A 111,980-nucleotide genomic window follows, 5' to 3' on the forward strand; every position below is an offset into this window, starting at 1 on the left:
GGCAGCAGACATGGGCAGCAAGGTCGCGGAGAACATTACTGCAACGATCAAAACCATACTTACTCTTCCGAATTTCACATATATCACCTCTTAGTTGTGCACAATACATAGTAATACTATGTATTATTTAAAACTTCCGCTTGAGGATTTTCAAGGTGCAAAAGAGGATGAGACGTTAAAACAACCATGCGGTATGAAAAGAACGAACATTTTAAATATGAAGGGAGAATTTTATTAGTATGAAGGGTGGGGAATTGAAGGATCGCGTGGAGTATTTAACATCCCTCAGAATTCTCACAAGCGATAAATACGGGATATGGGGCTTGGACCCTCTTCTATTTATCCCGGGGCTCTTCCTTATGGCATTGGGCATTGGCAACCCCTATTTCCCGACACCCTGGCGCCTCGGAATTATAATCCTTGGTGCCGTTATGCTCATCGCATCTTCCATAAGGATTGAGAAAAGGTTCTCCCCATTCAAAAGGAAAATCCTTGAAGAAATAGAAAAATGTGAGAATATTTAAAATATGGATGCCATATGCTCCCATGCTCACTTTCGTAGGTCTCGGACTCGGCGGTTTGGAGGACATAACACTTCGGGGAAAGGGGGCAATTGAAAATGCCGATGTGGTATTTGCAGAGTTCTACACTTCAAAACTCATAAATGCAGATATTGAGGACCTTGAAAGGTTCTATGGAAAGAGAATAATTCTCCTGGGCAGGGATGATGTTGAGGATGGAAAAATAATTATGAATGAGGCCCAAAACAAGAACGTGGTTCTTCTCGTTGCAGGAGATCCCATGATTGCCACCACCCACGTTGCTCTGCGAATAATGGCCCAAGAATTTGGCATAGAGACGAGAGTGATACACAACGCATCCATAATATCTGTCGCTCCCGGGCTTTTAGGATTGCAGAATTACAAGTTCGGGCGCACGGTATCCATTCCATTTCCCCAAGAAAATTTCTTTCCAACGAGTGCGTATGATCACATAATGGAAAACCTCAGAATGGGGCTCCATACCCTGATCCTTCTTGACATAAATCCGAGGCCAATGAGCGCAAATGAGGCAATGCAAATCCTCCTTGAAATGGAAAAAGTGAGGGGAAAGGGAATAATCTCAGAGGACACCATTATTGCGGTTGTGGCCCGTGCAGGTTCAGAGGATGCATTGGTTAGAGCGGGGAAAATCAAGCATCTCATTAAGGAGGATTTTGGCCCTCCACTGCACACCCTTGTACTCCCGGGAAAACTTCACTTTGCAGAGGCAGAGGCTTTAGTAAAACTGGCTGGAGCGCCGGAGGAAATACTCGATTAGGGGCAAATTTATATCCTTTCTCCACATTCGTATTTCCATGCTTAAGAACAGAATTGACTTTGACCTTGCAAAACTGGAGAGGTATGAGAACATTGTGGTTCGCAGGGCCAGCAATATGCGGGGATTCTATCAGGATTCAGAGGCCCTTGAGGACATAATAAAGAGGGAAAACCCGGTGATTTACGAAGTATACGCCGTTCCCAAAGAGAAGGAGGGAGAGTTGAGTTACGCCATAACAGTGCTTCATCCTGGAAGGGTTGGAAGAGAGTACTTTATGACCAAGGGCCATTATCACAGCAAGCGAGACAGGGCAGAACTTTACATTTCCCTGAAGGGCAGGGGCTTGCTTCTCATGCAGAAAGATGGAGAGGTGCAGTGGTTTGAAATGGAGAAGGGTGATGTCGTATACGTGCCCCCTTTCTACGCCCACAGAAGCATAAATACAGGCAAAGAAGATTTTGTTTTCTTGGCCATATATCCAAGTGATGCGGGGCACGATTACGGAAGCATTGCCGAAAGGGGATTTGCCAAGATGGTGGTGGAGGGTAAAAACGGCTACGAGGTATTGGATAATCCACGCTGGTAACCGGAAATTCTTTTATATTATGTAGACTTTACTTTATAAAAGGACCGGGATGGGATAAGCATGAAATTATTGAAGGAGTTTAATACAAATCCCCAGAGTGGTATGGGCACAGTGGATTACACGGCGCCGGAGGATGAGTACCTGAGGCAACTTGTGGAGAAACTGAGGGTAAACATAAAGATCATTGGCTGTGGAGGTGGAGGAAGCAACACGATCAATAGGATGATGGAAGAGGGCATCTATGGAGCAGAGCTCATAGCGGCAAACACGGATGCCCAGCACCTTCTGCACATTCGCGCCAACAGAAAGATCCTCCTTGGAAGGAGAAGAACCCGTGGCCTGGGGGCAGGATCAAATCCTCTTGTTGGAGAGGATGCTGCCAGAGAGGCAAATGAAGAACTTGAAAAAATACTTCAGGGTGCGGACATGGTTTTTGTAACCGCAGGCCTCGGCGGGGGGACCGGTACGGGAAGTGCCCCATACGTGGCAAAACTGGCCAAGGAGTCAGGAGCACTTGTGCTTTCTGTGGTTACCCTTCCATTCAAGGCCGAGGGAAAACTGAGAATGGAGAATGCGATGTGGGGTCTTGAGAGGCTCCGCAGGTACTCGGATACCACCATAGTGATACCAAACGATAAACTTCTGGAACTTGTGCCAAGATTGCCGCTCAACGAGGCCTTCAAGGTTGCAGACACCGTGCTTATGATCACCATAAAGGGGATAACTGAAATTCTCACAAAGCCCGGGCTGGTGAACGTGGATTACGCCGATCTCAGAACAGTCCTTGGATCTGGAGGCGTGGCCATGGTTGGCATAGGCGAGAGTGATAGCACCCAGGATCGTGTGAAGGAGGCTGTGGAAGAGGCCATAAACTCTCCACTCATTGATGCAGACATAAGCAATGCCACGGGTGCGCTTGTGCGCATAGTCGGAGACGAGCATATGAGCGTAAGCGAGGCACAGATGGCAGTGGATCTTGTGCAGAAGAAGATAAATCCGATGGCCAAGATCATATGGGGCGCCAGCGTGGATCCAGAGATGGACAACATGGTACAGGTTTTAGTTGTGCTATCTGGCGTGAAATCCCCATACTTCATTGAAAAGGGAGGCTCTCTAAAGGCGGCAAAAAGCCTTGCTGGAGAGACCTTGGATGCAGATATTGATGTGATCGATTAGTGAGAGCGATGAAGAAAACAGACCTGCAAAACGCTGAGGAAAAGTTCCAGCTCTACAAGACCAGAAGGGATGAGTTCAACATACTTGCACGTGAGGTCAGGGAGGAACGGGACCTCATAAACGAGGAGAGAAAGAAAATCAAAGAAGAGCTCCAGAAGGAGAGGGATGCGAGAGACTCCATAGTGGCACTTATGAAGGAGCACAAAGCAAAGAAGAACGAGTACAGGGAGAAGATTTTAGCACTCAAAAAATACATGCGTGAACTTCGCAGAAGTTCCGGGGATACCGTTGAGGCAGAGTACGTACGCATTGAGGAGGAGATTGCAAGGATTGAGAAAAATCTTCAAATCAAACCCCACACAGTTCAGGAGGAGAACAAATTAATTGAAAAACTAAGAGAACTCACCAAGAGAAGGGAAGAACTGAGAAGGGAAATTGAGGAAAAGAACAGGGTTCTGGGCGAGGTAAAGGACCTTGAAGGGGAACTTGCCAATCTGCAGATTCTGGAAGATGAAGAGAGAAACACACTCTCAAAATTGTATGAGGAGCAGCAAGAGCACCACCGTAGGGTAATCGAATTGAAGGAGAAGTTGAAATACCTCACCGAGAAAATGAACAAAAAGCACGAGGAGTATCTGAAATACAGGGAAAAGGCAGATACATACCATAAGAAGGCCCAGGAGATGCTTCAAAAAATCATTGAGATAAAGGGAGAGTACAGAAAAAAGAGGGGTGAGGAGAAGGCAATTTTAAACCAGCTGAGTGAGGAGGCAAAGAGCAAGACTGAGATGAAGGATGAGGATGTTGACAAGTTCATCGAAGCATTGAAGAAAAAGAAGAGAATATCCTATCCTTAGAGGAAGAGAACATAAAAAATCACAAGAAGAGAAAGAATGAGGAGTCCGATGAAGATGGAGAGCCTGAGCATGTTCCTGTCAGATCCAAACACTATGGGTATTGGCCCTATGAGAATAACCCCTCCAAACTTTGTTTTTTCTTTATTTTCCACATACTCATTTTCTGATTCTTCGGGATAGACCATAGCCTCTCTCTCCAAGGATTCAAGGGGTGATAGAAACAGGAGAAAGATCCCGAGCATTATGAGGAGAATCCCCACAAGTGAGTAAAATCCAGAACCATAGACAACGGGAAAAATCAATAGCAGGGCGACATGGGCCTCTCCTGAAAAGATTGCATATAGGAGAATCCCCGCCCCCATAAGAATTGAAAGCAGTGCAGCCCTCCGAAGCATCGTTACTCACCTCAACCTATAACCGCATTGCCTGCAGAATTTATCCTCACTGCTGACCTCCGCACCGCAGTTGGGGCAGGTGTATATGAATACGAGTTTTGCACCGCAGTTCCAGCAATACCTATCCTCTGGCTGAACTATTGCCCCACAGTTGGGACAGTGCAGTTCCTCACTTTTTTTCGGCTCTTCTTTAATAAGCGGCTCAACCTTGAGATCAACCTTTTGGGCTCTTTCAACCTGCGGCTTTTCCAAACCGGGCTCTATTTCTCCAGTATCTATTATCCTGTTTCCCTTCACGGCCAAGCGAAGTGCCTCATTATAATCCCCAAGGTCAAAGGCCCTTTTGGCCCTTTGCACGTAGAGCTTTGCGTATTCCTTCAACTGCCCATCTTCCATCCCGAGAATTTTCTCCTCAACAACGCCTATTTCAAACTTGGATTGCAGGTAATTGGGAGGAAGTTTTTTAACAAAATCCTTGACCTGGGGAGGCATCTCATCCTGCTTTGGCTCCCTCTCAATTTTCTTTATTATCTCCAGTTCCCTCTCAACCTGAGGACTCGTGCCATCCTCCAACAGGTTTTCTTCCTTCATTCTAAGAAGGATTCTCTTGGCATTGTTTGCAATCTCAAGGGACTCAAGATACCTCTGAGATTCGTAGGCCCTTTCCGCCTTTGAAAGCATGCTCTCCACCGGTTCCACCTTGTAACCACGATCCTTCATAACCCGGGCCATGGACCTTACAATGTGTATCTGGTTGTACGCATTATCCTCCACATTGCTCTCGTTCATTCTCATTATTTTCTCGTTGGCCCTCTTCTTCAAGAGCATGAGGGCATACGCTATACCCACGATGAAAAAAACTATGAACAGTACGAAGAATATCAACGATGATGTCACCTCAAGGGCCATTGGTTTCTTATCCCCCTACTTGTATAAAAAGATTTTGAGGTATGCACCAAAAAACTCATGGAAAGTGCTTTATATACGTAGTTTATAAAGGTGGCCATATGATCTTCTCTAAACGCATACAGAAAATGGCCCCCTCAAGCACTCTGTCTCTGGTGGAACTGGCAAACAAGTTCAGAGAGAAGGGTTATAACATAATTTCCATGGCCGTGGGAGAACCTGATTTTACAACCCCTTCATCAGTTATTGAGGCAGCCTACGAGGCAATGAAAAACGGAAAAACCCATTACACTCCTCCAACAGGAATCTCAGAACTGAGGGAGGCCATTGCAGAGAAGTACCGCGTGGAAAATGGTGTGAATGTTGATGCAAACAATGTCATTGTTACCCCTGCAAAACTCGGGATTTTCATGGCGGTGTCCACCTTCATAGACCCTGGAGATGAGGTTCTCATTCCGGATCCTGGTTGGGTCTCCTACCGAGAAATGGTTAATTTTGCCCGCGGAAAGCCCGTGGGCATTAGGCTTGTGGAAGAAAAGCATTTCACAATGGATATTGATGATCTTGTGAGCAAGATAAATTTCAAAACAAAGGTGCTCATAATAAACTCGCCCTCAAATCCCACCGGCTCAATTTTGACCTATGAGGATCTGAAGGCCATAAGAGACGTTGTTGTGGATTTTGATCTGATTCTCATAAGCGACGAAATATACGAGAAAATAATCTACGAAGGAGAGCACATCTCCCCCGGTGTGTTTGAAGATCTGCTCAATTACACAGTAATCATCAACGGATTCTCCAAGAGTCACGCAATGACCGGGTGGAGAATAGGATACCTCATCGCCCCACACAGTTTCATTCCGCAACTGGAGAAGATGCAGCAGCATACGATATCCTGTGCACCGAGTATGGCCCAGTACGCTGCTTTGCAGGCGTTGAAGGAGAAGGAGGCCGTACACAAAATGGTTGAAGAGTTCAGAATGAGAAGGAATTTCGTCTACGAAGAACTCTCAAAAATTGAGGGTTTGCATGTAAAGAGACCCAAGGGAACATTCTACATATTTCCAAGATACGATTTTGATTTGCCCTCCAAGGTATTTGCCGAGGAGTTGATGATTAAAAAACAAGTGGCAATTACCCCTGGTTCTGCATTTGGTCCCCACGGTGAAGGGTATTTCCGTCTCTCATTTGCCACCTCAATGGAGAATCTCAAAGAGGGTATCAAAAGATTGAGAGAGTTCATAGAGGAACTGTGAGGAAAAGTATTAATTTTTATTTCCCTATGCTTGCACCATGACGATATTCCCATCGGACATACTTGCAGGTATACTAATCCTCGTGTCCCTCATACTTCTCTTAGTGGCCTTTATGGCTTACAGGAGGTACAGGCTGAAAGCAGCAATTATATCCACGGTGATATTCACAATATTCCTTCTAAAGGGTATAATTTACGAGGCAAACATATACTATTCCATGAACCTGAACGTACCTGAAATTTTCATGGGTCTTGATGTGATAATCCTCATATCCCTCTACTTTGCCCTTGCTCTCAGGGGCTGAAGTTATGGAGGATCTAAGCACGAGGAGGAGGATATACGAGGAAATTCTGCTTAATCCTGGACTGCATTTCAGGGAATTGCAGAGAAGACTGGATATGCCAGTGGGAATGCTGGAATACCATCTCAACGTGCTCCTGAAAGATGAACTCATAGTATCCAGAGAGGACGGTAGATACATAAGGTTCTTCGCAAACACGTACATGAGCCACCAGGAGAGAAAAATAATGGGATTTCTGAGAAATGAAATAGTAAGAAAAATCATCATCTTTTTACTTGAAAATGGAAGGGTAAAGCAAAGGGATATCGCCAATTTCGTGGGAATAAGCCCTTCCACCTTGTCATATCACCTTAACAAACTTGTTAAAGGAGGAATCCTGCAAAGGGAGATTGAGGGAAGAGAGCGGTACTACTCTTTAAAGGACCCCAAAATAATGGCGAGAACCATAATAAAGTACAGAAAATCCTTCCTTGATTCCCTTGTGGACAATTTTGTAAAACTTTGGGAAAAAAGGGAGAGAAATATTTAGCGACTCTTCACTCTCCACGCAGCCACCACAATTATTGCAATTATCACAATTCCAACACCTATCCACAGCATAGGATTGCTGACACCCTGAGGAGTTGTTGCATTGGTTGAAACTTCTTCAGAAACTGGTTCACTTTCCACATCAAGGGTGTGCTCCGAAAAATGGGGTACGTAGAGCAGCAAGGTCATAGTACCGTTGTCTTCCACCACGGAGTATTTTGCCTCATATCCTCCATTGAAGAGTTCCTGGGGTGTTGTTTCATTTATTACCTTTCCATCAAATTTAACCACTAGTTTGTGATGCGCCGTGAGATTCAAAGTACCATTTTCAATGTTTATCATTATAACTCTGCTTCCATTTACACCCTCCGCAGATATGTCTATGCGTATATGGTTTCTCTCCCTCATTGCCAATTTTGCTTCAAGTCCAGAGGTGTAGTTCACAAATTCTGCAGAATGGGCGTTTATGTACATCTCACCACCAATCTTTCCTCTCTCAAACTCCCTCATAAGCATCTTCTTCATTTCACCTGGAATGTTCAAATTCCTAGGCTCCATGAAGAGCACGCTTGTTGTGCTGTGCCTCCTTCCATGGGAATCCATGTAACTTCCTGTGGTTACAGTAATTCTATTTTCTCCCACGCTCACATTTCCATTGGATACAAAAATATACGCCGATACTTTTCCACTTAGAACCACCGTTGAATTCTCCAAGGTTGCATTTATACCAGGGGCCAGGGTATAAGTTATGACATCACTTCCATGGGTGAGTATGTGCAAAATACCAACAGGAGTATCCAGTGCCTGAATCAATCTCCACCCGCCATTCAAATTCTTCTCACTCCAGTTCAAATGCTCCCATGCTCCAAGGTAAAAGAACTTTGCCCCCGAAACCCTTATTTTCCCCATTCCACCATTCTTATAATCTATGGAGGTGAACACGGTAACATTATTCACCGAATAGTCACTTATTTCTCCCGTTCTGGGATTCACCGTGAAATTGACGTACTTTCCAACCACCATGCCGTTGTTGTACTGAAACTCGCCAATCAATCCATGGTGCATTCTCTGCCTATACATGTCTGCACTGCCTCCATTATGGCCATTATGGTCTGCACCGCTTCCACTGTGACCGGCCGCAGCCGCCACACCTGCCATTGCGGGTACCACCATAAGGGCTGCAATTATCAATATCCACATCCTCTTCATTTTCATCACCTGATTGAAGATTTGGGCATGGATATAAACCATTTATGGTACAATCTTCGAAGAGTGGTACAAAATTCGAACATTCGATATTTGTACCAAAATTCATTTAAATGGGGCCTGCATTTCATTAAACGTGAAAAAAATCATTGCAATTGTTCTGGGATTGCTCCTACTTTCCGTAACTCTCCTGACCTTAGATGTCAGTGGATCCCAGAATAGCCCAGATACGAGAATAATTTTCGATAATAAAAATGCAACCCTTTCCATATCCATTAACAAAACCCAGCACTTTTATCTGAAATTCACCAGAATATTCATATCAACCACTCCCTCCTTCTCACCCCATTTCATGGACTTTGAAAGGATTGAAAATATGAACATTGAGAGGATGAGTTCCCACAACTCAGTAATGGGGAACTACACGAGGATAACCATGTGGAAGGAATTTGAAATTAAGGGCAGATCCCACCACCACGGCAATCCAATAAGGGTGAACCTGACTCTGAACTTCTACCTTGCAGAAAAAACTTACAGGAAGAATGACGTGAACATAACGAGAAATATGATAAGATATAGTACCATAATAAAAACCAACACGAAGAACGCCTATGTTTTTCTGGAAGAGCATATGAACTATGGTGAAAACCACAAAAACGGCTCCACATCAAGGGTTTTTGAGTGCAATAAAACCGCAAGGCACTGGAAAATGATGAGCCCGACCAAGCACGTTATGAAGCATCGCTTTGGTTCTGACCACCTAGGTATGATAGGATTCGGAAGAAATAATGTGACCTTCAGGTACATGTGGGAGTATAGAGACAACATAAATACGCTGTACTCCTACGATGGTTCAAACTTCATTCTGTACTTCATATTCCAGGATAAAAACGGAACCATCGTGCAGGACCCTTACATCACCCTCCCAGAACCCATATCCCTCAACACCACAAGCATAGTAAACGGCATCAGGCACACCGTAAATTACATAATGGACCATGCCCTCTCTCTGGGCATAGGAATAACCCTCGCCGTGGTTATAGTCCTTTCCGCTCCCCTGTTGAAACGTCGTTTGTAGTTTTAAAAACTACAAAATTTTTAAAATGTATGCATTATCTATCGATTTGGGGATTACTATGTATGTAATACAACCATCAAATCTCAAAAAGGGACTTCCTAAGGAAACAAAGAGCATATGTCCCGTATGCGGAAAGGTGATACCCGCAACCATATACGAGGAGGACGGAAAGATATGGTACAAGAAGACCTGCCCAGAGCACGGTGAGTTCAAGGACATTTATTACGGAGACGCCGAGGTATGGCACTGGATGGAGAAATGGGGAACCATTCTGGATGGAGTTGGCCCCAAGAATGTGAAGATCATAAATGGATACTCTGATCATCATTATTCATTCACCGCCCTGGCAAATCTGGATTTGACCAACAGGTGCAACCTTCGCTGTCCCATATGCTTTGCAAATGCCAACGCTGCTGGCTACGTTTACGAACCAGATTTTGATACAGTAGTGCGAATGATGAAGTATCTGAGGCAGGAGAGACCCGTGCCGACCCCTGCAATTCAATTTGCCGGGGGGGAGCCAACCATTTACCCGAGATTCTTTGATGTTATCCGTAAGGCCAAGGAGTTGGGATTCGCCCAGATTCAGGTGGCCACAAATGGAATCCTCATAGCCAACGATCCCACCTTTGCCCAGAAGATGGCCGATGCGGGAATGCACACGGTGTACCTGCAATTTGACGGTTTCAAGGAGAGTACGTACATAACAGCCAGAGGCCTGAATCTGCTACCCACAAAAATGAAGGCCATTGAGAATCTCCGTAAGGTCAAGCCAAAACCACTGGCAACGGTGCTAGTGCCTACCGTGGTAAAGGGAGTTAACGATGACGAGGTTGGAAAAATAGTGGAATTCGGATTGCAGAATCTTGATGTTATTCGCGCCGTGAATTTCCAACCCGTATCCCTCTCGGGAAGAATTCCTCAGGGTGAGTTACTCAAGATGCGTTATACCACAGGAGATCTCATAAGGGATCTGCACGAGCAGACAGACTTCATAGAAAAGACCGATTTCTTCCCAATACCCGTGGCAGCACTCTTCGCGGAGATCGCCTCTCAGATATTCAAGGATCCAAAACCGTCCTTCACGACGCACCCCGCCTGCGGTGCCGCAACCTATGTGTTCCACGACTACGAGAAGAAAAAGAACATTCCGATCGCCAGGTTCATTGATGTGGCCGGCCTTATTGAGGAAATAACCCCACTCGTGTTCAACAAAACCTTTGAGAAGAAGAGCAAACTTGGAAGCATACTCACGCTTTACAAGATTCTCAAGAAGCACTACGACAAAGAGTACGCCCCCAGCGGCTTCAAACTCAAGGAGATTGTGGGTGTGTTTGAGCAGGGAACCAAGGATTCCCTCGGCAAATTGCACTGGGACTCCATGTTCATAGGTGCCATGCACTTCCAGGATGCTTATAATTACGATATCCACCGCACTATAAGGTGCGTTATCCACTACGTGACCCCAGAGCCTAGCATAATACCATTCTGCTCCTACAACACGGGCCCCGTGTTCAGAGAGAAAATAGAAAAGAAGTACTCCATAAGCCTTGAAGAGTACAGAAAGAGACACGGCAACGTGGTGGGTGTTGAGGGATAAGTATGATGAAGGTTGACCCTTCCGTGTGCAATTACTGCGGTGCATGCGTGGGTTCATGCCCAGTAAACTGCATGTTTCTTGATGAGACGATAGTGAGGATAGATGAGGATAAGTGCATAAAGTGTGGGTTCTGCATACGCGCATGCCCCGTGGGTGCAATTGATGCAGAGTGGTGGTCAGAATGAAAAGGTACGAGTACGATGTTCTTGTCATAGGCGCAGGTCCGGGGGGCTCAATGGCCGCAAGGTACGCTGCACGCCATGGACTAAGGGTTCTACTTGTGGAGAAGAGACCAGAAATAGGGGTGCCCGTGCGCTGTGCGGAGGGTATCTCCCGTGCATGGATGGACGAAGTGGAAATAGAACCTCAGGATAGGTGGATAGATGCTTACATGGATGGTGCAAAGATATACTCGCCAGATGAGAAGAGTGTTGTGGAGCTCACCGCAGAGCAGGCAGGCAACGAGGTTGGATTTGTGCTCAATCGCGAGTACTTTGACAAGTATCTTGCATCCCTGGCAGCAAAGGAGGGTGCAGAGATATGGATGAAGAGCCCGGCCATAGAGATAATCAAGGAAGATGGCTACATTAAGGGTGCAATAATACGTAAATTTGGAGAAAAGGTTGAAGTGCGAGCCAAGATAGTCATAGCAGCCGATGGTTTTGAATCCCAAGTGGCCCGGTGGGCAGGACTCAACACAGTGCTTCGCGAAAGGGATATTGTATCCTGCATACAGTACAGGATGACAAACATAGATATAGAGGAAAACTTCACCCACTTCTTCATAGGCTCCTGCGCTCCTGGAGGATACGTATGGATCTTCCCCAAGGGTAAGAAGGAGGCAAATGTTGGCATAGGCGTGGCGCTAAACAAGTTGAAGCACAGGGGAGAAGTTAAAAAGTACATGGACGAGTTTATTGAAAAACACGATTATCTCAAAAAGGGAAGCGTAATACAGATTGTCACCGGAGCCGTATCAACATGCCCTGTGCCAAAGAAGATAGTTGACAACGGAATAATGCTCGTGGGCGATGCCGCTCGCCTCATAGACCCAATAACCGGTGGTGGCATAGCAAATGCCTGCATCTCTGGAAAGTACGCTGGAGAGATAGCAGCAAAGTGCATAGATAATCCCAGCAGAGAATGCCTTGAGGAGTACCAGAACATGGTACAGGAGAAGTGGGGAAGAAAGCACCTGCGCAACTGGTTCGTCAAGGAGAAACTCGCCGCTCTGAGTGATGACACACTGAACAAACTTATGGATGTGATTTCAAAGGAGAAAATAACAAAAATTTCAGTGAGAGGGATCCTTGAGGCAGTGCAGAAAAAGTACCCCGAACTCATTGAAGAGTTCGAAGACCTTCTCTAAATTTTTTATACATTTGCACCTCCCAATTCTTCCAGTTGCTCCGCACTTCTTGCCTCCTTTTCGCTTAGTTCCCTCACACCGTGCCTCTTTCTGATCCATGCCACCAGCACATAGGATACCAGAATAGGAGGAAGTATGTAGTAAACTATGTAATTCATAAGCCCGACAACGTACCACTCCAAGTATCCAAGATGGCCCCCAAGCATGGATAACCACTGCATCCTGAGATAATCCTTGCCGGATAGGGCGTAATTTAGGGCATTCACATTGAATATTATTAGCAGTATGTCCAGATAATTGGTGTATACGTTGGCAAGTGTGCTCATACTTCTAGTAACTTTAAAGCCTGGAATGCGCCTGGTTGTGAAGGGAGGAAACATGTTACTTCCCATGAGTCCAAAGTGATCTGTGAGAATATGTGACCAGAAACCGAGCATTATGAGCCAGAAGGCGGTCCAGCCCATGGGAGTGAATCCGTAGAGCATAAAACCTATGGGCGCAAACATTACACCCAGGGTTATGCTGTGGGCCCATCTCCTGTGCCAGGGAATGAAATCTGCACGTACCCTGTTCTTGCCCTCTGGGAAGAATGAGAAATCAGGTCCAGAGAGAATATCCACGTGGGTCACCGCATCGTAATTGTAATCCAGATCTGCCTTGAATTCCGCCTCAGCATGGGCCTTCTCAGGAGGTAAGTAAGATGTGATGTAGGGCCTCTTCTCAAATCCGGAGATTATTGGTCCTATATCACATATAACCTTCTTGTTTTCCGTATCAAAATGCACGGTATACTGTCTCCACTGATCCGATGAGATTTTTATGGTGTGGAGCATGACATTTACTTCCCTCTGCTCTTCTGCCGCCTGATCTATGGCCTTTGCAAGGGTCGTAGCCACCAAATTGGGATCAAGATTCCATTCATCCATATCCACCTCATAATCATGCCTCTGCAGGTACTTGGCAAATCGAAAATCAATAGTATCGGGCAATATTCCGAAAATTCCTCCGAGAATTAGCACCAGTGCCTTGTGCACAACAATCTCGTTGGCGATAACATTGTTTCCATAGAACATATTTGCAATTACCACCACGAAGGTCGCCGTGGTTAATCCTGCCAGAAAATGGGCAAATCCCTTCATTTTACCACAACCCGAACAAGCCACCGAGGGCTATTCCGCTCATATTCAACCATATCGGCACGAGTATCACAGCAAGACAGTGGGAACGGCGAGAATTGAAAAGCACGGGAATCAAACCAATGGCCGTTGCAACGGACATTATCAGCAATCCCTGCCAGGATGTCATAAAGAACACTATGGATACCACTATACCAAGAACAACCAGATTGAGAACCTTGGGATTTATCTTGTATATCCTCTTAGCCAGAAACCTCGAAGCGAATATCACCACAAAGAAGGCATAAAGTCCGGCAATTGCAATTCCCATATCCACAAGATAGAACTGCTGCACGCTCTCAGGGGTGAAGAACAGATTTATTCCCATAGCAAGAGCACCGCGACGAATGTGAAGAACGGGAAGGAAGAAAAGAGATATTGCCCCCACATAATACACAACGCGGGATGCGCCCATGGATACGAGAAAACTCTTGTCTCCCTTCTGGGCAAAGCCATGGCTCGCCATGTAACCTCCAACACCAGCAGTCACAGCAGGCAGAAACGCTGCAAATAAACCTCCGGATGAGCCTGCCACCGCACCGTGCAAAAGTTCAACTGGTTTGGCGTCCACACTCTTTGGTATGTTCTGTTCTGGAATATCATATTTTGATATCAAATTCAAGATAATGGAGGACGTGGCAAACAATCCTATGAGGGGCGCCATCAGACTCTGAAACGCATGATTTGCAGGTACTATTGTTTTATTGAAAGAGATTATACCAAGAATGGATGAGAGGAAAAAGGTGAGATAGCCTGCCATTATGGTTTTCCATCCCTCCTTCAGACCATGAAGAGGATTCTTGTGTCTTCCGAAATCCTTGGGAAATTCTGAGAGGAGCATGTAGGCAATTACTGCCCCTATTATCCAGTGAAGGTGGTTTGAAACTATATTCCACACTATTGAGAGAGGACCCATCAAAAGGGGCACAAAGAACACTATTGCAAGAAGTCCTGTAAGGGCACCGGTGGCTATCAAAACCACCGCCTCATGTCCACGGCCCTCCTTCAGATACCTCAGAGAGGGCATCAACACGAACATGGTGGAATCATCTGGAGCACTGAAATATATTGAGGGTATGGTGAAGACAAAGGCATAGGTCACAAGCATACCTATGAGCATCAGAACCATGAGCATAGAGTTGAGGACAAAGGATGCACTGAAATAGAACAGAAGGAAGAAGCCAATCACATTGTAAACATGCAGTCCAGGCAGCATGGATAGTGCAGAGCCTATGAGCGCTCCCAAGAGCACGAATGCAATGCACAAGAGCAAGAAGGTTATGCTCAACTTATCACCTCCACTACATCGTTTGTAAAGGGTCTAACCTTTATTTCGGGCTGACCGTTATAGTAAGTCACTATCCCCCTAACGAGAAGATGCTGGCCGTAATCTATATTTCTGAGCATTGCCCTGTTTTCCACGTAAATTACATAACTCCCATTCTCGCTCCACAGGGTTATACTCATAGAGTATGAAAATGCACGGTAATCCACAACCACTCCCTCAAGTTCTCTGAAGGAGAATTTGTTCATGGGACCATTTTTCTCGTAACTCTTCTTCTCTATGATCTTGTACTGGGGCTCCGCAATGAGTTCCCATTTTGGCTCACTCACAAAATCGCTTTTCCTTGAAACTGAAATTTCCCATATACCACGATAATTCACAAATCTACCCTGAATCTCCACATGATCTCCGGGAGCATAGTACTTGATACCGTAGCGAACATAAACTCTCACAATGGATCCGTTTGACTCAACGTAAATAGTGCTGTTTTCCAAGTTTCTGGATACAACGGTGGCCCATGGGATATGAACGTAGGTACCATTGTATTTCTCTGGAGAACCAACAAGCTGAGATATGCTCAATGTTCTGTAGGTATCTGTTGGTGCCTTTGGCTGGTACCACTGAAGGGCCCCATATATGCGCACGTATCCAGATGCAAGCGCACTTAAATTCAGCACGTTAAGAGAGTAATAGGCCCTTGGGATGACCACATCAAATTCATCATCAAGGGAGCATATGAATCCAAAACTGAATTCTCTAACACTTGTTATGTTTCCAGCCACATTCACCCTCTCTCCTGTACTGTACTCCCACGGTGAAGCAGATGTTATGTTTCTAATTGAGATTGCCGTGGATTTAGGTTTCTCGATGATTAGATAGTCCACATCGTTGAGGATCAGAGAATTTGAGGTGTACATGTAGGTACCCTTTATATCAACCACATCACCCATGGCTGGAATTTTTCCTTCCTCAACCATTCTTTTTATCACATTTCCATAAAGTTTCACGGTTATTGTTCCGGTACCATCATCCACCTTGAATCTGAAGGATGTTACCTTGTAATCGTTCTCATAAACCCAGGGATAGCCAACGATCTTACCGTGTATCCTTATGAAATTGTAATTATCGGTGAGCCCCAAATCCTTAATCTTGGTAACAGGAATCTCCCCTCCAAAATATGCCAGAACCCCGTAGGCAGATGCCAGTATCATAAGGGAGAGAGCAATTACATAAATTGTCTTGATTTTAACCCTGTGCTTTACATTGGCGGTGCAGTGAGGGCAAATTTCGGAATCATCAGGTATCTCCCTACCACAACTCGGACACTTCATCCAATCACCCTTATATCCTTGATGCTTCCCGGTATGAGCTCCCACGAGCCGCTCATAAAACTCCCGTACCACTCCAGAGAGCCCACAACCTCTATTCTTTTACCAGCCAGTTCCTTGATGTCCATGGAGGAGAATTTAGCCACAGAGTAAGGGATGTACAGGTCCATATACCCTGTTCCATCAGTTATATTGAGAATGTAACTCTTTGCAGAGGTTTCAAACACCTTTTCCACACTCACGTTTAATTTGACCCTTACAAACCTTCCATCGGGATACTGTATTGAATTGATATCCTCTATACTCATACTCACCGGCTTGGGCTTTGTTATTGTTATTTCCTGAGGCGAGTTTAGTATCATATACACGTTGCTTCCCCTTATGTAAACCTCTCCAATTATATTCACATAATCCCCATACCCAGGAATCTTTCCTGCCCTTGCAAGTTTTTCCACCGTGGGACTGTAGACATGTACACTCATCATCCCCGTGCCATCATCCACGTCTATGTAGAGTGTGGAGGATCCTTCCTTATAGGTTATCAGCGAGGGAGGTGATGAAACTATGCCCCTAATCTCCACCGTACCGTAATTGTATGTCTGGGTTATGTCCTTTATTTGAACGTATTGTACAGGCATGTTCTGTGCAAATATGAGCAGAAAAATTATACCAATCACTGCAAAGGCGAGAGAGCCATACTTTGCATAATAATACCCAGTGTGCTTGGGAATTTTGGTTCCGCAGTATGGGCACACCTCTAATGATCCAACGTATCTGCCGCAATTAGGACAGTATCTATCCTCCATACAAGCACCTCTTCAAATTTTGATTTCAGGGGCATGTTTCCGACCTTACCCGTATTGCTTTCCTTCACAATATCAGAAGAAAACCTAGGAAGAATCTCGTAATAGGACGTATAGGGTGAGGTTTTATCGTACTGAGCAACCACCCCAATTACTGTGAGATTCTCGCCCACCGATATATTTGATATATCAATCCCAGCTGCCTTGGCATATATTTCTATGCTTCCATTTCCATCATCAAGATAGAAATAACCTGATGCGGAATTCACGCTTGTCACGGTACCATGGACCTCAACGAGCATTCCCTCTATTTTCTCAGCATTTGTCCAGTTTTTGAAGTATCCCGTGGATACATTCAAAGGAGCGGGGACTTGGCCCTTGCCCATATACCTTATGTAGTTGAGGGATGTGATCTTTATTTCCGCCTCTCCATTGTACTGGGCTATGGTTCCACGAACCTGCACCTTGGAACCCTCAGTCAAATTGAGTTTGGTGTAATTCAGACCATATCCGAATACAAGAACTCCTCCTGTGAGGTCCTCAACATACATCTTCAATATAGGCTTCCCGCTGCTTGAAGACACGTAGGAGAAGATATCCGGCGCCGCAATCACGGTGGCATTGACTATTACCTGCTCTCCGAGATGTACAAGAACTCCATCGGAATCAACCTCGTGCACGTAGGAAAGATTAACATACCTTGCAGATGAGTGCAAAACAACAACCCTATCCTGAGTTCCCGCCCTGAGGAGTATCTCATAGGTACCATTGTGCTCTGTAACCTTACCGTATATCTTTATGGTGTCTCCCACACCCACATAGGGAACATTCACACCCTTCTGGGCGTACACCGCAATATCCTGAGAGTTGGATGTGGAATTGCTGACCCAGAAGAGGTAGGAGTACTTCACATTTACAACAGTGGCATTGGGAATCTCAACCAATGTTCCGTTGTAAGCGCTTGAATTTTCCAGAATGCTTCCTATATTCACCACCTTGTATGAAACGGTGTTTTTAACAATAACCGTGTCATTTGTATTGTTTCTGATTTTGAACTCCCAGGTATGGTTGTATTGGCTCACCATCCCCCAGATTTCCACCGTGGCGTTGATGTAGGGAGTACCATTTACCACCCCACCCCTCTCAACGTACACACTCATATCCACAGAATTTGATGTGGAGTTGCTCACCCAGAACAGCCAGTTGGCAACCACGCTCTTAACCTTTGCGTATGGCACATGCACCAATGTGTTGTTGTAATCCTCCGGATTTTTAAGTATCTGGGTTATATTGACCTCCCTGTAAGTCTGGGGTCTTGTAGACACGTAGTCGTACGATTTGGGCCTTATTTTTATCTCCCACTCTCCCCTGTAGGATGTGAACTGCCCATAAACATCAGCGTAATAGCCCTCCTTAACATTACCCATATTAGAGCCGTTAAATCCAACCACCTTTACCTCCGAGCCGTTCCAGAATAGCCCGAAGAGGGTAAAGTGAGAAGTTGAATTTTCATAGAGCCAGGAAATTACACCCCAGGAGTGTACATTGGTTCCATTGTAGGCGATGGGATCCGCAAGGAGGTCTTCCACGGATATGTCCCTATAAGTTGGTTTGCTGAGTACCACAACCCGATCAGTGGTTGCATTTCTTATCTTTATTTCCCAAGAACCGCGATAAACAACCAGGTTTCCCCATATCTCTACCTTGGCACCGTTGAAAATCATACCATTCACAACACCGCCACGCTGAACATACACATGGAGGGTGGAACTGGCGTTTGTTGTGTTACCTATATCAAAACTCCAGGATGCAAAGGAGGATGTGACGTATGCATAGGGTATGTGTATTGCTGAGTTATTGTACTTCTCAGGATTTTGAATTAGGGCGCCAACGCTCACATCCTGGTATGAAGACCTTACATAACGGGAGAAGTCAGATGTTGAGTTTCTCACGTATATTTCCATATAACTAACGTTGAGCCTGTAGGAATGATAGTATGTGAGAAAACCCTGCACCTCAAAAACATCCCCCACCGCGGGAGATCCCGTGGAATTGGCATTAAAGGATACGTACACGGTCAAATTGCCTATGGAATAACGATACGATGCATAAACTGCACTGACCCTTCCAACAATGTGCACAAAGGAGTTGTTGTACCCCTCCCATTCATCGGGGCTTATTGTGGCATAGGTGTTATGCCCCCCATGGGAGAGAATCTTCACATAATCCCTTCCATTATTTTCAACTTTCAACTCCAACTGGTTGCGATAAACGGTGAATCTCGCCCTTATCTCAAGATAATCACCGTATCGCATACTCTGGGGCTTGGGAGCACCCGGCTCCACATAAACCCTTATTCCCCTGTAGCCGGAGGAGTTAACCAGGAAGAAACTGTAATTTCTACCGTAGGCAAATATTCCGTACACATTCACCTCTCTACCTATATACTCAGAAACGTTTCCAAGCAGTTTATTCACAGAGGTCTTTATCACCCTGGTGGGCATCTTAACTATGGAGATATTTTTGCGTGCATAGGAGTATGCTCCATCGTTGTCATACACGATGAGGGTCACAGTGTAATTACCCGGAGCGGTATATGTGTGCTGCACAATCTTACCTGCAGATTTTGAGCCATCCCCAAAATCCCAGATATAGGACATTATGAAGCCATCGTCCACAGAATTTGCAGCAGAAAACTGCACAGGAAATCCCACATATCCCTTGGAAGGAGCAGTTATTATGGCCACAGGAGGATTGTTGATCATACCTCTTTCAGTGGAGGCGTAGTATATTGCAGGTACACCTATGGCAATTACAAGCAGAGAGAGGATCACCATTGCCTTTATTTTGACAGTATCCACCATTCTTCACCTCATGCATTTTTACATATTAAAACCTTAAGGCCGAACCCAGGAAACTTTGAAATAAACGATCTTATCCTCTTTCAGATAAGATAGAAGCAGGATTTTCCTTACTCCGTGAGCAACTCTCACGGCCCGACTTATTTTTTGTATCTCCTCACTCCGGGATATAACATGAACAAGGTAGTTTGAATGCTCCTCCATGCTCTTCTCGTATGCCCTGAAATGTGTGCCATACTTGAAACCCGATTTAACTATCAGGCCATTTTCTCTTAGATCCCTATAGACCCGGTAAATGCGGGTTTTTACCTGTGGCTTTTTATCGCACAAACCCTTTTCCCACAGGTACATGGCCTCAAGAACGCTGAGATGGCCCCATTCACCCTCGCTCCTCCCAAAGGTGGTTGAGTCAATAAGCTCAGGAGAGTAAAGAACGGTTCTCTTGCCAAGAATCTCAACACTCAGAGCCTCCTTGGGAAGGTTGAAATATTCTCCACGGGGCTCAGCGAGATCCACGAGATAGTATGTAACCTCACCATCTGTATCAACCACTGCAAGCATAAGTGGGAATTCTTTGGATAAGAAATCCTCCGGGCGAAAATAGTCCATATCAGACATTGGATAAAAATTCATCGAGTAATTTTTCCTTCCCCTGAAATGGGTATCCCTAACTTCCAGCACATAGCCCCTATCCCGAAGGTCCCTGTACACGAGGTAAAAAATATCAAAATTACTCAACTTGTGTGATACTTCCCTCAATGCGGAGGAAAAATCGCATTTGATTATATCTCTCTCACAAAGATATGCAAATTCAACCCATGAAAGGAGAAGGCATTTTCCATTTCTTCTTCCAAAACCTCGAGATTGGAGTTTGTCTGCAATCTTACCGCAAACTTCCGGGTTCATAATGTCCCTTCCACTATGCTGGAAAATACAGTTTCCACGTTCTCACCCGTCTTGGCGCTCGTGAGAAAATAGGGATAGCCAAATGCATCCGATATATCCTCAAGTTCGTCCTTCCAAAACTCTGCGCGGTACTTCAAATCGTTTTTATTGGCCACAAATATCTTCTGGGCCTTGTGACCATCAAGAAACTCCGCAATCTGACCCATGGTTTCAAGGGTTTCCCTGCGGGTAAGATCTCCCACAATTATTATGGCCTTTGCTCCGGATAGAATGGGCTTTATGTTCTGCTCGTAAACACTAACATCCCAGATGAGAAGCGTTACTTCCCCAACCTTCCTGCGACATGTTTTTGATTGAAGGGTCTCATCAATCTCGCTCTCAAATGCATCATATACAAATCTCCTTATGAGCGAGGTTTTACCCACTGACTTATCACCGAGTACACAGACCTTCCAGATTTTTGGTGCTCTCATCCACCTTTCAATGGCATTAGGTATTTAAAATTTTTGAGTGCTGTATCAATATTGGGAGTGGGTTGACCCCTTCAAAAATTTCAGCCATTATTCATTTTCCTCATCTCTCATAACCCACCACACTTCATCCGGCAGGAAAATCAGGATTCCGTGGTAATCTCCACCTCCGTGCTTCTCCTGAAGCACAGCCAATTGAATTGCATTCATCAAATTCTCTGCCGCTCTGCCCACTTCGGAATTTGACCCAAAGTGATTTTTCGACCTTAAATCTTCATGCATTTTATCCCATAACATATAAGGAATTCCCCCCATAAACATATAGTCCATAGGATCCTATAACAGGAGCACCTATGGATGATGCTAGTTCTAAATTCCAAAGTATTTTACCATTTTGATTGATAGCGTAGATTTTACAATGCTCATCATTCATCTCTGAGTATCTAGAAAAAGTTGCATATAGGAATCCATCTCTGCTGAGAGCTATACCATTAATAACAAGATAAAATCCCTTTTTCCAGAGGAGGTCCCCCTGCTTATCAAATTTCATTATAAAACTGTGGTTTTGTGTCTTGTTTTTCTCCTCTCCAGAAGGCAATGCAGAGGGTTTTATACCCACATATACCCCGTCTTCATCCACCCCCAGAGCAGCAGGAATTCCCCATTTGGCCCCAACATCATTCAAATTAATCTTCCACTTCAATTTTCCATTATAACCTATTGCAAAAAGGTATGAGGTAATATTTTTCACCACTGGATAGGGAGATGCCTCTGTGTATACTGTGGTTACATATAATTCATCTTCATAAAGGGCCATACGAATAATCTCACCTTTCAACTCTATTTTTCTCATCACATTTCCCTTAGTTGTGAGTACATACACCCAATTATTAAATCCAACATACACTTCCCCACTAGGAGATACAGCTGGAGGGAGAGATGTTTTGATCCCTAAATTAACCTTCGTGATTAAATTTCCCCCATAACTTATCATATAAAGATTTCCCATATTAGTGAGAATATATACTGTACCATTCCATACGATAATAGGTGCACTTGCCTCCTCTTTGAACCCCTGAAAATGAAAGATCCATCTAATCTTGCCATTTTCGTTTAGTGATAAAATCTGACCCTCCATAGTGGTAGCATAAATGTTTCCATATTCATCAATAGCCGGGATATTGGAAGAAAAATTCATAGAAGATTTCCATAGAACATTTCCTCCATTTAAGGCTATAATTTTTCTTCCGCTCAACAGATAAATTCTTCCATTACCACTTACTAACGCCCCAATAATACTGTTTTCAGCATTTTTACTCCATATAATCTTTCCAGTTAAACCGGAGGTATTGTAGCCACTTAAACAGTTATTCTGAGAATTTCCATAAATCATTCTCCAACCCATAGGTGAGGTCTCTTTTTCCTCTACAGGATAAAAATAAATTACTGTAAGAATTATAACAATACCTAATACAAACAGGACACTTACCAGAGATCCACGACTAATGCCCAATTGCCATCACCTCCATTTGGAAGTACATATTTTTCATCATCTAACTTACAGCAATACCTGTGCGATGCATTATTAATGAATTCTTCCAGCCAGGTGCCAACAGCATACTGAATATTCTGGATAGTTGTAGTTCCATCAAATTTATTATGGTGTTCATAGTATCCAGGATCTGTTAGATAATAAATGTCCGAATCACTATAACCATGCTTTAAAATAACCGCGCGAAGATAATCTGAAGTAAATCTAAAAGATCTTTGAGGTGGATCATCAATATTTGTATATCCCGTTATTATTATTGTCCATAAATGTCCTATATCAGATTTGTCCCCTATTCCATCCCCATCCGAGTCCCATGCATACGCATAGGTCCCATAGTAGTCAATTTCCTGCTTATCTGTTAGGCCATCATTGTCTGTATCCTCATCCCTCGGATTCGTGCCATGATTATACTCGTCACTATCCCAAACACCGTCAGAATCTGTATCATAATTGTAGGGATCTGATGTGACGAGAATGTGATGCCATGTGGTGCCCGAGGTGCATACCCATATGTACCATCCTGCCTCTTCCAGGGAATCTGATAATCCATCTCCATCTGTATCGTCATTGCTTCCTCCACCGCCACCATGGTCTATCACAGGCGGGTTGTAATCCATAACCTGTGCATCTCCATAATCCTTCTCATCTCCCACTATATCCATATTCACATCTTCATACACGCTTATCTTCAATTCTCTGAACCTGAACTTGCTCCGCTCCCAGTTCAGCCCGAATAAAATATCTCCATCTCTCCACACCTTCACCATATCCTGCCCATCCTCAAATTTTCTCTCTCCTCGCACAGTGCCATTATAAATCCCCGTTCTACCGTGCCCCTCCCTGTAAGGCACCCTCGTATAGCCCGTTCCATTATCTATGACCTCAAACCAGTTGCTCCCTATGCCCTCGTATCTCCACACTACCCTGTACTCAACACTCCTGTTGAAATGCAGGGTGAAAAGTGGATATAAAGGTGCACCTTCCTTAACCACGCTTCTCTGATAATACTCCAGAGTACCGCGAACTTCTATTTTTCCTCTATGCACAAATCCTATAGAAAGCACATGCCACCCGTTGTGGATGCTGCTCTCCATAAATCTCTTCTCAAATCCCATCTCTCTCCATCCTTTCCCGCTCTTTATCTCCACCACGGGATAGACCCTCTCTACCAATGTTCTGTGCGTATGGATCTCTTTTATTACAGCATAATTTCTCTTTATCTTAACCATTATGTCCCCGTTGCTAAACACCTTGCCCACAAAATACCCATGCATGTCCTCTGAATTCCTTGAGTCTTTACCCATTACCCCCCACTCCGCTCAGAAGGATGAGCATTACTACACCTGCTATTATTAATCCTTTAAACATATTTATCCCCTCAACCACATGCACCTTATTTGTGGTATTTAAATGTTACCCGGAAAATTACAATTATTTTACCAGCCCTGACTTTGGCCTATCAATTCCCTCACGAACCTTCACGCACATACCCTTTGTAAAATGCCTCATCTCCCAGCAGTTCATTATCGCCCTTCCCACTGCAAGAAGCGTGTCGCTTCCATCCACTATTAAAACCTCATCCCCTGGCCTTATATTGGGATCACATCTCAACACAAATTTCGCGAATACATTTCTACCCTGCCTGTTGAACTCCGCGGAATCTGGATCAACAACGATCCTCATCCTTGGAAATTCAAAGACTCTGTGAAGTCTAATTGCACCATGGATTTTGAGCGTGAAGAGTCCATCCTCCGCGCGAAGGGATACCACATGCTCCCCATCAACAATCACGTTTCTTATTTTCCCCGTGTTTTTTGACTTCATAATTTTGATCTTGCCCGAAAAAAGCGCATCTGCCGCGCCTTTCCCAAACTGAAAATCCGCAATGGCCCTTATCTTCGCCACATCAAATTCCTCATAACTCACACTTTCATAATTTTCCGGCACGTTCATTTTTTCGTCCCACGGGAACTCGCTCTGAGCAAAGGGATAGGTGTCCTCAAGTTCTAGAGGCACCTCTCCAAATGGAGTTTTAACGGCTGCATCTTTGGGAATGGTACCTAAATTTGCGCTCCATGGGCGCGGAAGTTCAACAACCATTCTGCGGGATGGAAAATTTCTGAGTCTTCTCTTAACTCCAAGAACAAAGGGTCTCTGCATGCTCTCCCTTCCCATGTAAAAAAATGCACCCTTTCTCGATTTTGGTTCGAATTTTTCCAAAAACCTTCTGTATCTCAGAATTTTTCTGTATGCCTTTAGGAGCATGGGGTGCTCCCTTGCTCTGCTTTCTGCATACTCCCAGATGCGTTCCTCGTGTATGGCCTGCTTTATACGTTTTATTTCCTCAACACTTATGTAAAGGTTGTGCTCCGACAGAACACGGGTTCTTTCCTTCTTTGGCATGCTCTTTACCTCTCCCAAATCGTACCTCTCAAGCACAGGTGAGAAGTAAGGAGGATACTTCAGATCCCTGAGGTGCACAGTGCCATGGGGGAATAGAAGCCTGTCATCCCTGGCATATTTGATGTAGGCGGCGGAATCGAAAAAATCCACTCCAAGAAGGGCGGCAAGGGGAAAGAACATTGGATGTCCTGCTCCGAATAGATGGATGGGCTTTGATGGGTTCAAATATTTCTTCGCTATAACGATGGCCTCGGCCACCTCACTGTATCTGTACTCCTCCATCAGGGGCACAACACCACCTATGGGGTAATAATCAAAATTCAATCTGTTCATCAATTTTGCAGCGTATCTGCGCAAATTCGGGTAGATAGAGCCCTGAATAGGGCCGGCCAGGAGCATGTCTCCCTTGTACCTCAACGCCTCCTCTCCACGCCTTGCGGTCTCATCTATTGCCCTCTTAACCTCCTCCTCACTGAAATGGGGCTCTGTGAACACATCAAGCATGGTGCCTATATCCGAGCCAATATCCCTTTGAAATTCCACAATCTCTTTATTTTTTACCTCCACATCCCCGTAAACATGCTGCTGAAATGTGCCGCTATCCGTCATAATCAATCCTGGAAAATCAAGCATCCTGTGCAGGCCCTCCTCCATTGCCCTCTCCCTTAGACGAGGGGTCTTCCAGATTATGTAAGAATTTGTTATTATGGCCTGAATGCCAAACCTATCCATCATTTCCCTTGGAGAAATCACAATTTTGTTTGGATTCACGACGGGCATGAGCGCAGGTGTCTCCACGTTGCGAAACCTACATATCCTCGCAAGGCCATCCCTGTCTCTGAGTTCCATAAATGGGTAAAAGGATTGAGGTATTTAAAGGAGGTCTCTGATGATCTCCGGTAACTCTTTCACACTTTCAATAACAACATCCGCTCCGTTTTCCTTCAATTTTTTCTCATCCTCAAGTCCAGTGAGTACGCCAATGGTGAATATTCCCACCTCCCGCCCCGATTGCATATCGGGCCAGTAATCTGCCACGAGCACCGTTTCCTCCTTTCCTGCATTGAATTTTTTCATGGCCTCCCTTATGAGTTCAGTCCTGCGGCGACCATCCCCGTAGTTGTTTAAACGGGTTAAAATGAGATCCACATAATCCGCCATTCCGAACCTGTGAAGTTCGGCCCACACCTCCTCCGAAGGCACCATTCTACCCGTGGTGATAACAACCTTAAGGCCCATATCCTTCAGAGTTTTAAGCACATCCAAGGCTCCATCAATAGGCTCATCCTTCTCGCAAACCATGTCGTTGTAATGTGAGAGAAAATAATCCCAGAACTCCTTGGGCTCAACTGGCACATGCCTGTTCAGCGTGTCCTTGGCGTAATCCTCTATGAAGGTATCCCAGTCAATTGTTCTTGCGTGGAAGTGCTCCAGGGCCATGTTGAATATCCTGTAAAACCTGGGCAAAGTGTTGAGCAGGGTCTGGTCAAGGTCGAATATCACGAGTTTGAGCATAGGGGAGTAATCAAATGTTCGATTTTATAATTTGCCTTTCAAGGGGGAAATGAATGAAGAGATGGTTCCAATCACTCCGTAGATTGAGTAGGATTAACCCCAACCAACACCCATCACTGTGGCCCCGGTACAGGTACTAACAACACCATAAACTCAAATAATCACCTGTTGAAAGGTGCGAAAATATACACAAATACTTTCCCATGCGAAAATTTATAAACCCCTTAAACTTTCGCCCAAGCATGTATTTAATCGTTGAGCAGGAAGATGTTATACGCATTCCTCCACCCATGCTGGGAGAGGACCTCGATAGGGTGGTGGAGGATCTGGCAAGGGAGAAGATAGAGGGCAATGTTTACTCATTTCCACGTGAAGAGGTATCCGATCCTGCGGAGAGAAAGTACATCATAGTGCTAATTTTATCACTTGAAAAGGTGGGCGAGGGCATAATAGTTCCCGGAGATGGGGCCGTGTATCAGAAGGTGAGATTCAAAGCCCTGGCATTCCATCCCGAGTTGCAGGAGGTCGTGATTGGAGATGTTGTGGATGTACTCAAATTCGGGGCATTCGTAAGATTTGGCCCGATTGATGGGCTCCTGCACATAAGTCAGATCATGGACGATGTTATTGACGTTGATCTTGACAATAAAAGGTTTGTGGGCAAGGAGAGCAAGAGAAACTTGAAGGTTAAAGATAAGGTCCTCGCAAGGGTTGTGGCACTTAGCATAAACGATGCAAATCCAAGGCAGAGCAAGATTGGACTCACTATGCGCCAGCCTGGACTTGGCAAACTTGAATGGATTGAAGAGCAGGTGAGGGAGGGTAAAAAATGAAGGTGGAGCTGAAGGCATGCAGGAACTGCCGCACCATAACCACCGAGGATGTGTGTCCAAAATGTGGTGGAGAGACCACAACAGAATGGCACGGATACGTGTTCATACTTGACAAAAATAAATCACAGATTGCCCGGGCAATGGGTGCGGATAATGGAGAGTATGCCCTACGAGTTAGATAAGCCCTTGATTCTACCAGAACATCTCAGGGGCGAACTTCAGAGGGTTCACGGCATTCTTCTTGAGGAAGATGAGATTAAAAATATAGAGGGAATGATCATCTGCGTGGGTGATGTTGTTACTCATACCCTCCTCAAAATGGGAATAAAACCAAAAATGGCCGTTGTGGATTACAAGACAAAGAGGGGAGAAATGGTATTTGAGGATGTGAGGAGTTTCGGGGAAAGAGTTTTTCGCGTTGAGAATCCTGCAGGCACAATAACCCCTGGACTGTGGGATGCAGTGAAGAAAGCCTTGATTTCAGAGAAAAATGTGAAGATAGTGGTTGATGGGGAGGAGGATCTTGCGGTCATCCCCGTGGTATTTTTTGCACCTCTCGGCGCTAATGTTATATATGGAATGCCCAATACGGGTTTAGTCCTGCTAAAGATAACACCTGAGGAAAGGGATAAAGTTAAGGATCTGATAAAGAAAATGGAGGTATGAGTATGGAACTGAAAATACTGGAAAAGAGGGAGAATCCCCTGCTTCACAGAATAGAGATAAAATTCGAGGTATCTCACCCAAAGAGTAAAACACCCACAAGAGATGAGGTTAGAAACCTTCTGGCTGCAAATCTCAACGCCGATAAGAGCAGGGTGATTCTCAACGATATGCACACTCCATTTGGCTCACCTGTGACAAGGGGCTTTGCGAAGATATACGACTCTGTTGAAAATGCGAAGAAAATTGAGCCCGATTACATTCTGATCAGAAACAAATTGATTGAGAAGAAAGAGGAGGAATGAATATGCAGAAAAGAGAATTGTATGAAATCAAGGATGGAAAACTTGTGAGAAAGCGACGTTACTGCCCAAAATGCGGTCCCGGAGTTTTTATGGCTGACCATGGGGATCGCTATTCATGCGGGAAGTGCGGTTACACAGAGTTTAAAAAGAAGTGAGGGGCCCGTGGGGTAGCTTGGATATCCTAGGGGCCTCCGGAAAAGCCCCTTTTAAAAAGGTGCTTTACCCTCAAACGGGCTTTGCAGATAGCCCCGGACCCGGGTTCGAATCCCGGCGGGCCCGCTGGAAGCTTCCTCAATCTACGGAGTTTTTCTTCAAGAGTCATCTAGACTTGACACTGATCTCATGAAAACTTATTTTTAGGGAATGGATATAAAGGCCTATGAATATTCTTCAAATGTTCAGAGACGAGGCAAACAGGCTGCTGAAAGATACGGGTATCGAACTTAAGGTTGAGGAGGCAAAGGAAGATTTCGGAGATTTCACACTTCCATGCTTCGCCTTGGCAAAGAAATTTCACAAAAATCCAGCCCAGATAGCCAGAGAAATTGTGGAAAAAATGGATAAGAGTGAATATTTTGAGAGGGTAGAGGCGGTGGGTCCCTACATCAATTTCTGGATTTCCCCAAAAAAATTATCGGAGATAACCTTAAAATCCATAATTGATGGGGATATCTTCAAGTTTGAGCCCAGGGGAAAAATAATCGTTGAGCATACGAGTGCCAATCCAACAGGACCCCTGCATGTGGGCCGTACAAGAAATTCCATAATTGGAGACACCATGGCAAGGATCCTGGGCAGATACGGATACGATGTTGAGGTACAGTACTTTGTGAATGATGTGGGTAAGCAGGTTGCCACGCTTCTATGGGGAATCAGAAACCTTAGATTAGAGACATCTGGAGAGAGAGGCGATTACAAATACGTGCCCTATTATCAGGAAGCCTACAGGCAACTGGAAAGGGAAGAAGGCATAGAGAGGGAAATTCAGGAAATAATTTGGAAATATGAAAGGGGAGATGAGGAATTAAGAATTTTGGCAAGAGAGTATGTGGGCTCCATTCTATCGGGCATCGAAGAAAGTCTGAACAGGATAAATGTGCATTTTGACAGATTTGTGTGGGAATCCTCCCTAATTGAAAGGGCTAGGGAGATAGCAGAAAGATTAAAGGAAAGGATAAAGGAGGAAAACGGAGCCTTTTATGTGGACCTGAAGGAGCTGGGTATTGAAGGCAAAGAGAGACTTTTTCTTTTCAGAAGTGATGGCACAACCCTTTATCCCCTCAGGGATATCGCATATCACCTCTACAAAGCCCAAATCTCCAGAGAGAACATTGATGTGCTGGGGGAGGATCACAAACTACATTTTGAAGCCATAAAGAAAATAGTTGAAATGCTCAACAAGGAAATATCGTTGAGGGCACTCTTCTATTCATTTGTAAAACTTCCAGAGGGCAAAATGAGCACCCGCAAAGGAAGGGTAATATATTTAGATGACCTCGTTGACGAGGCTGAGAGAAGGGTTTTGGAACTCTTGAAAAATAGAGAGTACGGAGAGATGGAGAGAGAGAACATAGCTAAAAGCATAGCAGTTGGAGCCATAAGGTTCCACATTCTCAACGTTCAGGAAGAAAAACCAATGACCTTCAAATGGGAGGATGCACTAAACTTCGAGGGGGAAAGTGGTCCCTTTATACAGTACACCCACGCCAGGGCTGCAAGCATACTTAGAAAGGTGGAGTGGGGAGGCAAGTACGATCCTTCCCTCGTATCTCACACACAGGAAATAAAACTCCTGAAACTAATGGCAAGGTACAGCGATGTATTAAGGAGGGCTGCCGAGAATCTTAGCCCCTACATTGTGGCAAAATACGCCTATGCTCTCGCATCCCAGTTCAATCAGTTCTACAGGGATTGTCCAGTTCTAAAAGAATCGGAGGATGTGAGAAATTACAGGCTCGCCCTTGTGACCGGTTTCAAAAAATTAATAAAAGAGGTGCTTGGGCTTCTTGGAATTGAAGCCCCTGAAAAAATGTAAAAGATTTTATTTCTTTGCTTTCTCTTTCTTTGTTCTCTTTGTGAATTTGCCCTTGCCAGCCTTCTTCTTCTGCGCGATCCAGCCAATGTATCCGAGCACTATGATGATCACTATTATTCCTATTATTATGGCTGGGGTCTTCCAGGGGGCCTGGGCAATATCCACATTTATGACCTTCTTGTTGTCACTTGTGTAACTTGCCGGTTCATCGGGGCAGTAGACCTTCACGGTAACAGAGTAGTTGTTGGCTCCTGAGAATGTATAGGTTATGTTGTCTATTGCATAACTCCCAGCGCTGAGATTGTAGAACGTCTTGTTTGCAACTTCCTTACCATTTACTATGAGGGCAATGTAATACACCTTTGCAACCTTGTTTCCATTGTTTGTGACATTCACAACAAAGGTTAGCTGGCTTCCCTCAACCCTGTCTCCCTTAACCTGAACATCGGTCACAGAAAGATCAGGTCTAACCGGTGCAACCCTGAAGGTCTTGTTGTAAACCTTGTAATTTCCTGCAGCATCGGTTATATTGAGTATTATGTAATAGGTTCCAAACTGCTTGAACTGAATGGTCAATTTGGGAGAGTTGAGCGTACCGTTTATTATCTTGTAAACACCAGCAGTGGCATTAACAACCTTGAAATTCTTATCCTTTATGGTCCACTGATATGACACGATTGTCCCATTGTCCGGGTCATAGCTGCCTGAGGCATCAAATGTGACGTTCTCTCCTTCCTTTATCTCAGTAACCTCATTACCGTTGGATGTGATGTTCACCTTGGGAACCGGTGGGGTTATATCCTTCACTATCACATGGAACTTTATCGTTAAGGTGTGATTCACGGCATCTGTGAAACTCACGGTTATTGTATATGGGCCATTTCTGGTTGGTTTCAGGAAGGCATAGGTCTTGTTGAGACCACTGCTCTTAACCCCATTGAAATTCCAGAGAACATCTATTGGTAGAGCAACCTTATTCTTTCCATCATATGTATCGTAACTCTTTGTAGCGTCGTATATTATTTCCTGAGTTTGATTGAATGTCAGAGTAACTGGGATCGTGGCTGTGTCATTTACTATATTAACCGTACCATTATTGCCGTAAACACTGTACTTTATTGTATTCATCGTGGGCATACTTAGTTTTGCAACCATCTTACCGGATGGATACTCTATGACCATGTTCACGGTTGGATAGTAATTATCCGCCAGTATTGTAATATTGGTCTCATTGGTGTTCTGACCAATATCTTCAACCATCAGTTTGAGTGTGTGCTTGCCCGTGGTAAGACTCTTGGATACATTGTAAACCCCCACGCCTGATTTATACACCATTCCATCAAATACCCAAGTATAAGTTGTGTTCTCTGGATTGAACATATTCCACACCCTATCATACACCACGCGGGAGGCATTGAACCATACTGATTTACCTGCAGGCACCACTATTGTGTAGTTATCTGCACTCTGATTGACCACATAGTTGGAGTTCTTCATCCCATCCCATCCAAACTTGAAACTGAGTGGGCTTATACGCATTGCAGGACTCTTTCTCTCCTTCAGATCCATCTTCACAGGAGTGTTCTTCACATCACTGATTGTTATTGTGCCCACATAACCAGTCACGTTTGCACCAGTAACCTTGGTGCTCCTCTCCAGATAGTTGGGAAGATTTATATTGTAGGTGTACACCAACTTTGCACCAAGGTAAGTGGTTTTCTTTGCAAAGAGTGTGAGTTCAATCATTCCATTCTTCAGGAGGGTTTTCTTAGAAACGTCGTTGTTCACATAATTTGCATTTATTGTGAGCTCATTTCCATTCCAGGATGCCGTGTATGTTGAAAGCTGATATATGTTGCCATTTAGGGTTATTAGATTCGTTGTGTACTTGGCCACATTATTTTCAAAGTAATTCCTTGCAAAATTCATGTCCTTACCCAGGAACTTCATCTGGTAGTAGAGCACACCCGTATTGTTGAATGGAAGTGAAGGGATTATCGTTTCATTGGTTACCATCATGCTGTACTGCACATTTATCGTTGTGAGATCATCAGATAGGGCTATTGTGTAATTCACATCATCCTCAACAGGCTGAAGGGATATTTTCTTTGGCTGGCTCAAAGCGAGTTGATTGGCCATGTAGGTATTTATTCCATATCCATCGGCTGTTATTACAACCTTGTAGTTGGATGGAGAGACGAGATAGAAGCTGAAGGGCCCTCCAGGGAACTGAAGTATTGTGTACTCTCCAGAGGTCTCGTTTATTATCGTAACGTGTACCGTTGTTGTTACGGGCATTCCGGTGCTGGCATCCTCAACAATACCCCATATTTTCTGGGCATTGCCCACGTTTATCGTCATATTCATATTTCCATTCACATTGAGTTCCCTGTAATACGCCTTGCTCACTCCACCATCAAGATAGGATATCTTCAAAGTTACCTTGCCAGTCGGCAGGTTGAACAGTCCATACTCCCCTATGTATTTCTCCACTATCTCGGAACCATGGAAGTACACAGATACTGTTGCGGGTATGACCTCTCCATTCTTCACCACGGTTAGGTTGAGAACATTGGAAAGTGCATATCTGTCAACCGTTAAACTTCCAAAACTATTACCATCAAGGGTGGTCAACCCACTGGCTCCAAATTTGACAACTGCAAATGCACTGTCGTAGAAATACCCGCCCTTTACCTGTCCGTGTGTTTTCAAGGCATAATTTCCGTAGGGCACATTCTCAAACTTCACTATACCATTTGAAGAGGATTCCGTTGAAGATACGTACTTACCATTAATATCAAACAGTGAAACGGTCACTCCAGAAAGAAAATCACTACCTCCAGTATTAACATCCTTATATATCAGTACAAAACTCAATTCACCGGTTTGTGGCTCAAGAGCGTTCACTGTCCCTGCAAATACCAGGGCGCTAAACAGCAATAAAGCAATCGCTGCGATCACTTCTCCTTTTTTCCAATTTTTGGTGTTCATAGGGTTTTCCCTCCATCTTTCTTTTTGGTGTGGGGTAAAATCACTTTCTATTTATATACTTTTCTGAGAAATCAAAAATCTCCCGAGAAAAATTAAATAAATGAAAAAAATCCTCAAACATGGATGTTTTGCTCTACATCCTCTTCGTTTTCCTGGGAATTGCCTTCGGCATATTAACGGGCCTCACCCCCGGATTTCACGTGAATAACGTCGCGATTATAGCACTTTCCATATATGCGGCAACAAAGATAGATGCATTTCTTCTGGCAAATATGATAGTTGCAAATATGATAACCCACACCTTTTTGGATTTCATACCCTCCACATTTTTAGGTGCTCCCAGTGAGGACACCTCGCTCTCCGTGCTACCAATGCACAGGTTACTTCTTCATGGTCAGGGGTATCGCGCAGTGTACATATCCACGTTCGGCTCTCTACTGGCCACGCTGTTTGCAATGCCACTGATCCCCCTTTTCAAGATAGCACTAATTGACCTCAATCTCTCAAATTACCTCACATACTACACCCCCGTAATACTTGTGGCAATAATCCTCGGGATTCTGTATATGGAGAGTAAAAAAGGATTGAAATATATCGCTCTTGCCTCACTCATCTTCATTCTATCAGGAATATTCGGATACCTTGCTCTGAACATACCTCTAAACAACAACTATATGCCATTAAGATTAACACCAAACACACTATTTCCCGTTTTCACAGGATTATTTGGCATACCCGTACTGATACTCTCACAGCACACAGAGGTGCCAGAGCAGAAGATTGAGAAGGTGCATGTTCTGAAGAAACATTATTTCTCATCCATGATAGGTACGCTCACAGGTTCCCTGGTTGGTTTTTTACCGGGAGTAACCTCTGGGGTGGCCGCCGTTCTATCAAGATTATTTGTGAAGAATGATGACACCGAGGATTTCATCTTCGCACTGGGAAGTGTGAACACATCAAATTACATATTTAATTTACTGGCACTTTTTCTCATCCTGAAACCCAGAAGCGGGGCTGTGAACGCAATCTCCCAGATGATCACAGTTAATCTCTGGAACTTCAGCACCCTTCCACCAGGAGATTTTGTGATTATACTTCTAACCGTGGTTATAGCTTCAATTGCTTCCTTCTTCATAACTCTGAAAATAGGAAAATTCGTTGCTCTCAAAATTGGAAATATTGGATCAAGGTACGGGCTTATATCCAGAGCCATGATCCTCACACTGGGCGTGCTTATTTTCATATTTTCGGGCACTATTGGGTTGTTCCTAGCAGTGGTGGCAACACTAATTGGGCTGCTCCCTCCAAAACTGGGCACAATGCGTGTTCATCTCATGGGAGTAATCATTCTACCCGCACTCCTGGCATACCTGTGAGATCCGGGCGATAATTTTATATCCCACCAATAACATTACTGTGGAGGGATTAAAATGGCAAAGAAAGAAGAGGTCAACTGGTATGAGAAACTTGAAAGCGAACTAGAGAAGAAGAGAGATGAGGTTATAAAAACAATTTCCACCGAAAAGGAGACGAAGAAAGAACTGAATATGAACCTCATTGAAGATTTCTGGAGGATCTGGCTTCAGTTTAACAAGATAAATGTTCATTTCAGAATGGATCCCCCACACTCAGAATGGGGTCAGTTTATAGTTTTCCCCGATAAATGGAACCTTCGCGAGGATTTTGATTTTTCCTCAGTTACGGAGATAAGCCTGGTGGATTTAACAAGGGATCAGAACAGGACCGGGGATTCTCTGAAAATAGTGTATTACGGCACAGAGGAGGGCGAGAGGCTCAAGATGATCTTCGAATTCTTTGAAGGAGAGGAGTATTACAAGTACTCGGGCCTAAAAAGGATTTACAGCCAGTACATACTCTACGATGAGAAAGTCAGCAAAGCAAGCCTGGATAAGATAAGGGAGATCCTTTTAAAGGTAATACCCAAATGGTACGAGTCCCATCTCAAGGGAGATAGAAGCATAATAATAGATTTCATAAAGAAGGAGTACACAAAGGGAGAGACCTTCGCCGTCTAATCTCCACCAAATTCTTTTTCAATCTGTTTTTTGATCTCTTGACGCAGGGTTATTTCCTGCTCCCACTCTTCCAGGGAATCCAGTGCCTCCTTGAGTTCTCTCAGGCAATCTATGCATATCCACTTATTGCCTATCTTTTTCATGGGCAAATTCTTGTAGCCTATTCTTCCACACAAAAAGCACACGTGCATCTCAGAAATCTTGCTCTCCACATAAAGGTCAAGTTTCATGCTCTCAATAACATTTTTCAAAATATCCTCCTTGATTTCACTCACCTCCTGTGCTCTGGGTTTACAAGCAAATACCTGTCCCCCACCCTTACAAGGGGCAGATTGTGCATCTTTGCAATTCCCTTTAAAATATCCACCGCTCTCCTGTAGTTTTCCCCTGTGTTTTTCATACCCAAATAGTACATGATGTCCATGGGACTCAAACGGGCCACCCCGGTCTCTGCACCCATATGATTTTCCCACCGAATTTTCAATTTTCTTGCACCCTCAGTATCTCCTTCAAAATCTCTGAGCACTTCAAAATCCACATTTTTTGGTATTTTTGGCGTGGGAGTGAGCCCGAAATAAAGGGCGGCTATCCTTTTCAACTCCCTCTCGTCCATATGCTCACCTCAGAACACATCGGCCTCCGAGAGAACCGTTATTCCATTATCTCCTATCTCATACTCCTTAACCTCGCGGGAATGCTGGGTTCTGCGCATCTTCAAAATCCTTATGGTGAGTTTTAAACGATGAGATTCTTCAAGGAAGGAAAGAAGGATTACCCCATCAACAACGTATTCCACAATACCATCCCTGCTGACTAGGGGATTTGTTGGATCCACCTCCGTTGTGAAGAGCGCAGTTGCTCCGCTTTCCTTTATGCTCTTGCTCAACTTAAATACTATTTTCCTCTTTTCATCCATACTTTCGTACATCATGGTGATCAAACTTATTGAATCCACTACAATTCGCGAGGCCCTGCGGGTTCTTATCAGTTCAGGTATATCCCCCTCAAGACGCTCCACACTGCTCTTCGCATCCTCGGGTTCTAGTTTTATTATGAGCAAGTTGCCATTTTCAACGTGGGTTGAAAAATCCCATCCAAAGCTTCCTGCACTTTCTAGTATGCTCTCTTCATCCTCCTCCAAACTGAGAAATATGCACCTCTCTCCGTTTTTCAGACCTTCCCATATGAACTGCATAGCCAAGGTGCTTTTTCCCGTTCCAAAGGCCCCTATGACCGCTATGCTGTGCCCCTTTGGGATACCCCCGTTGAGCATGTCGTCCAGACCATCAACTCCAGTTTTCACCCTCTCCATTTTTATCACCCAATTTTCTCGGTGTTAACAACAACAAATCCATTCCTCCTATTTAAAGTGGTGTTGAACCGAGCAATTCTCTCCTCCTCAAGATGCGCCATCAAACCCTCAAATTTAAGAACGTACATATAACGGTACCTCTTGGAGTACTTTCCGGAACCGTGCCATTCAAACACAAACACACCGTCCACGGCATCAAAAAGCAGATTCTCCTTCATCTTATCAATAACTCCTAGGGTGAGAAGGAGGTAAATAACAGTGTTCCACCTCTTTGCAACCCGGCGAATTCCCCTTATTATGTCAACAAGATTGTTGAAATCTATGCGGGGTGTGGTAACCAGATCCGTGAGAGAGTCAACAATGACAATATTCCCATCGGACTCCTCCATGCATCTCACAAATTCCCTGAGCAATTCGCCCTTTCTCCTTAAGAACTCCTCAGTGTTCTCGGATATCCACTTTCTGGGCACGACGCTGTTACGAAAGTACTCTACAGAGAGATCCCTGAATTTGAGTTTATCTCTGAACGCCTCGTGGAGATCCTCATCAAATGTTATCTCCACCGAGCGAAGAATCTCCTCTGAACTCTTTGAGAAAGATATGTAAAGCGTCCCCTGGGGCACGTATATGTCGGGAGCCTCAATTATGAAGAATTTTCTGCGTTCCTCATACTTCCTAGCCATCGAGAGTTTTGCAGCCGAAGTGTACGCAAATTCAACATTCCCCGAACCGGGTTCTCCTGCAAGAATTACCACAGAACCGACAGGCACCCCACCCTTCACGATTTCATCAAAGGCCGCCACAGATGTAGGAATTCTCATCTGTCAAATCATAGCAATTTTAAATTTAAAACTTTGCACGGTTTTTCAAGAAATTCTTAAATATCAATTTTCAATGCTTAAAATTATGGAAAGAATAAAAACGGGAATTCTTGGCTTGGACCCGCTCCTGGATGGGGGGCTTATGAACAGGTCTTCAACCGTGGTCATAGGTTCAACAGGTGCTGGAAAGACCACATTTGCAACTCAATTCATACTTCGCGGGCTGATGGGGGGGCAGGACTGCATATTCATAAGTTTGGATGAAAACAAGGAGCAGATAATCAGGGACGCCCTGAACATGGGGTGGGAAGATATAAAGTACTTCATAGAGGAGGAAAAACTGATATTTGTGGACGCCTCTGGCAAAGAGTTCAAGGCATTCATCAGAAAGGAACTTCCAGATTTTGTATCCACCTGGCTCGGGGCAAACACCCGAATTGCCATAGACCCGCTCACCCCCGTGGTCTGGGCCACACCCTCCCGCTATGAGCAAAGGGAGCTTTTGGGATTCATGCTCAAGGAGATGAGGAAGATAGGTACAATAGTTGCCACTCTGGAGGAGCATGGACCTTCAAATCTCTCGGCACCAGAAACCGCAATACCCATGTACCTTGCAGATTCAATAATACACCTTAGGTACAGGTACATTGAGAACAACACACGAAGAGATCTGAAAATAATAAAACTTAGGGGTAGCAGGCACAGCGAAGAGATATTTCCCTACAAAATCGTGCGTGGACTTGGACTGGTGGTGATGAGGGGAACCTACAAGATAAAGAGCACACGCATAACTGTGGAGGAGCTGGAAAAGAGAGTTATGGAAAAATTGAAAAATGCTTCACCCATAGTAAAAAACAGAATCAAAAAGGTTCTGAATAATATCGAGGACGGAGATCTTGAGGATGTAAACATAGATGAACTTGCAGACATAATTGTGGAGGAATACTCTTGAAGATTTCCTCTCAGCTTCAAAAACTCATCAAGGAGGAGGAGATTGAACGTGGATACCACATATTCTCAAACAGGCACAGAAGGGAGATTTTCAGAGAACTGACCCGCGCCCCGTGCCAGACCTCCTCTTCACTTATGAGAAAATTGGGATACGACGTGCAGAATGTTGAATGGCATCTTAAAAGGCTTATGCGCGAGGGATTTGTAGATTTGAAAATTTACAAGAAGAAATTATTTTGCCCATCGGAACTGATATTTGAGGAGGACCTTCCTCTATTTCATCTTCTCAACACGAGGAGCGGCTGGATCATAGTACGCTCCCTGGTGGATAGGTGCAGAGATATGCCCTACCTTTCAAAGCATGCCAGCCGTGCCACTGCTTACAGGGTGGTGGATACCCTGAAATCCCTAAACCTTGTGGATGTGAGTAAGGGCACGAGAAAAATGATATGCCTCAACGAGGGATTCTACGAAAAGATGGACATGTACTCCGTGCAGGGTTCCGAATTCAAGAAGAACTTCATAAAGAGAATTGAAAAAAGGGGCTACAGCGCCGAAATAGTGGGCAGTTACGATTTCGAGATCATAATAAGGCTATCTGGGATGGAAAACTTCACATTGGGAATTTTCATATCACCCTTGAAAACAATTCTGGGGGTAAAGAAATGAGAGAAGAGATGAAGAAGAGAGCGGGAGAGTACGCTGCGAAATACATCAAAGACGGTCAAGTTGTTGGACTGGGCACCGGCAGTACGGTGAAATACACCATTTTGGAACTTGGAAGAATGGTGAAAGAAGGGATAGATATAATCGGCATACCCACTTCAAAGGCAACGGGGCAACTCGCAGAAAGCGTTGGAATAAAACTAGGAAGTATTGATGAGTATCCGGAAATAGATATCACTGTGGATGGAGCTGATGAGGTTGATCCAAATTTAAACCTCATAAAGGGCGGTGGGGGAGCGCTCCTGCGCGAGAAGATCGTTGCACATGCATCAAAATACGAGGTTATTGTTGTGGACGAGAGCAAGGTGAAAAAAGTGCTTGGTGAATTTCCACTTCCAATTGAAATCGTCAGATTCGGATACAGAAGGACGATGAACGTGCTCTCCTCACTTGGTTGCGGGCCATCCCTGAGAATGCAGGACAAAACACCATTCATCACAGACAACGGAAATTACATTGTTGACTGCAAATTTAATAGGATAGAAAATCCGAAAATTCTGGAAGAAAAAATAGACAAAATTCCCGGAGTTGTGGAGATAGGACTGTTTATAGATATGGCCAACGAGGTTGTTGTGGGAAAAAAAGAGGAAGTTGAAATTATGAGAAGGCCCTGAGATCCTTTATCAATTTTTCTATTTCATTTATCCTCGCCCTGAGGTCCTTTTCAATCTCCTCCAGGATCATGGGAAACGGTTTTGCAAGCCTGTAACCATGTACAGGCCTGCCCTTGCCCTCTTTCTTTATATCCCTCTTTGTGACCCAGCCCCTCTTTGTTAGCCATTGCATTGCAATACTAACCTCTGGCTGCCTTAGACCTGTATTTTTCTCAATCTGCACAGAGGTGACCTCATCCCTCCGGTACATATATGCGAGGGTTCTTGCCACATTTCGGGATAATCCAGCCTTCTGCAACAATGATGCAAGTTTTTCGTCGTTTTGCGTCATCTCCTCCCGAACCATATCTATCACCTAACCATATATTAAAGTGTTCCTATATAAGGTTTTCTATGTTCCATCAGATATTTATAATTTTCGGAATCCAAAATAATTAATTGGGGCATGCATTATTGAAAATATGCAACTGCTGATGCACGCATGCTGTGCCCCGTGCCTGGCCGCCCCATACAAACATTTGAAGAATGAGCATGAAATCACCGTATTCTGGTACAATCCAAACATCCAGCCCTACAGGGAGTACCTGCGCAGATTGAAAGCATTCCAAGAATACACACGAAGAATAGGAGCAAAAGTGATTTACGATTACTCATATCCCCTGGAGGAGTGGCTTTACAGGGCAAGCATACTCAGCAAAAGGAGCAACGTGCTCAGGTGCAAGTACTGCTACGCCGAGCGCCTCTACAAAACCGCAGTTAAGGCAAAGGAAATTGGTTTTGATGCCTTCACAACGACCCTACTCCTTGCCCCCTATCAAAAGCACGAATTGATCAGGGAAATAGGGAAGAGCATAGAAAAAAGCACGGGAATTAGATTTCTCTACATTGATATGCGTCCTTGGTTTGAGGAGGGAGAGGAACTTGCAAAGAAGGCGGGAATATACCGCCAGGGTTACTGCGGTTGCATATTCAGCGAGGCTGACAGGTACTGGAGGGATGATCCTTGAGAACGAGAAGAGAGAGAATTGCAGAACTCCTGCAGGAGGGGGATTTGAGCCCCTCTGAAATCGCAAAATCTATGGATATACCTGTAAACCTGGTGATTGAGGACCTGAGGCACATTGCAAAATCTCCAAAATACGGCAGAATGCTTATCCTACCTGCAAGGTGCAATAAATGCGGTTACATTTTCAGGGCAGAGATAAAGATGCCCAAGAAATGCCCAAAATGCAGGAGCACCTGGATTGAGGAGCCAAGATTTTTACTAAAAGTTTAAATAATTTAATTGCTTATTTATTAAGGGGGGGCGACTGAAATGAAAATCATGTCCGTGCTGGTTGGTGTAGTTATAGGCCTTTTGGTGCTATCCATTGTTCCGGGCACGGTGTACGGTGTACATGGCAATTTTTCGCCTCAGCAACTTTGGGTATACAAACCCAAAATTGATACAACCTACGATACTACCATGGGTATTCAGAAAACAACTATTGGCTCTTCCATACACTACGATGTGAACGGTGACGGTGTACCGGAAGTCCTTGTGGAAATTCACAACTACACTGCAAAAACATACTCAGTGGTGCTTTTAAGCGGCGCAGATGGTACCGTGCTGTACAGGAATAAATTCACAGATATTGCTTCAACACACTATGGAAATAAAATAGGTATTGAGGCAAGTTATTACGGAATAACCCATGTGGATTCCTCTGGAAATGTTGTCTCAGCATACCAATATATGATTTTCACCAACTACAGCGATACACACAGAATATCAATTTACAGGTTAAACGAGGACCTGAGCAATTCCTCCTACGGGTACATAGAAATTCCATCAACAATATCCACACCATACGGTTCTGCAACGGTAAGCATGTACAGCGCCCAGATAAGCATTATGAATTACAACTATACAAACAAGGAGGGGCTTCTGTTCATGGGATTCTACACGGGCAATTTATTTGGATACTTCGCAATGGAAGTGCAGACCATCATGCTGGATTACAACCTAAACGTTGTATGGGAGAGAAAGGAGGTGGCACTCTCAAGATACAGTGCATTTTACCCAGTGGGTATTGAACCCACCGATCTCAACGGCTGGGGCTTCAATGATGGGAAGACCGCGTATCAGGGTGCTGATGTTATAATGGTTAACGAGTCCTCGGGCAACACGGTTATCAGTGGAATAGAAGCCACAGATGGTCAAATTCTGTGGAACGTTACCCTGCCCGGATTTGTTATTCTTGGATCTCCCGTTGGAGAACTTGGACCATACATAAATTTCATAGATTATGATGCAGACCACAATGTGGATATGCAGGTAATAACCTACGACTACAACGCAAATACAACCTATATGTATTTCATAAACTCAAGCGGAAAGGTGGTGGCCAGATACAATGCAGGTATGGGATTCAGGCAGATAATGGAATCTCTGCCATCCTATGTAAATCTAACATTCATGAGGAGAACGCAGGATCTCAATAATGATACGTATGGGGATGCAATTTTTGTGAACAGCAATAAAATTCTTGTGGCATTTGACATAGAACACAACACCACAATTTATCAGAAAACGCTCTCATCGGGATACATGTACGTGCCATCCCTATCGGAGAGTGATATAAATGGAGACTCTGTTTACGACATATACCTGTACGGATCAAATCACACAACCAACTCATACTGGGAGAGGGTTAACTTGACCGCAATGGACGGGGCAAGCGGGAGCACGCTCTGGAACCACACCTACAACAGGGTCGTTGGTCTTGCTGCGGCTGCATTCTACCCAACCGATGTGAGCGATCTGAACGGTGATGGATTTGGCAACGAGGTGATAATGCAGGGTTATTACAGCGATGGAAATGGAGTGTACCTGAACGCAACGGTAATATCCCTGAAGAATGGAAGTGCCCTATACACGATAAAGGTCAACAGCACCATAAACAACGTGGATTATTCCAACTGGACTGCTCTTTGCGTGCTACCCGGGGATGTGAACGGAGATGGGACAAATGACATGGAAATTATGATGTACTACCACACCAAGAATAACTCCGTTCCCATGGATGACAGTTTCATAAGATTCTACGATGGAATGAGCGGCACTCTTCTCTGGAGAGGAGAGGTCTACGAGGACCACACACTCACAAAAACAACAAGAATGATGTGGAACCCACATACGTTCGGCTATGAACTCAGGGCAAACGGCGAGGGCAATACCATACTAATAACCACAGGAGATAGCGTGCAGGCCTACGAGATCAATTCTGCAGTGCCCGAACTGAGCTTTGGAGTACTCGTACCTCTGCTTGCAGTTGCGGTGATTCTATACCTGCGGAGAAAATAATTTTCCCCTTTTTTCCAAAAAAATTATATTTGCCCTCCCTTCTCATATTCACGGGCACCAGGGCCCCCGGCGGAGGGCGATGTGTCATCGCACAATGATGCTTGGGCCAGAGGGTGCCCTATAATCCCCCGGCAGGGTCAGGCACCTTGAAGGATGATAGGTGCTGTTAATGTCGGGGGATAACTCATTTCCTGAATATATCGGCAAGGAAAATCAGTATGGGGAATATTTCAAGGCGGCCGAACCACATCTCAAGGATGAGGGTTATTTTCTCAATCCAGGGCATAAAGGGAGAGGTTATGCCCACAGAGAGTCCAACATTACCCTCTGCACTGGCAACCTCAAATATAGAGTTTGTAAGACTATTTCCATAGGCCATTAGAACAAAGGCTCCAAGGAGAAGCATTAGAAGATATGTCGTTGTGTAAATGGATACATCCCTGACCTCTGTGGGCTCAAATACCTTCCTCCCGATTTTGAAGGGAATTATAGCGCTGCGGGGAGCAAGACGGACACGTATGTACCAAAATATTCCGTACATCAAAACAACCACACGTATTAATTTCAAAGCGGATGCCGTTGAACCGTAGGCGCCTCCGAATATCATGGAAAGAATGAGAAAAGTCTTGTCAAAATCGGAGAGTTTGGATAGATCGGATATGCTGAATCCAGTACCTGTGAGGGCCGATGTTACATGGAAGAATGTTTGAAGTGTGGCCTCGCTCCAGTTTTCACCGAACCAGCACAGGTGGAGGAGCATCACCGTTGAAAACAGGAAAATTATGAGGATCATCGCCTTAACCTCTATGGAGAAAAACTCACGGATCTTACCCCTGAATAGATTTATGTGTGATACAAAGGATATTCCTCCCGTGGCCATGGCAAAGATCATGGCAATGGCAACGTATGGTGAGTATGCCGCAATGCTATTATTAGTTACGGCAAAGCCACCGGTTGCAAGGGCGGTCATTGAAATGTTTATGGCATCGAACAAGGGAACCTTGAGAAGGTAGAATATTACGGCGAAAAGTGCAGTGTAAAATACGTATATGCCCCATATCTTTCTAACAGTGCCAACAACTGTGGGCTCAGTCTTATCACTTCTTCCCTCTGCAAAGTATAGAGATTGCACCACACGACTGGTGCGGTACATAACGGAGAGGAACAGCGCTATCACACCCACCCCTCCAATCCATTCTGTGAGAGAGCGCCAGAGGAGAATGCTGCGGGGCAGAGATTGCACATCCAAGAACATGGTCAATCCAGTGGCCGTGAACCCGGACATGCTCTCAAACCATGCATCCAAGGGATTAAGATAACCGGATAATATGAAGGGTATGGCTCCAAAAAAGGACATCAAGAGCCAGCCCACGGCCGCAATCTTGAATGATTCTCTCAGTGTCAATTTTTGGGGAGGGGGATTGTTCATAAAGGGGACCCAGAGAAATATGATCCAGGTGGCGGGAAAGAGAAAGGAAAGGGCTATGACGACACTTCTATCCACTATCAGCGCGTAAATCGCATCTATTATCATAAAGATCGATATGTAGGTGAGGAGTTTCAGTGAAAAATATAGGATCTTGTTCATCAACCTACCCCAGCACTATCTCACGCACCTTCTTCTCCACACCCTTCTTCGTCACAATGGCAAGTTCGTCTCCCTCCTGAATGACCTCCTCTCCACGTGGTACTATGATCTGGCCCCTGCGCAAAATTGTGGCTATTATGCTTCCCCAGGGCATGTGTATCTCACTCAGTTTCCTGCCAACAATGGGGGAGAGTTTGTCAACACGCACATGGAGGAGTTCCACATCGCCACCGAACGTGAGCACGGAGGTGAAGCCTTTAATTCCGGCGTACATGGCCTTGGCAGCCACCTCGGTGGTGCTTATGACCACATCTACGCCGAGACTCTCGTAAAGCACCTTGTTGCTCGGATTCGTTGTCCTCGCTATGACCTTGCCCACATTGTAGGTGTGCTTTGCCAGCTGACACGCGACAAAATTCACCTGATCGTTGCCGGTGCAGGCCACAAGTACATCGGCCTTGTTTATGCCGGCATCCTCAAGGTACGATGCTTCGCTCCCGTCCCCCTTGATAACAAGAATATCGTAATTCTCAGCCATATGTCTGGCTTTTTCCTCATCCTTCTCAATCAGCGCAATATTGTGACCCTCTTCCACGAGTATGCTAACCAGATACTCACCTATTCTCCCGCCACCAATGACAATAATGTACATGGGGAGGTTATCCACGTGGAGAATTTAAACATTTTCTCAAATTTTCAAAATTTTTTTATTTTTTAGATAAAAAACATGCTTTGTCATGGCATGCTCATACCATGATTTTCCAGCATTTTTCGAGTTTTGTTCCAAAATCTTTAAATATGTGCTTCCTCTTAATAGAAACTGGGCCAAAAGGCCCAGGAGGACTTGAAAATGAAGAAGATGTATAAGAAGGAAGAGGGCGTGAGCCCGGTTATAGCAACCATTCTGATGGTGGCTATAACAGTAGTGCTTGCAGCGACTGTATGGCTGATGGTGTCTGGGTACATGGGCGGAACTGGTGGAAACCAGATCACGGGGAGTTTCGCTTCAAAACAGCAAGTTAAGCCTGGTTATTGGGAACTAACATTTTCTCAGTTCCAGCCAGACACAAACATAACAACCCTGAAAATATCCATTAGTGTGGGAACAACCACCTACACAGTAACCGGGTGGACTTACAAATCTGCCACTATTTGGAATGCCACACTTACACCTACTCCTAATACCCTTAAACTCCAATACCATGACTTGGCAGGAAACGGAGTTATAAACTCCGGAGACTATTTACTTATCAGTGGAGTATCAGGTTCAGTAACTGTGACAATCCTTGACAGCAACGGAAACCAAATATGTAGCACAAGCTTTACTGCATAAGCACTTTACAGGTATTTAAAACACCAACCTTTTTTCTTTTATTTTTGGTGATATTCTATGAAAAAAATGGTTTCGATTGAAAATGGCGTGAGTGCGGTAATAGGTACCATTCTTATGATAGCCATAACTGTAGTTTTAGCTGCAACTTTGCTCCTTTATGTTTATATGACCCCCAGCGCCACATATGAGCCCACTATTATAGGTAAATTTGCGTCTATCGAAAGAGTGAATGATTCAACCTATAAGCTAGTATTTTCAAACTTTAATTTCGATGTAAAAATAAGTAGTCTAAAGGGTGTTTTATACATAAATGAAACACGGTACAATTTCATATTCCCATCACCTTTTGATTCTACTTCTGCAATAATTACTCCAAAGGATTCAAACACACAAAATCTTCAAATCATATATCGTGATCTTTCAAACAACTCTTTTATTAATAGAGGTGATTATTTACTTTTAAGAAATCTCAAACCAGATACGATGTACAAAATATACTTTCTGGATGCACACGGTAGTACACTCCTATCCGGGAAATTCCAAACATAAAATTTTCATTGTTCCTCCGGTGGCGTGATAAATTTCTGAAGGGAGAGATTTATCGCAAAATAGATTGGCTCCTTCCCAGAAACATAAATAAAATTTTATCTTCGTGAGATTAGAGGGAATATTCTTAAATTTCATACAATACGGGGATTGTATTGTGGAGTTCTGAATGCTGAAACCTTTAAAAATGAGTTTTGTATATGATATTAGGGGTGAAAGATATGCCTGATGCTGTGCTTGAGAAACTAAACGAGATTGAGGAGATGATAAGGGAGCTAAGCACAAAGATTGACAATTTTCTTGGTTATGAGGAACTCACAGATAAGGAGAAAAAAGAAATAGAAGAACTCCGAAAGGATATAAAAAAGGGAAACTATGTGAGTTTTGATGAACTGTTTGGTGAGCATTGATGTACAAAATAATATTTTCCAGAAAGGCAGCAAAATTCATATTGGGGCTCCCAGAAAACTATAGAAATAAAATAAAAAAATACGTTGATGGTACTGAGACAAAATCCCTACGCATATCCCTATAAAAAGATAAGGGGAGAGAACAATACTTATAGAATACGAGTTGGAAAATATCGCATTTTATACGAAATTGATAAAATTAACATGCAAATAATAATCCTGAAGGTAGATAAGCGAGAAAGAATATACAAGAATGATTGAACATTCTTCACTTCCTCGCAATTATCTTTATAACATCCCCGTCCTGAAGCACGTAATCATGGCCCAGAATTCTCTTTGTTCGGGCATCCACGGCGCGTATGAAATTCTCGCCCAGATCAGTGTGCACTCTGTAGGCCAGGTCCCTGGCCGTTGAGCCCTGGGGCATGAGGAACACGTCTGGCAGAACGTTCCCATCCTTGTCCGTCCATTTGTTCTCATCCTCCACGGGATAAACAGCGAGCATACGGAGAACATTGAAAACCGTGTGCTCAATGACACGCTGCACCCCTGTGCCTCCAAATTTGTGGATGAACTCTCGGATCTTCTCAAGGGCTTTTATCTGCGCGGCATTCAACATATCCTCATTCAGTATGCGGAAATCCACATCGCCGGGCACATAACTGACGAGTCCGGCCTTGGCAGCCCTTCTCAGAGCCAGTTCGTAATCGGCAGACACGGGTACGGCTTCATAGCCCATCTCCCTGCATTTCTCGATGAATTTGCGCAGGTACTCCTCCGGGGCAATATCCGCCTTGTTTGCAGCTATGACTATGGGCTTCGCAATTCTCCTTATCTCATACGCGAGATCCAGAATATCCTCCTGGCTCCACTTCGTGGGCTTCTCATCCAGATCCAGATTAGAAAGGGCAAGATGTATATCCCTCTCCCCAATGTTCAATCCGGATAATCTCTCTGCAAGTGCAACCTCTATCTTCACCTTCTCTGCCTCCAGCCTCCTGGCTATGCGAGTCCAGCCTCTGGAGATTATGTCCGCTATCCAGAAAGCTATCTCCTCATCAAGAAATCTCACATCCCCGTATGGGTCTCCCTCACCCATGGAAACGGGATTTCCCTCAGCATCCGTTGAGCCGGATGCATCAACCACGTGTATAAGCGCGTCCGCGTGCCTCAGATCATCCAGAAACTTGTTGCCCAGACCACGCCCCTCATGAGCCCCGGGCACCAGTCCAGCAACATCTATGAGTTCAACGGGTATGAACCTCGTGCCCTCAATGCAAATGGACTTTTTCGGATTGCAAGCCCTACCTATCTCCACGTGGGGACAGGGCCTGCGAACGTGGGCAAAGGCACGATTCGCCTCAATCGTCGTGAATGGATAGTTTCCAATCTCAACCGTGTGCATGGTGGCAGCGGCAAAGAACGTGCTCTTCCCCACATTGGGCTTGCCAACGAGCCCTATCTCTACCATGTCACCAGAACCTTTTTTATGCCCTTCTTCTTGGGGCAGTCTATTTCCCCTTCAACCTTGGTGATCTTGACCTTGGTTCCCTCTCTCAGGCCCAGGGGATGACACAGTTCGTAGAACTCACAGCCGTACTCCTTGCAGTTCACAGGTTTGAATGTAATGCTCTCACCCTCTACCAAGCTCTTGGCCTCAACCGCAAGGGGCACGGGTATCTCCTCAACCTCCACAGTTACAACCTTGCCCTCATCGTGAACCTTGCAGTCGTGCTCCTTATCGCGGATCTTCGTTATCCTGTACCACTTGCCCTCATCCAGGTTGAAACACACGTTCTTCAACTTGCAACTCCTGCACTCCAGCAACGGGCCGAGATACTGAAATTCGAGACCCTCCTTTGCCAGATCCTTACCTATCAGAGTAATCATTCATATCACCTCCCTACTACTCCTGTTATCCTGGCCAGATTTCTGGCCGCCTCCTCGGTCAGACCCCTCATCCCCAGAATTGTGTACCTGTTTCTCATCCTGTGAGCGTTGGTGAGTGCTTCAATTATGTCCTCCTCCTCAACCCCCAGTTCCCGGGCAGTTACAGGTGCACCTATGGCCTTGAGTGCGTTCCTAACCCGCAGCCAGTCCCCCCCATGCAGGTACATCATCATTATGGTGCCCACACCCACCATCTCTCCGTGCAGAGCCTTTCCCGGGGCTATTTTCTCCAGGGCATGGGCGAAGAGATGCTCACTGCCGCTTGCCGGCCTGGAAGAATGGGCTATGCTCATGGCCATCCCGGAGGCCATTATGGACTTGACAACTATCCAGGCACTTTCCTCCAGGTTCGGTTTTATTGCATCTGCATTTTCAAGTATGAACTCGGCAGAGTACTTGGCCATCCCGTAGGCTGTGCTGCTGAACTCCTCGTTGCGCAGTTTATGTGCCAGTTCCCAGTCCTTTATGGCCGTTATGTTGCCTATCACATCCGCAGCACCCGCAGCAAGATACCTGTAGGGTGCCTGAATCAAAATCTCCGTATCTGCAACTATACCCATGGGCTCCTGGGCATCCATGGATACTGTTGTTCCGTTCTCCCTTATTGATGCCCTGGGACTTGCGATGCCGTCATGGGTTGCTATGGTGGGAACACTTATGAAATGCATTCCCAGATCATAGGAGGCTTTCTTTGCCAGATCTATCTTGCTTCCTCCACCCACACCAACCAGAAAATTTGAATCATGGGCATGATCCTTAACCCTTTCAAGATTTTCAACACTGGCCTTATCGGTAATGTGTACCTCCACATTGAAGCCGGAATCCTCAAGAAGCTCTTTGACCCGCTTGCCGGCAACCTCATAACTTGTGGAGCCGGTGACAATAAGAGCGTTTTCTCCAAAACCGAATCTCCGGCACATTGGCCCAACCTGCTCCAGGACCCCATGACCCGCATATATTTCCCTGGGCAGTTGAGTCCACTTTGATTTTTCAAAGCTCATTTACTCACCTTAAACTCTTTTTGCATATTAAAATTGCGATAAATTCCAAAAGATTAATAAAGGATGGATAACTATTTGTTTCAGGGGGTAATCAAAATGGTGGAAACTCTGGTTAAGAAAGCTGCGGAAATTGAGAAAAAGGCAGCGAGCACTTATGTAGACGGCCTCGGCCTCATAAGGGGACAGGGGCTTAAATACACAAACGTTGAGGAGATTGTGGGAAGAATCGCCATAGACACGATAATACACAAACATCTAATGCAGGCAATCGTGGATGCTCAGAAGGAACTTGCAAAACTTGGAACGGGTGAACCCATTAAGGAGATAAAGGACATGGAACTGAATGGAGAGCAGAAAGCCCTGGTCAGGCGCTTTGCGGAGATGCACCTTGAAATTGAGAAGGACATGATAGAAACGTACGAGAAGATGGCGGAGAAGATGACCCACCCTCTTTTAAAGCAACTTGCCCTGGGACTCGTGGAGAATGAGAAAGAGCACCACAGACTGCTTGGAGAACTGATTGCCAAGTACAAATAATCATTTTTCCCATTTTTTGAGATATTCCTCGTAGCCCAGGTGCTTGAGCAGGGCCATGGCCCTTCTTATATCTCCTCGTTTGTAGTAAGCGTAGGCAAGGTTGAGCTCCGCTTCCCTGAATCCCCTATCTAACATCCATGCACGTTTGAAGTGCTCCTCAGCCAATTCGTATTTCCTCGCCCGTAAATAACTCAACCCCAGGGCATTGTGAGCATACTTGTCCTCCATACCTTTCAACTCCTTCCATCTGGATTCCTCAAAGAGCAGATGCGCAAAGCCCTCAGGTACAGATTGCCCTCGGGTTGTTTTTTCCTCTATGAGCATGACCCTCCTTACAGCCTCTTCTCCCAGAATCTCAAGTTCCTTGGGAGTCAACTCGTCCATATTCTCTGGTACCTCCATACCTGCGATCTCCAGCAATCTTTTGGTGTTGAGATGCAGAGCATCATTAAGATTTTTTAACTCCCGACCGTGAATTCCATCAAGGATCCTCATAATACCCTCACAGGCATTGGATATGTTACCCTTTTCAATTTCCCTTTTCACATTCTCAAAAAGGGATCCAAGGTCCCTGTCCTCTACAAGTGCTGTTTTTTGTGTGCTTTCCAGGGTGGAAAGTTCCTCCGAGAGCATGCTCTTAATTCTCCCGTACTCCTTAACCTCCCTCGTTCTGCCCTCCAGTTTATCAAGGAGTTCTATCGCCTCCTGATTTCCGGGCTCAATCTCAAGCACTTCCTGCAGAGTTTCACGCGCATCCTTTCTCATGCTCCTCCGCATGTATATTCTGGCAAGGAGGATAAGACCACGAGAATCTCTCCTGAGTTTCAGGTACTCCATAACGGCGTTTCTGGCTTCCTCGTACCTCTTCAAATCAAAATAAAGATAGGCCTTGTTGAGATACGCCTCTGCAAAATTCTTATCAATTTTAAGCGCTGCATTATAACTGCGCATCGCTTCATCGTACTTACCCATGTACTTCAGCGCCACACCCCTGTTGTTCCAGAGCGCAGGCATATCCCTCCTTATCTCAAGGGCCTTCTCATAGCATAGCAGGGCCTCACTGTACTTCTCCATTGAGAGCATCACATTGCCCCTGTTTATCCAGCAGGCCAGATTGCGGGAATTGAAACGCACGCATTGGGAATAGGCCTCTCCAGCCTCCTGCAGATCACCCTCTTCCTCAAGAATCTGCCCGAGGATCAGCCATGCCTCATCGTCCTTTACGTTGTCCTCAAGTATGGATGTGAGGATGGATATGGCCTCTTCAGTCCTTCCAAGGGCTGCTAGAATCCTTGCCTTGAGTTTCTTTCCCTCTGTTGTGGGCTTTATGCGAAGTGCATTTTCAACATATTCAAGCGCCTTATCGTAAGTTCCATTCTCCAGAAAATCGCGGGCCCATTGCAAAAGCGATGCCAGCTCCCCGGCACTTGGAAGATAGCGCCCCTCCCTGGCCTCCTTGCCCCTCTCTTTCCTTGTGAGCTCTTCCTCCAGACCAAACTCAACGATTAGCCTCTCAAAATCGTTCCAGTCCATGAAAGTCAGATCTTCCCTGCCACGGAGATCATCAACACCCTCAAACACACCCGTTGTTATGAGCATCCACCTGATCTCAACGGTTTCAAGATCAATCAAATCCAAAACGTCCTCCCTCGTGACCTTGGGTCTTTTCAGAAATATCACCACGTAGTGCAAACTCTTGCCGGGCACGGGCATGTAGGCGTCAAAAACAACGGTATCATCACGATAAACGCTGTTACGAATCTTAAATCCCATCTCCACTACCAGGCGGTTGCAGAGTTTGAAAAATTCGTCCATGGTCATATTCTCAATTTTCTCTCTCATTGAAGCACCTCCCCGGGAAAACCAAGGCGCTTCAACTTTGCAATGAGGGCTTTTCTCTCATCCTCAAGCCCTTCCTCATCGTAAATATTCAGAAGAAGAAGGTGGGCGTCAAGATTGTACTTGTCCTTCTTCACGACCTTTTTCAGGATTTCAGAGGCTTCGTGGTATCTTTTCAATTTAAATAGAGATAGGGCAAGATTGTACATGGCCTCCACGCTATTCGGATCTTCCTCAACAACCTTCGCGTAGATCTTGGAGGCATCCCCGTACTCTCCCAAATCAAGCAAAGCATCGGCAAGATTCTTCCAAGCACTCCTGTTGTCCCTCAGAATTTCCTCGTAGATAAGGAAGGCGGCGTCCCTGTCTCCCATGTCCATGAGAAGACGTGCCTTGTGAATCTTGTACCCATCTCCATATTTCCTTATTAGAGCATCAACCAATTTGAGAGCCCTTTTAAAATTTCCACGTTCCCTCTCAATGAGGTAAAGGAGATAATCTCCCTCCTCTCCATCGACCTTCCTGGCAAATTTTTCAGCAAGGTGAAGATAGTAATCCTGATCAATTTCAAAATTTTCAAGGTATGATGAGAATCTTCTGTGAAATAGAAGGGCAGCCCTCGCGAGAAGTGCATTATCCTGCTTGCTCCCCTTAAGCGCCTCCCTTGCCATGCTGTTAAGTTTACCAATACCCATATCAGTGAGCATGCCCCTTTCAATTTCTATGGACAGATCTTCCTCATATGCACTGCACAAAAGGGATTTCCTGAGCAAGAAGGGATGCTCTTCCATGATTTTCAGTGAGCATTCCCTACAAACAGGACGCTCGGATTCCCGCCCACATATTATGCAATTCACAAAGTAATATAGCACGTTATGAAATAAAAATTTTCTTATCGGAAGATTTTTGTATTTTTCATCTCATGCTTTTTCATGAAAATCCTCGCACTTCAGTGCAGAGAGTTTGAAGTTTTCAAAAGATACCTGGAAGGGCATGATGTGAGATGCCCCAATGATGCCGATGATGATTTCCTTGAAGAAGTGGATATCGTTCTTGCCCACAGCTGGAAAAAATTGGAAAAATTACTGCCAAAGATGAAAAAACTCAAAATGATACAGGTATTCTCGGCGGGAGTTGATCATTTTGATTTCTCAAAGATACCTGAAAATGTGGTGGTTTGCAGCAATGCAGGCTCAAACTCTTGGGGTGTTGCGGAGCATGCCCTGGCATTGATCTTCGCCGCGTTGAAACACACAGTGTACAGGCACAACGAGATGCTTCGGGGCAACTTCCCGCAGATGCTTCCCAGCAAATTACTGCGAGGCAAAAATGTTGGCCTTATAGGCTTGGGGAATATAGCAAGGGATTTGAGCAGCATGCTCAGATGCTTCCATGTCAATCTCCTTGGGGTTAGCAGAAGCGGCAGGTGCTCCTTTTGCAAGGATTTTATTTTTGTGGGAAAAATGGACCAATTGGATTTCCTTCTGGCCAATTCAGATATAATAGTGCTTGCCCTCCCCCTAACAAGGGAGACAATGGGGCTTATTGATGGAAAAAAATTGAAAATGATGAAGGAGGATGCCATTCTTGTTAACGTGTCCAGAGGAAGGATAATCGTGGAAAAAGACCTGTATGAGCATCTTAAAAATCATCCCAATTTCACGGCGGCAATAGATGCCTGGTGGCATTATGGTGAGGGGTTCAGGCAGAATTACCCGTTTGAAAAATTACCCAACGTGATTCTCAGTCCCCACTGCGCGGGTTCATACGAGGGATTCTGGAAAGATCTAACAATATCCGCTGCCGAGAATATAAAGAAGTTCATCGCAGGAACCCCGAAGAATGTAGTAAGAAGGGAAGATTACCTAGATTAATCCCCTATCCGCAATCAGGGCGGCACCGAGAGCTCCGGACTCTTCGGATCTTGCCCTCTCAAATATAATATCATCCGGCGTGATGAAGCTCAGCAGGTTGTGAAGCTCTTCCTTCATGGATCTTTCAAACAGATCATAAGCCCTGGCAGCACTTCCTCCAATCACAACAATTTCAGGATCAAGTAATTGAATTGCCGTTGCAATTCCCCTTGCCAGTGTCCTCCCGTATTCTTCCATGAACCTCAATCCCTCCTTTTCTCCATTTCTGGCCATTTTTTCCATGCGGGGAAGGTCATTGTACCTCCCACCCAGAACAGTTTCCAGGCATCCTCGCCTTCCACAGTAGCATTTCATCTCAGAAAATCCCTTCAAATGGCCGATCTCCATCGCACTTCCCCTACCCACATAGGGGGAGGATTTATAAACAAAACCTGCACCCACACCCGTGCCGAGAGCGACAAGCAGGAGAGGATCGTATTTCCCTCCACGGAGAAAGTACTCCCCGTAGGCCATGGCAGTGCAGTCGTTCATCACAATAGCACCCTCAAAATGATCTTGCAGAATCTTTCCATCGAGCTCGGGTATGTTGGGGGATTTAATACACACGCCATTTCTCAAATAGCATGGCACGGCGATGCCCACCCTCGATTCTCCCGCCTGCGAGATGATGGACCTGAGTGTGGCTATCACCTTCCCATTCCTAGTGCCTGTCTTCCACCTATTCAAAATTTTGCCATCCTCAACCCTTGCAGCGAGGATTTTCGTGCCACCCACGTCGATACCCAGAACCATGAAATGCCATGCCCAATCAGGTAAATTAACTTGATGGGAAAAAATTAATAGCCCTGGAGCGATATGGGGCTGGAGGGGATTGAAAATGACCGTGGCAAAAATAGTGTCCCATTTGCACTCTTACCCTCCGCGTTACGGCCCGGGACGGGGCAGCGGAGGGATATTCGGCCTGAAATACCACAGGAAGATGCTCTACTACACGCTTTCATTTGATGCAGAGGCTCATTTTGTGAAGGATTACGATGAGCAGATTTACAATTTTCAGATGGTGGGCAAGGCCCCCACTTCGGGGGGAGATACATACAACGCCGTTGAAACGGTGGATGAGTATCTGTACTTCGGCGGTTGGGTTCACGCACCTGCAAATTTCCAAAATGGAGGCATTGATTTTAAAAACAAGTACTCCCACGTGCACGAGTACAACATTGACGATGATTACCTCAAACTCATCTGGAAGGATTCCATTCACAACAGCGAAAAATGGGCAGGAGAGGTCAGCGACATAATATACGATCCCCACAACGACAGGCTACTCATAGCCAGGGGTGATGGTCACGAGAATCTTGGAGTTTACGCAATAGACCGCTCTTCCGGAGAGGCAGAGAGGCTGACCAACACTCCTGTACTAAAGGGGGATATAATGCACGATGAGGTGTTTTTCGGCTCTGCGGATAATTACAAGACGGGACTCCTTAAAATTCTTAAACTGGATCTGCAGGAGAATAAATGGGAAGACTACAATGTGAAAAACGTAAAGGCCATTGACGGTGAGGGGCTCATAATTCCTTCACTCGGAGATGTGTCAAGCCTCTACAATCGCATATTCGCGTTCACACGGGGCGGTGTGCTCATAGGAAACCCTGCCAATGGAGAAGGTTTCAAATACGCGAGACTTCTTGATTTTTTCACATTCAGAGCCCCATTGAGATCAAACGCCCTTTACATGAACGGAGGAATACTCATAGCATACAACGCTCAGCACGATTCAATATACCGCGCGAAAAATGTGGAGGATAGGATAAAATACACATTCACCAACACAATAGTTGCACCAACCCTTCTTCTTTACATCTCTCTCCCAATGGTGAAGATAGTGGGAGCATTTGGAGCGAGGATAACAAGCATGGAAAATTTGGGGGATAAAATACTGATCGGAACAAACACCGCACCAAATCTGGGGATTAAGGATGCCCTGCCCTATGACTCTGGACACAGGGGGTTCTCCATGCTCAGCCACGATTCCCTTCAGAGAGATCCACCTTCCGTGAGTATATCCATTCCAATGGCAATACCCTCACTTGCCAAAAAGAAAACTAAACACAGCGTGTTTGGAGGAATACCCCTTGATGGATACAGGGATCCCAGAATGATAATATACGCATCCAAGAGCAACGAGTTGACGGTGTACGAGTACGACCTGGCTCTACCCCTGAGTGAGGCACACGAGGATAAATTCAACCTCACTGCAGGAAAGAACTTGATTGCCCTATCCTCCTTCTCCGGAATAGTGTCATTTAAATTGAGAAGAGAGGATTACCAAGGAAAAATAAGAATTGAGTTGAAATGATCATTGATAAACGTTCCAGAGCTGGGAGAAATAGTCCTCGTACTGCTGAGCCACGGCCTTGCTCTCTATAAGCGCGTCTGCTTCATGGTTGTAATCAAGGGCGCTTGTACTCCAGTTTGTTGAGCCCACGATGACTATGTAACCATCTATTATCACAAGCTTGTCATGGGTGGTCTGATTGCTCCAGTCAAATTTTACCTTGATTCCATGGGATTCAAAATACTCTCTCCAATCCTTGGCCCACTCAACCATCTGCGGATTCTCAAATCCATAGCCCTTGCCATCGTCCAGAATTATCTTCACATCAACTCCACGCTTCTCTGCAGCAACAAGGGCCCTGCCCAGGGAAGATACTTTATGTGTGTCCTTATCAGGATTGCCGTACCATTTCATCTCGTACATCACTATGTGGATGCTCACATTTGCATTTTCTATTTTGTTTATCACTATTGGATAGTACTGCCTGTCCTCTATGGGTATTATTTTTGTGTTATTTCCCTCAATTATGGTATAATGCATACCCTGCACATTCTCACGCTGAACGAGCATCTCTGCGGACATGAAACCCGCAATGAATGCCAGGGTTACAGCAATTACCAGAATGGCACGATTGTTCATAGCGCCATAAATCTACTTATTTTATTTAATCTTATTCCACCACCAGCTCGTACTGTCCCGAATGCTCTGCGTACACAAATTTTCCCTCAAGATAGATTAACCCCTTGGAGATTCTCCTATCACTCACAACCTTCAGAGAGTAGGGACCATAGCGAAGGTATCCGTGGTAAAAATAGGATACTATGGTACCATGAATCCAAACCTTCTTTCCAGCGTACTTTTCTAGATTTCCGATTCCAACACATTTACCTCCATAATTCAGGGTTATGTTCTCAGCCCTAAAAATACCATCAGAATAGGTCCCATAAATGTACACGTCTCTCTCCCCAAAATAACCCCCACGCACGTAAATCCTGGTGAAGTTGAAGCCATCGGATAATTCAAGGTACTCGGAAGGAACCATAGAACTCATATTTCCATATATCCTCACCCTCATGCCCACGAAAAACTCTGGATTCGTGAGAAGTTCCCGAATATTCAGGTTCAGGTACTTATCCAGAACCTTCACATCATCCTTATTTTTCACAAGAATTTCCACCATGCCTCTATACCTTGAAACCTCTCCCCTCAAAACTACGCGCTCTCCTGGATACAGGGTGGTGTGAAAGAGAAGGTACGCTTCCGTGCTGTTTTTGAATGTTTTCTCGTAGATCTTCAAAACCACCCCTCTCTGGGTTTGCTTTATATTTCCCACAATGCCCGAAACCTCAACAAAATTTCCCACATTTTCGCCAATTTCAGACACATCCACCTTCTTTGGTGTAATAAAAGAAATGTAAGCAAAGAGTGATGCGAGGAAAATCATAATCAACACTGCTATCGCCAGGACTACCTTCTCATCCCTACCCAGCTCCACATTCATGAATTTCCATTTTTGTATTTAAACATTGACACCTGCAAAAACAATTAAATCCAGAATACCATTACACACCATGGAAATTTGCAGGGGCTCACAATGCCTGAATGTTGAACTTGTTGCATACTCCTTGCCCCGAGAGGGGGGTGTGGATAAACTCATAGCGGAGAGCGCCGCCATATCCCACGCTCCAGAATTCAGAACCCTCAACGATGAAAGGGTAAAGCATCTTGTAAATCTCCTTAAAAAACTGGGACATGAAAGTGTTTTTGAGCACGCCTGTTTCACCTTCCGTGTTGAGGGAATATCCCGAGTTTGTTCCCATCAACTGGTGAGACATCGACTTGCAAGTTACACCCAGCAGAGCCAGAGGTACGTTAGCCTGAAAAATCCAAAATTCATCGTTCCGGAGAGCATATTTGGGAGCGAGTTTGAGGAGGAGTACATGGACGTTCTAGAAAGGGCCGCCACTCTTTACAGAAAGATGGTTGAGACAAAGAAGATAAGAAAGGAAGATGCAAGATTCATACTTCCTCAAGGTATTGAAACGAAGATAATTATAACAATGAACGCCCGGGAGTTGAGACATTTCATAGAGCTACGGTGCGATCCAAGTGCCCAGTGGGAGATCCGCACGATGGCAAAGGAAATGCTGAAACTGGCCCACGAAAAGGCCCCGATTCTTTTTGAGGACCTCTACGAGAAATTTATCTTGGACAAATCTGACCAGCAATTATAAAATATGAGGATTTCATGGCTCACGCAAGGTGATTGAAATGGTAGATCAGGAAGCATTGAGAAAGGGTCAATCTCAGCTTGAAAGGATAAGACAGGCCAAAGAAACTGAGAAGCGCATAGCAGAAAAGATGAAGAAGATAAAACACAAACTCATGGTCCTCAGCGGCAAAGGTGGAGTGGGTAAGACAACGGTGGCTGTTAATCTCGCAGTTACACTCGCACTCAAAGGTTACAAGGTTGGGCTTCTGGATGCCGATATTCACGGGCCCAATGTGCCAAAGATGCTTGGGGTGCAGAACGCCAAACTCACGGTTAGTGATGACGGCATGTTAGTGCCTGTGGAGCCAGTACCAAACCTCAAAGCCATATCCCTCCAGATGGCTCTTCCCCAGGACGATGCCCCAATAATATGGCGTGGACCACTCAAGCACAAGGCCATACAACAGTTGCTCGATGAGGTTGCCTGGGGTGATCTGGATTTTCTCATAATTGACATGCCCCCCGGCACTGGAGATGAATCCCTGAGCATATCTCAGCTCATACCAGATATGGATGGTGTGCTCATAGTGGCCACACCCCAAGAGGTGGCTTTGCTGGATGCAACCAAAGCCATAAACTTCGCAAGGCAGATGCAGAAGAAGGTCGTGGGCATAATAGAGAACATGACAGGAGAGATCTTCGGTCAGGGTGGAGGAAAGAAGGCTGCGGAGAAGTACAACGTTCCTTTCATTGGAAGCATACCCATGGATGCACGCATTGTGAGATGTGGTGATACGGGCGAGCCCTTCGTTATGAAGTACCCGGATTCTGAGGCTGCAAAGGCGTTCCACGATGCTGTAGACAAACTTCTCGAAGTTTTGGGGGAAAAATAACCCCCTTTATTTTGCAGATGATCGTTATAAAGTTAGAATCGGGCCATGGTAGGATTTGGGGGTTTGAAGTTTAGAAATTTTGGAAACTCAAAAATAACCCGGAAATTTTTCACGCTACTTCTTGGGTAGTGTCACCATGAGAAAACGGGGGTTTTCTCATGTATATATACATGAGAATGCACGTGTTTTTCTTATAGGAAATCATGGAAATATGGGGGTAATATATTTTTGAAGTCTCAAAAATTTCTCAAAATCTTCCAAAACCTGTGTAGCACTACTTCCAAAACTTCTCAAAACTCGGTTTTTGAGGGAATTTTTATATATTATCCAGCCACAATAAAATTCCATGTTTCTCTAATTTTCAACCATGTTTTGGAAAAAATTGGAAATAAAAATAATGCGTTGAAAAATAAGTTAAATACAGAAAATTTTGAATTTTGCAGTAGCATAGAATCAGGATCATTATACAAAATTAAAATTCGGAAAATACAGGAAAAATATGGAAATTTTGGAAAATATACCAAAATATTTTCCGGTTTTGGAAAAATTTAAAACTCCCCCTTAATTATTATTCCCCTACATCACCCAAAGGGCGTGTAGAGCAAAAATTTATAATGTGAAAATCAATATCACTTTCAGGGATGAACATGCGGCTAAAAATGAACATTAAGGATTTGAAAGAGATTACGAACCTTCTTCTCACGCTGGTATCTGAGGCAAAATTTGAGGTGAATCCCAGCGGGCTTAGTGTGAAGGCTGTGGACCCTGCGCACGTTGCAATGATCGTATTGAATGTGAACAAGGATGCCTTTTTGGAATTTGACACCGAAGAGGAGGAACTCGGAGTGGACCTTGATAAGGTCAGAGACATTCTAAAACTCGCATCCTCTGGGGATGTGGTGGAGATTTCAAAGGATGGAAGTAAACTCACCTTCCTCATGGGAAACCTAACAAGAAGTATGCCCCTCATTGATACCAGTGCACTCACCGTTCCCAAGGTTCCAAATCTGGTGCTTCCCGCCAAAGTCGTGCTTCCTGTCAAGGAGTTTGAGCATGGAATAAAGGCCGCAGAGAGCATATCAGATAACATAACTCTCCGCATCACGCCAACAGAGTTCGAGATGTACACCCAGGGTGACCAAGACGAGGCCAGACTGAACATACCAAAGGACATGCTTAAAGAGTTATCATGCGACGAGCCCGTAAAGAGCATGTATCCTGTGGATTATCTGGTTAAACTTGTAAAGGCCATGGACTCTGCGAATGATCTAACCATCTACATGGGCACGGATTATCCCATAAAAATGGAGTTTGATATAACTGGAGGTGCGGGCAAGGGTGAGTACCTGCTTGCCCCGAGAATTGAGGGGGAGTGATTTTTCGCATTATTTAAATACTATTACCCCCATATGGTTTATTGAGGGGTATGTCAAATATAAAACGATATGTGATTGGGGGAGCTGTTGTATGCATTCTCCTAATTTTTTTGGGTGCATTACTATTTCCCCTACAAACTTCAATAGACCATGTGAATGCTGGTGTGCATACTGATTATGTAAAGGGACTTGTGAAACACGATCCAATAAAAATAGATAGTAACAAAGAGTTTCAGATAATGGCCTCTAATGAGAACTGGCCAGGCAGTGGCTCATTTTGGGATCCTTATATAATAGAGAATTATGACATAAATGGAACGAATGCACTATGGGGTATATACATAGGAAATGTAACTGCTTATTTTACAATAAAGAACTGCCACATACACCATGTGAACAAAGTTGTAAACAATATGAACTTATACCACGATGCGGGCATTGAATTTTACAATGTGAGCCATGGTAAAATTAATAATAACGTATTGGAACACAATAAATACGGTATTGCAGTATTTGACTCTCCCTACACACTCATTTATGGAAACACATGCAGAAATCATACAGGAGAGAGCATATTTCTCGCTTCTGACTATTCCAGGGCAATTAACAATACATGCTCCTATAATGGATATGGGATTATGATAGAGGCTTCGCATACAAGGGTTGAGAACAACACATTAATAAGGAGTGCTATCCTGTTCTATATGGATACCGCCCAGTTCACCGAGGTACACAATAACACGATAATAGAGAGTGGTTTCATCTTCAATGGAGGAATGACCTGCTATAAGAGCCAAAATATATCAATAGATAACACGGTGAATGGAAAACCTGTTTACTATTACAAGAATATGGATATGAGCAGTGTTAGTGTGCCAAGTGATGGAGGGCAGATAATACTGGTAAATGTCCAAAATGCCAGAATTGAGAATGAGGATCTGAGCAACACAACAAGAGGTGTAATTGTGGGATACTCATCTTACATCCATATATCAAACAGCAAGTTCTATAGTGATGGAATTGGTATCAGGCTTAAGTACTCTTCCTCAATAACTGTCACCGATTGTAAATTTGTGAACTCTGGTTATGGTCTATACATTTATCACACCGATTATGTATCTGTGGCGAGAAACGAATTTTACTATTCTCCTGGCCATAATCCAATGTATATTGATGTAACCTATTCCCAGGGTAATAAAATCACAGATAACCAGTTTTTAAACGGATACTATGGAATAAAGAGCTATGAAATGTACTCCACTCTTATTCAAAACAACAGTTTCAGTAATACAAATATCCCTGTGGATTTAGCGGATGGAGATCACCTTGAGGTCCTTGAAAACACTATGGTTGATAGTGGAAATTATGGAATAATTATGTGGGGATATGAATTTATCAACATAGAGGGGAATCATATAAACAATGGAGATATAGGCATAGAGCTCCATGGGGTGAGCCACGGAGATGTGAAAAACAATGTAATCTCCAACATGACTTCTGGTATCTATAAATATGGATTAGATCTGGAGTACTCTTATAATGTGACAATATACAATAACAAGATAGAGAACTGCACCTACTACGGTATCTATCTGGACAGCCATTCAGAGAACAACACGATCTATAGAAACTATTTCTACTACAACCACGGCAGTGGTGATTCCTATGATTCCTCACATGTTCAGGCAAGAGATGATGGGCACAACAATGTCTGGAACTCAACCTTGAGCGGAAACTACTGGCAGGACTGGAGAGGTCCAGATTCAAATGGAGATGGTGTAGTAGATGATCCGTACATCATAGATGGCATTGCCCACTCTCAAGATTATCTGCCTATAGCTTCACAGTCAATACCCGAGCTCAATTATCTCCTAATCCTGCTTCCACTGATTGCTGCTATGCTGCTTCTTCGCAGAAGATGGTAAATATAATAAATTGAGGGATTTCGAATGCGGCCTAGATGCAGTTATCTAAATCTCTTTTTGAAAAGAAATTTTAGGTTTCTAAGTCCATCGTTCCAAGTGTTAAGCTTAACCTCGCCCTTGCGTTCTCGGTACTCAATTGGTACCTCCTCACACCGGAATCTCTTCCATGCTTCAATTTTTATCTCCTCGCTGAATGGCATTCCATCGCTTGTGAGGTTGAGGTCCTTCAAAATTTTACGGCGAAACACCCACATCCCACTCTGGGAATCCTTGATTTTCACACCAAACAGAATTCTTGTGGTTATTGTGAGCACCCAGTTTCCAAACTTGTGGGTAAGGGACATTGCACCCTTCTGCATCTTTGAGAATCTCTCACAGGAGATGAAATCAAGATTATTCTTGAGAAGATGCTCTACAAGCTCAGGTATTCTCTCTGCAGGATAGGTATCGTCCCCATCCAGTGTAACAATTATATCTCCTGTGGCGTGGGCAAATCCCGTCTTGTAGGCCCTGCCGTAGCCCTTTCTCTTCTCCACTATGACCCTTGCACCCTTCTCCCTTGCTATCTCTCTAGTTCGATCCTTGGAGTTTCCATCCACTATCAGAATCTCCCATTCGTATCTGGAATCCTTCGGTATCTTATCAAGCACGTGCCCGATGCTCTCTTCCTCATTTAGGGTGGGAATAATAACACTAACCTTCATTTCCTCTCACCGTACCTTTCTCCATAGAACTTGCAGGCCAGATAACCCATCAGAGCGAAGCTAAGGCGTACCAGCCCCCAGAGAGATAACTGGGATGGATTGAACATCCTTTCAGGCTTGTACCTGTTCCATAGATTTCCATACTTCATTGTGAGCTGCTTTCTTCCATACCCGTTCCAGAACGCCTGCTTGGCAAATGAGTAAAATGAGTCCCGGGTGCGATGATACACTATGGCTCTGGGATTGTAAAAAAGTTTTCCCCCGGCGTCAATGGCCCTTATGTTCAGATCAATATCCTCAGCGGTCATAAACCATGGATCAAATCCACCAATCCTCTCAAAAAGCTCCTTGCGATAGGCAAGATTGCAGCTGGGAAAGGTCACATCAAAGCCCTTGTAGAACAACTCCACACGTTCCAGTTTCTCCCAGGGACCGTAACCGAGATATATGGTCTTTCCGGCAACTATATCAGCCCCCTCTCTGAAACTCTTCCTTATCTCAGAGAGCCAGAATGGATTGACTATATCGTCACCATCGGTGAATGCCACATAATCGGCCTGTGCCATTTTAACCCCATAATTTCGTCCCTCACCCCGGGTTCCACCCTTAATGTAAAGGTGAATGAAATCATACTCTTTCTGATACTTTTTTATTATATCCACAGTCCCATCCTCACTGTGGGCATCAACTATCACAATTTCAAAGGGTGGCTCCTGAATTATGAGAGAATCAAGCAAGTCAGATATGTGCCTCTCCTCGTTTCTGACGGTTATAACGACGCTTATGAACACGGGTCCCATATCCCATTCATATTTAATAAATTTCCTCCCCAAATATTTAATCCTCAAAGCCCATTAACCCCCTGTGTCCATCAAACTCGTTGTGTTTGACCTGGATGATACAATCATCGTTAACGAAATTCCGTTCTCTCAGATAAGAGAGAGAATATTCAGAAAAATAGGTGTTAAAGATGGCCCCAAGCACCTATACGAGTTCCTGAGAGATTTGGGGGATGAATATGTGAAACTTTTAGAAAAGGAGGAAATATGGAGAGCAAGAGAATCAAGGATACATCCCTCGCTTCCTGAGATTTTAAAGTACCTGGATTCAAAGGGCATAAAAAAGGTCGTGCTCACCAGAAACTCGCGCAGTGCTGCAGAGACCGCCCTAGGAGAATACATTTCCAAATTTGACTGTGTGATAACCCGGGACGATGGATTTGAGCCGAAACCCAGTCCAGATGCTCTTCTGTATCTTCTAAAAAAATTCGATGTTAGAGGTGAGGAGTGCCTTGTTGTTGGAGATTACCTCTACGATATGGAATCCGGAAGGAGGGCAGGATGCATTACTGTGTGCATAGGAGACTGGGATGCAGATTATAAAATAAAGAATCTGGGTGAGTTATTAAAAATTTTAGAGAGAAATGTTTGAGAATTACTTATCCCCAAGAAATTTGATTTCTCTTGCAAATATTTTCCAATCCATCTGCTCTATCAATCTTCATACTAAAATTAAATATTTACAACAATGCACTCTCTGAAATTCACACTTATTCTGTTACATACGCTAGAAAGAAAGGTGGAATCATGAGGCCTGAGTTCTAAAAATTTAGGATCCAGAGTACCTCCATCTGTTGAGTATTGCTGGATGACGTATCTCTTCGCACCGCGAATCCAGGCAGATATACTCTCAAAATCTTTATCCGATAAGATGGGTACAGCCGTGGTTCTGAACTCGTAATCTCTGGCTTCTCTCATTATCAATCTGATACTCTCATTTATCTTATCAATATCCACAGAGGTGCCTGCAAGCTCCCTGTACCTTTCCATTGGTGCCTTTATGTCCATGGCCACATAGTCAACATAGGGCATTAAATCCCTGAGAACTTTTGGATTTGAACCGTTGGTGTCAAGTTTTACAGGCACAATTTTGGATAGTTCTCGCACAAACTCTGGGAGATCCGGATGTATTGTTGGCTCTCCACCAGTGATGCAAACTCCATCTATCCAATCTTTGAGCTCCATGACCCTATCCAAGATATTTTCAGGAGAAATGCTCATCTCGAGGGCTTTTGTAACCAGAGTGTAATTGTGGCAGAACGGACATCGAAAATTGCAGCCGTAGGTAAATATTGTGGCCACCATCTTACCACGCCAGTCTACAAATGATTCAGGCATGAATCCCGCAATCATCATAGACATCACATCAGTATCAGCTGCACCTTTTCCTTCTTTTCAACATCTTCACTCTCCACCTGTGGAGTTGCAACGCTCTGGGCTATATCCCTGTAAACCTTCCAGCGCCCCTCCATGGCGTTGAGGTTGAAGTCAACGCGCATTCTGAATTCCTCCCTCTTTCCATGGTTCCACGCATTTACGGGCCTGAAATATCCAACCACCCGTGAATAAACCTCCGTTTGCCTTCCACAGTACGGACATTCAAAATGCTCTCCAGGGATATAACCATGCTCAGGACATATTGAAAAGGTGGGCGTTATTGTGAAATAGGGAATTTTTGTGTTTGTTGCAATCTTGCGGACAAGTGCCTTAACACTTTCTTCGCTTACCCTCTCTCCTATGTAGGTATGAAAAACCGTACCCCCCGTGTAAAGGGTCTGTAGAACTTCCTGATGTGCCAGTGCCTCTATTATGCTTACCTTGTAATCCGCAGGCAGCCATGTAGAATTTGTGAGATATGGCTCACTCTCCCCCGATGTGTATATATCCGGATACATCTCCCTGTCAAGTCGGGCAAGACGGTATGATGCACCCTCCGCAGGAGTGGCCTCCAAATTGTAAAGATTTCCAGTTTCCTCCTGATAAATCTTGAGGATTTTGCGCATGAATTTCAGGGTTTTTATGGCAAATATCAAACCCTCCCTCTCGTATATGCCGTATCCAAACAGGTTCATAAGCGCCTCATGCATACCTATGAGCCCTATGGTTGAAAAATGATTGTTAAAATGTCCAAGATATATTCTGGTAAATGGAAGCAGCCCCCTACGCATGTTCTCCCTTATCACTCTTCTCTTTATTTCTAAACTCTCTTTGGCAAGGTCCATATAATGTCTGAGCATTTCAAAAAATTCATCCTCATCATGGGCCTCATATCCGAGACGATTTAAATTGATTGTCACCACCCCGATTGAGCCTGTTAACTCACCGGAGCCAAAAAGTCCGTTTCCTCGAGCACGAAGTTCATTCATATCAAGCTGTAAACGGCAGCACATCGCCCGTATGCTCCTTGGGTCCAGATCGCTGCCTATATAATTCTGAAAATATGGTGTGCCATACTTTGCAGTCATTTTGAAAAGAAGGGAAGCAATCTCACCATCCCAATCAAATTCCGGTAAAAGATTGTAAGTGGGTATGGGAAATGTGAATATGCGTCCATTTGCATCTCCATCCATCATTATCTCCATAAACGCACGATTCAGCATATCCATCTCTTCCTGATAATCTGAATAGGTGGTGCTCAGTTCTTCGCCACCAACTATGGCATGCTCCCTGCCAAGGTCCTCAAGGGGTACCAGATCAAAGGTGAAATTGGTGAATGGCGTCTGTGAACCCCACCTTGAAGGTATATTGAGCCCGTAAATGAGACGCTGCATATTCTGCTTTACTTCCCTATAATTAAGTTTATCATGACGTATAAAAGGAGCTAGATATGTATCAACACTACTGAATGCCTGGGCCCCTGCAAACTCCATCTGCATTGTGCCCAGAAAGTTTATTATCTGCGCTACCGCCGTGTCCAAATGCTTAGGTGGTCTGGCATTGATCTTTCCAGAAACCCCTCCAAATCCCCTAAGCAGAAGATCCTTTAAGTACCACCCTGCACAGTAGGGTATGATCCCGAACGATAAATCATGAATATGAAAATACCCTTTCCTATGGGCATCTGCAATTCGCTCATTATACACATGCTCCAGTGTATACTCACTCATAACCTCTCCAGCAACATGGAGCATCAATCCTGAATACGAGTACCCCGTGTTGCTGTTCTCTTTCACCTTCCAGTCACTTTGCGTTAAATATCCCTCAACAACATCCTTCACCTGCATAAAATAATGCATATCACTGCAATATAAATTGATTTTTTTGAACAAAGATGATAAGGAACATGGTAAAATAAACTTGAAAAAAATCAAATTTACTTTAAAAAATGAATTTCTGTTCGTACTTATGGGCCTCAAACAACAGTTTCAGTTTTAATTTCCACATATTTAAATACCATTAAAAAAATATCGTATATGATCAGTATGAAAGATACTTTGAAGATTTACAGAAGATCAATAATGGCCATCTCACTGATCAATCTTATTCTCGGAGCGTTCATAGCAGGCTTTGGATTCAACGCAATATTCACAGATATGGCCGTGCCGAAAAATGTTGTTGCTGCATTCATATTTGGAATGAAGATTGCCTATGGCAGCGGCCTATCCCTTGAATTCCTGTTCCTCCTGATTGGGATGTTCTTCGTATGGATATTCTACAAAGATGGACAGGGAGATGTTGGAGCCATGGCATCTTTCACTGCCTCTGCACTTCTCCACATATTCACGCTCTCATACGCATACATGGTGGTACTCACCTACGAGGCTGGAAACATTCTGCATCCGGTGAAACTCATAGGAGATCTGGTGCTTTGGGGTGGGGCAGGTTTGCTCTATATGCTCCTTATCACCCTCGACATCGTTCTTCTTGGAGCTGCACACACAAAAATAAAGAGAGGGGAGGCTCAAAGATGATTCAATCACCGAACAATTAATATGCCGTCCCTCTCCATCTTCAAAAATGCAAGATAGATTATAGCCTGAAGTGCCTCCATATCAACTCCAAAAAGATCCGGCCTTTCCTTTACCTCGTGCTCATAAAGGTAATCAACAAGCTCGTCCATATACTCTTCATCTATCTCAACACTCATAAAACTCACCATGTGAACAGCGGCAACAATGTATTTAAGAGTTTCTACGATCTTTCTGTGATTCCTTCAATCCCCTGTCTATCGCATTTATGGCGGCGGCCACAATAATGCCGGTTATGAGCATTCCGGTGATTGGGAGAAGGAACACCGCTATAATCTTTCCAAGTATTGTATGTGGGACGATATCTCCATAGCCCAGGGTCAGGGCCGACACGAAGGCAAAGTATATGCCATTTCCAATCCCTATACCCTCAATGTAGCCAAGCAGAATGCCCATCAGAAATATAAAGAGGAGAAGGGTTGATATTATATTTCTCACCACGTATATGACTTTCAGAAATATCCTAAAAAATACCTTGAACCTTATTATGTTCGGAATTTCCTCACTCTCAACATCATTCATTCACATCACCTCTTTGGCAACCACAGGGTCAGCACACCACCTATAACCAAGGACATCATCATAAACATCATGGCCGAACGCATGGCCTCTGCCAGAGCCACGTTTATGAGATGATTGATCTGGGGCATATATTCGGGAGGTATGTTTATCTCTCCATGCTTTATCCTGAGCACCCACTCAATAACCATGTGCCTGTCCACATTGGGAAACTTTGTCTGTATCATACGGGTTATGGAATTGATCATACCCATTATGAGTACGGCTCCTATGAACGCGGTTCCAAGACTCATACCAAGTTGCTTCTGAGAATTAAACACTCCCGAAGCTTCAGCCTCCTGAGAGGGGCCCGCTCCAGACATTGCAAGGTTCGTAATCTGGGAGAATATCAGTCCCAAACCAACTCCGTAAAAGAGCATACCTGGGGCAAGATCCAAACCAGTTGCACTCACTGAGAACTCCTGCATAAAGAGAAACAGCCCTATGAAAGCCATAACTATGCCCAACTGAATTATGGACCTGGGAGAGAGATACTTCAGAAACCTCTGACCGGATACGGAGAATACAAACATCATCAAAGATAGAGGAATTATAGTTATACCGGTTTCCATGGCGTTGTACCCAGTGACAGTTTGAAGGAATATGGGAATTGTGAACATTACCCCTGCCAGAGTTATCTGGAAGAATATGCTCACAAGGTTTCCAACGGTGAAGGCCCTTGATTTAAAAAGATCCATGTTCACCAGGGGCGCCTTGAACTCCCTAACTAATTTCCGCTCGTACCACACAAATACCACGAGTATTAGCACACCAAGAGAGAGAACGCCCATAACAGGTGAATCTCCCAGAGGATTTATGAGAAGTATTGAAAGCGTTACAAGAAAAAGACCCGTGGCCGATAGGATCGCTCCCAAAATATCAAATTTCATCTTCCTCGTTGGAGGATAATCTCGCAGTATGCCTATCTTGGCGATCATACCCGCCACTATGAACGCCTCCATTCCAAACCCCACCCTCCATGTTATGTACGTGGTGAAAAACCCACCTATTATTGGACCAAACGCCGCAGCAGCTCCAGCAATTCCACCCCAAACTCCAAAGGCATAGGCTCTGTCTCTGCCAGAGTATTCCTTGGTGAGGTAAGTGACCGTCACGGGCATCATCAGGGCCCCACCTATGCCCTCAAGAATTGACCAACCAATCAGCAGAACGGGTAAATTCGGTGCCAGCGTGGCCGTGGTTGTACCCACCCCGTATATGATCAATCCCATGGTGAAGGTTTTTTTAGTACCCCAGAAATCTGCAATTCTCGCGCCAATTATCATAAACGCCGCCATAACAAGAGCGTAAAGGGCAATGGCCAGCTGTATTCCATCCACCGTGGTATTGAGATCCCGGACAAGGGCAGATATGGATACGTTCATCATAGTGGTATCAATGGTCATGATGAACATGGCAAAACTCATCATGTAAAGCACTCCCCACTTGTTCTGCACTCTGCCCTTATCACTCATAGGTGGTAAAGTATGTTTCTGCAATATAAATACTTTTTATGCTGAAAAAAGTAAATTTTAATACCCTCAAACAGATAGCCCATTATGATAAATCCCAGGGAAATGCGCAGATTAATGCGTCAGCTCAAGGCCAAGGAGATTGATGCCTACGAGGTCATAATCAAGGCCAGGGACGGAGACTACGTGATAGAGGACCCCCAGGTAATGTACATGGAAATTCAGGGTCAGAAGATGCTCCAGGTTGTTGGTGAGATGAAGAAGGTTGAAAGGGAGGAAAAGAAGGAGGAACTTCCATACACAGATGAGGATGTGCAGCTGGTCATGCAGCAAACAGGGTGCACAGAGGAGGAGGCAAAGAAAGCACTTGAGGAGGCAAATGGAGAGCCAGCGGAGGCGATAATATCAATAATGAGCAGGAGGTAAGAGAGGAGGTTCTGCGAAGGATCAAACCCAACGAGGATGAGGAGAGAAGGTTATGGAACACGGTAGATGAACTGCTCTCCAGGGCAAATGAAGAACTTGTAAAAAGGGGATTTGAAGAAGATGCCATTCTCGTGGGCTCGGTGGCCAAGGGTACCTACCTCAAGAATCCAGACATAGACATATTTCTGAGACTCCCGCCCGATACTGACAGAAAAACTCTGAAAATGGTGGGCATAGAGATTGGTAGGACGATAATACCCGATGGCTTTGCCAAGTACGCAGAGCACCCTTACTGGCGCGGCACATACAACGGGTTTGAAGTGGACATAGTACCCTGCTACAAGATCAACGACCCGAAGGAGAAGATAAGCGCGGTGGATAGAACCCCATTTCACACGGAGTACATAAAATCCCACATAAAGGACTGGCAGAGGGATGAGGTCCGGCTGCTGAAGGCCTTTCTCAAGGGCATAGGAGCCTACGGGGCAGAGGCAAAAATACATGGATTTTCCGGATACTTGACCGAGTTGCTAATTTTAAAGTATGGAGATTTTCTGAATACGTTGAAAAATGTTGCAAAATGGAGAAGGAAGGTGTACCTTTATCTTGAAGATGGGGGTGCTAGATTTAGAGCACCTGTTGTGTTCATAGATCCAGTGGATCCTGAGAGAAATGCGGCCTCTGCAGTCAGTGAGGATAGAAAAAGTTTGTTTATATATGCTGCAAAATCCTATATGAAAGGCCCAAAACTTGAGTTTTTCTTTCCGCGGCCAGTTGAGCCCATGGGTGAGCAAGAAATAGAGGATATAATTTCAAAAAGGGGTACCAACTTCCTGGTTATAAGAGTTCCAAGACCGGATATAATAGAGGATAATCTTTATCCGCAGATAGAGAGAAGTATGGATTCCTTTCTGAAGATCCTTGCAGATTTTGATGTTGTTTCACATTTTTACATCGTGCAATCTGATTATGTGTATTTCATAATTGAGGTGGCCAGAGATCGCCTACCCAGAATTAGGGTACATGAAGGACCACCTGTGTGGCACGAGAATTCGGACAATTTCATAAAAAGATGGAGAGGCAAGGCGCTGAGGGGTCCGTACATAAGGGGTAACAGATGGTATGCAGATATTGAGAGAGAGGCATGCACGGTTAGCGAGGTTTTTTTCAAAAATCTCCATAACTACAAACTAGGAAAGGAGTTTGAAAAAATAAAAAAGGAACTGGTTTTGGGCTCCATTTATGATTTTATGGGTGAAATTGACATGAGGGCCCTGACTGAGTTTTTTATGGCTGCTTTCCCATGGGAACGGTGATCTCGACCTTTGAATAGTGATCCTGTGGCTCAGGGGAATTCACATAATTCACATCCCATGCCTCCACAGTGATTCTCCCGCTATTGGTTATGTTATACGCTACATAGTATCCATTTATCCGTTTGGCAAGATGCCCGTTTATCTTAACCTGATCAACTCCCACATTATCCGATACAAAGGCTCGAACACTTATCTTATTACCCCATTTCAATTTATCTATGTTTTTATCATACACACCGTGAGAATACGTGTAAATCACAACCCATGCAGTACCGTTGTAAACCTCCACGTTCCTTATCTGGGGCGGAGAGACATCATTGAGTGGGGGATTTAAGGCAACTGTCCATCCAAGGAACCAGATTAGAAGGAACATCGTTATTGCATAGAACCAAGTTTTCTTATCCTTGAACTCCGCATGCAATTTTCCAAGAATGGGCTTGAGAATCAGAAGAAAACCAAATCCCAGAATGGCCCCCAGATACACACTCACATAAACCTGAAGGTATCCAGATATGAGGCCCAGAATAAGGGCAACGGAGAATATAAAAATTATACCCTTGGCCTTTTTAATTTCGCTAACTAAGAACTCACGCTCGTCAAACTCGGGCTCTTCGAATATTTCCCTTTCCTCCTCTTCAGGAGTTTTTCTTCTCTTTGCCATATCACATCATCCCATCTATCAGATCGTTTATGGCCCTTTCAGGGTCCTTGGCCTTAACCACACCAGATGCAACCAGAACACCCTTTGCTCCAAGCTCAATGGCCTTTTTCACATCGTTTCCGTTCTTTATGCCCGCACCCACAAGGACAGGTATGTCACGCACAGATTTAACAGCATCTATGGTCTCAACTATTGCCTCGGGCCTGGCCGTGGATACGGATACTTCTCCTCCTATCAACTCTGGAGGCTCCATTGCCACAAAATCAGGATTTAGGAATGCAACCGCTCCAGACACTCGGGCATTGTTGGTGCATACCACCGAGACCATGTCCAGTTCCCTTGCCCTTTGCACGAGGTAATCTATATCGGCCATGGTTAGCCTGCGCTCGGAGTGGTTTATCAGCAGGCCCTCAACACCACTTTCCTTGGCAAGTTCCATATTTATCCTGCCCGTGTGGGCTCCATGGGGCACGGGATCAACGTGCTGGAGCATAACGGGTATGTTTACCTCATCTCTTATCCTTGAGAAATCAAGAGGATTTACGGCAATTGCAATGCTCACATCCCTCTCCTCAGCAACCCTATCAAGGCTCTTTGCGAGATTCAGGGCCCTTTCTCCAGAGCCCGAGTGATACAATTTGAAATTCACAATTATAACTGGCAGTTTCCACATATTTGGCTGTAAGGATGCCTTTTAAATAAATTTTTCTGGAAACTTTGGTTTCGTTTTAGGTTTCAATACAAACCCAATAAAGAGACCACCGGATGAAAAAGTTTATATACTTCTTTGCTATATATGACAATTGTCAGACATTTGTCTGATAAGTGATAGAAATGAATGAAAAAGATCTGGAGGAGATAATAGAAGAACTGGACGCCATGATTGCGGAGCTTGAAGAGATAATGGGGGACGAGGTGCTGCTGGGAGCTCAGAACATGGCCATGGCGCCCGCATAATCACACTGACCCACCTTCACCCCTTTTTTATTTTTTGAGCTCATTCAATATTTCCTTTGGATCCTTTTCTGTGAGGTAAGAAATTTCATCTTCGTTTAGATGCAAAATGCTCGTGTAGAGCCTTCTTACCCCCTCATCCTTATCATACAGGACTGAAAACTCCTGAATAACATTATCAAGAACCTCATTTTTTGAAGTGTGGTAAATCCTTCCCAGTTTCATTCCCAAACTATCGCGAATTCCTCGTACCTTCTTGCTCCTTGACATTTGAGATAACCATGATGGGAACTGATACCTGCGAGCATGCTGCTTGTACTTCTCTTCCTTACCAACACTAACGCCTGCAATCATATCCATGGCGTATGCCCATAGGGCGTACTGCTGCCTCCTTTTAACCCTCCCCAGATAAACATCCGCCCTGGACAGGTATTCGTAGGCTCTTACAAGATCCTCGGGCTTTGTGTACTCGAGAGGCATGTTTTCCTCAATCCAGAAAAGAACGTAGTCAGGAGTTTCGTCGAGATTGGTCAGGGCATTCTTGGCCTCCCAGAAATGCTCCGTGTGAAGCACTACCAGCGTGGATTTGTAAATTTCATTCTTAACATCTCTGTATCCCGTGGCCCCGAGGTCATCCTCAGTCAGAATCTTCTTCCCCTGGGCAAGTGCCTGCAGATCGTTTATGGCTGCACGCAGATCTCCTCCAGATCTACCAGCAATGTAGGCGAGGGCAGTGTCCTGGCATTTTATACCCTCAGCCATGCATATCCTTTTTAGAACCTTCATTATCTGGGCCCTGGTAAGGGCCTTGAACCTAATCACGTAGGCGAGGGACTTAAGCGCTTTGCCCCAGGTTCCGCTGAAGAGAGAGTAGTAATCATTACCTATGAGAATTATGGGCTGTCTTGTGTTCTTTATGGTTTCCGCTATTGCCTTCTTACCCCCGCGGTCTCCATCCTTCACACCCTCGTACAGGTTATCGGCCTCATCAAATATGATGAGCTTTCTGCCGCCCTTCTTTGAAGATATGAACTCTCCATCATCAGTGAATGTTTCATACACAGCACCACGAAGGGCTATCTCCTTTATCTTCTGCTCATTACGTATATCCGAGGCGTTGAGCTCTATAACTCCCCAACCCATCTCCTCGGCAAGAACCTTGGCCACCGTGGTCTTACCACATCCTGGTTTACCCACCAAAACCAAGGCTTTGTACCTGGGCTTACCCCTCTCCCAGTCCTGGGCCCATCTCAAAATTTCATTTATTGCCTTGTTGTTTCCCACAATGTCCCGAAAACGCCTGGGTCTGTACTTCTCAACCCAAGGAATGTCCATGAAATTAGCATGCGCAAATTCCTATTTAATATTTACAAAAAAAGAAAGAGGGTTTAAAGAATTCACTCTTCAGGAGACGGAAACTCAAGGTCCTCCTCACCCTTCAAAATTGCTTCAACCTCCCTCTCAATATCCCTTTCCAAACCATACTCTTCCCTTTTCTTGTGAGGTACCATTTCCATTACCTCCTCATTCTTGTATGCAAATATGAAAATATAAATCTTGCGGTACAATTATGTACAGAAATAATCACTATTCCTACAAACACTTAAATAAGAGTAAAACCATGCTTTTACCGTATGGACTTCTTCACCCTGGGCATAATACTGATAGTGTTCGGCTCCCTGCTCGTTCTGGCAGAGCTGGCAATACCGGGGTTTTTCATTGCCGTACCCGGGACCGTGCTGGTGATTTTGGGACTAGTGTACCTGTTCCTGGGAAACATAGGTGTTGTGCCAGCAGTGGTTATAACCCTTGCAACTGCCATAGTTGCGACGATTGGAGTCATGCTGTTTTACAGGGTTCTTGCAAAGCCCCAACTTCCCACAACGAGCACCATCGATCAGATGGTTGGTAAGAGGGGAATAGTTATAGCAAAAATTGAACCCAACAGCCTGAAGGGAAAGGTGAGGATAGACAGTGATGTCTGGAGTGCCACGGCCGATAGGGAAATAGATGTGGGAAAGAAAGTAGAGGTTGTTAAGGGTGAAGGGGTTCATCTGGTGGTAAGAGAGATAAAATGAGGTGAAAAATATGGATGGTGTATTGATAGGAGTGGCTATATTCATTGCCATAATAATAATTTACCTGCTAACCTCAGCGATAAGGATAATAAGGCCCTATGAGAGAGGAATATACATATTTCTTGGCAGGTTCAGGGGCGTGCTCAACCCGGGCCTAAATTTTGTCTGGCCGTTTTCGCAGGTAATAAGGATGGATATGAGAACCCAGACATGGGACGTACCAAAGCAGGAGGTCATAACCAGAGACAATTCGCCCACCGCCGTGGATGCCGTCATTTACATACGAGTGGTGGATGCAAAGAAGGCTTTCTTCGAGGTACAGGATTACAAACTCGCCACAATAAACCTTGCCAGAACCACATTGAGAAGCGTGATAGGCAATATGAACCTTGATGAGATTCTTTACAACAGAGAGCACATAAACACCCACCTGCGAGATATTCTGGACGAGGCCACGGATAAGTGGGGAGTCAAGGTTGAGGCAGTTGAGATAAAGGAGGTTGATCCAGCAGCCCGTGTGAAGCAGGCCATGGAAGCCCAAACGGCAGCGGAGAGGGAGAGAAGAGCGGCAATACTCAAGGCGGACGGTATAAAGCGCAGCCAGATTCTTGAGGCAGAGGGTAAGAAGAGAGCGAGAATTTTAGAGGCAGAGGGTAAGAGGCAGGCACAGATACTGGAGGCACAGGGTCTTAGGCTTGCAACCATACTCCAGGCGCAGGGTGAGGCTCAGAGGTACCGCATAATATCCCTTGGTTCTGCAGCACTCACATCCAAGGCTTTGAGCGTGATCTCTCTGGATACATTGACAAAGGTAGCAAACGGCCAAGCCACAAAGATAATATTCCCATTCGAAATATCAAAACTCATAGAGAGCACAGCAAAATACCTGGCTGGAGAGCAGAAAGAGGAACAGATCTCTCCACTATCCTACAGAGACATTGAGAGAATTGTGGGCAATGCAAAGGATATTCTGGGACCGATACCTTCATACGAGGAAATAGCCAGCGATCTGAAGAAGCAGAAGGAGAAGGAAGAGGAGGAGAAAAAACTGGATCTCAGCGAGGACGATGAGAAGAGACTATTCCAGCAGGACGAGGAGTAATTTGAAATCTTTTTATACCTTTTTCACATCACTTTTTATATAAGACTCTGGCTGGTGTGAAAAAATGGCAGTAAAAATATCCGCAGAATCGCTTAAGAAGGGCAAGGAGGTTGATATAACCTCACATGGAAACGCACCAAGAAATTTTAAAATCTCAATAAGGTACAACGAAACGTTTCAGAGGTTTGAGGTGTTCAGGCACTATTTCAGGACAAAAAAGAACGAGGTTGAATATCACAGCAAGAACCTGAAAGAGGTTGTGGATTACATAAAATCAATGTACGGCGTAGAATTCGAAGTTGATTAAAACCAGGAGTCCAGAGTTTTTACACCCTTCAGATCTATTTTTACCTCCTCCCCCATGCGGACTCGCTCTATGTACTCCTCCAAGGTTTCCTCATCTGCAAGGCGAGCACGTTTGATCTCGTACTCACACTCTGCACAGTAAAGAGCAAATGGATCGTGAAGTTTCTTGCCACAAATAAGACACCTGTTCTCCATCTAAGGAAGATATGGTACCAATAAATAAAGATTTTTGGGTATTTAAACTACCCTGCATCCACAAGATTTATGCGCCTAAAAACCCGAATTTTTCGCAATTTTGGAGCGTTTCTGTAGTGAACCTTCAACTCACCACTCTTGCCCTGAATAGTCACACTACCTATACTCTCCTCATGAATGCCCGCGTTGCTCACTATCTTCACAAGTTCCCACTCACTCAACTCGTTTTTCAGCTCAAATTTGAATTTGACCATACCAAATATGTCGCTCTTTTCCCTGTAATCCAGACGCTCTTTAATCCTGCCAGCCTGCCTTATCTCTATCCTTGGTATTTTCTTGCCTATGAACTCCTCTATTCTTCGGAAATACTCCATTTCTTCCCTGCTAACGAATGTTATAGCCTTGCCCCGGGCATCAAGCCTCCCCGTGCGACCTATACGATGCACATAATCCTTCGGATACTGGGGCACATCGTAATTCACAACATGGGTTATGCCATGCACATCAATGCCCCTGGCAGCCACGTCTGTGGAGATCAATATGTTTATCTTGCCCTGCTTGAAGGCATCCATTGTTCTGCTGCGAGACGCTTGACGCATATCCCCATGCAATGCAAAGGCCCTGAAACCGTACTTCTGCAGGATCTCTGCCACGCTCTTCGTGTTTCTCTTGGTGTTGCAGAAAACTAGATACTTTCCACCCTCATTTATTATGAGCGATGATAGTTTGGCTATCTTGTTTATCTCTCCCACCTCAACGTAGAACTGGGATACGTTCTCCGCAGTTATCTCATCGGCCGATAAAATTATCTTCTCAGGATTGCTCATATAATGTCTGGCAAGATTTATGATCTCCTGCGGCATGGTGGCGGAGAATAGCATCATCTGCTTCTCCCTGGGAGCCTTACTCAAAATCCAGCGAATGTCCTCTATGAATCCCATGTCCAGCATTCTGTCAGCCTCATCGAGCACAAAAATCTTTATTCTGCTCAGATCAAGATAACCTCTGCGCATGAGGTCCATTACCCTTCCCGGGGTACCTATAACCACGGAGGCGTGCTTGAGACCCCGTATCTGATTTTCCATGCTCACTCCCCCATAAATAACCACCGTACTCTTTCCGTGACCCTTGGCCAGAATCCTTGCCACCCTATCAACCTGCTGAGCAAGCTCCCTGGTGGGAACAAGCACTATTGCTTCCAACCCCCTGTTCAGCTTCTCAAATATGGGTATGAGAAAAGCAAGCGTCTTCCCCGAGCCCGTCTTGGACTGCACAATCAAATCCATTCCATCAATTGCAGGGCCTATAACGCTCTCCTGCACCTCTGTTGGTTCCTTAAAACCATGAAGTTCAAGGACCTTTTTTGTTCCAATGGAAATATCCATCTCGTCAAATTTCATACTTATCATCTCCTTTTAGCACTGGACAGCTGAAAAAACATCAGTGCTTTTCACCTGCCCCATTCCTTTCAGATACATACCCCAAGGGGTTATAGTATTTAAAAGGTTGGAATTTAGGGCACAAGCACCGCTGCAGCTACCACCGTGGTCCACTCACCGGGCCTCTCAACAACTGCCGTGGCCGTTGTATTTGAAGTGAGCAGAATCTTGTCGTTGAGTTTCCAAACCCCTTTTACCTCATCCCACTCCAGATGACTTTGCAATCCAAGAGTGGAGGCGAGCATCTCAGCAGCTAGATCCTCCGCGTAGTCTCCGGCAGTTTTGGCAGTTTCTCCAAAGCTATGATGCTCGCTCAGATAACCATAGCGACTTCTATCCTTTGGAACTGCAAGGCCCACTGAGGCTGCTATCATACGATTCAGCTCGTTGCTGGAATTTTTTGCCATCACCACAAAAACAATCTGCCCGGGCTTGAGGAGTTTCACACCCTCCTCTCTCGAGATCATATCTGCGTTTGGAGGGAAAATGGAACTCACCTCAACAAGGTTGAACTGCGCAATGCCAGCATCCCTCAATGCCCTCTCAAAGGATCCCAGTTTGCTCCTGTGCCTGCCCACTCCCTTTGTGAAGAATACCTTTGTGGGTACAAATCCAATCATCCTTTTCGCCTCGTTGCCATTGCAGTCACGAGAGATTCTTCGTCCACATACACCTCATCCTTCAACTCCACATATCCACGCACAAGAGGTTTCACATCATCTATGGCCTCCACCCTTATGAGTGTGGAGCGGTAGAAATCTGCATCTATGCTCCTATTTCCTGTCAGTTCCTCTATTCTACGGTAAATTATGTAATCCTCCGCAGCCAGCTCCAGATTTCCGCGCAGGGGATACACATTAAAATCTCTGAGCATATCAGTTAAGACGAAATTCATACTTAGCAACCTTTTCTCTATCTCGTACCATTTTTTCAGGGATGCTTCGAGATGAGTGAGTCCAAAATAACCCGCAGAACCTTTACCCTTGAGCCCAGAAACCGCACGGGATAAAAACAGAGTTATGCCCTCAATTGTCTCCACGGGATCGGTGATGAAAACATCAAATTTTCCACGGAGATCCAAATCTATGTCGTTCCGAACATCAAATTTCCTTACCTCAACAGGAAAGCCATATTCCCGGGCATTCTGATTTATGAAATCTATGAGCCTGTCATCTATCTCCAAAACCACAATTTTTCTGGGCAGGCCTGTAAGGGCCATACCGAGACTTATGAGGTCATCATCACCCACAACGAGAATATCCGCATTCTCAAGATCTCCACGCTCGTAGATGAATGCAATGCGGCGCATCACGTCCTCCTCTTTTATGTATCCCTGGTCGTAATCGGCCGTGGGCTTGGGCCTCTGGGATGTTATTTTCTTATATTCATCCAGAACCCCAAATGGATCCTCAACTATTCCCCGACCGTCACATCCAGGGCAGCGGGTATCATAATCCTTAAGATTCAAACTCTCCCGCTCTTCAATACCCATGGGAGTGAGATAAAGTATACCCCCTCTGCTCTCAACTAATCCATCATCCATAAGGATTTTTAGCGTTTCTACAAATTCGTTCAGATCCGAATCCACGAGTTTAATTAACTCCCACGGGCTCCTTTCTCTGCTTAGGTACCTCAATATTTGCTTCCTCGTTCTCAAATTCCACACCTCTCTCCAAGCGCACAAGATCCACACGGCTAGGGTTGAGCTTCTCCTTTATGTACTCATAGGCCAGATCCGCCTGCCGAGGGTCTCCACATGTGTATATGTCAAGCGTCACAAGCCCATATTCGGGCCATGTGTGAAAACTCAGATGTGATTCTGCTATCAAAACGATCCCGCTGGCACCCTCAGGGCGAAATTGATAATAATCAGAAGAGATCTTACTCAATTTTGCAAACTTAACTGCACCTTCAAAAATCTCCTTCATCCTTTCAACCCTAGCCAGGAGCGCTGGATCCACACCATACATGTCCGCTATGATGTGAATCCCGACAGCCATCTTCATCACCTTCCATCTTTTTTCACCTCCATGGAGTGTAAGTGATGGTGCTTAATAGCATTTCCTATTTGAAAGTTACGGCCCGAAGGGGGCTTCGCCCCCTCTCCACACCCTCTTAAGAGGGTTCATGCAAATTGTAAAATGCTCTTTGAACAACCTCGTTCATTGCCGGGTGAATGTGCATCGCGCGGTACATCGCTCCCGCCTGCTCGCGGGTGTACATTAAATTTATTATTTCCTGGATCAGCACGGAGGCTTGAGGTCCAACAATGGTGGCACCCAGAATCTGATATGTGTCCCTGTCCACAATCACCTTGACGAAGTAATCCTTCAGGCGCATCGCCTCCCCCATAGCCGTGTTCTCGTATCTGTACTCTCCAACGAGTATGTCGTGCTTCTTCCTCGCCTCTTCCTCCTTCATCCCCACACCAGCCACCTGGGGATGCGTGAAGATCGCATGGGGCACGGCGTGGTAATCCACTGGTGCATTGGCGTTTTTGAAGGCGTTGTAGTACACAATCTCGCTCTCGTAATTTGCCACATGCTTGAACAGATACTTCCCGTTGGCATCTCCGCAGGCCCATATGTTGTCCCCGGCCTTCAGGTACTCATCCGTCACTATCCACCCCTTGTTTGTTTTCACGCCGGTCTTTTCAAACAGTGTCTCCTTCCAGGGCGCACGACCCGCGGCGATCATTATTTCATCGGCCTTGATTTCTATGGTTTCTCCATCCTTATTTTCCGCCACCACGATTTTCTTGCCCATTCCCCTGCGAACCTCCTTCGCTTTATAGCCAAGGTGAAAGTTAATAATGGAGGATAGTTCTCTGCGCACCAGAGCACGGGCATCCTTTTCCTCAGTCATTATTATATCAGGGAGCATCTCTATAATGTGCACTTCAGTGCCGAATCTTGCCATAAAATGTCCGAGTTCAAGGGCCACGTAACCGCCACCAACAATGGCTATGCTCTTGGGCAATTTTTTGAGGGAGTAGAAGAACTCTCGGTTCGTTATGTACCCCACATCATCCAGCCCCTCTATGGGCGGAATGAAGGATTTTGATCCGTTGCAGAGAAGCAGCATATCTCCGTATATTTCTTTGCCCCCCACATCTATCTCGTGATCGCCAACGAAAACCCCCGTAGTTTCATAGTAATCCAGCCGGGGATGACTACGCAAACTTTGGGCGATCATCCTGCTCTCCCTATCCACATCCTCCTGAACCCTCCTTAAAAGTGCATTTCCATCCATGCTGCGAATCCTTGTATCGATGAAAAATTCCCTGGCACGATTTATATCCGCCACGAGTTCTGCAGGGTAAGCGAGCATCTTGCTGGGTATGCAGCCCCTGGTGAGACATATACCACCTGCTTTATCATTCTCTATCACAGCAACCTTTAACCTTGGATTGTTTAGAAGAGCAGAAACGATGTTCATCGCACTTCCAGTGCCAAAGGCTATGATGTCATACTCTTTCATATCTGGGAAAAAATAATGGAGATTATTTAATTTTACTGCACGAAAATGTATAATGAAATCACATACGCAAAAATATATATTTGCGAAAAACAATATCCTCCATATGCCAGCAAGTAGGATAAAGGTAATTTCGGACATAGGGGATCTGGTCTCGGTTTTTCACGCCTGTGATTCTGAGGTAAAGAAGAGGGTGTTTATGGAGATCACAAAGAAATGGTGCACCTTGGAGGAGATCGAGGAAAAATACGGGGAAGAGGGTGTTGAGGCCCTGAAGTATCTTGAAAAAATCAAACTTGTTGAGACCCAATGGGTCACGGGCGCCGAAGGCGTGAAAAAGGCGTACCACACCTATTACGATTTGTTTCAGATAAACCTCTCACTCCCTATTCTTGAAGCTGCCGAGGTCATATGGGTAGTCACCATGGGGGAGGAGGAGTTCAAAAAATGGGAAAAGAAAATCATAGAAATAATAGGCCCTGAAAAGAGCATATTCCTTGGGGACCTTGTGGAAAGGCTGGGAATAAGTCAGATCATGCTTCGGGGGCTTATAAGGAGAAGCACAAAAATAGATATACGGGGTATGCGTGTGGAGGTTGTGCGATGATCTTTGAATACTTCCACGCATGGGACGAGGAGAAACTCGGACTTGCGGGAGGTATATTCTTCGTGCTTCTGGGAGTATTTGCATACCTGATTTACATCCTAAAGCCACCAATTGAAATAATTATTCTGGCAGTATTGATAGTCGTTTTCTCGGCGCTAACATCCCTGTTTTTCCAACTACCGAGGGTCAGGGGAATCAAGCCAGGGGTGAGTACATTCGTGGGAGGCATAACCCTCGGACTTTCAATAATATTCTGGGGATATCTTCTATTTCTAATTCCTCCGGAGAGATGGACAAAGATGGGAGAGTTCGCAGGACTAACAATGGGTCTTCTGATCTCAGCATTTTTCGGGTTTGGATTTCTTATTCTTGCATTGACACCTCCAGAGAGCAACCCGATCGTGCCAGATAAAAAAGGCAAAACGATCAAGAGAGGAGTGAAAGAATTTAAGGAAGATGATGATTTTATCGATCGCCTATGATAACGGTGTTGAGAATAGGACACAGGCCCCAGAGGGATAAGAGAATAACCACCCATGTGGCCTTGGTGGCCCGGGCATTTGGCGCTGATGAGATCATAATAACAACCCTGGACAGGAAGGTTGAAGAAACTGTCAGGGATGTTACAGATAGGTTTGGCGGTAATTTCAGAATTCGTTCTGGTGTGCCCATGAGAAAAGTGCTGCGCGAGTTTGATGGAATTATTGTGCACCTTACCATGTACGGGATTCCGGTGGATGATGCGGTGAAGAGAATTCCGAAAAACGAGAATATGCTGATAGTAGTGGGTGCTGAGAAAGTACCACGAGAAGTTTACGATTTTGCAGATTTCAACGTTGCTGTTGGAAATCAGCCACACAGCGAGGTGGCAGCCCTCGCAATATTCCTTGACAGATATTTTGAGGGAAGAGAACTGCAAAAGGATTTTCCCAATGCAAAGGTAAGGATCGTGCCTCAAGAGAGGGGCAAGAAGGCGATTCGCCTGGAGTGATGTTTTATCTTTTTTGATAGCCAGAAGGAACAATTTAAATATTTGCACGGGGAAAGGTGCATGCAATTAAGAATCACGCTGACCCCACCCATTACTTTTTTCTTTGAAAAAATTTATTAATCGTGGCTCACTTTTCCATTTGTGGATAAAATAAGATGTGGCTGCAGAAGCATCGATTCTATGCTAAATGGAGGTTTTGAAAGGGGATGCATCACGGAAATATACGGAGAGGCGGGAAGTGGAAAGACCAACATATGTCTCTCAACGGCCATAAACACTGCCCGCCAAGGATACTACGTGATATACATAGACACCGAGGGTGTGTCCATGGAGAGGTTTGAACAACTGGGAGGAGATGAAGAACTTTCAAAAAAAATTCTCTTTTACAAGGTTTACAAATTCTCCCAGCAGGGAGAGATCATTGAGAGAGCCATAAACCTTGTTGAGAAAAGAAACGATATTGCCCTCCTCATCGTTGATTCAATGACCGAATTTTACAGGGCAGAGAGGGGCGTGGAGGAGGATCTTTCATCAAGAAAGAGAAGCAGTCTCGCATGGCAGTTGAGCATGTTGAACAGTGTGGCAAGAAGGAAAAACTTGGCTGTTCTCATAACAAACCAGGTGTATATGGATACCACAACAAGAGAGATCAAACCCATTGGAGGACATACACTGCACCACAATGCAAAGACAATAATATTTCTCAAAAAGATTGGTAATGGGTTCAGAGAGGCCGTACTTGTAAAGCACCGTTCCCTGCCAGAGGGCCTACTTGCAAGATTCGTGATAAGGGGTGATGGCCTCTATCCCGTGGATGAAAAGGAATAAATACTCCCTGTGCAATTTCTCGGTGGGTAAAAATGGGTGTAAACCTATCGGATATTGTTACGGCGCACGAGATTTCGCTAAAGGATCTCAAGGGAAGGGTTATAGCCATAGACGCCTACAATTCCCTCTATCAATTTTTAAGCATAATTAGGCAGCCCGATGGCACACCACTAAGAGATTCCAGGGGGCGGGTCACATCCCACCTATCTGGCCTGCTCTACAGAACGGCCAACTACATGGCTGAGGGAATCAAGCCCGTATATGTTTTTGATGGCAGACCTCCAGAACTGAAAATGAGAACAATTCAGGAGAGAATGCACGTCAGAACCCGTGCCCTAGAAGAGTGGGAAGAGGCCCTAGAGCGGGGGGATCTGGAAGAGGCCAGAACAAGGGCACAGCAAGCCTCATTTCTCACGAGAGATATGGTTGATGAGGCAAAAAAATTGCTGGACCACATGGGTGTACCGTGGGTTCAGGCACCCAGTGAAGGGGAGGCACAGGCGGCTTTTATGGCTCAACGGGGTGATGCGTACGCCTCCGCATCCCAGGACTTCGATTCACTGCTCTTCGGCACTCCGCGCCTCGTGCGTAACATGGCCATAACGGGAAAGAGGAAGTTGCCCAGAAAAAGGGTTTATGTGGAGGTAAAACCAGAAATGCTCGTTCTAAACGAAACCTTGAAGAATTTGGAAATAACAAGAGAGCAACTTGTGGATATAGGAATTCTGGTGGGTACAGATTTCAATCCGGGAATTAAGGGAATAGGCCCAAAAACAGCACTGAAACTCATAAAGAAATTCGGATCCCTGGAGAGGGTTATGGATGAGAAGGGCATCGTGATTGAAAATTATGAGGAAATACGCAATATTTTCCTGAACCCCCCTGTAACAAATGAATACAAATTGCAGTGGATGTGGCTGGATGAGCAAAAATTGCTTGAGTTTCTCTGCGAAGAGCACGATTTCAGCAGGGAGAGAGTTCTGAGCGCCGTTGAAAAGATAAAAATGTTCAAAAAGTACAGAGAGCAGAGAAGTCTGGACGCTTGGTTTTAGGCTTTTCTCTGCGGAAAAATTTTATAGGTTGGAAGATATTACTGATTTGGTGATGAAAAATGGCAATTGGATTTGTGTTGATAAGCACCGCGCCCGGTAAGGAGCACGAAGTTTACAATGAACTCAAGAAAATTCCCGAGATCATCGAACTTCACCCACTCTTCGGAGAGTTTGATCTCATAGCCAAACTCGAAACAAAGGACTTTAACCAGCTGGGTGAGATAGTCGTAGAAAAAATAAGGATGATAGAGGGAGTCATAGACACCAAAACGCTCACAGGGATAAAGTTCTAAACAGGTGATAACAATGTACTGGGACTGGACACTGTTCCTTGAGATTATTCTATCCCTCGTTGCTCTGACCTTCCTTATATTGGGGGCACTGACTGCATACTTCGGAAGCGGGAAGAGCAGGGCTGCAGGCATAACCCTATTCATAGTGGGCATTATAATACCCATAATAATGTACTTTGTAAAATGGAGGTGCCAGGCAGGTTACTTCACAAACAACATACTGGTTCCGGGGCTCCTCTACATCGGTGGAGCGCTGATAGGCATAATTATAGGATTTCTGGTGTTCCTGGGAATAATAATGAAGACCTAAAATTTTTATATTCTTTTTCCATCTCTTTTTATGGGAGTTTGTATTCTTCTGGGAAGCAAGAGTGATCTGGAAAAGGCAGAGAGGGCCTTTGATATTTTCAAAGAATTCAATGTGGATTTTGATGTGCACATAGCCTCAGCCCACAGAACGCCAGATAGGGTGAAGGAAATTGTGGAAAATTCAAAGCATGACGTTTTCCTAGTCTTTGCAGGACTCTCCGCCGCCCTGCCAGGTGTCGTGGCCGCACTAACCACAAAGCCGGTCATAGGAGTACCACTCTCGGGCAGGGTACCCTTTGATTCCCTTCTCAGCATGGTTCAGATGCCAAAGGGTGTGCCCGTTGCCGTGGTCGGTGTGGACAATGTGGTAAATGGAGCACTCATGTGCATTCAAATCTTGGGTGTGAGGGATAGGGATATGCGTAAGAAAATTGAGAAGTACAGAGAAAGTATGAGAGAGAAGGTTGCCAAGGATGATGAGGAGGTTCGTAAATATGTTCAGAGCAGATAAATTTGTGGAGGAGAAGGTGAAAGAACTAAAAAACACAATAAAAGGTAAGGCCATAATCGCCTGCTCAGGCGGGGTGGACAGCACCACTGCGGCCGTGCTCACACAGATGGCCATAGGAGATGCGCTTCTGGCCGTATTTGTTGATACGGGGTTTATGCGTGAAAACGAGGCAAAAAACATAGAGGCTCTATTCTCAAAATTGAAATTCAATTACAGAATAGTGGACGCATCCAGAGAGTTCATAGATGCTTTGAGATATGTGGAAGATCCGGAGAAGAAGAGAAAGATCATAGGGGCAAAATTCATAGAGGTTTTTGAAAGGGAGGCAAAAAATTTCGGGGCAGAGTATCTCATACAGGGCACAATTGCACCGGACTGGATTGAAAGTGGCGGAGGATTGCGCGATACCATAAAATCACACCACAACGTTGGGGGATTGCCAGAGAGAATGAACCTCAAACTTGTAGAACCTTTACGCGATTTGTACAAGGATGAGGTCCGCGAGATTGCAGAGTACCTGAACCTTGACATCAAGGAGAGACAGCCATTTCCGGGACCCGGACTTGCAATACGCATAATTGGGCCCGTGGATGAGGAGAAGTTAAGAATTGTGCGCAGAGCAAACGCTATTGTGGAGGAGGAGGTTGAAAAACAATATCCCTTTGAGATGAGACCGTGGCAGTACTTTGCCGTTCTTCTTCCCATTCGCTCAGTGGGTGTGCATGGGGACAAGAGAGCCTACGGATACACGGTAGCAGTCCGCATGGTTGATAGCCTTGATGGAATGAGTGCCGCCTATTTCCGCGCAGAGCATAATTTATTGGACAGGATAGCCACAAGAATTACAACTGAGATAAAAGAGGTGAATCGTGTTGTCTATGACATAACAAACAAACCTCCGGCCACTATTGAGTGGGAATAGAATTAAGAAAATCAACAGCCACGTCCACCTTCTCCTTTATTTCTTCCCTGCGCTTTATTTTTATTATGAGGAACATGGGCGTGAGTTTCATCCCCCGGGGAGATTTTACGCTCTCCACCCCTTTTTCGTGAAATATGCTTATCTTCACTTCCGGTCTGAATGTGGCCAGCATGGTATAACCTCTATACTCAAATTTGAGGGCATCTCCATAATCCACAGCGTTAAAAATATGCCTGATCTCTTCACGAATTCTCCTCTTCTGCGTTCCCTTGGAGATTATCAGGTAAACCATCCAGGCGATGAGAAATACAGCAAAGAGGACGATGAGGTAGAGATAGATGAGAGCGTCCATTGGGGTTATAAGGGAGAATTTTTATAAGATTGTTTCCATGCGTAGATGCCCACTAGCCATGCACCCTCCGACCCATGAGGAGGGAACCACACGGTGGGCTAAATTTTTATACCACCATCCCCTTATTTCTCCAATGATTCCATACAGCATAGATTTCAACGCACTATCCAAAAAAATAAGGAATATGGGGTTTTCCAAGATCCTTTTGCAGCTGCCAGAGGGGATGCAGATATACGCACAGGAAATAGCGGATATGCTGGATGATTTTGAGGTTTTGATATACGCAAATCCGTGCTACGGAGCATGCGATGTGGAAACATATGAGGGAATGCTCACTGTGCAATTTGGACACAGCAGGATACCGAACATAAATTATCCAGAAAATGTGATTTTTGTTGAATCCTTCTCCAGCGCTTCCTTTGAAAATGTGCTTGATTCCTTTGCCCGAAGTACATCTTGCAGAAAAATAGGAATTGTGGCTTCAATTCAGCATGTAAAGGCAATTGAAACTGCAAAGAGATTCCTTGAAGACAGGGGTTTTATGGTTAGAGTTGGTCGCGGGGATTCCCGCATAACCTATCCCGGGCAGGTTTTGGGTTGCAATTTCTCAGCGGCCAGAGAGGTCGGAGATGTGGACTGTTTTGTGTTTCTTGGCACGGGCGAATTTCACGGATTGGGTGTGAAAATTGCAACAGGCAAGGATGTTTATGTTCTTGATCCATATTCGGACAGAATAACGGAAATCGATACCGATAAGTTCATAAGGCAGAGGTATGCGGCCATAGCTAGGGCAAGAGATGCCGAGAAGTTCGGAATAATTCTAAGCACAAAGATTGGTCAGAGGAGGTGGAAACTTGCAAAAATGGTTGCTAAGGAGATTGAGATTTCTGGAAGGCGGGCCTATTTCATAATGACAAACAACATCGTGCCCGAGCGGTTCTACTACAAGGTGGATGCCTATGTGAACACGGCATGTCCAAGAATTACCTACGACGATTTTTCAAGATTCAACAAAGTGGTATTAACACCCATGGAGGCCCTAATGGCCATTGGAAAGAGAAGTATGGAAAACTTACCCTTCGACGAGATCGTGGAGGTGGATTGATGAAGGTGGAGAATGAAGGGGATAAGGAGACATTCAAATTCAATGCATTCAAAAAACTGGTGGTGGATAAAAAGAGTGGAGATATTGAGTACTGGGGCGGAAGAATATCAAGGGGAGAGATTCGTGGCTACTGGAAAAATCACCACCCAAAGGGGAGAAAAATCGTGTATTACGTGATGCTCCTCACACCCACCAGAATTCACAAAATCACTCCCGAGACTGAGAATGAGGATGCTGTGGATAAAATTCTAAAATTTTTAGAGAAGCACATACCTCTGGAGGTGAATAAATGAGGGAAGAACTTAAAAAAATTGCCGATTTCTCGTATCTGAAAGCCCTGGGACCCGGATCAAGGATAAACATAGAATGGGTTCGGAGTGTTATGAGGGATTTGAACATAGCTGATGAGAGCATTGAGAAACTCTACCAACTAAACGCACCCATAAGCCGGGAGGTGTGGTACTATGTATTCCTGAGATTTTACGAAGAGAGGAGACTTCACTCTTTTCTCAACATACTCAACGAGATCCTGAATCTTGGTGGTTTACCCATGTTCAAGGATGACCTTCAAAAATTGGGAGTGTACTATGAGGAGGGTTCCTTCAAAAAGAAAATTTTCAAAATCGTGGTTCTCGTATCTGGTAGAGGTACAAACCTTCAGGCAATAATAGATGCAGTGAGGGGCGGAAAGTTGCATGTGGAGATTGTGGCCGTCATATCCAGCAAGAAGAATGCCTATGCGCTAAAACGTGCAGAGGCAAACGGAATAGAAGCCATAACACTTACACCAAAAAAGGGAGAGAAAAGGGAGAGTTACGATAGAAGACTTGCAGAAATTATTGATAACTTCACGCCGGATCTCATAGTTCTGGCAGGATTTCTGAGAATTCTCAGTCCCTGGTTTGTTAGAAAGTACAAAAACAGGATAATAAACATACATCCTGCCCTACTTCCAAGTTTTGGAGGTTTGTATGGGGAGAAGGTGCACAAGGCAGTCATAGATTACGGATGCAAGGTCTCCGGTTGCACCGTGCATTTTGTGGACGAGGAGGTCGATCATGGCCCCATAATCGTGCAGAAGTGTGTTGAGGTGAAGGACGACGATTCTCCTGAAACTCTTGCAGCAAGGGTTCTTAAAAGAGAGCACGAGGCCCTGGTTGAGGCGATAAAATTAATTTCCACAAATTCAATAAAAATTGAGGGTAGGAGAGTGGTAAGAACCTAGGCTATTTCTTTGAATTTGCGTATATTATCCTCCACATTTCCCCTGAATATGGCGCTTGCGGCCACAAGTATATCCGCTCCAGCATCGATTATCCTCTTTGCGTTGTGCTGCTTTACACCCCCGTCCACCGCTATTTTAACTTCAAGACTCTCTGAATCTATGTATTCCCTGGCCTCTCTTATTTTATCAAGAGTGTCCTCTATGAAACTCTGGCCGGAGAAGCCAGGGTGCACGCTCATTATGAGAATGTATTCCACCCGATCCATGTAATCCTTCACTCTTTCAAAGGGCGTTTCCGGATTTATAGCAATACCCGCCTCCGCCCCATAATTGTGTATTTTACGCAGCACATTCTTTATGGAAATTTTGATCTCCCTGTGTACGGTTATTATGTCACTCCCCGCATTTACAAAATCCTTAATGTATTTGTCAGGACGCTCGATCATAAGATGTGCATCAAAGGGCAACTTTGTACATTTCCTTATGCTCTTTATCACCACCGGCCCGAATGTTATGTTGGGTACAAAATGCCCGTCCATAACGTCCAGATGCAGCATATCGGCTCCGCCCTTCTCACAGAATTTGATCTCATCGCACAATCTTGAAAAATCTGCTGACAGTATTGAAGGTGATATCTTTACCATGGCTGCCCATAATCCATTCCCCTATATCTTATTTCCCATATTTTCAAGTGATTCCCATGTGCCCTCATAATAGGTTTTTGGCGATTCAACTACTCTTCGAGCAGCCAGGTTTCCATATTTCACAGCATCCAGAATATCGTGTCCCCTGTAAAGGGCTGCATAAAATCCAGCCCGGAAGGTATCTCCTGCACCAGTGGTATCAACAACCCTTGCAGGCGATGTGGACACATGGATCCATCCATTCTGTGGTGTGTAAAAACTTGCACCACTGGAACCTTCAGTCCTAACGATAATTTTCTCTTCCAAAACCGATGGGGCATATTCTCTCGCCCTCCGATACTCCTGAACGTTGCAGAAAAACATGTCGGAGAGATCTATCATCTTTTCAAAGAGTTCTTTTGTGTAAACATAATGTATTTCCTGAGAAGGGTCAAATACTATTTTCTTGCCAAGGTTTCTGGCCTCTCTTGCAATTTTTAGATAGAACTTTGGATTGCCCGTGGAAAAGTGCAGGTATTCATATTTTTCAACGGGTAAATCAATATCCATTTTGTGCAGTTCCTTCCACAGTCCCTGATATACGTAAGCCATCTGCTCCTGGCCGTTGGTTATTATCCAGCAGGTTGGAGTGCGCTCATCTCTGACAAGATGGCCCTCAATATCCTCCTCAAAATTATGACCCACAACTGAGAATATCTCTGAGGGGACATTTAAAGCTCGGAGTCCCCTGTATGCATTATAGGCAGTACCTCCCATCCTTGAAAAATAAGAATAAACCTCCCTGCTCTCACCTGCATTTCCAAAATCCCTAACCCTCAGGAATATGTCAATATTCACGTGGCCAAAGTAAAGAAGGAAGGGCATAAACGTACTATGCTCTTATTTTATTTAACTCCTTTCAAAATTTCCTTGATTCGCTTCCATTCATCCCGCACCCCTATGTAAAATAAATGTGATCTTGCTTTTGTATCACTTGCACCGAATTTTGGCACGAATGGATACCTTTCACAGAGTATCCTGGATATTTTCTCCTCATAGGATTTCGGTAAAGAATATGCAATGACTTCCTCTACACGCGCATATTGTAGGAAATAATCAATATGCCATTTCAACCTCTTCTCCCTTCTCCTGTGTCTTTCAACTCTCCTCCTCAAATTTCTCTGGGCGGAGCCCACGTAAACATAGTAGCCAGGGGAAAAAAGCACATTGCCCAGTGCCCCTATTTCAATTTCTCCCCTCTTCGGATTATTTATGAGAAGGAGGTAAACCCCACTATCCGGTAATTTTTCCATCTCTGATTTCAAGGATTCTGGTGGCATATTCCTTCAACCGCATATCATGGGTGGCTATTATAACAGTTTTACCCTCTTCGTTTAGTTTCTTGAATAATTTTATGATCTCCATCCCGGTTTCCGTATCCAGTTCGCCTGTAGGCTCGTCTGCAAGAATTATTGGCGGATCGTTGGCCATGGCCACCGCTATTGCTACTCTCTGCTGCTCTCCACCGCTCATTTCATCTGGATAGTGGTTCTTCCGCTCTATCATTCCAACCTCTTTCAGAAGTTTCTCTGCACTCTTTTTCCTCTCAACCCTACCAATTCCCATAAACTGCATTGGGAGCATAACATTCTCAAGGGCAGTCAGTGTTGGCACTAGGTTGAAGAATTGAAATACCATACCTACCTCCCTTCTCCTGTAATCCGTCAACTCTCTATCGTTGAAGAGAGATATGTTTCTACCCTCAACCAATATCTTACCGGCTGTTGGCCTGTCAATACCACCAAGAAGATGTAGAAACGTAGTTTTACCTGAGCCACTTGGGCCTATCAGCAGAGCAAATTCACCCTTACCAATTTTCAGGCTTACATCCCTTATTGCAATAACTTCAATTTCACCTCTTCTGTAAACCTTTATCAAATGTTCCACTTCAATCATCATATTTCACCTCCCAACCCTCTTATAACCTCACTAGGTTTAGTTCTGACAAAAATGTAAGATAGGGCATACTGAGAAAGAATATAGGCTCCAACAAGAACTGCTGTATAGAGGGCAAACCCGTGACCTATAACAAACACGGGTGGTGATGTACCTGAGAGTATGACCAATGAATACATAGCATATGCTAGAATTATGCCTACTGTCACACCTATGATAAGAGATATGACTATTACCGTTAACCCCTCGGTCATAAGCATGGCCGCTATCTGGCCGTTTCTCGCACCGCGAACCTTGTAGAGGGCAATCTCACCGCGTCTGTTCAACAAGGAAGAGTACTGAACTATGAATATTGACGCCACCCCAAGTATTACAAGATAGATGAGCAGGGTGTTTATGAGGGATATTTGCTGATCCTCCATCTCATCCTTTGGTGGCTTAACATTGTAATTGTATCCGCTCTCGTTTAACTCACTTTCCAGAGCAACAAGATTTTTTGCTCTCACAATAACAAGATGAGGCATTCCCTCCGGGTCTTTCAGATCAAAAAGAAACTCGGCCTCACCTATGCCGGGAAAGGAGTACATTATCGCCTCTACGGGATATTCTTTCACTCCACTCTTCGAATCTATTTGTATTGTGTCACCCACCCGTATATTGTTGCTTCTCGCATAGGATGTGGTCACAACAATACCCATGTGATTTACTTTCCCCTCTTTCAAAAATAGATTGCCGTTGTATATTGTTTTTAGATATTTTTCCATATTCACCCCGTAGTGAGGCACTCCATACTCTCCGTATCCCGATATGTTCGTTCTGTAAACGATTACATAGCTGGCCACGTTTTTGGTATTATTCAATATTTTCCAAGGGATATTTAGGTTATCCACAACAATTTCCAGATCCCCTCCAACATCCGCCTCTCTCTCAATCTCTCCAAGCCGGTTTGCACTTTCCATAGCCACTGCAAGGAAGGAGGAAAGGGTAAGAATAAATGCTAGGATGAAGGCCAAATATGCTGCCCTTCTTGGGCTTCTCTCTATGCTTCTCTCTGCCAACTCGCCTGAGGTTTTGAATAATTTTGCAATCCATGAAGCAACAAACTTGTAAATTCTTGTTGTACCCATGGTCAGAAGGCGACTCATCGTCAATGGAAGTACTATAATAACCACGGGAAAGAAGAAAATTATTGTGCTGAGAAGTATGTAAGCTATTATAACAAGAATATTAAATCCACCGCTTATGTTCACACTATTTGAAAGCCAGATGACAAGAGCGAGGTAAATCCAGAAAAGTGCGGAGATTATCAAATCTTTCATACCTCCCGTATACTCTGTTTTCTTGAATGACTGGCTATAGTGAGATATCAAATCTATAATAGGTTCTTTTTTTATCTTCTTCCAAGGAGAGTAAAGGGCCACCAAAAATAAAAGAGTGGCTATTATTATTGATACAATAAGATTCAATATGTTCCAGTCGAGGAAGAAATAGGGTATTTTAAAAAACACGATATTGGAGAGGGAGGCAAGGGCTTCCCCAAGAGCGTAGCCAACCATACCTCCTATTAGAGAATACACCGCAGCCTCAATGAATATGAACTTTCCCAGATCTCTGCCCGTAGAGCCTCTTATTTTCAATATACCAAATTCTCTCCTTCTCTCTAAAAACTCTATCTCTATACCCACCTTGCTTAAATATATACCCATTATGATCACAGGCAGGGAAAAGAATATGGCCTCTAGGAGGTAAGATTCCCCAAAACTTCCGTAGTATGTAGATTGAGATTCTTCTATAGAAATGTTATCATCGTAAAGTATGAAATTAATCTCATTTTCAATGGTCATAATTTTTCTATAGGCTTCATTGTAATCTGCAGAGTTCAGTAGGTATTTAGGATCAAGTGCCACACCCAAGTGTCCATTAATATTCACACCGGATCTATTTAAATATTGCATTTCTTCCCCACTTACAAAAATACCCTTGAGTACAGCATTCCCTCCTTCTTCAAAATTTCCAAGAGGTGCCTTTAAATTTGCAACACCCACTATTGTATAGTTTTCCTCCAATATTCCCCTGGATGTGTAAAACCAAATACTCAGATTTTCACCAATGCTCCAGTTGAACATCTTAAAATAATAGGCTCCAACAATAACCTCTTTAGGATTTTTTGGGGTTGTGCCATTGAGCAGTGTGAGTTTATATCCTTTCGGATAAATCACAGGTATTGATAGCGAGGTATAATTTCCCCCACATCTCCCAAAGGTCATTATGGAAAAAATCGCACTTCTAACATGGGGAAGTTTTTCAATCTGATTGTAGGCATCCATCATATTGCTAAAATTACCACTAACAACTCTTACAATCGCGTACGGATTTTTCTCAAGCTCATCATAAAATTGCATCTTGGCCATATTGTTGCCAAGCGTGTAAGACGTGAAAATTATGGCTATGGCCAGAATTATACCGACTGTTGTGGTTATAAGCCTTCTCTTGGATACGGGAATCATCAATTTATTGCATAACAAATAAATATAAAAAAATTTTGAATTAAGAAGACAAAAATCTCTGTGTGTTTTCATTCATAAGAAGAACAACGCGGCTATCCTCTCGCTCATCCTCGTAACGATAACCTGTGATTTCTGCCATTTTCTTCGCAAATTCCCTTATTTCCTCGTGCCTGGGCATATTCTCTATCGTGAGCCTCTCCCTAGAGTATCCAACGAAAACATAGGCCTTTGGCTCAATGAAATCGGGCTCGGCAAGCAGATCAAGCTTGGCATACTCCTCCTCATACCCTATGTTCCAACCCCTAACAAGGGTGTGTCTTATGACCTTACGGGTGTTGAGGGAGGGCAAAAGTTCCAGAGTTCTTCTGAGCCTTTCCCATCCATTCCTTATGAGAGGTACAAGTAATTTTTTGTATATTTCCTCGTTGGGAGCCGCCACAGTTACGTATAGTTGCGTGGGCAGGGGATCTAGATTCTCAAGAACTTCAGGCATGGTGCCATTGGTAACAAGGAATGTGGTGAAACCCCTCCTGTGGTACTCCTCAATGAGTTCCCCCAATCTGGGATAGAGGGTGGGTTCTCCCGTAAGAGATATGGCAACATGTCTGGGTTCCATGGCCTCCTTCCACTTCTCAAGATCAACCCTTGGATCCCCCTTGTATCCCGTGAGCAGTCTCCTCTGCTGCCTTATGCTCTCCTCCACAATGAACTCAGGATCATCCACCTCTTTCATATAAACCTCACTGAACCCCTGAAATCTCCAGCAGAACAGGCAGTTCTGGGTGCAGTTATTCACCGCCGGACTCATCTGCAGGCATCTGTGCGTTCTTATTCCATAGAAGGTTTGCTTGTAGCACGGCCTGTTGTGAAGCAGAGATTCGCGAAGCCAGTGGCATAACTTCACGGCGCTATGTTTTCCCACTATGGCGTAGCCCTGCTTGCGTAGAATTTTCTCAACCTCTGGATCCATACGGAACCCTAAGGGAGATATTATATAAAAAATACTCCAGGGACATTTTTATATCAGGAAAACCATTGTGCATCATGGATTCCGTGACCGAGATAAAGGAGATATGGAAGGCGCAGAAAGACGTTATTGATTCACGTTTAAAAGAGTTCAAAAAATTGTGGGAAGAGGGTTCAGAGGAGGAAATATTTGCAGAACTTGCCTTTTGCCTTCTAACTCCGCAGTCAAAGGCCACCATTTGCTGGAGAGCCGTTGAAAATCTGCGTGATTCCGGAGTTCTGTGGTTTGGAAACGTGGAAAGCATCACAGATTATCTCAAAGGCGTGCGTTTCAAATACACAAAGGCCCAGAACATCGTCAGGGCAAGGAATTTCTTCACCATAAATGGAAAACTCAAAATAAGGGAAACGCTATCTCAATTCTCAGATCCTCAGGACATGAGAGATTTTTTGGTCAGAAATGTTAGAGGCATGGGATACAAGGAGGCAAGCCATTTTCTAAGAAATGCGGGACTCGGAGAGGACCTCGCTATCCTAGACAGGCACATTTTAAAAAACCTGCTCAGGTTGGGAGTGATAGATGAGATTCCAAAGGGGCTGACAAAAAGAAGATACCTGGAAATAGAGGAGAGGATGAGAGTGTTCTCAAGGACCATAGGCATACCAATGGCCCATCTCGACCTCGTACTCTGGTACAGACAAACTGGAATGGTGTTCAAATGATTAAACCTCTACAGGCAAATTCAACTTCTCCACAAGCTCCTTGTAACGATTTCTTATGGTTACCTCCGTCACGCCGGCAACATCGGCAACTTCCCTCTGCGTTCTCCGTTCCCCCATTAGAATGGCCGCTATGTAAATTGCAGCCGCCGCCACGCCCGTTGGACCGCGGCCAGATATTATATCCCTCTCCCGGGCCATCTTAATAATCTCGTAGGCCTTGGTCTTAACTTCACCACTCAGCTTCAATTTTGAGCAGAAACGATCTATGTAGTCCTCTGGCTTTGTTGGGTATATGTTGAGCTTCAATGTTCTGCTCATTATCCTGTAAACCCTACCTATCTCCCTCTTCTTTATTCTTGTGACTGTAGATATTTCCTCAAGGGTGCGGGGTATTCCCAGCATCCTGCAGGCAGCGTATATGCTGGCCGCCACCACCCCCTCAATGCTGCGCCCCCGGATCATATTCTCCTTCACAGCCTTGCGATAGATCACAGCTGCAGTTTCACGTACGTCCTTAGGCAATCCCAAATTGGATGCCATTCTCTCAAGTTCCTGCAGTGCCTGGCTCAAATTTCTCTCCGCTGAGTTGCTGACACGAATCCTCTTCTGCCATTTACGAAGCCTGTAAAGCTGAGCACGGCTCCTTGTAGGAATGCTCTTGCCATAAGAATCCTTATTTTTCCAAGAAATTTCAGTACTCAGTCCCTTATCGTGAATAGTGTAGGTCATAGGCGCTCCTGTTCTTGATCTGGAATCTCTCTGCTCAGAATCAAAGGCCCTCCACTCTGGCCCCTGGTCAATATAAGCCTCATCAATCACGAGACCACAATCCATGCATACCAGTTCACCACGCTCATAATCCCTAACAAGGTGCGTGGAGCCACATTCCGGGCAGCGAGTTATCTCATCTATCCATTTCTTTTTATCTTTTTCTGCCACCTCTATCACCTCTTATTACCAGTTCCTCAACCTTCCTTCCCCATTTTCTCTCTATCTTCACCTTTATGTATGGTCTATCAACGGGACCAAATATCCTAACCACATGGCCCACATACTTACCTGAAGGTGTGTAAGCCTTGTACCTGCCCCCTCGCAAAGGGGCTCGGGCTATTAAGTAATCGCCCTTAATGCAGACCACATCTCCCTTAATTCTGCTCATTAATAATGAAATGCACATTATCATATTTAAATGTTTCGTAAACATTAAAAATTTTTCTGTGTAAATTTTTTATAGATTTCGATTCAGAACTGCTAAAGCTTAGAAAATTTTAATAATACCTTTGAGAATACTGAATGGGTGAGAGGCTGTGGCTCTACAGTTTGGAAATAAGGAATCAAAGATATATCGTCGTTCCGAAAAATTGTATGAAAAAGGTTTGAAACTCATAAATAAAAGTGACCCTGAGGGAAAGGAGTATCTGCTCAAGGCACTTCAAAATATAAGGGAAAATAAGGGGTTGGTTAAGTTAAAAAATGATGATTTCTCAAAACTTCTTGTGAATATAGGGCTCACATTTCAAAAAGCGGGAGATATAAAAAATGCTGCTGATGCGTTCAAGATTGCCATAAATATGGACAGGGGAAACGTGGATGCCTACACAAACTATGCAATGATACGTGCTCTACAGAAGGATTACAAAAAGGCCATATTTCTCGTGGAAAAAGCCCTTCAAATTGATTTGCAGAACAGGAATGCCTGGGAGACAAAGGCAGAAATCTACCAGTTGAAGGGAGATATAGATGAGGCTCTGGATATTTACAAAAAACTCATAAACCTATACCCGGAGGAATTGAAATACTATGAAAAATACCTTGAATACAGGCCCAAGGACATAGAGATCCTGTTCAAAATGGGCGTGCAATTGTACAAAATTCAGAGTTATGCCGAATGTGTGAGGGTTATGAAGGATGTTGTCAATATAAACGCCGAGTACCAGCAGGCGTGGGTTTACCTTGGGGCCGCATATGCAAAGATGGACAGAATGGTTGATGCAATAAACGCTCTGAAGAAGGCGATAAGCATAGATCCTAATGATAAACGCTCCTGGATAAATCTTGCTATCCTGCACAAGAAGAGGGGTGAGTACGAGGAGGCCCTCAGATGCATAAGGGAGGCCATTAAGATAGACCCAAATGATAAGAAATCATGGTACCTTGAATCTTCCATTCTACACCTTATGGAAAGGAATGCAGAGGCTCTTAAAGCAGTCAACAGGGCTCTTGAGCATGACAAAAGATATTTGGATGCCCTGGCCCTTAAAAGGGAACTGGCAAAAAAATTAAAGAATTATGCCGATCTAGCGGATGCTTGTGTGGGGCTCCTGGATATGGGAAATAACGATCTGGACATTATGTATGATCTTGCATACACGTATTTCAAACTTGATAAACTTGACAGGGCCTTCGATATCACGCAAAATATACTAAAAGAATTTCCAAAACATCTTCCAAGTTTGAAACTTCAGAGGGATATTCTTAAGAGCAAGGAGCAGTGGGATCGGGTGATCTCCGTCTGTGAGGATATTCTTAGAATTGAGCCCAATGATGTTGAATCCCTTGTTGATGAGGCCATTGCTTACAGGAATCTGGGAAAACTTGAGAGTTCCCTGAATTTCATAATAAGAGCAACAGAGATTGAAGGATCAAATATAGAGTTGTGGAAATTGAGGAAGGATATTGCAAAGGAACTCAACAAGCCGCAGGAGATCATAACGGCATCAACCCAGATCATATCCATGGGTGGAGATTTTGAGACCTACAGGGATCTGGCAAGGGCCTACTACACTTCAAGCAGGTACGATGAGGCCAAGAAGATCCTGGAAAAGGGGCTGAAGATGAAGGATGATGATGACGAGGGTTGGAACCTCCTTGGAATGATATACTACAAACTGGGAGATCTTGAGAATGCTAGATACTCATTCAAGAAGGCCACAGCTATCAATCCCAACGAGAAGAAATACTGGAAAAACCTCGCCTGGACCATGGAAAAACTTGACAAATTCGATGAGGCTGTGGAATACTACGAAGAGGCTCTCAAACTTGATCCAAATGATATGAGACTTTGGTATGAGCGTGGGCTTTGTCTGAAGAAAATAAAGAGGTATGAGGATGCATTGGAGAGTTTTGATTCCGCTCTGAAGATCAACGAGAATTTCACAAAGGCCATGTTTGAGAAGGGCGATGTTCTCCTACTTATGAAGAGATACGATGAGGCCATTAAGATTTTCAACACCCTTGTTAAGATAGAGCCCACAAACTCGAAATACATATATAAAAGGGCCTATGCAAGATTCAGAAAAAAGGAGTATGAGGCAGCATTAAAGGATGTGAATCTTGCTCTCGACTATGAGAGAAGGGAAAGATACATGGAATTGAAGAAAGATATTTGCAAAGCACAGAGGAACTTTGATTGCGTAATTGAAACGACGAAGGAAATTATAACCATGAACAAGAAGAACCTTGCCGCCTGGAGAGACCTTGCCTACGCGTACGATCATGTGGGAAAAATAGACAGTGCAATCGCCACCTATAGGGAGGCTCTGGAAATATACCCTGATAATGAGGTTCTCCTCTACGAGTTGAAGGATCTGCTTATGAAGCATGAAAGATATGCCGATGCCGTTGAAATATGTAAAAACATACTAAGCATATCACCTGAAGATTATAAAAACCTAATGGACCTGGGCAAAGCACTTATAAATCTCAAAAAGTATGATGAGGCAAAGGAATACCTTCTTCGTTCTGCAAAATTAAACAAGAACTCCGCAGTTTTGGAGTTTCTCGGCGATGCAAATTATAATTTGAAAAAATACGATGAGGCCATAGAAAATTACATTGAGGCCATAAATCTCGAGGAGAGGCCGGAATTGTATCATAAACTGGCAAAGGCGTACTATAGAAATGGAGACATTGATGAGGCTATAAACTCCATTCAGAAGGCGATCCAACTGGGTAAGGAGGCAAGGTTTTACCTTCTGGCCTCACGCATTTATGTTGGAATGAATAAAATGGATATGGCCTATGAGCATGCCAAGAAGGCCCTTGAAATGGAGGATAGTGAAGATGCCAGAATTAACCTTGCAAACATTCTGCTGGAGATGGAAAATTACGATGAGATAATCAAACTTTTAAAACCGCTGGCCAAGGAAAACAATATAAATGCCCTGAGGGTTTTGGGAAGGGCCCTGGAGGCAGATGGTCGATTTGAGGAGGCTCTTAAGATCTATCAAAGGGTTGTTAATATTGACAAAAGGGATAAAAACTCCTGGCTCGGTATAGCAAGATGCTCCCTTGCCCTAAAGGATTATGAAAATGCAATAAAGGCCTACGAGCGCGCCCATCTACTCGATCCAAAGGATCCTGAAACCTATAAGTCCCTGGCATTCGCGTACCAGAGTGCCGGTGATTACAAAAAGGCCCTTGAGTATCTTGATAAGGGCATCGAACTTGCACCCGAGGATGCCCACATATGGACCTCAAGGGGATTTGTTCTCATAAAAATGGACGATCTTGAGGGAGCTTTAAAATCCTTTGAAAAGGCACTCGAAATAAACCCAGAGATGAGTTCAGCACAGGAGGGTAAACTGGAATGCGAAAGAATCATTGAGAACAGAGAACTTGAAAAATACGCTAAAAAAATTCTTCTCCACGAATATAGAACGGGGAGGAGGGTCACAAAGAAGGAGGCTTTCAAGGATCTAAACGTTCCCCTTGCCATGGTATCCAAGGTGTTCAACTACATAAAGCTGGAGGAACCGTTAAACATTGATAAACTCACAGAAAAGGAGATGAAAGACCTAGAGAGAAAGACATATACACTGGCAAAAAAATTGAAAAGAATAAAGGATCTCACACTTGCCGAAATCGTGGCAAATACCAACCTGGATGTGAAGTCCTCAAAGAGGTTGCTGAGTTACATTGAACAATGCTTCAAGAAGGATCTGAATCGCAAACCCACGAAGGAAGATGAGATTCTACTGCGGAAGGTTTTAGATTTGGATCTTAAAAACAAATCTGTATTGAACTTAATGATAAACCTTGAAATCGGGCTGTGCCATGCCAAATTCTTACGTAATTTACTGTTAGAACTTGAGGAGGATACGGAAACTCCAGTGGATGAGCATCCGGAAATGGATGAGAAAGAACCTGCGGAAAGAGAAGATAAAACAGGGGATAGCGAGGAGGAGTTTCTATGACCTATTATTACTTGAAGCCAAAATTCAAAATCTATCCGGATGAGCTTAAGGATATACTCCTTGCGCTGGGTGTCTTGACTCTATCCTTCTGGATTTTGATGTCTAGGCGTATCTTTTTTAATGGAAACTATGGTGTGTTGTTTTTAACCTTAATAACCGCTTTCCTTTCCGTGCTCATTGCATTCTTTCTCCACGAGATGGCGCACAAATATGTTGCCATAAAATACGGGTATCCTGCAGCGTTCAAAGCCTGGAAAATGGGCCTTCTCATAGCCTTTTTCAGCAGTTTCATTGGATTTCTGTTCGCTGCTCCAGGAGCAGTTTACATATACGGATTTCCATCTGTAAAGGAGAATGGAAAAATTTCCGCTGCAGGTCCAACAACAAATCTAATTGCAGGTTTCTCCCTACTTGCTGGGGCTTTATTAATTCAAAATTCCCTCATAGTGCAGATCCTACTTCAAATAGCGTACCTGAATTTCTTCCTCGCATTCTTCAATCTTCTACCCATAGGACCCATGGATGGGCTAAAAATATTGAGATGGAATCTCCCTATCTATGCTTTTCTCTTCGTGCTTTCCATTGCAGGAATTGGATTCTTTTATCTTCCATTCTTCATCCACTGAGGGAGACCCCATGATTTCCTCTGGAGATTATTTTACCAATTTTGGTTTTCTTATTTCAGCAGGCACCATTCTTCCGCGTATGTTCACCTGTACCTCTGTACCAACCTTTATGTAGGGTCTCTTCACATAGCCAAGACCGATACCAACATTCAGGATCGGTGACATTGTTCCACTTGTGAGGTATCCTATCTTCTCACCATCCTTGTAGATCTCGTATCCATGCCTGGGGATTCCCCTTCCCCTTAGCAATATACCCCGGAATAGATCGTATTTCTTCTCCGCCTTCATCTTGGCCAGTCTCTCCTTACCTATGAACTCGTGATCCCAATCTATGATCCAAGAGATGCCTGCTTCTAAGGGAGTTCTGGGCTCATGAAGTGGATGGAAATCCTGACCGCTCAGCAGGAAACCTTTCTCCATACGAAGTGTGTCCCTTGCCCCAAGCCCGCAGGGCTTAATACCATACCCCTCGCCTGCACCAAGTATCTTGTACCATACTTCCTCAGCATTCTCGTTTGGTAAAACAATTTCGAAACCATCTTCGCCCGTATAGCCTGTTCTTGAGATGAAAACCCTTTTTCCCGCTAACTCGTTCTCTTTAATATCCACACCTTTCAAATCTATGTAGGCCGCCTCAAAAAATCCTATGCTGCCAAGGTCATAATCTGTTAATTTCTGTAGAGTATTCTGGGCGTTTCTACCTTGGACGGCAATACATGAAAGTTTCTGGGTTAGATTTTTTATCTCGACATCATATCCTCCAGCCATGGAGTATATGAAATGATATATCTGCTCTGCTGTGGCTGCATTTGGCACGAGAAGGTAACTATCATCGCCGAGTTTTGTAACTATGGTATCATCTATCAGCACACCCCTATGATTCATAAAGGCCGTGTACGAAGCTTTCATAACTTTAACCTTTGAGAAATCTGTTGGAAGTACGTAACTTAGAAACTCTGTGGCATCTGGACCTTCAACAAGTATATCTCCCATATGTGATACGTCAAACATCCCAACACTTTCTCGCACGGCTTTATGCTCATCTATAATGCTTGTGTACCACAGGGGCATGTGATATCCCCCAAACTCGGTCATTTTCGCGCCCATCTTTACATGCACATCATGCAATGCTGTGTATTTCATCATGATCACCAGGGGGATAAAGGTATGAAAAGAGTTAAAACTTACCCTCCAGTGGAAATAATGGGGGGACTCAGAGTTCAAAGAACAGTTTGTAAATACGATAATCATCCGTGAGTTCAGGATGGAAAATCAAAGAAATGAAGCGATTCTGCCTGGCCATTGCTATTTTATCCCCTATCTTTGCGAGTATCTCACAATCTCCCCAGCAACGCTCGATGATCGGGGCACGAATGAACACCGCATGATAGGAGCCCAGACCCTCAATTTCCAGATCAGTTTCAAAACTCTCCCTCTGCCTACCGAAGAAATTTCTTCTAACTGCAATATCCATAAGGGCAAGGGTTTTAACACGGGAATCATCAATAACCTCCCTGGCCATAAGAATGGATCCGGCGCAGGTACCTATAACTGCCAGGTTCTCTTTTTCCGTCTTCTTCTTTATCTCGTCGTATATACCACTTTGGATCATAAGCCTTGAAATGGTGGTGCTTTCCCCTCCAGGTATGATGAGATAATCCAACCCCGATATCTGCTCCCTTTTTCTCACATATTCCACACTACCCCTCATATTCAGATAATCAAGTGCTCTCCTAACACTCTCAACATGCTCGCTGAAATCTCCCTGAATTGCAAGCACACCTACGCGCATAGTGAAGCATGGGAATGGTGTATAAAAAATTTGCAATGGGCACTCTGAAATTCAGAATATCTGCACCCATTATATTTGGCGAGGTATATGGGTAACTGGTGATCGGTATGGAAGAAATGGTTGAAGCCCTTGAAAGGATAGAGAAGAAATTGATAGCGAGTTCCGATGTTTACGGAGCGTTGAATTACGCATCCTGGACAATAATCCTCGGAGTATATCTTGCTTTGTGTACCATAATATATTCCTGTTGCCAAACAACAGGGCATTTTTGGTACATTACAGGCGTATTCTGGGCGCTGGCGTTTGTGTTCATATTTTACATAAACGCACTTGTGTGGAAGAAGGTGAGACATCTGAGGGAGTATCATAGAAAAGGGATATGGAGCATTATGATCCTGGGATGGATTATTGGTGGAATAATATGGACCATTTTACCTGTTCTCTGGAATCCTCAGTCCTCCATACTCGGATTTCTGATATTCATAATTTGTGGAAATATGGGCATATCAATAGCAATAAGGGATTATCGTCCATTAATGCCCGTGATCACATCCGCTCTGGCCACACTCATGGTAATATGGGGAAACACGGGTCAGGGATACATGGGCTGGTCTCTCGGAACTGAATTCGTTCTGGTTGGATATGCTCTCTCCACCTTGCTTTATCTCTGGAGCGCTTTCACTCTTGTGGGTGAATAGTGATGCTGAGGGATGTTGCAAGGAAATCGGTGGTGGGAAACCCCATAAGATTATCAATCCTCATTTATCTTTTGCCCCGCAGGAGAGCACTTTTTAAAGAACTCCTGAACGCTATTGAGATAACTCCCGGGAATCTGGACTCACATCTCAAAACACTTGAGAAGAACGGATTGGTCAGAATCGGGAAGGTTCTTTTGGACAGACCCAGAACGGCAGTGTGGATAACAGATAGGGGTGTGAAAGAAACGAGGGAATATATAAAATTGCTTAGAGAGCATATGGAGGGAAATGTTAAATATTAAAAAGCCGTTAAATACCTGTGGGAAGCGAAGAGGACAAGATGGTCCGCGTGCCCAAGGACATGTATATGGCCATTCATGAGATAATAAAGAAGTATCCTCACTATGGATGGAAGGGGCCATCCGAATTTGTGAGGGATGCCATAAGGAGGTACGTGAAGGAAATAAGAGAACGTGAAATTATAATGAGAAAGGCCATGGGCACAATGCCCACAAGGATTGAGTCCATTCTTTCCAATTTTATGGATGAGGATGATGCGAGGCAACTTGCAAATGAAATAGAAAAACTTGAAACGCAGGATCCTGAGGAGTATGTGGAAAAGGTTGTTGATATTCTAAAATCGCGTCTGGGCTATACATTGGCAGAACTTCTTGCTCAAACTCTGCTGGAGGGAGGGGAGAATGAGGATTAGCACTGGTATTGAAGATCTCGATAATCTCATGGGTGGGGGCTTTATTGAAGGAAGTTTCAATTTAGTTGTAGGCTCTCAGGGTGCAGGAAAAACGCTCTTTGCTGTGAACTACCTCCTGCATCATGCATTGGAGGGGGATGTGCTCTACGTATCCTTGGAAGAATCTTGGAAGAATATTGTTAGTAACATGCCAAGGGGTATGAGACATAGGTACGCAAACGTGAGGGAAAATGTGCACTATCTCGATTTTAGTGCCGTAAGACCCGTGCTTGGTAAAAAGGCACTTGATGTGAAACTTCTTGGGGAGGTCATAACCACAAGTATGAACGTTCATAATGCAAAAATTGTGGCTTTAGACGGGATATCGCCCCTGCTTCCATACTACAGAGGTGTGCAGGAACTCCGTGCTGCCATTTTTGAGTTATCCCAGAGAATAAGAAGGATCGGGGGCACCATGCTTTTTACCGCAGAGAGGAACATGGCCAATACAGGCAGTGTGGAGGAGTATGTGGCAGATAGTGTTATCCTGCTTCGTTACGACGGAACAAAAAGAAGAATTCAGATAATGAAGGTTCGCGGTAGCGATTTTGTGCGTGGGCTTCACGGATTTGAAATCACGGAGAGGGGGCTGAAGGTGTATCCGAATTTTTTGCCCAAGGAGCGGCAAACAAAGTTTCGGAAGGTAACCTTTGGAATAAAGGGTATGGAGAGAATTCTTGGAGAGATTTATTCAGGAAGTGTAATTCTCGTAACAGGTCCTCCAGGAACTGGAAAAACGCTTATGGCGTATCAGTTTCTAAACGAATCGGCCAGGGAGAATGGGAAATGCGTGTTTGTATCTTTTAAGGACACTGAAAGCATGATTTTGAAACATGCGAGGGAATTCGGATTTGAACTCTCGGAGTGCAGCATTTTGGAGAAGAACCCTGTAAACGTGGATGCCTATGAGTTCATGTGGGAAATTTACCAGCATTCAAAATCAGCAACGAGGGTTGTGATAGATGGGATAAACAATGTTGGAGAGAGCGCGGAATCTCAAAAAATAGAGCATGAGATTGTGAAAAACTTCAAGTCTAGGGGAGTAACCACACTTGTGACCTATACAACCCCTCGCATCATATCCTCCTACAATCTCGGAACCTCAAAGATTTTGTACCTTTCAGATATAATAATTGATCTGCGCTATGCAGAGATAGGCTCTGAGCTGAGAAAATTCATGGTCGTGGTTAAGAGCATGGGAATGAATTACGAGAAGGGCATAATTGAGTACGATATCGGACCGAAGGGCATAAAGATTCTGGGGAAGGCAGAGTTGATGGAGGGCGTGATAAGCGGAATTCCGAGACATTTGGAGATGAAGAAGCGCGTTGAGAAGTTTTTCAAGTAGGTCTATACGCTAATTTTTAATATTTATCCGCAATCCTATGCCCATGCTCAGAACACACACACTAAAAGAAGCATCCCAACTTGATGGTGTTGAGGTCAAGGTCTGCGGTTGGATTCACGATATACGCGTGCTTGGACGTATAGCATTTATAATCCTCCGTGATAGAAGTGGTTTTGCTCAGCTCACACTGATCCGTGGGATTCTTGGAAAGGAAAAATTTAAGGAGTACACCAAACTCACAAGGGAAACTGTTATATGCGCCCGTGGAAAGGTGCAGCGCACCGACCAGGCAAAACTGGGTTTTGAAATCTTGCCAGAGGAGATCGAAGTTTTGAGTGTTGCGGAAACGCCACTCCCTCTTGGTGTTGCTGATAAGGTGTCTGCAGATATGGAAACCAGAATAGAGAACAGATTTCTGGATCTGCGTAAGCCAGAGGTTCTCTCCGTATTCAAGGTTAGAAGTGCAATTCTTCAGGGGATACGTGATACCCTCATATCCAAGAATTTTCTGGAAGTGCATACTCCAAAAATTGTTGCCACGGCCACAGAGGGGGGCACCGAACTCTTTCCTGTGCGATATTTTGAGAAGGAAGCATATCTAAATCAGAGTCCCCAACTTTACAAACAGATTCTGATGGCTGCAGGATTTGACCGCGTTTTTGAAATTGCTCCGGCTTTCAGGGCCGAGGAGCACAACACAACAAGACATCTTAACGAGTTCATATCCATAGATGTGGAGATAAGCTTCGCAGACGATGAAGATGCAATGAGAGTTCTGGAGGAAAGCATTGCAAATGGTATAAAGTACGCTGTTGAGAATGAGAGAGAGGCTCTGGAACTTCTTGGTATGAAATGGAAAGAGCCAGAGTTACCGTTCAAAAGGATAACATACGATGAGGCTCTAAGCATAATCAACAAAAATATGGATATGGAATGGGGTGAGGACTTCTCTACGGAGGCTCTTAAGGTTCTTGGAGAGGAAATAAAGGATTTTTACTTCATAACCCAATGGCCCCTTGAGATTAAACCCTTCTATGTGATGCCCTACGATGAAAAATATTCGCTTGCCTTTGATTTAATGTACCGTGAGAAGGAGTTAAGTTCGGGGGCGCAGAGAAATCATAGATACGAGTCTCTCGTGGAAATTATGAAGGGCAAGGGTTTGAACCCAGAAAACTTTGAGTTCTATCTTCGGGCATTTCGCTATGGCATGCCTCCCCACGCTGGTTGGGGGCTTGGATTGGAGCGCTTGGTGATGATAATAACGGGAGTGAAAAACATAAGGGAATGCGTGATATTTCCCAGAGATCGTACCAGGCTCGTGCCATAATTTTTCCATTTTTTTCGTCTTTTATATCTTTAACAACCAAGAAATTTTTCATCATATCTTATAAGAAGGCATAAATCTAAGCGAGAGGAGTATACGGGCAAAACACAGGAACTGGAAGAAGTTGGTTGGGCTCCTGGATAAGGAAGTAGAAAAAAATAAATAGAATGGAGGTGATATGATGCAGAAGAGAATAATAAAAATAGAAAATCCAAAATTGAAAGCAGTAATGGGCATAATATCTGCCATAGCGGTTGCATTAATAGTAGAATCGGTAGGATTTGGGCAATATATTGCCACCTACCTTACTGCTCCAGAACCTGCAAGAGAGATATGGAAAATGACTGGTATCATAGTTGGAATAATAGTTGCGTCTTGGACAGGATTGTTAGCAATTAAAGAGAATAAGGAAAATGGTGATGAAAAATGAATTGGGGATGGGCAATAGTTTCGTTGGTGGCTGTAGGATTTACGATACTTATGATTTTGCTTCCATAGTGGTACCTCTATGAGAGCGATCATCTACGCCAGGGTGAGCACGGAGGAGCAGCAGAGGAAGGGATACAGCATAGATGCGCAGATAGAGGCATGCAGAGCGTATGCGAAGGCAAAGGGCTGGGATGTGGTTTTGGAATTCAAAGAGGCAAAGAGCGGTAAGAGTGCAGAGAACAGGGAGCAGCTCCAGCGTGCTTTAACTTTTTTAGAGGGGGGTGAGGCGGATATGTTGCCTGTCTGGACTTTCAATCCCAACATGGTCTGATTCTAACATCCTCAATTCGTTATGAGATAGATTTTACAGATACCACCTTTCAATCCCAACATGGTCTGATTCTAACTTCCTTATCTATTATATCCTCAACTTTAGACAATAAATCTTTCAATCCCAACATGGTCCGATTCTAACACTGCTGATGGCGTATTTGGTTTCGCTGGTGTGAGGCTTTCAATCCCAACATGGTCTGATTCTAACAAGAGAGATTGCAAAAACAAAATAGATCACTAGCTGCCTTTCAATCCCAACATGGTCTGATTCTAACACATGAGAAAACACCCACTTTTTTTATAGGAAATCACTTTCAATCCCAACATGGTCTGATTCTAACGGCGAAAAGCTGTATAGACACTACATACAAGACGGCGAGACTTTCAATCCCAACATGGTCTGATTCTAACATGTGAAACTTTTTATAGCGACAATGCCAGGTATGAACCTTTCAATCCCAACATGGTCTGATTCTAACTTTGATGAGGTCCGGGAGAAGGATAAAAGGTTCGGATCCCTTTCAATCCCAACATGGTCTGATTCTAACGTTGAGCCTCGCAACCTTGTCCGCCTCCTGGAGCTTCTCTTTCAATCCCAACATGGTCTGATTCTAACAACATATCCGAAGTTAGGAGGACCCCCCATGCATTGCACTTTCAATCCCAACATGGTCTGATTCTAACAATGAGCAAACCGCGGAGGTCAAGTGTGTCGGATTATGCTTTCAATCCCAACATGGTCTGATTCTAACTCGATCCAACCAAGCCATTCCGCCTGGAGATATATCTCCTTTCAATCCCAACATGGTCTGATTCTAACCAAGGAATATAATGTATGGGTTATATTTTAAATTTCCTCTGTAGAATTGGATTATATTGTCTCATATATTAAAACGCTCAGATTGGATTTTGTGACAGATTCCCGGTAAGGGGGTTCATTTATAAAGATCCGTTGCAAAAGGGAAGCGCCCCGGCCGGGATTTGAACCCGGGTCGCGGGCTGTCTGCAAAGCCACCATTTAGGGGTAAAGCACCTTTCTAAGGGGCTTTTCGACAGGCCCGCATGATAGGCCGCTACACTACCGGGGCAGTAAGGGGCAAAATGAAAAAGAATATATATACTTTTTCAATACATGCGGGATAGAGATGAAATATAAGTCTGCGTTTATTGCGCTTGTTGGCGTTGCAATTATGTTTGCTACAATATTTTACGGGTTAACTTTAGGTCAGCCCAACGCGGTGGATTATAATTATTTGAAACTCAAGGTATCTTCAACCTCTGAAAGGGTATATGGTGTTGATGTGTCCCACTGGCAGGGAGAGGTTAATTGGCAGGAAGTTTACAACGATGGGTACCGCTTTGCATTTGTGAAAGCCACGCAGGGCACAAGTTATGTTGATAGCGAATTTACCACAAATATGAAAAATGGTCACGCAGCGGGTTTGTACATGGGAGCCTATCATTTTGCAGAGCCCAACACTCCCATAGAAAGCGATGCGGACCAGGAGGCTGATCATTTTGTAAATACAATCTCCCCATATCTGAAGGATGGATATCTTGTACCCGTTCTTGATTTGGAAGACAATAGCAATGATTTGACATGGACTCAACTTACGGATTGGGCCAATGCATTCTGTAGCAGGGTTTACAACGAGACCGGAATAAGACCCTTGATATATACC

126 protein-coding genes, 2 tRNA genes, 1 pseudogene and 1 CRISPR repeat array (2 of these 130 running past the window's edge) are annotated in these 111,980 nt (G+C 44.4%); of the genes and pseudogenes, 69 read left to right on the forward strand and 60 right to left on the reverse strand.

The features are described from left to right. On the reverse strand, window positions 1–78 hold the start of the coding sequence (locus tag ACIM339_RS02180) for a hypothetical protein (protein ID WP_015282965.1). 1,161 nt of this gene lie to the left of the window's left edge; the window shows 78 of its 1,239 coding nt (coding positions 1–78); it begins with the start codon at window positions 76–78; its stop codon lies beyond the left edge, outside the window. 161 nt (window positions 79–239) lie between these two features. Here ACIM339_RS02180 and ACIM339_RS02185 point away from each other — a divergent pair, with 161 nt between their 5' ends. Genes ACIM339_RS02185 through ACIM339_RS02205 form a run of 5 tightly spaced genes read left to right on the forward strand, consistent with a single transcriptional unit; the run spans window position 240 to window position 3,939 of the window. Then, window positions 240–524, forward strand: a complete 285-nt coding sequence (locus tag ACIM339_RS02185) for a hypothetical protein (protein WP_015282966.1) — start codon at window positions 240–242, stop codon at window positions 522–524. A gap of 22 nt (window positions 525–546) precedes the next feature. Next, window positions 547–1,320 (forward strand): diphthine synthase, encoded by a 774-nt coding sequence (gene dph5 / locus ACIM339_RS02190; protein WP_015282967.1) that lies wholly within the window; start codon window positions 547–549, stop codon window positions 1,318–1,320. Window positions 1,321–1,357: 37 nt separating this feature from the next. Next, on the forward strand, window positions 1,358–1,906 hold the full coding sequence (locus ACIM339_RS02195) for a glucose-6-phosphate isomerase (protein ID WP_015282968.1): 549 nt from the start codon (window positions 1,358–1,360) through the stop codon (window positions 1,904–1,906). Between the two features lie 60 nt (window positions 1,907–1,966). Then, window positions 1,967–3,082, forward strand: coding sequence for a cell division protein FtsZ (gene ftsZ / locus ACIM339_RS02200; RefSeq protein ID WP_015282969.1), 1,116 nt, complete (start codon window positions 1,967–1,969; stop codon window positions 3,080–3,082). A gap of 8 nt (window positions 3,083–3,090) precedes the next feature. Then, window positions 3,091–3,939 carry a hypothetical protein gene (locus ACIM339_RS02205; protein WP_015282970.1) on the forward strand — a complete coding sequence of 283 codons (849 nt, stop codon included), beginning with the start codon at window positions 3,091–3,093 and terminating at the stop codon, window positions 3,937–3,939. On the opposite strand, the gene ACIM339_RS07730 is transcribed toward ACIM339_RS02205, so the two are convergent. Then, window positions 3,936–4,334 carry a DUF131 domain-containing protein gene (locus tag ACIM339_RS07730; protein ID WP_015282971.1) on the reverse strand — a complete coding sequence of 133 codons (399 nt, stop codon included), beginning with the start codon at window positions 4,332–4,334 and terminating at the stop codon, window positions 3,936–3,938. The two genes, ACIM339_RS02205 and ACIM339_RS07730, sit on opposite strands and share 4 nt — an antisense overlap. 6 nt (window positions 4,335–4,340) lie before the next feature. Next, on the reverse strand, window positions 4,341–5,243 hold the full coding sequence (locus tag ACIM339_RS02215) for a zinc ribbon domain-containing protein (protein ID WP_015282972.1): 903 nt from the start codon (window positions 5,241–5,243) through the stop codon (window positions 4,341–4,343). A 98-nt stretch (window positions 5,244–5,341) separates the two neighbouring features. Here ACIM339_RS02215 and ACIM339_RS02220 point away from each other — a divergent pair, with 98 nt between their 5' ends. The 3 genes from ACIM339_RS02220 to ACIM339_RS02230 are packed head-to-tail and all read left to right on the forward strand — an operon-like array spanning window position 5,342 to window position 7,326. Beyond that, entirely contained in the window at window positions 5,342–6,496 is a 1,155-nt protein-coding gene (locus ACIM339_RS02220) for a pyridoxal phosphate-dependent aminotransferase (RefSeq protein WP_015282973.1), read from the forward strand. 37 nt (window positions 6,497–6,533) lie between these two features. Further along, window positions 6,534–6,800: a hypothetical protein gene (locus ACIM339_RS02225; protein WP_015282974.1), complete on the forward strand. Its 267-nt coding sequence runs from the start codon at window positions 6,534–6,536 to the stop codon at window positions 6,798–6,800. 4 nt (window positions 6,801–6,804) lie between these two features. Continuing rightward, window positions 6,805–7,326 carry a winged helix-turn-helix transcriptional regulator gene (locus tag ACIM339_RS02230; protein WP_015282975.1) on the forward strand — a complete coding sequence of 174 codons (522 nt, stop codon included), beginning with the start codon at window positions 6,805–6,807 and terminating at the stop codon, window positions 7,324–7,326. Here the strand turns inward: ACIM339_RS02230 and ACIM339_RS02235 are convergent. Further along, window positions 7,323–8,534 carry a hypothetical protein gene (locus tag ACIM339_RS02235; protein ID WP_052309851.1) on the reverse strand — a complete coding sequence of 404 codons (1,212 nt, stop codon included), beginning with the start codon at window positions 8,532–8,534 and terminating at the stop codon, window positions 7,323–7,325. The genes ACIM339_RS02230 and ACIM339_RS02235 overlap by 4 nt on opposite strands. A 133-nt stretch (window positions 8,535–8,667) precedes the next feature. Between ACIM339_RS02235 and ACIM339_RS02240 the strand changes: the two genes are divergently transcribed. From ACIM339_RS02240 to ACIM339_RS02255, 4 genes are read left to right on the forward strand one after another with little or no spacing between them, the layout of a single operon-like run. Next, entirely contained in the window at window positions 8,668–9,609 is a 942-nt protein-coding gene (locus ACIM339_RS02240) for a hypothetical protein (protein ID WP_015282977.1), read from the forward strand. 46 nt (window positions 9,610–9,655) lie between these two features. Then, window positions 9,656–11,209 (forward strand): tetraether lipid synthase Tes, encoded by a 1,554-nt coding sequence (gene tes / locus ACIM339_RS02245; protein WP_394295535.1) that lies wholly within the window; start codon window positions 9,656–9,658, stop codon window positions 11,207–11,209. A 2-nt stretch (window positions 11,210–11,211) separates the two neighbouring features. Continuing rightward, window positions 11,212–11,394: a DUF362 domain-containing protein gene (locus ACIM339_RS02250; RefSeq protein ID WP_015282979.1), complete on the forward strand. Its 183-nt coding sequence runs from the start codon at window positions 11,212–11,214 to the stop codon at window positions 11,392–11,394. Then, the gene (locus ACIM339_RS02255; protein ID WP_015282980.1) at window positions 11,391–12,578 is read left to right on the forward strand and encodes an NAD(P)/FAD-dependent oxidoreductase; all 1,188 of its coding nucleotides are present in this window, start codon (window positions 11,391–11,393) and stop codon (window positions 12,576–12,578) included. The genes ACIM339_RS02250 and ACIM339_RS02255 overlap by 4 nt, the downstream gene beginning before the upstream one ends. A gap of 5 nt (window positions 12,579–12,583) precedes the next feature. Here the strand turns inward: ACIM339_RS02255 and ACIM339_RS02260 are convergent, their stop codons facing one another. The 12 genes from ACIM339_RS02260 to ACIM339_RS02315 all read right to left on the reverse strand — a co-directional run bounded on the left by ACIM339_RS02260 (window position 12,584) and on the right by ACIM339_RS02315 (window position 26,876). After that, entirely contained in the window at window positions 12,584–13,717 is a 1,134-nt protein-coding gene (locus ACIM339_RS02260) for a metal-dependent hydrolase (RefSeq protein WP_015282981.1), read from the reverse strand. Window position 13,718: 1 nt separating this feature from the next. Further along, window positions 13,719–15,041 carry a tripartite tricarboxylate transporter permease gene (locus ACIM339_RS02265; RefSeq protein ID WP_015282982.1) on the reverse strand — a complete coding sequence of 441 codons (1,323 nt, stop codon included), beginning with the start codon at window positions 15,039–15,041 and terminating at the stop codon, window positions 13,719–13,721. Beyond that, window positions 15,038–16,369, reverse strand: a complete 1,332-nt coding sequence (locus tag ACIM339_RS02270) for a zinc ribbon domain-containing protein (RefSeq protein WP_015282983.1) — start codon at window positions 16,367–16,369, stop codon at window positions 15,038–15,040. The genes ACIM339_RS02265 and ACIM339_RS02270 overlap by 4 nt, the downstream gene beginning before the upstream one ends. After that, window positions 16,366–17,172, reverse strand: a complete 807-nt coding sequence (locus tag ACIM339_RS02275; protein WP_015282984.1) for a zinc ribbon domain-containing protein — start codon at window positions 17,170–17,172, stop codon at window positions 16,366–16,368. Before ACIM339_RS02275 ends, ACIM339_RS02270 begins: the two co-directional genes overlap by 4 nt. Next, the gene (locus tag ACIM339_RS02280) at window positions 17,124–20,033 is read right to left on the reverse strand and encodes a PKD domain-containing protein (RefSeq protein WP_015282985.1); all 2,910 of its coding nucleotides are present in this window, start codon (window positions 20,031–20,033) and stop codon (window positions 17,124–17,126) included. The genes ACIM339_RS02275 and ACIM339_RS02280 overlap by 49 nt, the downstream gene beginning before the upstream one ends. Window positions 20,034–20,066: 33 nt before the next feature. Next, window positions 20,067–20,936 (reverse strand): tRNA-intron lyase, encoded by an 870-nt coding sequence (endA, locus tag ACIM339_RS02285; protein ID WP_015282986.1) that lies wholly within the window; start codon window positions 20,934–20,936, stop codon window positions 20,067–20,069. After that, window positions 20,933–21,409, reverse strand: coding sequence for a Rab family GTPase (locus ACIM339_RS02290; protein WP_015282987.1), 477 nt, complete (start codon window positions 21,407–21,409; stop codon window positions 20,933–20,935). The genes endA and ACIM339_RS02290 overlap by 4 nt, the downstream gene beginning before the upstream one ends. An 87-nt stretch (window positions 21,410–21,496) precedes the next feature. Next, the gene (locus ACIM339_RS02295; RefSeq protein ID WP_162007671.1) at window positions 21,497–21,640 is read right to left on the reverse strand and encodes a hypothetical protein; all 144 of its coding nucleotides are present in this window, start codon (window positions 21,638–21,640) and stop codon (window positions 21,497–21,499) included. A 49-nt stretch (window positions 21,641–21,689) separates the two neighbouring features. Further along, the gene (locus ACIM339_RS02300; RefSeq protein WP_015282989.1) at window positions 21,690–22,919 is read right to left on the reverse strand and encodes a PQQ-binding-like beta-propeller repeat protein; all 1,230 of its coding nucleotides are present in this window, start codon (window positions 22,917–22,919) and stop codon (window positions 21,690–21,692) included. Then, window positions 22,892–24,262 (reverse strand): hypothetical protein, encoded by a 1,371-nt coding sequence (locus ACIM339_RS02305; RefSeq protein WP_015282990.1) that lies wholly within the window; start codon window positions 24,260–24,262, stop codon window positions 22,892–22,894. The genes ACIM339_RS02300 and ACIM339_RS02305 overlap by 28 nt, the downstream gene beginning before the upstream one ends. A 127-nt stretch (window positions 24,263–24,389) precedes the next feature. Further along, window positions 24,390–26,210 (reverse strand): tRNA guanosine(15) transglycosylase TgtA, encoded by a 1,821-nt coding sequence (gene tgtA, locus ACIM339_RS02310; RefSeq protein ID WP_015282991.1) that lies wholly within the window; start codon window positions 26,208–26,210, stop codon window positions 24,390–24,392. A 24-nt stretch (window positions 26,211–26,234) separates the two neighbouring features. Continuing rightward, window positions 26,235–26,876 carry an HAD family hydrolase gene (locus ACIM339_RS02315; RefSeq protein WP_015282992.1) on the reverse strand — a complete coding sequence of 214 codons (642 nt, stop codon included), beginning with the start codon at window positions 26,874–26,876 and terminating at the stop codon, window positions 26,235–26,237. Window positions 26,877–27,118: 242 nt separating this feature from the next. Between ACIM339_RS02315 and ACIM339_RS02320 the strand changes: the two genes are divergently transcribed. The 7 genes from ACIM339_RS02320 to argS all read left to right on the forward strand — a co-directional run bounded on the left by ACIM339_RS02320 (window position 27,119) and on the right by argS (window position 30,712). Next, entirely contained in the window at window positions 27,119–27,709 is a 591-nt protein-coding gene (locus tag ACIM339_RS02320) for a DNA-directed RNA polymerase (RefSeq protein ID WP_015282993.1), read from the forward strand. Further along, complete coding sequence (spt4, locus tag ACIM339_RS02325) at window positions 27,706–27,891, forward strand: transcription elongation factor subunit Spt4 (protein WP_015282994.1); 186 nt, start codon at window positions 27,706–27,708, stop codon at window positions 27,889–27,891. Before ACIM339_RS02320 ends, spt4 begins: the two co-directional genes overlap by 4 nt. Further along, window positions 27,863–28,375, forward strand: a complete 513-nt coding sequence (locus tag ACIM339_RS02330) for a GTP-dependent dephospho-CoA kinase family protein (RefSeq protein ID WP_015282995.1) — start codon at window positions 27,863–27,865, stop codon at window positions 28,373–28,375. The genes spt4 and ACIM339_RS02330 overlap by 29 nt, the downstream gene beginning before the upstream one ends. A 2-nt stretch (window positions 28,376–28,377) precedes the next feature. Continuing rightward, the gene (locus tag ACIM339_RS02335; RefSeq protein ID WP_015282996.1) at window positions 28,378–28,677 is read left to right on the forward strand and encodes a 30S ribosomal protein S24e; all 300 of its coding nucleotides are present in this window, start codon (window positions 28,378–28,380) and stop codon (window positions 28,675–28,677) included. Window positions 28,678–28,679: 2 nt separating this feature from the next. After that, window positions 28,680–28,832: a 30S ribosomal protein S27ae gene (locus ACIM339_RS02340; RefSeq protein ID WP_015282997.1), complete on the forward strand. Its 153-nt coding sequence runs from the start codon at window positions 28,680–28,682 to the stop codon at window positions 28,830–28,832. Between the two features lies 1 nt (window position 28,833). Then, a tRNA-Arg gene (locus ACIM339_RS02345) sits at window positions 28,834–28,956 on the forward strand. A 100-nt stretch (window positions 28,957–29,056) separates the two neighbouring features. Next, window positions 29,057–30,712 carry an arginine--tRNA ligase gene (gene argS / locus ACIM339_RS02350; protein WP_015282998.1) on the forward strand — a complete coding sequence of 552 codons (1,656 nt, stop codon included), beginning with the start codon at window positions 29,057–29,059 and terminating at the stop codon, window positions 30,710–30,712. A 6-nt stretch (window positions 30,713–30,718) separates the two neighbouring features. On the opposite strand, the gene ACIM339_RS02355 is transcribed toward argS, so the two are convergent. Further along, entirely contained in the window at window positions 30,719–33,703 is a 2,985-nt protein-coding gene (locus ACIM339_RS02355) for a PKD domain-containing protein (RefSeq protein WP_015282999.1), read from the reverse strand. Between the two features lie 119 nt (window positions 33,704–33,822). Here ACIM339_RS02355 and ACIM339_RS02360 point away from each other — a divergent pair, with 119 nt between their 5' ends. Continuing rightward, window positions 33,823–35,082, forward strand: coding sequence for a tripartite tricarboxylate transporter permease (locus ACIM339_RS02360; protein ID WP_015283000.1), 1,260 nt, complete (start codon window positions 33,823–33,825; stop codon window positions 35,080–35,082). Window positions 35,083–35,136: 54 nt separating this feature from the next. Beyond that, window positions 35,137–35,742: a hypothetical protein gene (locus tag ACIM339_RS02365; protein ID WP_015283001.1), complete on the forward strand. Its 606-nt coding sequence runs from the start codon at window positions 35,137–35,139 to the stop codon at window positions 35,740–35,742. Here the strand turns inward: ACIM339_RS02365 and ACIM339_RS02370 are convergent. The 4 genes from ACIM339_RS02370 to ACIM339_RS02385 are packed head-to-tail and all read right to left on the reverse strand — an operon-like array spanning window position 35,739 to window position 37,875. Then, entirely contained in the window at window positions 35,739–36,017 is a 279-nt protein-coding gene (locus tag ACIM339_RS02370; protein WP_015283002.1) for a hypothetical protein, read from the reverse strand. The two genes, ACIM339_RS02365 and ACIM339_RS02370, sit on opposite strands and share 4 nt — an antisense overlap. After that, window positions 36,014–36,355 (reverse strand): hypothetical protein, encoded by a 342-nt coding sequence (locus tag ACIM339_RS02375; RefSeq protein ID WP_015283003.1) that lies wholly within the window; start codon window positions 36,353–36,355, stop codon window positions 36,014–36,016. Before ACIM339_RS02375 ends, ACIM339_RS02370 begins: the two co-directional genes overlap by 4 nt. A gap of 9 nt (window positions 36,356–36,364) precedes the next feature. Then, window positions 36,365–37,054 carry a KaiC domain-containing protein gene (locus tag ACIM339_RS02380; RefSeq protein WP_015283004.1) on the reverse strand — a complete coding sequence of 230 codons (690 nt, stop codon included), beginning with the start codon at window positions 37,052–37,054 and terminating at the stop codon, window positions 36,365–36,367. A 5-nt stretch (window positions 37,055–37,059) separates the two neighbouring features. Then, window positions 37,060–37,875, reverse strand: a complete 816-nt coding sequence (locus tag ACIM339_RS02385; RefSeq protein WP_015283005.1) for an ATPase domain-containing protein — start codon at window positions 37,873–37,875, stop codon at window positions 37,060–37,062. Window positions 37,876–37,960: 85 nt separating this feature from the next. Here ACIM339_RS02385 and ACIM339_RS02390 point away from each other — a divergent pair, with 85 nt between their 5' ends. From ACIM339_RS02390 to rpiA, 3 genes are read left to right on the forward strand one after another with little or no spacing between them, the layout of a single operon-like run. Further along, on the forward strand, window positions 37,961–38,827 hold the full coding sequence (locus ACIM339_RS02390) for an ATPase domain-containing protein (RefSeq protein WP_337954341.1): 867 nt from the start codon (window positions 37,961–37,963) through the stop codon (window positions 38,825–38,827). Then, the gene (locus ACIM339_RS02395) at window positions 38,824–39,495 is read left to right on the forward strand and encodes a helix-turn-helix domain-containing protein (RefSeq protein WP_015283007.1); all 672 of its coding nucleotides are present in this window, start codon (window positions 38,824–38,826) and stop codon (window positions 39,493–39,495) included. The genes ACIM339_RS02390 and ACIM339_RS02395 overlap by 4 nt, the downstream gene beginning before the upstream one ends. Next, a complete protein-coding gene (gene rpiA, locus ACIM339_RS02400) occupies window positions 39,492–40,166 on the forward strand; it encodes a ribose-5-phosphate isomerase RpiA (protein WP_015283008.1) in 675 nt (224 codons plus the stop codon). The genes ACIM339_RS02395 and rpiA overlap by 4 nt, the downstream gene beginning before the upstream one ends. Here rpiA and ACIM339_RS02405 read toward each other — a convergent pair. Then, window positions 40,150–40,512 carry a MarR family transcriptional regulator gene (locus tag ACIM339_RS02405; protein ID WP_015283009.1) on the reverse strand — a complete coding sequence of 121 codons (363 nt, stop codon included), beginning with the start codon at window positions 40,510–40,512 and terminating at the stop codon, window positions 40,150–40,152. The genes rpiA and ACIM339_RS02405 overlap by 17 nt on opposite strands. Before the next feature lie 115 nt (window positions 40,513–40,627). Here ACIM339_RS02405 and ACIM339_RS02410 point away from each other — a divergent pair, with 115 nt between their 5' ends. From ACIM339_RS02410 to ACIM339_RS02420, 3 genes are read left to right on the forward strand one after another with little or no spacing between them, the layout of a single operon-like run. Continuing rightward, window positions 40,628–41,173: an epoxyqueuosine reductase QueH gene (locus tag ACIM339_RS02410; protein WP_015283010.1), complete on the forward strand. Its 546-nt coding sequence runs from the start codon at window positions 40,628–40,630 to the stop codon at window positions 41,171–41,173. Further along, window positions 41,170–41,442, forward strand: coding sequence for a transcriptional regulator (locus tag ACIM339_RS02415; RefSeq protein WP_015283011.1), 273 nt, complete (start codon window positions 41,170–41,172; stop codon window positions 41,440–41,442). The genes ACIM339_RS02410 and ACIM339_RS02415 overlap by 4 nt, the downstream gene beginning before the upstream one ends. Window positions 41,443–41,481: 39 nt before the next feature. Then, the gene (locus ACIM339_RS02420) at window positions 41,482–43,512 is read left to right on the forward strand and encodes a hypothetical protein (protein WP_015283012.1); all 2,031 of its coding nucleotides are present in this window, start codon (window positions 41,482–41,484) and stop codon (window positions 43,510–43,512) included. A gap of 184 nt (window positions 43,513–43,696) precedes the next feature. On the opposite strand, the gene ACIM339_RS02425 is transcribed toward ACIM339_RS02420, so the two are convergent. Together ACIM339_RS02425 and ACIM339_RS02430 are read right to left on the reverse strand one after the other, a co-directional pair. Further along, window positions 43,697–45,100, reverse strand: coding sequence for a TrkH family potassium uptake protein (locus tag ACIM339_RS02425; protein ID WP_015283013.1), 1,404 nt, complete (start codon window positions 45,098–45,100; stop codon window positions 43,697–43,699). Between the two features lie 4 nt (window positions 45,101–45,104). Further along, complete coding sequence (locus tag ACIM339_RS02430) at window positions 45,105–45,752, reverse strand: NAD-binding protein (RefSeq protein WP_015283014.1); 648 nt, start codon at window positions 45,750–45,752, stop codon at window positions 45,105–45,107. Window positions 45,753–45,950: 198 nt separating this feature from the next. On the opposite strand from ACIM339_RS02430, the gene ACIM339_RS02435 reads away from it, so the two are divergent. From ACIM339_RS02435 to ACIM339_RS07815, 4 genes are all read left to right on the forward strand, one after another. Then, window positions 45,951–46,433 carry an archaellin/type IV pilin N-terminal domain-containing protein gene (locus tag ACIM339_RS02435; protein ID WP_015283015.1) on the forward strand — a complete coding sequence of 161 codons (483 nt, stop codon included), beginning with the start codon at window positions 45,951–45,953 and terminating at the stop codon, window positions 46,431–46,433. Window positions 46,434–46,490: 57 nt separating this feature from the next. Beyond that, the gene (locus ACIM339_RS02440; RefSeq protein ID WP_015283016.1) at window positions 46,491–46,982 is read left to right on the forward strand and encodes a type IV pilin; all 492 of its coding nucleotides are present in this window, start codon (window positions 46,491–46,493) and stop codon (window positions 46,980–46,982) included. A 218-nt stretch (window positions 46,983–47,200) separates the two neighbouring features. After that, window positions 47,201–47,389, forward strand: coding sequence for a hypothetical protein (locus tag ACIM339_RS02445; protein WP_162007672.1), 189 nt, complete (start codon window positions 47,201–47,203; stop codon window positions 47,387–47,389). An 87-nt stretch (window positions 47,390–47,476) separates the two neighbouring features. After that, window positions 47,477–47,650: a type II toxin-antitoxin system RelE/ParE family toxin gene (locus ACIM339_RS07815; protein WP_337954342.1), complete on the forward strand. Its 174-nt coding sequence runs from the start codon at window positions 47,477–47,479 to the stop codon at window positions 47,648–47,650. A 7-nt stretch (window positions 47,651–47,657) separates the two neighbouring features. Here the strand turns inward: ACIM339_RS07815 and ACIM339_RS02450 are convergent, their stop codons facing one another. Genes ACIM339_RS02450 through ACIM339_RS02460 form a run of 3 tightly spaced genes read right to left on the reverse strand, consistent with a single transcriptional unit; the run spans window position 47,658 to window position 50,340 of the window. Then, window positions 47,658–48,860: a redox-regulated ATPase YchF gene (locus ACIM339_RS02450; protein ID WP_015283019.1), complete on the reverse strand. Its 1,203-nt coding sequence runs from the start codon at window positions 48,858–48,860 to the stop codon at window positions 47,658–47,660. Further along, on the reverse strand, window positions 48,854–49,279 hold the full coding sequence (locus ACIM339_RS02455) for a UPF0179 family protein (RefSeq protein WP_015283020.1): 426 nt from the start codon (window positions 49,277–49,279) through the stop codon (window positions 48,854–48,856). The genes ACIM339_RS02450 and ACIM339_RS02455 overlap by 7 nt, the downstream gene beginning before the upstream one ends. A gap of 5 nt (window positions 49,280–49,284) precedes the next feature. Next, window positions 49,285–50,340, reverse strand: coding sequence for an NAD(P)-dependent glycerol-1-phosphate dehydrogenase (locus tag ACIM339_RS02460; protein ID WP_015283021.1), 1,056 nt, complete (start codon window positions 50,338–50,340; stop codon window positions 49,285–49,287). A 96-nt stretch (window positions 50,341–50,436) separates the two neighbouring features. On the opposite strand from ACIM339_RS02460, the gene ACIM339_RS02465 reads away from it, so the two are divergent. Next, window positions 50,437–50,877, forward strand: coding sequence for a hypothetical protein (locus tag ACIM339_RS02465; RefSeq protein ID WP_015283022.1), 441 nt, complete (start codon window positions 50,437–50,439; stop codon window positions 50,875–50,877). On the opposite strand, the gene ACIM339_RS02470 is transcribed toward ACIM339_RS02465, so the two are convergent. Further along, on the reverse strand, window positions 50,878–52,719 hold the full coding sequence (locus ACIM339_RS02470; RefSeq protein ID WP_015283023.1) for a tetratricopeptide repeat protein: 1,842 nt from the start codon (window positions 52,717–52,719) through the stop codon (window positions 50,878–50,880). It abuts the gene before it with no gap. After that, on the reverse strand, window positions 52,716–53,573 hold the full coding sequence (locus ACIM339_RS02475) for a tetratricopeptide repeat protein (RefSeq protein ID WP_162007673.1): 858 nt from the start codon (window positions 53,571–53,573) through the stop codon (window positions 52,716–52,718). Before ACIM339_RS02475 ends, ACIM339_RS02470 begins: the two co-directional genes overlap by 4 nt. Window positions 53,574–53,648: 75 nt before the next feature. Between ACIM339_RS02475 and ACIM339_RS02480 the strand changes: the two genes are divergently transcribed. Then, complete coding sequence (locus tag ACIM339_RS02480; RefSeq protein ID WP_015283025.1) at window positions 53,649–54,590, forward strand: 2-hydroxyacid dehydrogenase; 942 nt, start codon at window positions 53,649–53,651, stop codon at window positions 54,588–54,590. Here ACIM339_RS02480 and ACIM339_RS02485 read toward each other — a convergent pair. After that, a complete protein-coding gene (locus ACIM339_RS02485) occupies window positions 54,582–55,382 on the reverse strand; it encodes an ROK family protein (RefSeq protein WP_015283026.1) in 801 nt (266 codons plus the stop codon). The genes ACIM339_RS02480 and ACIM339_RS02485 overlap by 9 nt on opposite strands. A gap of 85 nt (window positions 55,383–55,467) precedes the next feature. On the opposite strand from ACIM339_RS02485, the gene ACIM339_RS02490 reads away from it, so the two are divergent. Then, a complete protein-coding gene (locus tag ACIM339_RS02490; protein ID WP_015283027.1) occupies window positions 55,468–56,949 on the forward strand; it encodes a DUF2139 domain-containing protein in 1,482 nt (493 codons plus the stop codon). Here the strand turns inward: ACIM339_RS02490 and ACIM339_RS02495 are convergent, their stop codons facing one another. Both ACIM339_RS02495 and ACIM339_RS02500 read right to left on the reverse strand, forming a co-directional pair. After that, window positions 56,950–57,567: a phospholipase D-like domain-containing protein gene (locus ACIM339_RS02495; RefSeq protein WP_015283028.1), complete on the reverse strand. Its 618-nt coding sequence runs from the start codon at window positions 57,565–57,567 to the stop codon at window positions 56,950–56,952. Between the two features lie 31 nt (window positions 57,568–57,598). Next, complete coding sequence (locus ACIM339_RS02500; RefSeq protein ID WP_015283029.1) at window positions 57,599–58,429, reverse strand: hypothetical protein; 831 nt, start codon at window positions 58,427–58,429, stop codon at window positions 57,599–57,601. Window positions 58,430–58,499: 70 nt separating this feature from the next. Between ACIM339_RS02500 and thyX the strand changes: the two genes are divergently transcribed. The 4 genes from thyX to ACIM339_RS02525 all read left to right on the forward strand — a co-directional run bounded on the left by thyX (window position 58,500) and on the right by ACIM339_RS02525 (window position 63,334). After that, window positions 58,500–59,162: an FAD-dependent thymidylate synthase gene (thyX, locus tag ACIM339_RS02505; protein ID WP_015283030.1), complete on the forward strand. Its 663-nt coding sequence runs from the start codon at window positions 58,500–58,502 to the stop codon at window positions 59,160–59,162. A gap of 37 nt (window positions 59,163–59,199) precedes the next feature. Then, complete coding sequence (locus ACIM339_RS02510; protein WP_015283031.1) at window positions 59,200–60,033, forward strand: Mrp/NBP35 family ATP-binding protein; 834 nt, start codon at window positions 59,200–59,202, stop codon at window positions 60,031–60,033. Between the two features lie 641 nt (window positions 60,034–60,674). Beyond that, a complete protein-coding gene (locus ACIM339_RS02520; protein ID WP_337954343.1) occupies window positions 60,675–61,409 on the forward strand; it encodes a DNA polymerase sliding clamp in 735 nt (244 codons plus the stop codon). 50 nt (window positions 61,410–61,459) lie between these two features. Beyond that, on the forward strand, window positions 61,460–63,334 hold the full coding sequence (locus ACIM339_RS02525; protein WP_015283033.1) for a right-handed parallel beta-helix repeat-containing protein: 1,875 nt from the start codon (window positions 61,460–61,462) through the stop codon (window positions 63,332–63,334). 41 nt (window positions 63,335–63,375) lie between these two features. On the opposite strand, the gene ACIM339_RS02530 is transcribed toward ACIM339_RS02525, so the two are convergent. Next, complete coding sequence (locus ACIM339_RS02530) at window positions 63,376–64,038, reverse strand: glycosyltransferase family 2 protein (protein ID WP_015283034.1); 663 nt, start codon at window positions 64,036–64,038, stop codon at window positions 63,376–63,378. Then, window positions 64,035–64,838, reverse strand: coding sequence for a glycosyltransferase (locus ACIM339_RS02535; protein WP_015283035.1), 804 nt, complete (start codon window positions 64,836–64,838; stop codon window positions 64,035–64,037). Before ACIM339_RS02535 ends, ACIM339_RS02530 begins: the two co-directional genes overlap by 4 nt. A gap of 64 nt (window positions 64,839–64,902) precedes the next feature. Between ACIM339_RS02535 and ACIM339_RS02540 the strand changes: the two genes are divergently transcribed. Continuing rightward, on the forward strand, window positions 64,903–65,469 hold the full coding sequence (locus tag ACIM339_RS02540; RefSeq protein ID WP_015283036.1) for an HAD family hydrolase: 567 nt from the start codon (window positions 64,903–64,905) through the stop codon (window positions 65,467–65,469). An 80-nt stretch (window positions 65,470–65,549) separates the two neighbouring features. Here the strand turns inward: ACIM339_RS02540 and ACIM339_RS02545 are convergent, their stop codons facing one another. Both ACIM339_RS02545 and ACIM339_RS02550 read right to left on the reverse strand, forming a co-directional pair. Next, window positions 65,550–66,233: an anaerobic ribonucleoside-triphosphate reductase activating protein gene (locus ACIM339_RS02545; protein WP_052309853.1), complete on the reverse strand. Its 684-nt coding sequence runs from the start codon at window positions 66,231–66,233 to the stop codon at window positions 65,550–65,552. Between the two features lie 5 nt (window positions 66,234–66,238). Then, a complete protein-coding gene (locus tag ACIM339_RS02550; protein WP_162007674.1) occupies window positions 66,239–68,113 on the reverse strand; it encodes a ribonucleoside triphosphate reductase in 1,875 nt (624 codons plus the stop codon). A gap of 177 nt (window positions 68,114–68,290) precedes the next feature. Here ACIM339_RS02550 and ACIM339_RS02555 point away from each other — a divergent pair, with 177 nt between their 5' ends. Next, a complete protein-coding gene (locus ACIM339_RS02555; RefSeq protein WP_015283039.1) occupies window positions 68,291–68,788 on the forward strand; it encodes a hypothetical protein in 498 nt (165 codons plus the stop codon). Between the two features lie 5 nt (window positions 68,789–68,793). Here ACIM339_RS02555 and ACIM339_RS07910 read toward each other — a convergent pair whose 3' ends face one another. Genes ACIM339_RS07910 through ACIM339_RS02565 form a run of 3 tightly spaced genes read right to left on the reverse strand, consistent with a single transcriptional unit; the run spans window position 68,794 to window position 70,878 of the window. Continuing rightward, a complete protein-coding gene (locus ACIM339_RS07910; RefSeq protein WP_162007675.1) occupies window positions 68,794–68,964 on the reverse strand; it encodes a hypothetical protein in 171 nt (56 codons plus the stop codon). Window positions 68,965–68,998: 34 nt separating this feature from the next. Further along, window positions 68,999–69,367 carry an ion channel gene (locus ACIM339_RS02560; protein WP_015283041.1) on the reverse strand — a complete coding sequence of 123 codons (369 nt, stop codon included), beginning with the start codon at window positions 69,365–69,367 and terminating at the stop codon, window positions 68,999–69,001. A gap of 5 nt (window positions 69,368–69,372) precedes the next feature. Next, complete coding sequence (locus ACIM339_RS02565) at window positions 69,373–70,878, reverse strand: MFS transporter (protein ID WP_015283042.1); 1,506 nt, start codon at window positions 70,876–70,878, stop codon at window positions 69,373–69,375. A gap of 84 nt (window positions 70,879–70,962) precedes the next feature. On the opposite strand from ACIM339_RS02565, the gene ACIM339_RS02570 reads away from it, so the two are divergent. Together ACIM339_RS02570 and cca are read left to right on the forward strand one after the other, a co-directional pair. Next, a complete protein-coding gene (locus ACIM339_RS02570; RefSeq protein ID WP_015283043.1) occupies window positions 70,963–71,301 on the forward strand; it encodes a nascent polypeptide-associated complex protein in 339 nt (112 codons plus the stop codon). An 11-nt stretch (window positions 71,302–71,312) separates the two neighbouring features. Next, window positions 71,313–72,617 (forward strand): CCA tRNA nucleotidyltransferase, encoded by a 1,305-nt coding sequence (gene cca, locus ACIM339_RS02575; protein WP_337954356.1) that lies wholly within the window; start codon window positions 71,313–71,315, stop codon window positions 72,615–72,617. On the opposite strand, the gene ACIM339_RS02580 is transcribed toward cca, so the two are convergent. Both ACIM339_RS02580 and tpiA read right to left on the reverse strand, forming a co-directional pair. Continuing rightward, the gene (locus tag ACIM339_RS02580; protein WP_015283045.1) at window positions 72,589–73,278 is read right to left on the reverse strand and encodes a hypothetical protein; all 690 of its coding nucleotides are present in this window, start codon (window positions 73,276–73,278) and stop codon (window positions 72,589–72,591) included. The two genes, cca and ACIM339_RS02580, sit on opposite strands and share 29 nt — an antisense overlap. A 1-nt stretch (window position 73,279) precedes the next feature. Beyond that, entirely contained in the window at window positions 73,280–73,951 is a 672-nt protein-coding gene (gene tpiA / locus ACIM339_RS02585) for a triose-phosphate isomerase (protein WP_015283046.1), read from the reverse strand. Window positions 73,952–74,112: 161 nt separating this feature from the next. Here tpiA and ACIM339_RS08065 point away from each other — a divergent pair, with 161 nt between their 5' ends. After that, complete coding sequence (locus ACIM339_RS08065; protein ID WP_015283047.1) at window positions 74,113–74,235, forward strand: hypothetical protein; 123 nt, start codon at window positions 74,113–74,115, stop codon at window positions 74,233–74,235. Window positions 74,236–74,262: 27 nt separating this feature from the next. Here ACIM339_RS08065 and ACIM339_RS02590 read toward each other — a convergent pair whose 3' ends face one another. Further along, complete coding sequence (locus ACIM339_RS02590; RefSeq protein ID WP_015283048.1) at window positions 74,263–75,567, reverse strand: replication factor C large subunit; 1,305 nt, start codon at window positions 75,565–75,567, stop codon at window positions 74,263–74,265. A 299-nt stretch (window positions 75,568–75,866) separates the two neighbouring features. On the opposite strand from ACIM339_RS02590, the gene ACIM339_RS02595 reads away from it, so the two are divergent. The 3 genes from ACIM339_RS02595 (at window position 75,867) to ACIM339_RS02605 (ending at window position 77,719) form a co-directional block, all read left to right on the forward strand. Then, a complete protein-coding gene (locus ACIM339_RS02595) occupies window positions 75,867–76,310 on the forward strand; it encodes an NfeD family protein (protein ID WP_015283050.1) in 444 nt (147 codons plus the stop codon). A gap of 10 nt (window positions 76,311–76,320) precedes the next feature. Then, the gene (locus ACIM339_RS02600; protein ID WP_015283051.1) at window positions 76,321–77,412 is read left to right on the forward strand and encodes an SPFH domain-containing protein; all 1,092 of its coding nucleotides are present in this window, start codon (window positions 76,321–76,323) and stop codon (window positions 77,410–77,412) included. 64 nt (window positions 77,413–77,476) lie between these two features. Then, window positions 77,477–77,719 (forward strand): hypothetical protein, encoded by a 243-nt coding sequence (locus ACIM339_RS02605; RefSeq protein ID WP_015283052.1) that lies wholly within the window; start codon window positions 77,477–77,479, stop codon window positions 77,717–77,719. Here ACIM339_RS02605 and ACIM339_RS02610 read toward each other — a convergent pair. From ACIM339_RS02610 to ACIM339_RS02635, 6 genes are all read right to left on the reverse strand, one after another. Next, window positions 77,716–77,913 carry a hypothetical protein gene (locus ACIM339_RS02610; RefSeq protein ID WP_015283053.1) on the reverse strand — a complete coding sequence of 66 codons (198 nt, stop codon included), beginning with the start codon at window positions 77,911–77,913 and terminating at the stop codon, window positions 77,716–77,718. The two genes, ACIM339_RS02605 and ACIM339_RS02610, sit on opposite strands and share 4 nt — an antisense overlap. A gap of 47 nt (window positions 77,914–77,960) precedes the next feature. Then, window positions 77,961–79,313: a DEAD/DEAH box helicase gene (locus ACIM339_RS02615; RefSeq protein WP_015283054.1), complete on the reverse strand. Its 1,353-nt coding sequence runs from the start codon at window positions 79,311–79,313 to the stop codon at window positions 77,961–77,963. 113 nt (window positions 79,314–79,426) lie between these two features. Continuing rightward, window positions 79,427–79,972: a pyruvoyl-dependent arginine decarboxylase gene (locus tag ACIM339_RS02620; RefSeq protein ID WP_015283055.1), complete on the reverse strand. Its 546-nt coding sequence runs from the start codon at window positions 79,970–79,972 to the stop codon at window positions 79,427–79,429. Then, window positions 79,969–81,009, reverse strand: a complete 1,041-nt coding sequence (locus ACIM339_RS02625) for a bis-aminopropyl spermidine synthase family protein (RefSeq protein ID WP_162007676.1) — start codon at window positions 81,007–81,009, stop codon at window positions 79,969–79,971. The genes ACIM339_RS02620 and ACIM339_RS02625 overlap by 4 nt, the downstream gene beginning before the upstream one ends. Further along, window positions 80,945–81,358, reverse strand: coding sequence for an adenosylmethionine decarboxylase (gene speD / locus ACIM339_RS02630; protein WP_015283057.1), 414 nt, complete (start codon window positions 81,356–81,358; stop codon window positions 80,945–80,947). Before speD ends, ACIM339_RS02625 begins: the two co-directional genes overlap by 65 nt. Window positions 81,359–81,467: 109 nt before the next feature. Next, the gene (locus ACIM339_RS02635; protein ID WP_015283058.1) at window positions 81,468–82,832 is read right to left on the reverse strand and encodes a dihydrolipoyl dehydrogenase; all 1,365 of its coding nucleotides are present in this window, start codon (window positions 82,830–82,832) and stop codon (window positions 81,468–81,470) included. Window positions 82,833–82,935: 103 nt separating this feature from the next. Here ACIM339_RS02635 and ACIM339_RS02640 point away from each other — a divergent pair, with 103 nt between their 5' ends. The 9 genes from ACIM339_RS02640 to guaA all read left to right on the forward strand — a co-directional run bounded on the left by ACIM339_RS02640 (window position 82,936) and on the right by guaA (window position 88,342). Next, complete coding sequence (locus tag ACIM339_RS02640) at window positions 82,936–83,436, forward strand: ArsR family transcriptional regulator (RefSeq protein ID WP_048103988.1); 501 nt, start codon at window positions 82,936–82,938, stop codon at window positions 83,434–83,436. Continuing rightward, on the forward strand, window positions 83,433–83,918 hold the full coding sequence (locus ACIM339_RS02645; RefSeq protein WP_015283060.1) for a hypothetical protein: 486 nt from the start codon (window positions 83,433–83,435) through the stop codon (window positions 83,916–83,918). Before ACIM339_RS02640 ends, ACIM339_RS02645 begins: the two co-directional genes overlap by 4 nt. After that, window positions 83,915–84,427 (forward strand): tRNA (cytidine(56)-2'-O)-methyltransferase, encoded by a 513-nt coding sequence (locus tag ACIM339_RS02650; protein ID WP_015283061.1) that lies wholly within the window; start codon window positions 83,915–83,917, stop codon window positions 84,425–84,427. Before ACIM339_RS02645 ends, ACIM339_RS02650 begins: the two co-directional genes overlap by 4 nt. Window positions 84,428–84,568: 141 nt before the next feature. Continuing rightward, window positions 84,569–85,255 (forward strand): DNA repair and recombination protein RadB, encoded by a 687-nt coding sequence (gene radB / locus ACIM339_RS02655; protein WP_083872008.1) that lies wholly within the window; start codon window positions 84,569–84,571, stop codon window positions 85,253–85,255. Window positions 85,256–85,287: 32 nt separating this feature from the next. Continuing rightward, entirely contained in the window at window positions 85,288–86,307 is a 1,020-nt protein-coding gene (gene fen / locus ACIM339_RS02660) for a flap endonuclease-1 (RefSeq protein ID WP_015283063.1), read from the forward strand. 59 nt (window positions 86,308–86,366) lie between these two features. After that, entirely contained in the window at window positions 86,367–86,600 is a 234-nt protein-coding gene (locus ACIM339_RS02665) for an Lrp/AsnC ligand binding domain-containing protein (RefSeq protein ID WP_015283064.1), read from the forward strand. A gap of 13 nt (window positions 86,601–86,613) precedes the next feature. Beyond that, window positions 86,614–86,910: a hypothetical protein gene (locus ACIM339_RS02670; RefSeq protein WP_015283065.1), complete on the forward strand. Its 297-nt coding sequence runs from the start codon at window positions 86,614–86,616 to the stop codon at window positions 86,908–86,910. 30 nt (window positions 86,911–86,940) lie between these two features. Further along, window positions 86,941–87,420, forward strand: coding sequence for a 5-(carboxyamino)imidazole ribonucleotide mutase (gene purE / locus ACIM339_RS02675; RefSeq protein ID WP_015283066.1), 480 nt, complete (start codon window positions 86,941–86,943; stop codon window positions 87,418–87,420). Then, a complete protein-coding gene (guaA, locus tag ACIM339_RS02680) occupies window positions 87,404–88,342 on the forward strand; it encodes a glutamine-hydrolyzing GMP synthase (protein WP_015283067.1) in 939 nt (312 codons plus the stop codon). Before purE ends, guaA begins: the two co-directional genes overlap by 17 nt. Here the strand turns inward: guaA and ACIM339_RS02685 are convergent. Then, window positions 88,326–88,694 carry a hypothetical protein gene (locus ACIM339_RS02685; protein WP_015283068.1) on the reverse strand — a complete coding sequence of 123 codons (369 nt, stop codon included), beginning with the start codon at window positions 88,692–88,694 and terminating at the stop codon, window positions 88,326–88,328. The genes guaA and ACIM339_RS02685 overlap by 17 nt on opposite strands. Window positions 88,695–88,827: 133 nt before the next feature. Here ACIM339_RS02685 and dph2 point away from each other — a divergent pair, with 133 nt between their 5' ends. The 3 genes from dph2 to purN are packed head-to-tail and all read left to right on the forward strand — an operon-like array spanning window position 88,828 to window position 91,024. Continuing rightward, a complete protein-coding gene (gene dph2 / locus ACIM339_RS02690) occupies window positions 88,828–89,799 on the forward strand; it encodes a diphthamide biosynthesis enzyme Dph2 (protein ID WP_015283069.1) in 972 nt (323 codons plus the stop codon). Continuing rightward, entirely contained in the window at window positions 89,799–90,092 is a 294-nt protein-coding gene (locus tag ACIM339_RS02695) for a hypothetical protein (RefSeq protein WP_015283070.1), read from the forward strand. Before dph2 ends, ACIM339_RS02695 begins: the two co-directional genes overlap by 1 nt. Then, window positions 90,089–91,024 carry a phosphoribosylglycinamide formyltransferase gene (gene purN / locus ACIM339_RS02700; RefSeq protein ID WP_015283071.1) on the forward strand — a complete coding sequence of 312 codons (936 nt, stop codon included), beginning with the start codon at window positions 90,089–90,091 and terminating at the stop codon, window positions 91,022–91,024. The genes ACIM339_RS02695 and purN overlap by 4 nt, the downstream gene beginning before the upstream one ends. Here purN and rpe read toward each other — a convergent pair. The 6 genes from rpe to twy1 are packed head-to-tail and all read right to left on the reverse strand — an operon-like array spanning window position 91,021 to window position 97,080. Continuing rightward, window positions 91,021–91,668 carry a ribulose-phosphate 3-epimerase gene (gene rpe, locus ACIM339_RS02705; RefSeq protein ID WP_015283072.1) on the reverse strand — a complete coding sequence of 216 codons (648 nt, stop codon included), beginning with the start codon at window positions 91,666–91,668 and terminating at the stop codon, window positions 91,021–91,023. The two genes, purN and rpe, sit on opposite strands and share 4 nt — an antisense overlap. Before the next feature lie 21 nt (window positions 91,669–91,689). Further along, a complete protein-coding gene (locus ACIM339_RS02710) occupies window positions 91,690–92,532 on the reverse strand; it encodes a PfkB family carbohydrate kinase (RefSeq protein ID WP_015283073.1) in 843 nt (280 codons plus the stop codon). Window positions 92,533–92,552: 20 nt separating this feature from the next. Next, a complete protein-coding gene (locus tag ACIM339_RS02715; RefSeq protein WP_015283074.1) occupies window positions 92,553–92,960 on the reverse strand; it encodes a DUF123 domain-containing protein in 408 nt (135 codons plus the stop codon). After that, window positions 92,941–93,603 carry an ABC transporter ATP-binding protein gene (locus ACIM339_RS02720; RefSeq protein ID WP_048103989.1) on the reverse strand — a complete coding sequence of 221 codons (663 nt, stop codon included), beginning with the start codon at window positions 93,601–93,603 and terminating at the stop codon, window positions 92,941–92,943. Before ACIM339_RS02720 ends, ACIM339_RS02715 begins: the two co-directional genes overlap by 20 nt. Further along, a complete protein-coding gene (locus tag ACIM339_RS02725; RefSeq protein ID WP_015283076.1) occupies window positions 93,603–96,110 on the reverse strand; it encodes an ABC transporter permease in 2,508 nt (835 codons plus the stop codon). Before ACIM339_RS02725 ends, ACIM339_RS02720 begins: the two co-directional genes overlap by 1 nt. 40 nt (window positions 96,111–96,150) lie before the next feature. After that, window positions 96,151–97,080 carry a 4-demethylwyosine synthase TYW1 gene (gene twy1, locus ACIM339_RS02730; protein WP_015283077.1) on the reverse strand — a complete coding sequence of 310 codons (930 nt, stop codon included), beginning with the start codon at window positions 97,078–97,080 and terminating at the stop codon, window positions 96,151–96,153. Window positions 97,081–97,154: 74 nt separating this feature from the next. Here twy1 and ACIM339_RS02735 point away from each other — a divergent pair, with 74 nt between their 5' ends. Then, window positions 97,155–97,799: an N-glycosylase/DNA lyase gene (locus ACIM339_RS02735; RefSeq protein WP_015283078.1), complete on the forward strand. Its 645-nt coding sequence runs from the start codon at window positions 97,155–97,157 to the stop codon at window positions 97,797–97,799. Here ACIM339_RS02735 and ACIM339_RS02740 read toward each other — a convergent pair whose 3' ends face one another. Beyond that, window positions 97,800–98,738 (reverse strand): transcription initiation factor IIB, encoded by a 939-nt coding sequence (locus tag ACIM339_RS02740; RefSeq protein WP_015283079.1) that lies wholly within the window; start codon window positions 98,736–98,738, stop codon window positions 97,800–97,802. Next, complete coding sequence (locus ACIM339_RS02745; RefSeq protein WP_337954344.1) at window positions 98,722–98,958, reverse strand: hypothetical protein; 237 nt, start codon at window positions 98,956–98,958, stop codon at window positions 98,722–98,724. Before ACIM339_RS02745 ends, ACIM339_RS02740 begins: the two co-directional genes overlap by 17 nt. Before the next feature lie 148 nt (window positions 98,959–99,106). Here ACIM339_RS02745 and ACIM339_RS02750 point away from each other — a divergent pair, with 148 nt between their 5' ends. Together ACIM339_RS02750 and ACIM339_RS02755 are read left to right on the forward strand one after the other, a co-directional pair. Continuing rightward, entirely contained in the window at window positions 99,107–102,994 is a 3,888-nt protein-coding gene (locus ACIM339_RS02750) for a tetratricopeptide repeat protein (protein ID WP_015283081.1), read from the forward strand. Then, window positions 102,991–103,620, forward strand: a complete 630-nt coding sequence (locus ACIM339_RS02755; protein WP_015283082.1) for a Zn-dependent protease — start codon at window positions 102,991–102,993, stop codon at window positions 103,618–103,620. The genes ACIM339_RS02750 and ACIM339_RS02755 overlap by 4 nt, the downstream gene beginning before the upstream one ends. Before the next feature lie 27 nt (window positions 103,621–103,647). On the opposite strand, the gene gcvT is transcribed toward ACIM339_RS02755, so the two are convergent. Further along, complete coding sequence (gene gcvT, locus ACIM339_RS02760) at window positions 103,648–104,766, reverse strand: glycine cleavage system aminomethyltransferase GcvT (RefSeq protein ID WP_015283083.1); 1,119 nt, start codon at window positions 104,764–104,766, stop codon at window positions 103,648–103,650. A 67-nt stretch (window positions 104,767–104,833) separates the two neighbouring features. Beyond that, window positions 104,834–105,412 carry a pyridoxal 5'-phosphate synthase glutaminase subunit PdxT gene (gene pdxT, locus ACIM339_RS02765; RefSeq protein WP_015283084.1) on the reverse strand — a complete coding sequence of 193 codons (579 nt, stop codon included), beginning with the start codon at window positions 105,410–105,412 and terminating at the stop codon, window positions 104,834–104,836. Window positions 105,413–105,519: 107 nt separating this feature from the next. Here pdxT and ACIM339_RS02770 point away from each other — a divergent pair, with 107 nt between their 5' ends. From ACIM339_RS02770 to ACIM339_RS02800, 7 genes and pseudogenes are all read left to right on the forward strand, one after another. After that, window positions 105,520–106,110 carry a hypothetical protein gene (locus ACIM339_RS02770; protein WP_048103735.1) on the forward strand — a complete coding sequence of 197 codons (591 nt, stop codon included), beginning with the start codon at window positions 105,520–105,522 and terminating at the stop codon, window positions 106,108–106,110. A gap of 2 nt (window positions 106,111–106,112) precedes the next feature. After that, entirely contained in the window at window positions 106,113–106,412 is a 300-nt protein-coding gene (locus ACIM339_RS02775) for a transcriptional regulator (RefSeq protein ID WP_015283086.1), read from the forward strand. A 17-nt stretch (window positions 106,413–106,429) separates the two neighbouring features. Next, the gene (locus ACIM339_RS02780) at window positions 106,430–106,822 is read left to right on the forward strand and encodes a hypothetical protein (protein WP_015283087.1); all 393 of its coding nucleotides are present in this window, start codon (window positions 106,430–106,432) and stop codon (window positions 106,820–106,822) included. Then, a complete protein-coding gene (locus ACIM339_RS02785) occupies window positions 106,812–108,209 on the forward strand; it encodes an ATPase domain-containing protein (RefSeq protein ID WP_015283088.1) in 1,398 nt (465 codons plus the stop codon). Before ACIM339_RS02780 ends, ACIM339_RS02785 begins: the two co-directional genes overlap by 11 nt. 43 nt (window positions 108,210–108,252) lie before the next feature. Beyond that, window positions 108,253–109,539 (forward strand): aspartate--tRNA(Asn) ligase, encoded by a 1,287-nt coding sequence (gene aspS / locus ACIM339_RS02790; RefSeq protein ID WP_015283089.1) that lies wholly within the window; start codon window positions 108,253–108,255, stop codon window positions 109,537–109,539. A 178-nt stretch (window positions 109,540–109,717) separates the two neighbouring features. Then, window positions 109,718–109,966: a hypothetical protein gene (locus ACIM339_RS02795; protein ID WP_015283090.1), complete on the forward strand. Its 249-nt coding sequence runs from the start codon at window positions 109,718–109,720 to the stop codon at window positions 109,964–109,966. Window positions 109,967–110,044: 78 nt separating this feature from the next. After that, window positions 110,045–110,215, forward strand: a pseudogene (locus ACIM339_RS02800) (recombinase family protein); the annotation flags it as partial. A gap of 58 nt (window positions 110,216–110,273) precedes the next feature. Further along, window positions 110,274–111,118: direct repeats of the CRISPR family, unit length 30 nt; unit sequence CTTTCAATCCCAACATGGTCTGATTCTAAC. Window positions 111,119–111,264: 146 nt separating this feature from the next. Here ACIM339_RS02800 and ACIM339_RS02805 read toward each other — a convergent pair. Beyond that, window positions 111,265–111,386, reverse strand: a tRNA-Asp gene (locus ACIM339_RS02805). Window positions 111,387–111,443: 57 nt separating this feature from the next. Here ACIM339_RS02805 and ACIM339_RS02810 point away from each other — a divergent pair. Next, window positions 111,444–111,980 carry the 5' portion of a GH25 family lysozyme gene (locus ACIM339_RS02810; RefSeq protein ID WP_015283091.1) on the forward strand. 1,239 nt of this gene lie beyond the right edge of the window, so only the first 537 of its 1,776 coding nucleotides appear in the window; it begins with the start codon at window positions 111,444–111,446; its stop codon lies off the right edge, out of view.

This window comes from Aciduliprofundum sp. MAR08-339, assembly GCF_000327505.1.
Taxonomy (GTDB): Archaea; Thermoplasmatota; Thermoplasmata; order Thermoplasmatales; family Aciduliprofundaceae; genus Aciduliprofundum.

Excerpts from the sequence above, each read along its gene's own strand:
- ACIM339_RS02185 (WP_015282966.1), top strand. The coding sequence starts at position 240 with ATGAAGGGTGGGGAATTGAAGGATCGCGTGGAGTATTTAACATCCCTC.
- dph5 (WP_015282967.1), top strand. The coding sequence starts at position 547 with ATGCTCACTTTCGTAGGTCTCGGACTCGGCGGTTTGGAGGACATAACA.
- ACIM339_RS02195 (WP_015282968.1), top strand. The coding sequence starts at position 1,358 with ATGCTTAAGAACAGAATTGACTTTGACCTTGCAAAACTGGAGAGGTAT.
- ftsZ (WP_015282969.1), top strand. The coding sequence starts at position 1,967 with ATGAAATTATTGAAGGAGTTTAATACAAATCCCCAGAGTGGTATGGGC.
- ACIM339_RS02205 (WP_015282970.1), top strand. The coding sequence starts at position 3,091 with ATGAAGAAAACAGACCTGCAAAACGCTGAGGAAAAGTTCCAGCTCTAC.
- ACIM339_RS07730 (WP_015282971.1), bottom strand. The coding sequence starts at position 4,334 with ATGCTTCGGAGGGCTGCACTGCTTTCAATTCTTATGGGGGCGGGGATT.
- ACIM339_RS02215 (WP_015282972.1), bottom strand. The coding sequence starts at position 5,243 with ATGGCCCTTGAGGTGACATCATCGTTGATATTCTTCGTACTGTTCATA.
- ACIM339_RS02220 (WP_015282973.1), top strand. The coding sequence starts at position 5,342 with ATGATCTTCTCTAAACGCATACAGAAAATGGCCCCCTCAAGCACTCTG.
- ACIM339_RS02225 (WP_015282974.1), top strand. The coding sequence starts at position 6,534 with ATGACGATATTCCCATCGGACATACTTGCAGGTATACTAATCCTCGTG.
- ACIM339_RS02230 (WP_015282975.1), top strand. The coding sequence starts at position 6,805 with ATGGAGGATCTAAGCACGAGGAGGAGGATATACGAGGAAATTCTGCTT.
- ACIM339_RS02235 (WP_052309851.1), bottom strand. The coding sequence starts at position 8,534 with ATGAAGAGGATGTGGATATTGATAATTGCAGCCCTTATGGTGGTACCC.
- ACIM339_RS02250 (WP_015282979.1), top strand. The coding sequence starts at position 11,212 with ATGATGAAGGTTGACCCTTCCGTGTGCAATTACTGCGGTGCATGCGTG.
- ACIM339_RS02255 (WP_015282980.1), top strand. The coding sequence starts at position 11,391 with ATGAAAAGGTACGAGTACGATGTTCTTGTCATAGGCGCAGGTCCGGGG.
- ACIM339_RS02260 (WP_015282981.1), bottom strand. The coding sequence starts at position 13,717 with ATGAAGGGATTTGCCCATTTTCTGGCAGGATTAACCACGGCGACCTTC.
- ACIM339_RS02270 (WP_015282983.1), bottom strand. The coding sequence starts at position 16,369 with ATGAAGTGTCCGAGTTGTGGTAGGGAGATACCTGATGATTCCGAAATT.
- ACIM339_RS02275 (WP_015282984.1), bottom strand. The coding sequence starts at position 17,172 with ATGGAGGATAGATACTGTCCTAATTGCGGCAGATACGTTGGATCATTA.
- ACIM339_RS02280 (WP_015282985.1), bottom strand. The coding sequence starts at position 20,033 with ATGGTGGATACTGTCAAAATAAAGGCAATGGTGATCCTCTCTCTGCTT.
- endA (WP_015282986.1), bottom strand. The coding sequence starts at position 20,936 with ATGAACCCGGAAGTTTGCGGTAAGATTGCAGACAAACTCCAATCTCGA.
- ACIM339_RS02290 (WP_015282987.1), bottom strand. The coding sequence starts at position 21,409 with ATGAGAGCACCAAAAATCTGGAAGGTCTGTGTACTCGGTGATAAGTCA.
- ACIM339_RS02305 (WP_015282990.1), bottom strand. The coding sequence starts at position 24,262 with ATGGGTAAAGACTCAAGGAATTCAGAGGACATGCATGGGTATTTTGTG.
- tgtA (WP_015282991.1), bottom strand. The coding sequence starts at position 26,210 with ATGGAACTCAGAGACAGGGATGGCCTTGCGAGGATATGTAGGTTTCGC.
- ACIM339_RS02315 (WP_015282992.1), bottom strand. The coding sequence starts at position 26,876 with ATGCTCAAACTCGTGATATTCGACCTTGACCAGACCCTGCTCAACACT.
- ACIM339_RS02320 (WP_015282993.1), top strand. The coding sequence starts at position 27,119 with ATGTATTTAATCGTTGAGCAGGAAGATGTTATACGCATTCCTCCACCC.
- spt4 (WP_015282994.1), top strand. The coding sequence starts at position 27,706 with ATGAAGGTGGAGCTGAAGGCATGCAGGAACTGCCGCACCATAACCACC.
- ACIM339_RS02330 (WP_015282995.1), top strand. The coding sequence starts at position 27,863 with ATGGAGAGTATGCCCTACGAGTTAGATAAGCCCTTGATTCTACCAGAA.
- ACIM339_RS02335 (WP_015282996.1), top strand. The coding sequence starts at position 28,378 with ATGGAACTGAAAATACTGGAAAAGAGGGAGAATCCCCTGCTTCACAGA.
- ACIM339_RS02340 (WP_015282997.1), top strand. The coding sequence starts at position 28,680 with ATGCAGAAAAGAGAATTGTATGAAATCAAGGATGGAAAACTTGTGAGA.
- argS (WP_015282998.1), top strand. The coding sequence starts at position 29,057 with ATGAATATTCTTCAAATGTTCAGAGACGAGGCAAACAGGCTGCTGAAA.
- ACIM339_RS02355 (WP_015282999.1), bottom strand. The coding sequence starts at position 33,703 with ATGAACACCAAAAATTGGAAAAAAGGAGAAGTGATCGCAGCGATTGCT.
- ACIM339_RS02360 (WP_015283000.1), top strand. The coding sequence starts at position 33,823 with ATGGATGTTTTGCTCTACATCCTCTTCGTTTTCCTGGGAATTGCCTTC.
- ACIM339_RS02365 (WP_015283001.1), top strand. The coding sequence starts at position 35,137 with ATGGCAAAGAAAGAAGAGGTCAACTGGTATGAGAAACTTGAAAGCGAA.
- ACIM339_RS02375 (WP_015283003.1), bottom strand. The coding sequence starts at position 36,355 with ATGGACGAGAGGGAGTTGAAAAGGATAGCCGCCCTTTATTTCGGGCTC.
- ACIM339_RS02380 (WP_015283004.1), bottom strand. The coding sequence starts at position 37,054 with ATGGAGAGGGTGAAAACTGGAGTTGATGGTCTGGACGACATGCTCAAC.
- ACIM339_RS02385 (WP_015283005.1), bottom strand. The coding sequence starts at position 37,875 with ATGAGAATTCCTACATCTGTGGCGGCCTTTGATGAAATCGTGAAGGGT.
- ACIM339_RS02390 (WP_337954341.1), top strand. The coding sequence starts at position 37,961 with ATGGAAAGAATAAAAACGGGAATTCTTGGCTTGGACCCGCTCCTGGAT.
- rpiA (WP_015283008.1), top strand. The coding sequence starts at position 39,492 with ATGAGAGAAGAGATGAAGAAGAGAGCGGGAGAGTACGCTGCGAAATAC.
- ACIM339_RS02405 (WP_015283009.1), bottom strand. The coding sequence starts at position 40,512 with ATGGTTCGGGAGGAGATGACGCAAAACGACGAAAAACTTGCATCATTG.
- ACIM339_RS02410 (WP_015283010.1), top strand. The coding sequence starts at position 40,628 with ATGCAACTGCTGATGCACGCATGCTGTGCCCCGTGCCTGGCCGCCCCA.
- ACIM339_RS02420 (WP_015283012.1), top strand. The coding sequence starts at position 41,482 with ATGAAAATCATGTCCGTGCTGGTTGGTGTAGTTATAGGCCTTTTGGTG.
- ACIM339_RS02425 (WP_015283013.1), bottom strand. The coding sequence starts at position 45,100 with ATGAACAAGATCCTATATTTTTCACTGAAACTCCTCACCTACATATCG.
- ACIM339_RS02430 (WP_015283014.1), bottom strand. The coding sequence starts at position 45,752 with ATGTACATTATTGTCATTGGTGGCGGGAGAATAGGTGAGTATCTGGTT.
- ACIM339_RS02435 (WP_015283015.1), top strand. The coding sequence starts at position 45,951 with ATGAAGAAGATGTATAAGAAGGAAGAGGGCGTGAGCCCGGTTATAGCA.
- ACIM339_RS02440 (WP_015283016.1), top strand. The coding sequence starts at position 46,491 with ATGAAAAAAATGGTTTCGATTGAAAATGGCGTGAGTGCGGTAATAGGT.
- ACIM339_RS02445 (WP_162007672.1), top strand. The coding sequence starts at position 47,201 with ATGCCTGATGCTGTGCTTGAGAAACTAAACGAGATTGAGGAGATGATA.
- ACIM339_RS07815 (WP_337954342.1), top strand. The coding sequence starts at position 47,477 with ATGGTACTGAGACAAAATCCCTACGCATATCCCTATAAAAAGATAAGG.
- ACIM339_RS02450 (WP_015283019.1), bottom strand. The coding sequence starts at position 48,860 with ATGGTAGAGATAGGGCTCGTTGGCAAGCCCAATGTGGGGAAGAGCACG.
- ACIM339_RS02455 (WP_015283020.1), bottom strand. The coding sequence starts at position 49,279 with ATGATTACTCTGATAGGTAAGGATCTGGCAAAGGAGGGTCTCGAATTT.
- ACIM339_RS02460 (WP_015283021.1), bottom strand. The coding sequence starts at position 50,340 with ATGAGCTTTGAAAAATCAAAGTGGACTCAACTGCCCAGGGAAATATAT.
- ACIM339_RS02465 (WP_015283022.1), top strand. The coding sequence starts at position 50,437 with ATGGTGGAAACTCTGGTTAAGAAAGCTGCGGAAATTGAGAAAAAGGCA.
- ACIM339_RS02470 (WP_015283023.1), bottom strand. The coding sequence starts at position 52,719 with ATGAGAGAGAAAATTGAGAATATGACCATGGACGAATTTTTCAAACTC.
- ACIM339_RS02480 (WP_015283025.1), top strand. The coding sequence starts at position 53,649 with ATGAAAATCCTCGCACTTCAGTGCAGAGAGTTTGAAGTTTTCAAAAGA.
- ACIM339_RS02485 (WP_015283026.1), bottom strand. The coding sequence starts at position 55,382 with ATGGTTCTGGGTATCGACGTGGGTGGCACGAAAATCCTCGCTGCAAGG.
- ACIM339_RS02490 (WP_015283027.1), top strand. The coding sequence starts at position 55,468 with ATGACCGTGGCAAAAATAGTGTCCCATTTGCACTCTTACCCTCCGCGT.
- ACIM339_RS02495 (WP_015283028.1), bottom strand. The coding sequence starts at position 57,567 with ATGAACAATCGTGCCATTCTGGTAATTGCTGTAACCCTGGCATTCATT.
- ACIM339_RS02500 (WP_015283029.1), bottom strand. The coding sequence starts at position 58,429 with ATGAATGTGGAGCTGGGTAGGGATGAGAAGGTAGTCCTGGCGATAGCA.
- thyX (WP_015283030.1), top strand. The coding sequence starts at position 58,500 with ATGGAAATTTGCAGGGGCTCACAATGCCTGAATGTTGAACTTGTTGCA.
- ACIM339_RS02510 (WP_015283031.1), top strand. The coding sequence starts at position 59,200 with ATGGTAGATCAGGAAGCATTGAGAAAGGGTCAATCTCAGCTTGAAAGG.
- ACIM339_RS02520 (WP_337954343.1), top strand. The coding sequence starts at position 60,675 with ATGAACATGCGGCTAAAAATGAACATTAAGGATTTGAAAGAGATTACG.
- ACIM339_RS02525 (WP_015283033.1), top strand. The coding sequence starts at position 61,460 with ATGTCAAATATAAAACGATATGTGATTGGGGGAGCTGTTGTATGCATT.
- ACIM339_RS02530 (WP_015283034.1), bottom strand. The coding sequence starts at position 64,038 with ATGAAGGTTAGTGTTATTATTCCCACCCTAAATGAGGAAGAGAGCATC.
- ACIM339_RS02535 (WP_015283035.1), bottom strand. The coding sequence starts at position 64,838 with ATGGGACCCGTGTTCATAAGCGTCGTTATAACCGTCAGAAACGAGGAG.
- ACIM339_RS02545 (WP_052309853.1), bottom strand. The coding sequence starts at position 66,233 with ATGATGATTGCGGGATTCATGCCTGAATCATTTGTAGACTGGCGTGGT.
- ACIM339_RS02550 (WP_162007674.1), bottom strand. The coding sequence starts at position 68,113 with ATGCATTATTTTATGCAGGTGAAGGATGTTGTTGAGGGATATTTAACG.
- ACIM339_RS02555 (WP_015283039.1), top strand. The coding sequence starts at position 68,291 with ATGATCAGTATGAAAGATACTTTGAAGATTTACAGAAGATCAATAATG.
- ACIM339_RS07910 (WP_162007675.1), bottom strand. The coding sequence starts at position 68,964 with ATGAGTGTTGAGATAGATGAAGAGTATATGGACGAGCTTGTTGATTAC.
- ACIM339_RS02560 (WP_015283041.1), bottom strand. The coding sequence starts at position 69,367 with ATGAATGATGTTGAGAGTGAGGAAATTCCGAACATAATAAGGTTCAAG.
- ACIM339_RS02565 (WP_015283042.1), bottom strand. The coding sequence starts at position 70,878 with ATGAGTGATAAGGGCAGAGTGCAGAACAAGTGGGGAGTGCTTTACATG.
- ACIM339_RS02570 (WP_015283043.1), top strand. The coding sequence starts at position 70,963 with ATGATAAATCCCAGGGAAATGCGCAGATTAATGCGTCAGCTCAAGGCC.
- ACIM339_RS02580 (WP_015283045.1), bottom strand. The coding sequence starts at position 73,278 with ATGGCAAAGAGAAGAAAAACTCCTGAAGAGGAGGAAAGGGAAATATTC.
- tpiA (WP_015283046.1), bottom strand. The coding sequence starts at position 73,951 with ATGTGGAAACTGCCAGTTATAATTGTGAATTTCAAATTGTATCACTCG.
- ACIM339_RS08065 (WP_015283047.1), top strand. The coding sequence starts at position 74,113 with ATGAATGAAAAAGATCTGGAGGAGATAATAGAAGAACTGGACGCCATG.
- ACIM339_RS02590 (WP_015283048.1), bottom strand. The coding sequence starts at position 75,567 with ATGGACATTCCTTGGGTTGAGAAGTACAGACCCAGGCGTTTTCGGGAC.
- ACIM339_RS02595 (WP_015283050.1), top strand. The coding sequence starts at position 75,867 with ATGGACTTCTTCACCCTGGGCATAATACTGATAGTGTTCGGCTCCCTG.
- ACIM339_RS02600 (WP_015283051.1), top strand. The coding sequence starts at position 76,321 with ATGGATGGTGTATTGATAGGAGTGGCTATATTCATTGCCATAATAATA.
- ACIM339_RS02605 (WP_015283052.1), top strand. The coding sequence starts at position 77,477 with ATGGCAGTAAAAATATCCGCAGAATCGCTTAAGAAGGGCAAGGAGGTT.
- ACIM339_RS02610 (WP_015283053.1), bottom strand. The coding sequence starts at position 77,913 with ATGGAGAACAGGTGTCTTATTTGTGGCAAGAAACTTCACGATCCATTT.
- ACIM339_RS02615 (WP_015283054.1), bottom strand. The coding sequence starts at position 79,313 with ATGAAATTTGACGAGATGGATATTTCCATTGGAACAAAAAAGGTCCTT.
- ACIM339_RS02620 (WP_015283055.1), bottom strand. The coding sequence starts at position 79,972 with ATGATTGGATTTGTACCCACAAAGGTATTCTTCACAAAGGGAGTGGGC.
- speD (WP_015283057.1), bottom strand. The coding sequence starts at position 81,358 with ATGAAGATGGCTGTCGGGATTCACATCATAGCGGACATGTATGGTGTG.
- ACIM339_RS02635 (WP_015283058.1), bottom strand. The coding sequence starts at position 82,832 with ATGAAAGAGTATGACATCATAGCCTTTGGCACTGGAAGTGCGATGAAC.
- ACIM339_RS02640 (WP_048103988.1), top strand. The coding sequence starts at position 82,936 with ATGCCAGCAAGTAGGATAAAGGTAATTTCGGACATAGGGGATCTGGTC.
- ACIM339_RS02645 (WP_015283060.1), top strand. The coding sequence starts at position 83,433 with ATGATCTTTGAATACTTCCACGCATGGGACGAGGAGAAACTCGGACTT.
- ACIM339_RS02650 (WP_015283061.1), top strand. The coding sequence starts at position 83,915 with ATGATAACGGTGTTGAGAATAGGACACAGGCCCCAGAGGGATAAGAGA.
- fen (WP_015283063.1), top strand. The coding sequence starts at position 85,288 with ATGGGTGTAAACCTATCGGATATTGTTACGGCGCACGAGATTTCGCTA.
- ACIM339_RS02665 (WP_015283064.1), top strand. The coding sequence starts at position 86,367 with ATGGCAATTGGATTTGTGTTGATAAGCACCGCGCCCGGTAAGGAGCAC.
- ACIM339_RS02670 (WP_015283065.1), top strand. The coding sequence starts at position 86,614 with ATGTACTGGGACTGGACACTGTTCCTTGAGATTATTCTATCCCTCGTT.
- purE (WP_015283066.1), top strand. The coding sequence starts at position 86,941 with ATGGGAGTTTGTATTCTTCTGGGAAGCAAGAGTGATCTGGAAAAGGCA.
- guaA (WP_015283067.1), top strand. The coding sequence starts at position 87,404 with ATGTTCAGAGCAGATAAATTTGTGGAGGAGAAGGTGAAAGAACTAAAA.
- ACIM339_RS02685 (WP_015283068.1), bottom strand. The coding sequence starts at position 88,694 with ATGGACGCTCTCATCTATCTCTACCTCATCGTCCTCTTTGCTGTATTT.
- dph2 (WP_015283069.1), top strand. The coding sequence starts at position 88,828 with ATGATTCCATACAGCATAGATTTCAACGCACTATCCAAAAAAATAAGG.
- ACIM339_RS02695 (WP_015283070.1), top strand. The coding sequence starts at position 89,799 with ATGAAGGTGGAGAATGAAGGGGATAAGGAGACATTCAAATTCAATGCA.
- purN (WP_015283071.1), top strand. The coding sequence starts at position 90,089 with ATGAGGGAAGAACTTAAAAAAATTGCCGATTTCTCGTATCTGAAAGCC.
- rpe (WP_015283072.1), bottom strand. The coding sequence starts at position 91,668 with ATGGTAAAGATATCACCTTCAATACTGTCAGCAGATTTTTCAAGATTG.
- ACIM339_RS02710 (WP_015283073.1), bottom strand. The coding sequence starts at position 92,532 with ATGCCCTTCCTTCTTTACTTTGGCCACGTGAATATTGACATATTCCTG.
- ACIM339_RS02715 (WP_015283074.1), bottom strand. The coding sequence starts at position 92,960 with ATGGAAAAATTACCGGATAGTGGGGTTTACCTCCTTCTCATAAATAAT.
- ACIM339_RS02720 (WP_048103989.1), bottom strand. The coding sequence starts at position 93,603 with ATGATTGAAGTGGAACATTTGATAAAGGTTTACAGAAGAGGTGAAATT.
- ACIM339_RS02725 (WP_015283076.1), bottom strand. The coding sequence starts at position 96,110 with ATGATTCCCGTATCCAAGAGAAGGCTTATAACCACAACAGTCGGTATA.
- twy1 (WP_015283077.1), bottom strand. The coding sequence starts at position 97,080 with ATGGATCCAGAGGTTGAGAAAATTCTACGCAAGCAGGGCTACGCCATA.
- ACIM339_RS02735 (WP_015283078.1), top strand. The coding sequence starts at position 97,155 with ATGGATTCCGTGACCGAGATAAAGGAGATATGGAAGGCGCAGAAAGAC.
- ACIM339_RS02745 (WP_337954344.1), bottom strand. The coding sequence starts at position 98,958 with ATGAGCAGAATTAAGGGAGATGTGGTCTGCATTAAGGGCGATTACTTA.
- ACIM339_RS02755 (WP_015283082.1), top strand. The coding sequence starts at position 102,991 with ATGACCTATTATTACTTGAAGCCAAAATTCAAAATCTATCCGGATGAG.
- gcvT (WP_015283083.1), bottom strand. The coding sequence starts at position 104,766 with ATGATGAAATACACAGCATTGCATGATGTGCATGTAAAGATGGGCGCG.
- pdxT (WP_015283084.1), bottom strand. The coding sequence starts at position 105,412 with ATGCGCGTAGGTGTGCTTGCAATTCAGGGAGATTTCAGCGAGCATGTT.
- ACIM339_RS02770 (WP_048103735.1), top strand. The coding sequence starts at position 105,520 with ATGGAAGAAATGGTTGAAGCCCTTGAAAGGATAGAGAAGAAATTGATA.
- ACIM339_RS02775 (WP_015283086.1), top strand. The coding sequence starts at position 106,113 with ATGCTGAGGGATGTTGCAAGGAAATCGGTGGTGGGAAACCCCATAAGA.
- ACIM339_RS02785 (WP_015283088.1), top strand. The coding sequence starts at position 106,812 with ATGAGGATTAGCACTGGTATTGAAGATCTCGATAATCTCATGGGTGGG.
- aspS (WP_015283089.1), top strand. The coding sequence starts at position 108,253 with ATGCTCAGAACACACACACTAAAAGAAGCATCCCAACTTGATGGTGTT.
- ACIM339_RS02795 (WP_015283090.1), top strand. The coding sequence starts at position 109,718 with ATGCAGAAGAGAATAATAAAAATAGAAAATCCAAAATTGAAAGCAGTA.